General features: G+C 38.5%; 109 protein-coding genes and 1 other annotated feature. Of the genes, 108 read left to right on the top strand and 1 reads right to left on the bottom strand.

Going from position 1 to position 98,108, the window contains the following annotated elements:
- The first annotated feature begins 109 nt into the window (after nt 1–109).
- The 27 genes from AC6F8J_RS01825 to AC6F8J_RS01695 all read left to right on the top strand — a co-directional run bounded on the left by AC6F8J_RS01825 (nt 110) and on the right by AC6F8J_RS01695 (nt 26,154).
- Entirely contained in the window at nt 110–409 is a 300-nt protein-coding gene (locus AC6F8J_RS01825) for an accessory gene regulator B family protein (protein ID WP_500720533.1), read from the top strand.
- Entirely contained in the window at nt 375–530 is a 156-nt protein-coding gene (locus tag AC6F8J_RS01820) for a hypothetical protein (RefSeq protein WP_500720529.1), read from the top strand. The genes AC6F8J_RS01825 and AC6F8J_RS01820 overlap by 35 nt, the downstream gene beginning before the upstream one ends.
- A gap of 62 nt (nt 531–592) precedes the next feature.
- Nucleotides 593–934, top strand: coding sequence for a hypothetical protein (locus tag AC6F8J_RS01815; RefSeq protein ID WP_500720528.1), 342 nt, complete (start codon nt 593–595; stop codon nt 932–934).
- 124 nt (nt 935–1,058) lie between these two features.
- Nucleotides 1,059–1,862: a UPF0236 family transposase-like protein gene (locus AC6F8J_RS01810; protein WP_500720527.1), complete on the top strand. Its 804-nt coding sequence runs from the start codon at nt 1,059–1,061 to the stop codon at nt 1,860–1,862.
- A 472-nt stretch (nt 1,863–2,334) separates the two neighbouring features.
- Nucleotides 2,335–3,843 carry a DEAD/DEAH box helicase gene (locus tag AC6F8J_RS01805; RefSeq protein WP_500720526.1) on the top strand — a complete coding sequence of 503 codons (1,509 nt, stop codon included), beginning with the start codon at nt 2,335–2,337 and terminating at the stop codon, nt 3,841–3,843.
- A gap of 140 nt (nt 3,844–3,983) precedes the next feature.
- The gene (locus AC6F8J_RS01800; protein WP_500720525.1) at nt 3,984–4,643 is read left to right on the top strand and encodes a ribonuclease H1 domain-containing protein; all 660 of its coding nucleotides are present in this window, start codon (nt 3,984–3,986) and stop codon (nt 4,641–4,643) included.
- 282 nt (nt 4,644–4,925) lie between these two features.
- Nucleotides 4,926–5,687, top strand: coding sequence for an ATP-binding cassette domain-containing protein (locus AC6F8J_RS01795; protein WP_500720524.1), 762 nt, complete (start codon nt 4,926–4,928; stop codon nt 5,685–5,687).
- A complete protein-coding gene (yknW, locus tag AC6F8J_RS01790; protein ID WP_500720523.1) occupies nt 5,677–6,531 on the top strand; it encodes a YknW family membrane protein in 855 nt (284 codons plus the stop codon). The genes AC6F8J_RS01795 and yknW overlap by 11 nt, the downstream gene beginning before the upstream one ends.
- A gap of 12 nt (nt 6,532–6,543) precedes the next feature.
- Entirely contained in the window at nt 6,544–7,902 is a 1,359-nt protein-coding gene (locus AC6F8J_RS01785) for an efflux RND transporter periplasmic adaptor subunit (RefSeq protein WP_500720522.1), read from the top strand.
- Nucleotide 7,903: 1 nt separating this feature from the next.
- On the top strand, nt 7,904–9,112 hold the full coding sequence (locus AC6F8J_RS01780) for an ABC transporter permease (RefSeq protein ID WP_500720521.1): 1,209 nt from the start codon (nt 7,904–7,906) through the stop codon (nt 9,110–9,112).
- A 140-nt stretch (nt 9,113–9,252) separates the two neighbouring features.
- Nucleotides 9,253–10,023 carry a flagellar hook-basal body complex protein gene (locus AC6F8J_RS01775; protein WP_500720520.1) on the top strand — a complete coding sequence of 257 codons (771 nt, stop codon included), beginning with the start codon at nt 9,253–9,255 and terminating at the stop codon, nt 10,021–10,023.
- Nucleotides 10,024–10,105: 82 nt separating this feature from the next.
- Complete coding sequence (locus AC6F8J_RS01770) at nt 10,106–10,915, top strand: flagellar hook-basal body complex protein (protein ID WP_500720519.1); 810 nt, start codon at nt 10,106–10,108, stop codon at nt 10,913–10,915.
- 9 nt (nt 10,916–10,924) lie between these two features.
- The gene (locus AC6F8J_RS01765) at nt 10,925–11,266 is read left to right on the top strand and encodes a rod-binding protein (protein ID WP_500720518.1); all 342 of its coding nucleotides are present in this window, start codon (nt 10,925–10,927) and stop codon (nt 11,264–11,266) included.
- 176 nt (nt 11,267–11,442) lie between these two features.
- Complete coding sequence (locus AC6F8J_RS01760; protein WP_500720517.1) at nt 11,443–12,477, top strand: phosphodiester glycosidase family protein; 1,035 nt, start codon at nt 11,443–11,445, stop codon at nt 12,475–12,477.
- Between the two features lie 101 nt (nt 12,478–12,578).
- Nucleotides 12,579–13,415: an undecaprenyl phosphate translocase family protein gene (locus AC6F8J_RS01755; RefSeq protein ID WP_500720516.1), complete on the top strand. Its 837-nt coding sequence runs from the start codon at nt 12,579–12,581 to the stop codon at nt 13,413–13,415.
- A gap of 74 nt (nt 13,416–13,489) precedes the next feature.
- Complete coding sequence (gene metK / locus AC6F8J_RS01750) at nt 13,490–14,674, top strand: methionine adenosyltransferase (protein WP_500720515.1); 1,185 nt, start codon at nt 13,490–13,492, stop codon at nt 14,672–14,674.
- Between the two features lie 126 nt (nt 14,675–14,800).
- Nucleotides 14,801–17,017 (top strand): SF1B family DNA helicase RecD2, encoded by a 2,217-nt coding sequence (gene recD2 / locus AC6F8J_RS01745; protein ID WP_500720514.1) that lies wholly within the window; start codon nt 14,801–14,803, stop codon nt 17,015–17,017.
- Complete coding sequence (locus AC6F8J_RS01740; protein WP_500720513.1) at nt 17,014–17,745, top strand: double zinc ribbon domain-containing protein; 732 nt, start codon at nt 17,014–17,016, stop codon at nt 17,743–17,745. Before recD2 ends, AC6F8J_RS01740 begins: the two co-directional genes overlap by 4 nt.
- A gap of 47 nt (nt 17,746–17,792) precedes the next feature.
- The gene (locus AC6F8J_RS01735; protein WP_500720512.1) at nt 17,793–18,209 is read left to right on the top strand and encodes a flagellar protein; all 417 of its coding nucleotides are present in this window, start codon (nt 17,793–17,795) and stop codon (nt 18,207–18,209) included.
- Nucleotides 18,210–18,339: 130 nt separating this feature from the next.
- Nucleotides 18,340–18,606 (top strand): flagellar biosynthesis anti-sigma factor FlgM, encoded by a 267-nt coding sequence (flgM, locus tag AC6F8J_RS01730; protein WP_500720511.1) that lies wholly within the window; start codon nt 18,340–18,342, stop codon nt 18,604–18,606.
- A 139-nt stretch (nt 18,607–18,745) separates the two neighbouring features.
- Complete coding sequence (locus AC6F8J_RS01725; RefSeq protein ID WP_500720510.1) at nt 18,746–19,258, top strand: flagellar export chaperone FlgN; 513 nt, start codon at nt 18,746–18,748, stop codon at nt 19,256–19,258.
- A 40-nt stretch (nt 19,259–19,298) separates the two neighbouring features.
- Nucleotides 19,299–20,921 carry a flagellar hook-associated protein FlgK gene (flgK, locus tag AC6F8J_RS01720; protein ID WP_500720509.1) on the top strand — a complete coding sequence of 541 codons (1,623 nt, stop codon included), beginning with the start codon at nt 19,299–19,301 and terminating at the stop codon, nt 20,919–20,921.
- A gap of 63 nt (nt 20,922–20,984) precedes the next feature.
- Nucleotides 20,985–22,703 carry a flagellar hook-associated protein FlgK gene (gene flgK / locus AC6F8J_RS01715; RefSeq protein WP_500720508.1) on the top strand — a complete coding sequence of 573 codons (1,719 nt, stop codon included), beginning with the start codon at nt 20,985–20,987 and terminating at the stop codon, nt 22,701–22,703.
- 11 nt (nt 22,704–22,714) lie between these two features.
- Nucleotides 22,715–24,001 (top strand): flagellar hook-associated protein FlgL, encoded by a 1,287-nt coding sequence (flgL, locus tag AC6F8J_RS01710; protein ID WP_500720507.1) that lies wholly within the window; start codon nt 22,715–22,717, stop codon nt 23,999–24,001.
- 80 nt (nt 24,002–24,081) lie between these two features.
- A complete protein-coding gene (gene fliW / locus AC6F8J_RS01705) occupies nt 24,082–24,540 on the top strand; it encodes a flagellar assembly protein FliW (protein WP_500720506.1) in 459 nt (152 codons plus the stop codon).
- Between the two features lie 2 nt (nt 24,541–24,542).
- Nucleotides 24,543–24,767, top strand: coding sequence for a carbon storage regulator CsrA (gene csrA / locus AC6F8J_RS01700; protein WP_500720505.1), 225 nt, complete (start codon nt 24,543–24,545; stop codon nt 24,765–24,767).
- A gap of 184 nt (nt 24,768–24,951) precedes the next feature.
- Nucleotides 24,952–26,154: a flagellin N-terminal helical domain-containing protein gene (locus AC6F8J_RS01695; protein WP_500720504.1), complete on the top strand. Its 1,203-nt coding sequence runs from the start codon at nt 24,952–24,954 to the stop codon at nt 26,152–26,154.
- 501 nt (nt 26,155–26,655) lie between these two features.
- Here the strand turns inward: AC6F8J_RS01695 and AC6F8J_RS01690 are convergent.
- A complete protein-coding gene (locus AC6F8J_RS01690; RefSeq protein WP_500720503.1) occupies nt 26,656–27,498 on the bottom strand; it encodes a hypothetical protein in 843 nt (280 codons plus the stop codon).
- A gap of 189 nt (nt 27,499–27,687) precedes the next feature.
- On the opposite strand from AC6F8J_RS01690, the gene AC6F8J_RS01685 reads away from it, so the two are divergent.
- The 81 genes from AC6F8J_RS01685 to AC6F8J_RS01285 all read left to right on the top strand — a co-directional run.
- Nucleotides 27,688–27,909 carry a hypothetical protein gene (locus AC6F8J_RS01685; protein WP_500720502.1) on the top strand — a complete coding sequence of 74 codons (222 nt, stop codon included), beginning with the start codon at nt 27,688–27,690 and terminating at the stop codon, nt 27,907–27,909.
- A gap of 97 nt (nt 27,910–28,006) precedes the next feature.
- On the top strand, nt 28,007–28,423 hold the full coding sequence (locus AC6F8J_RS01680) for a flagellar protein FlaG (RefSeq protein ID WP_275840808.1): 417 nt from the start codon (nt 28,007–28,009) through the stop codon (nt 28,421–28,423).
- Between the two features lie 11 nt (nt 28,424–28,434).
- Complete coding sequence (gene fliD, locus AC6F8J_RS01675; RefSeq protein WP_500720501.1) at nt 28,435–29,913, top strand: flagellar filament capping protein FliD; 1,479 nt, start codon at nt 28,435–28,437, stop codon at nt 29,911–29,913.
- A 1-nt stretch (nt 29,914) separates the two neighbouring features.
- Nucleotides 29,915–30,349, top strand: coding sequence for a flagellar export chaperone FliS (fliS, locus tag AC6F8J_RS01670; RefSeq protein ID WP_500720500.1), 435 nt, complete (start codon nt 29,915–29,917; stop codon nt 30,347–30,349).
- Between the two features lie 193 nt (nt 30,350–30,542).
- Nucleotides 30,543–30,719, top strand: a complete 177-nt coding sequence (locus AC6F8J_RS01665) for a putative motility protein (protein ID WP_500720499.1) — start codon at nt 30,543–30,545, stop codon at nt 30,717–30,719.
- A gap of 116 nt (nt 30,720–30,835) precedes the next feature.
- Nucleotides 30,836–31,321 (top strand): flagellar export chaperone FlgN, encoded by a 486-nt coding sequence (gene flgN, locus AC6F8J_RS01660; protein WP_500720498.1) that lies wholly within the window; start codon nt 30,836–30,838, stop codon nt 31,319–31,321.
- 286 nt (nt 31,322–31,607) lie between these two features.
- Nucleotides 31,608–31,757 (top strand): 50S ribosomal protein L33, encoded by a 150-nt coding sequence (rpmG, locus tag AC6F8J_RS01655; RefSeq protein WP_125137674.1) that lies wholly within the window; start codon nt 31,608–31,610, stop codon nt 31,755–31,757.
- 31 nt (nt 31,758–31,788) lie between these two features.
- Nucleotides 31,789–31,986 (top strand): preprotein translocase subunit SecE, encoded by a 198-nt coding sequence (gene secE, locus AC6F8J_RS01650; RefSeq protein ID WP_500720497.1) that lies wholly within the window; start codon nt 31,789–31,791, stop codon nt 31,984–31,986.
- Between the two features lie 19 nt (nt 31,987–32,005).
- Entirely contained in the window at nt 32,006–32,524 is a 519-nt protein-coding gene (gene nusG / locus AC6F8J_RS01645; protein WP_275840818.1) for a transcription termination/antitermination protein NusG, read from the top strand.
- A gap of 130 nt (nt 32,525–32,654) precedes the next feature.
- Complete coding sequence (gene rplK / locus AC6F8J_RS01640) at nt 32,655–33,080, top strand: 50S ribosomal protein L11 (RefSeq protein ID WP_125137677.1); 426 nt, start codon at nt 32,655–32,657, stop codon at nt 33,078–33,080.
- An 85-nt stretch (nt 33,081–33,165) separates the two neighbouring features.
- Complete coding sequence (gene rplA / locus AC6F8J_RS01635) at nt 33,166–33,873, top strand: 50S ribosomal protein L1 (RefSeq protein WP_500720496.1); 708 nt, start codon at nt 33,166–33,168, stop codon at nt 33,871–33,873.
- Between the two features lie 105 nt (nt 33,874–33,978).
- Nucleotides 33,979–34,117, top strand: a sequence feature (ribosomal protein L10 leader region).
- Nucleotides 34,118–34,160: 43 nt separating this feature from the next.
- The gene (gene rplJ / locus AC6F8J_RS01630) at nt 34,161–34,775 is read left to right on the top strand and encodes a 50S ribosomal protein L10 (protein ID WP_500720495.1); all 615 of its coding nucleotides are present in this window, start codon (nt 34,161–34,163) and stop codon (nt 34,773–34,775) included.
- Nucleotides 34,776–34,797: 22 nt separating this feature from the next.
- Nucleotides 34,798–35,172: a 50S ribosomal protein L7/L12 gene (rplL, locus tag AC6F8J_RS01625; RefSeq protein ID WP_275840823.1), complete on the top strand. Its 375-nt coding sequence runs from the start codon at nt 34,798–34,800 to the stop codon at nt 35,170–35,172.
- Between the two features lie 439 nt (nt 35,173–35,611).
- Nucleotides 35,612–39,448, top strand: a complete 3,837-nt coding sequence (gene rpoB / locus AC6F8J_RS01620; protein ID WP_500720494.1) for a DNA-directed RNA polymerase subunit beta — start codon at nt 35,612–35,614, stop codon at nt 39,446–39,448.
- Between the two features lie 42 nt (nt 39,449–39,490).
- On the top strand, nt 39,491–43,069 hold the full coding sequence (gene rpoC, locus AC6F8J_RS01615) for a DNA-directed RNA polymerase subunit beta' (RefSeq protein ID WP_500720493.1): 3,579 nt from the start codon (nt 39,491–39,493) through the stop codon (nt 43,067–43,069).
- Nucleotides 43,070–43,318: 249 nt separating this feature from the next.
- Nucleotides 43,319–43,627, top strand: a complete 309-nt coding sequence (locus AC6F8J_RS01610; protein ID WP_500720492.1) for a ribosomal L7Ae/L30e/S12e/Gadd45 family protein — start codon at nt 43,319–43,321, stop codon at nt 43,625–43,627.
- Nucleotides 43,614–44,033, top strand: coding sequence for a 30S ribosomal protein S12 (gene rpsL / locus AC6F8J_RS01605; protein ID WP_500720491.1), 420 nt, complete (start codon nt 43,614–43,616; stop codon nt 44,031–44,033). Before AC6F8J_RS01610 ends, rpsL begins: the two co-directional genes overlap by 14 nt.
- 199 nt (nt 44,034–44,232) lie before the next feature.
- On the top strand, nt 44,233–44,703 hold the full coding sequence (gene rpsG, locus AC6F8J_RS01600) for a 30S ribosomal protein S7 (RefSeq protein ID WP_500720490.1): 471 nt from the start codon (nt 44,233–44,235) through the stop codon (nt 44,701–44,703).
- 73 nt (nt 44,704–44,776) lie between these two features.
- On the top strand, nt 44,777–46,864 hold the full coding sequence (fusA, locus tag AC6F8J_RS01595) for an elongation factor G (protein WP_500720489.1): 2,088 nt from the start codon (nt 44,777–44,779) through the stop codon (nt 46,862–46,864).
- 122 nt (nt 46,865–46,986) lie between these two features.
- Nucleotides 46,987–48,180 carry an elongation factor Tu gene (gene tuf / locus AC6F8J_RS01590; RefSeq protein ID WP_500720488.1) on the top strand — a complete coding sequence of 398 codons (1,194 nt, stop codon included), beginning with the start codon at nt 46,987–46,989 and terminating at the stop codon, nt 48,178–48,180.
- A gap of 432 nt (nt 48,181–48,612) precedes the next feature.
- Nucleotides 48,613–48,924, top strand: coding sequence for a 30S ribosomal protein S10 (gene rpsJ, locus AC6F8J_RS01585; protein ID WP_125137688.1), 312 nt, complete (start codon nt 48,613–48,615; stop codon nt 48,922–48,924).
- A 98-nt stretch (nt 48,925–49,022) separates the two neighbouring features.
- The gene (gene rplC / locus AC6F8J_RS01580) at nt 49,023–49,652 is read left to right on the top strand and encodes a 50S ribosomal protein L3 (RefSeq protein WP_500720487.1); all 630 of its coding nucleotides are present in this window, start codon (nt 49,023–49,025) and stop codon (nt 49,650–49,652) included.
- Nucleotides 49,653–49,676: 24 nt separating this feature from the next.
- Nucleotides 49,677–50,297, top strand: a complete 621-nt coding sequence (rplD, locus tag AC6F8J_RS01575; protein ID WP_500720486.1) for a 50S ribosomal protein L4 — start codon at nt 49,677–49,679, stop codon at nt 50,295–50,297.
- Nucleotides 50,297–50,596: a 50S ribosomal protein L23 gene (gene rplW / locus AC6F8J_RS01570; protein ID WP_275840837.1), complete on the top strand. Its 300-nt coding sequence runs from the start codon at nt 50,297–50,299 to the stop codon at nt 50,594–50,596. Before rplD ends, rplW begins: the two co-directional genes overlap by 1 nt.
- A 65-nt stretch (nt 50,597–50,661) precedes the next feature.
- On the top strand, nt 50,662–51,498 hold the full coding sequence (rplB, locus tag AC6F8J_RS01565; protein WP_500720485.1) for a 50S ribosomal protein L2: 837 nt from the start codon (nt 50,662–50,664) through the stop codon (nt 51,496–51,498).
- A 41-nt stretch (nt 51,499–51,539) separates the two neighbouring features.
- Nucleotides 51,540–51,821, top strand: coding sequence for a 30S ribosomal protein S19 (rpsS, locus tag AC6F8J_RS01560; protein ID WP_125137693.1), 282 nt, complete (start codon nt 51,540–51,542; stop codon nt 51,819–51,821).
- 28 nt (nt 51,822–51,849) lie between these two features.
- Entirely contained in the window at nt 51,850–52,236 is a 387-nt protein-coding gene (gene rplV, locus AC6F8J_RS01555; protein ID WP_500720484.1) for a 50S ribosomal protein L22, read from the top strand.
- 12 nt (nt 52,237–52,248) lie between these two features.
- Nucleotides 52,249–52,902 carry a 30S ribosomal protein S3 gene (gene rpsC, locus AC6F8J_RS01550; RefSeq protein ID WP_500720483.1) on the top strand — a complete coding sequence of 218 codons (654 nt, stop codon included), beginning with the start codon at nt 52,249–52,251 and terminating at the stop codon, nt 52,900–52,902.
- Nucleotides 52,902–53,327 carry a 50S ribosomal protein L16 gene (gene rplP / locus AC6F8J_RS01545; protein ID WP_500720482.1) on the top strand — a complete coding sequence of 142 codons (426 nt, stop codon included), beginning with the start codon at nt 52,902–52,904 and terminating at the stop codon, nt 53,325–53,327. The genes rpsC and rplP overlap by 1 nt, the downstream gene beginning before the upstream one ends.
- 2 nt (nt 53,328–53,329) lie before the next feature.
- Nucleotides 53,330–53,539 (top strand): 50S ribosomal protein L29, encoded by a 210-nt coding sequence (gene rpmC, locus AC6F8J_RS01540; RefSeq protein ID WP_125137697.1) that lies wholly within the window; start codon nt 53,330–53,332, stop codon nt 53,537–53,539.
- A gap of 23 nt (nt 53,540–53,562) precedes the next feature.
- Nucleotides 53,563–53,820: a 30S ribosomal protein S17 gene (gene rpsQ, locus AC6F8J_RS01535; RefSeq protein ID WP_500720481.1), complete on the top strand. Its 258-nt coding sequence runs from the start codon at nt 53,563–53,565 to the stop codon at nt 53,818–53,820.
- A gap of 24 nt (nt 53,821–53,844) precedes the next feature.
- A complete protein-coding gene (gene rplN, locus AC6F8J_RS01530) occupies nt 53,845–54,213 on the top strand; it encodes a 50S ribosomal protein L14 (RefSeq protein WP_275840841.1) in 369 nt (122 codons plus the stop codon).
- 12 nt (nt 54,214–54,225) lie between these two features.
- Nucleotides 54,226–54,564, top strand: coding sequence for a 50S ribosomal protein L24 (gene rplX, locus AC6F8J_RS01525; protein WP_125137700.1), 339 nt, complete (start codon nt 54,226–54,228; stop codon nt 54,562–54,564).
- Between the two features lie 20 nt (nt 54,565–54,584).
- Nucleotides 54,585–55,124 (top strand): 50S ribosomal protein L5, encoded by a 540-nt coding sequence (rplE, locus tag AC6F8J_RS01520; RefSeq protein ID WP_500720480.1) that lies wholly within the window; start codon nt 54,585–54,587, stop codon nt 55,122–55,124.
- A 15-nt stretch (nt 55,125–55,139) separates the two neighbouring features.
- Nucleotides 55,140–55,325, top strand: coding sequence for a type Z 30S ribosomal protein S14 (locus tag AC6F8J_RS01515; RefSeq protein WP_125137702.1), 186 nt, complete (start codon nt 55,140–55,142; stop codon nt 55,323–55,325).
- 27 nt (nt 55,326–55,352) lie between these two features.
- Nucleotides 55,353–55,754 (top strand): 30S ribosomal protein S8, encoded by a 402-nt coding sequence (gene rpsH / locus AC6F8J_RS01510; protein WP_500720479.1) that lies wholly within the window; start codon nt 55,353–55,355, stop codon nt 55,752–55,754.
- A gap of 194 nt (nt 55,755–55,948) precedes the next feature.
- The gene (gene rplF / locus AC6F8J_RS01505; protein ID WP_500720478.1) at nt 55,949–56,488 is read left to right on the top strand and encodes a 50S ribosomal protein L6; all 540 of its coding nucleotides are present in this window, start codon (nt 55,949–55,951) and stop codon (nt 56,486–56,488) included.
- A 93-nt stretch (nt 56,489–56,581) separates the two neighbouring features.
- Nucleotides 56,582–56,950 (top strand): 50S ribosomal protein L18, encoded by a 369-nt coding sequence (rplR, locus tag AC6F8J_RS01500; RefSeq protein WP_500720477.1) that lies wholly within the window; start codon nt 56,582–56,584, stop codon nt 56,948–56,950.
- 16 nt (nt 56,951–56,966) lie between these two features.
- Nucleotides 56,967–57,476: a 30S ribosomal protein S5 gene (gene rpsE / locus AC6F8J_RS01495; RefSeq protein WP_125137706.1), complete on the top strand. Its 510-nt coding sequence runs from the start codon at nt 56,967–56,969 to the stop codon at nt 57,474–57,476.
- Nucleotides 57,477–57,488: 12 nt separating this feature from the next.
- Nucleotides 57,489–57,671 (top strand): 50S ribosomal protein L30, encoded by a 183-nt coding sequence (rpmD, locus tag AC6F8J_RS01490; RefSeq protein WP_500720476.1) that lies wholly within the window; start codon nt 57,489–57,491, stop codon nt 57,669–57,671.
- Nucleotides 57,672–57,701: 30 nt separating this feature from the next.
- Nucleotides 57,702–58,142: a 50S ribosomal protein L15 gene (rplO, locus tag AC6F8J_RS01485; RefSeq protein ID WP_500720475.1), complete on the top strand. Its 441-nt coding sequence runs from the start codon at nt 57,702–57,704 to the stop codon at nt 58,140–58,142.
- Nucleotides 58,143–59,405 (top strand): preprotein translocase subunit SecY, encoded by a 1,263-nt coding sequence (gene secY, locus AC6F8J_RS01480; protein ID WP_500720474.1) that lies wholly within the window; start codon nt 58,143–58,145, stop codon nt 59,403–59,405.
- Between the two features lie 176 nt (nt 59,406–59,581).
- Complete coding sequence (locus AC6F8J_RS01475; protein ID WP_500720473.1) at nt 59,582–60,226, top strand: adenylate kinase; 645 nt, start codon at nt 59,582–59,584, stop codon at nt 60,224–60,226.
- Between the two features lie 3 nt (nt 60,227–60,229).
- Entirely contained in the window at nt 60,230–61,009 is a 780-nt protein-coding gene (gene map / locus AC6F8J_RS01470) for a type I methionyl aminopeptidase (RefSeq protein WP_500720472.1), read from the top strand.
- Nucleotides 60,996–61,268: a KOW domain-containing RNA-binding protein gene (locus AC6F8J_RS01465; protein WP_500720471.1), complete on the top strand. Its 273-nt coding sequence runs from the start codon at nt 60,996–60,998 to the stop codon at nt 61,266–61,268. Before map ends, AC6F8J_RS01465 begins: the two co-directional genes overlap by 14 nt.
- Nucleotides 61,269–61,288: 20 nt before the next feature.
- Nucleotides 61,289–61,507: a translation initiation factor IF-1 gene (gene infA, locus AC6F8J_RS01460; protein WP_125137712.1), complete on the top strand. Its 219-nt coding sequence runs from the start codon at nt 61,289–61,291 to the stop codon at nt 61,505–61,507.
- Nucleotides 61,508–61,555: 48 nt separating this feature from the next.
- Complete coding sequence (gene rpmJ / locus AC6F8J_RS01455; protein WP_125137713.1) at nt 61,556–61,669, top strand: 50S ribosomal protein L36; 114 nt, start codon at nt 61,556–61,558, stop codon at nt 61,667–61,669.
- A gap of 406 nt (nt 61,670–62,075) precedes the next feature.
- On the top strand, nt 62,076–62,444 hold the full coding sequence (gene rpsM, locus AC6F8J_RS01450; RefSeq protein ID WP_500720470.1) for a 30S ribosomal protein S13: 369 nt from the start codon (nt 62,076–62,078) through the stop codon (nt 62,442–62,444).
- Between the two features lie 18 nt (nt 62,445–62,462).
- Nucleotides 62,463–62,855 carry a 30S ribosomal protein S11 gene (rpsK, locus tag AC6F8J_RS01445; protein ID WP_500720469.1) on the top strand — a complete coding sequence of 131 codons (393 nt, stop codon included), beginning with the start codon at nt 62,463–62,465 and terminating at the stop codon, nt 62,853–62,855.
- Between the two features lie 15 nt (nt 62,856–62,870).
- Entirely contained in the window at nt 62,871–63,497 is a 627-nt protein-coding gene (rpsD, locus tag AC6F8J_RS01440; protein WP_275840860.1) for a 30S ribosomal protein S4, read from the top strand.
- Between the two features lie 92 nt (nt 63,498–63,589).
- Nucleotides 63,590–64,549, top strand: a complete 960-nt coding sequence (locus tag AC6F8J_RS01435; protein ID WP_500720468.1) for a DNA-directed RNA polymerase subunit alpha — start codon at nt 63,590–63,592, stop codon at nt 64,547–64,549.
- A 46-nt stretch (nt 64,550–64,595) separates the two neighbouring features.
- Nucleotides 64,596–65,132 (top strand): L17 family ribosomal protein, encoded by a 537-nt coding sequence (locus tag AC6F8J_RS01430; protein WP_500720467.1) that lies wholly within the window; start codon nt 64,596–64,598, stop codon nt 65,130–65,132.
- A 140-nt stretch (nt 65,133–65,272) separates the two neighbouring features.
- Nucleotides 65,273–66,133 carry an energy-coupling factor transporter ATPase gene (locus tag AC6F8J_RS01425; RefSeq protein ID WP_500720532.1) on the top strand — a complete coding sequence of 287 codons (861 nt, stop codon included), beginning with the start codon at nt 65,273–65,275 and terminating at the stop codon, nt 66,131–66,133.
- Nucleotides 66,109–66,966, top strand: coding sequence for an energy-coupling factor transporter ATPase (locus AC6F8J_RS01420; protein ID WP_500720466.1), 858 nt, complete (start codon nt 66,109–66,111; stop codon nt 66,964–66,966). The genes AC6F8J_RS01425 and AC6F8J_RS01420 overlap by 25 nt, the downstream gene beginning before the upstream one ends.
- Nucleotides 66,967–66,979: 13 nt before the next feature.
- Nucleotides 66,980–67,783 carry a CbiQ family ECF transporter T component gene (locus AC6F8J_RS01415; protein WP_500720465.1) on the top strand — a complete coding sequence of 268 codons (804 nt, stop codon included), beginning with the start codon at nt 66,980–66,982 and terminating at the stop codon, nt 67,781–67,783.
- 15 nt (nt 67,784–67,798) lie between these two features.
- Complete coding sequence (gene truA, locus AC6F8J_RS01410; RefSeq protein ID WP_500720464.1) at nt 67,799–68,545, top strand: tRNA pseudouridine(38-40) synthase TruA; 747 nt, start codon at nt 67,799–67,801, stop codon at nt 68,543–68,545.
- Between the two features lie 4 nt (nt 68,546–68,549).
- The gene (locus AC6F8J_RS01405) at nt 68,550–69,674 is read left to right on the top strand and encodes a YibE/F family protein (protein WP_500720463.1); all 1,125 of its coding nucleotides are present in this window, start codon (nt 68,550–68,552) and stop codon (nt 69,672–69,674) included.
- Between the two features lie 131 nt (nt 69,675–69,805).
- Nucleotides 69,806–70,240 carry a 50S ribosomal protein L13 gene (gene rplM, locus AC6F8J_RS01400; protein WP_275840869.1) on the top strand — a complete coding sequence of 145 codons (435 nt, stop codon included), beginning with the start codon at nt 69,806–69,808 and terminating at the stop codon, nt 70,238–70,240.
- 23 nt (nt 70,241–70,263) lie between these two features.
- Nucleotides 70,264–70,656, top strand: a complete 393-nt coding sequence (gene rpsI, locus AC6F8J_RS01395; protein ID WP_500720462.1) for a 30S ribosomal protein S9 — start codon at nt 70,264–70,266, stop codon at nt 70,654–70,656.
- Between the two features lie 528 nt (nt 70,657–71,184).
- Nucleotides 71,185–72,399: a hypothetical protein gene (locus tag AC6F8J_RS01390; RefSeq protein WP_500720461.1), complete on the top strand. Its 1,215-nt coding sequence runs from the start codon at nt 71,185–71,187 to the stop codon at nt 72,397–72,399.
- A gap of 158 nt (nt 72,400–72,557) precedes the next feature.
- The gene (galU, locus tag AC6F8J_RS01385) at nt 72,558–73,448 is read left to right on the top strand and encodes a UTP--glucose-1-phosphate uridylyltransferase GalU (RefSeq protein WP_500720460.1); all 891 of its coding nucleotides are present in this window, start codon (nt 72,558–72,560) and stop codon (nt 73,446–73,448) included.
- Between the two features lie 353 nt (nt 73,449–73,801).
- Nucleotides 73,802–76,507: an aconitate hydratase AcnA gene (gene acnA / locus AC6F8J_RS01380; protein WP_500720459.1), complete on the top strand. Its 2,706-nt coding sequence runs from the start codon at nt 73,802–73,804 to the stop codon at nt 76,505–76,507.
- A 441-nt stretch (nt 76,508–76,948) separates the two neighbouring features.
- Nucleotides 76,949–77,518, top strand: coding sequence for an NTP transferase domain-containing protein (locus AC6F8J_RS01375; RefSeq protein ID WP_500720458.1), 570 nt, complete (start codon nt 76,949–76,951; stop codon nt 77,516–77,518).
- 1 nt (nt 77,519) lies between these two features.
- Nucleotides 77,520–78,323 (top strand): FAD binding domain-containing protein, encoded by an 804-nt coding sequence (locus AC6F8J_RS01370; RefSeq protein ID WP_500720457.1) that lies wholly within the window; start codon nt 77,520–77,522, stop codon nt 78,321–78,323.
- Nucleotides 78,307–78,762 (top strand): 2Fe-2S iron-sulfur cluster-binding protein, encoded by a 456-nt coding sequence (locus AC6F8J_RS01365; protein ID WP_500720456.1) that lies wholly within the window; start codon nt 78,307–78,309, stop codon nt 78,760–78,762. Before AC6F8J_RS01370 ends, AC6F8J_RS01365 begins: the two co-directional genes overlap by 17 nt.
- A complete protein-coding gene (locus AC6F8J_RS01360; protein WP_500720455.1) occupies nt 78,759–81,071 on the top strand; it encodes a molybdopterin cofactor-binding domain-containing protein in 2,313 nt (770 codons plus the stop codon). The genes AC6F8J_RS01365 and AC6F8J_RS01360 overlap by 4 nt, the downstream gene beginning before the upstream one ends.
- A 31-nt stretch (nt 81,072–81,102) precedes the next feature.
- Nucleotides 81,103–81,930, top strand: coding sequence for an XdhC family protein (locus AC6F8J_RS01355; RefSeq protein ID WP_500720454.1), 828 nt, complete (start codon nt 81,103–81,105; stop codon nt 81,928–81,930).
- Nucleotides 81,931–81,948: 18 nt separating this feature from the next.
- Nucleotides 81,949–83,247 (top strand): amidohydrolase family protein, encoded by a 1,299-nt coding sequence (locus AC6F8J_RS01350; protein WP_500720453.1) that lies wholly within the window; start codon nt 81,949–81,951, stop codon nt 83,245–83,247.
- Between the two features lie 67 nt (nt 83,248–83,314).
- Nucleotides 83,315–84,634: an amidohydrolase family protein gene (locus AC6F8J_RS01345; protein WP_500720452.1), complete on the top strand. Its 1,320-nt coding sequence runs from the start codon at nt 83,315–83,317 to the stop codon at nt 84,632–84,634.
- A complete protein-coding gene (locus AC6F8J_RS01340; RefSeq protein WP_500720451.1) occupies nt 84,631–85,710 on the top strand; it encodes a 4Fe-4S binding protein in 1,080 nt (359 codons plus the stop codon). Before AC6F8J_RS01345 ends, AC6F8J_RS01340 begins: the two co-directional genes overlap by 4 nt.
- Before the next feature lie 25 nt (nt 85,711–85,735).
- Nucleotides 85,736–87,850 (top strand): molybdopterin cofactor-binding domain-containing protein, encoded by a 2,115-nt coding sequence (locus AC6F8J_RS01335; RefSeq protein ID WP_500720450.1) that lies wholly within the window; start codon nt 85,736–85,738, stop codon nt 87,848–87,850.
- Nucleotides 87,843–88,316 (top strand): 2Fe-2S iron-sulfur cluster-binding protein, encoded by a 474-nt coding sequence (locus tag AC6F8J_RS01330; protein ID WP_500720449.1) that lies wholly within the window; start codon nt 87,843–87,845, stop codon nt 88,314–88,316. The genes AC6F8J_RS01335 and AC6F8J_RS01330 overlap by 8 nt, the downstream gene beginning before the upstream one ends.
- Nucleotides 88,310–89,161, top strand: a complete 852-nt coding sequence (locus AC6F8J_RS01325) for an FAD binding domain-containing protein (RefSeq protein WP_500720448.1) — start codon at nt 88,310–88,312, stop codon at nt 89,159–89,161. Before AC6F8J_RS01330 ends, AC6F8J_RS01325 begins: the two co-directional genes overlap by 7 nt.
- Before the next feature lie 32 nt (nt 89,162–89,193).
- The gene (locus AC6F8J_RS01320) at nt 89,194–89,730 is read left to right on the top strand and encodes a cupin domain-containing protein (RefSeq protein WP_500720447.1); all 537 of its coding nucleotides are present in this window, start codon (nt 89,194–89,196) and stop codon (nt 89,728–89,730) included.
- Between the two features lie 42 nt (nt 89,731–89,772).
- Nucleotides 89,773–91,479, top strand: a complete 1,707-nt coding sequence (gene ade, locus AC6F8J_RS01315; protein ID WP_500720446.1) for an adenine deaminase — start codon at nt 89,773–89,775, stop codon at nt 91,477–91,479.
- Between the two features lie 14 nt (nt 91,480–91,493).
- The gene (gene thrC, locus AC6F8J_RS01310; protein WP_500720445.1) at nt 91,494–92,750 is read left to right on the top strand and encodes a threonine synthase; all 1,257 of its coding nucleotides are present in this window, start codon (nt 91,494–91,496) and stop codon (nt 92,748–92,750) included.
- Complete coding sequence (locus AC6F8J_RS01305) at nt 92,743–94,125, top strand: pyridoxal-phosphate dependent enzyme (protein WP_500720444.1); 1,383 nt, start codon at nt 92,743–92,745, stop codon at nt 94,123–94,125. Before thrC ends, AC6F8J_RS01305 begins: the two co-directional genes overlap by 8 nt.
- Nucleotides 94,109–95,323 carry a YgeY family selenium metabolism-linked hydrolase gene (locus AC6F8J_RS01300; protein WP_500720531.1) on the top strand — a complete coding sequence of 405 codons (1,215 nt, stop codon included), beginning with the start codon at nt 94,109–94,111 and terminating at the stop codon, nt 95,321–95,323. Before AC6F8J_RS01305 ends, AC6F8J_RS01300 begins: the two co-directional genes overlap by 17 nt.
- A gap of 1 nt (nt 95,324) precedes the next feature.
- Entirely contained in the window at nt 95,325–96,311 is a 987-nt protein-coding gene (locus AC6F8J_RS01295) for an ornithine carbamoyltransferase (RefSeq protein ID WP_500720443.1), read from the top strand.
- 32 nt (nt 96,312–96,343) lie between these two features.
- The gene (arcC, locus tag AC6F8J_RS01290) at nt 96,344–97,315 is read left to right on the top strand and encodes a carbamate kinase (protein WP_500720442.1); all 972 of its coding nucleotides are present in this window, start codon (nt 96,344–96,346) and stop codon (nt 97,313–97,315) included.
- A gap of 619 nt (nt 97,316–97,934) precedes the next feature.
- Nucleotides 97,935–98,108: group II intron maturase-specific domain-containing protein (locus AC6F8J_RS01285; RefSeq protein WP_500720530.1), on the top strand; the 174-nt coding region annotated here is incomplete at its 3' end.

Genomic DNA, 98,108 nt, shown 5'->3' with positions numbered 1-98,108 from the left:
CAATTATTATAACAAAAAATCCACGACAGTGCAAGTGAAATCGTGGAGAAAACCTAGTATTTTCAATGGTTTTTAGCACTTTTTAATTCCTTAAACAGAGGCATCTGACATTGAGTGCGACAAAGTTTGGGAAGTTAGCATTAGTATTTATAAGTATGCACCGGTAGATCATACAAACATGGTTTTAGAATATGAAGAATATTTTAAGGTAAAGAAGAGGAGTAGAATCATTGGGACAATATTATCAATTGGTTGCCTATTTATAGCAACACTCACAAGACCGGATAATAAATATCTGATCAGTACAATCATGGGTGTAGTAACAGCATCCATTTCATTAGTCATAGGGAGTTTAAAAAGAGGGGGTGAAAGGGATGAAGAAGTCAAAGATATTAAAGCCATTTCGTAAGTATGCAGGTACAAGCTTTGCATTTGCTGCACTGATAGTAGCACAAGTAGCTTCAACACAATTTAGTTTTATCTTTTATCAGGATGCTGTACCTGTGTCTGTTAAGAAGCTTAAGAAATAAAGGTAAATATCCATGATGTATATGGTTGTTTAAAGAATTTATGTGAGAAGGGAGGTGAAGGAATGAGGAGGAGAATAATTAGTGTATTAACAGTTGCATTTGTAATGGCATCGATGTTTGCAGTTCATGAACCCACGTTAGCTAAAACTGAGAATAAGCGCAAGATTGTTGTGTTCAATGACAACGTTGATAATAATAAGAAGGTGAAACTTTTTGAGAAGCATAAAGCACTCAAAATTAAAGATATTATGGATACTAATGCTGTTGTAGTAAGTGCTTCCGTAGATAATAAACTATTCGAGGAATCTGAAGTTAGATTTGTTGAAGAAGACTGTAGTATCAGTATTAGAGGAAATACTGGCAAAAAGGATAAAAAGATGACTAGGCATTTAGGGTTAGCGTAAAGATACTTTCGGATAAAGAAAGATAAAAGAAAAACACCAAGTTGTGATATTATAAGTTTTGCCTAGAAACCATAAATCATAACAGAGAGGTGTTTTTCTTATGTAAACAAGTATACAACAATTTATGGACGAAAGAAGTAAAAGAAATAGACTAATAGGAAAACACTACTTTGCAGGCGTTTACAAAAAGAGTGAAGACTTATGGGAAGAAGTGCTTGAATACATAGATATGGTTTATGATGAAGACTATTTGGAACATATATACATCATGGGAGATGGCGCATCGTGGATAAAATCAGGAGTCGATGTGCTCGGGACAAAGTGTCATTTTGTGCTTGATAAATTCCATTTAAATCAAGCAATTATGAGAGCCATAGGTCATCTTGGTGACTCAGTATCAGATGCAAGAAAGGCAATCTATGATGGCATAAGATCGGAAGATAAAAAAGCAGTCAATACAGTCTTTGACATAGCCCTTGAGTACTCAGATGGCGAGAATAGAAAAGAACAGATAAGAAGAACCAGGGTATACATAAGCAATCACTGGGAAGCTATAATAAGACCTAATCATGATGAATATGCAAGGATGGGCTGCAGTGCTGAAGGTCAAGTGAGCCACCTCCTATCTTCAAGGTTAAGTAGCCGTCCACTAGGATGGTCAAAGGAAGGTGTAACGAAGATGGCAAGACTTAGAGCTTATGTAGCCAATGATGGTAAAGTGTGTGATTTGATTAAATACAAGCAAGAAAAACAGCACCGTATGATTCAGGAAGAGATAAAAACTGAAGTAGATAAAGAGATCAAAAGGAAACAAAAGACCTATACAGATGTTTGGAACCATCAGACAGTCGCAGGTAGTATTGGGTTAGTAGATGGCATGTATTGTCTTACAAAGAAACTAAGGGGGCATCATTTAATCTACATTTGATAAGAAGATATAAGAAAAAGTGAAACCAGATGTGTAGAGGATAAAGTTCCTGGAATGACTATGTTGCAAAACGCCAGAATACAGGGATGTATTCCACCTTCGTTTGATACATGGACGTATCAACGAAGGTCGTTTGCAATGTAGTCATGGAAGGGTTTTTAGCCAACGAATTTAGATATACTAAAGTCTAGTAGCCACAATCCTAAATGGACTGGCTTTTAAGCATATGAATTTAATGGAAAAGGTACAATGAAATTTAAAATTATGGTAAGATGGTTTTCATAGAACGCAGAATATCTCATCTGGATTTTTTTATCCTTACTTTTCCGACAGTAAATTAACGCTATCTTATTTAGGATAATAATTGACCTGGCATCTAGATAATGATAAAGTATAAGGCAGAATAGGTTAATCAGATACATCCGCAAGATGTAAAAATAAACCATAAACAAGGTTAAGGAAAGTAGGCAAAATGAATAATAACTTTATTGATTTAGGGGTAGACCCTATTATTGTCAAGGCAATAGAAGAAATGGGCTTTGAATCCCCAACAAATGTACAAAGTAGAGCCATACCCCATGTTCTGAATCATCAAGATTTGGTGGTCATGTCAAAGACAGGTAGTGGCAAAACCGGTGCCTTTGGTATTCCAATGCTACACTTGATGAAGGAAGATGTGGTAGGGCCCCAGGCGCTCATATTAACACCCACAAGAGAGTTGGCCGTCCAAGTTGAAAGTGACATCAGTCTGATGTCGAAGTACCAAGAAGTGACCACAACAGCGGTATACGGACAACACAACATCAACATTGAAGTGGAGGCAATCAAAAAAGGTGCGTCGATTGTTGTCGGTACCCCAGGACGTGTCTTTGACCACATTCAACGAAGATCACTGCCAACAAAAGGGATACGATTTCTTGTTCTAGATGAGGCAGACCGTATGTTGGACATGGGTTTCATCGATCAAGTGGTTAAGATCATTAAAACGTTGCCTAAGAATCGTGTAACCATGCTCTTTTCAGCGACCATGCCGGCTGAGATTCAGAGAATATGTCAGGCTTACATGAATGAAGCCACAACCATAGCTTTAGAATCAGATACAAAAACGGTAGATGCCATTCAACAACTGTATTATAGAGTAGAAGCCAATGAAAAAAGGACCCAGTTAGATCGATTGTTAAAAATCGAACAACCAGATAGCTGTCTGATTTTCTGCAACACCCGTTATGCGGTTGATAAAGTTCAAGCATATCTAGAAAGAAAAGGCTATATTGTGGACGCCATTCATGGTGCCAATACACAAGTGAGCCGAATGAAGACCATCGAGAAGATTAAAAAAGGTGCCCTTCAAATTGTAGTTGCCACGGACGTTGCCGCTCGAGGTCTACATATCGATGACTTAAGCTTGGTTATTAATTATGATGTACCCATTGAAAAAGACTCTTATGTACACCGTATTGGTCGAACAGGACGTGCAGGTAACACAGGTAAAGCCATTACTCTTGCGACAACAGATGATATTATGACGCTATATGAGATTGAAGAGCATGTGGGCAGTCTTATTAAGGAAACAGAATTACCAACAGATGAGCAAGTACGTGAAGCAGTATCATCTGCAAAAGGTAAATGGGTCGGCGTTAAACCACCAAGGGCACATGCAGGTAAAGACCATAAGTTAAGAGACCATAAATCAAGGGACCACAAACCAAGAGACAATAAGCCAAGAGAGCATAAGCCAGTGGCTCAAAAGGTTATGGAAGAAAAAGCTAAGATTGTCCATGTGGCAGAACCCATTATAGAAAGGGTTAAAGAAAAAGTCCACGTTCCAAGCAAACCGGTCCATCATAGAAAACCTAAGCCGGAAGTTAAAGTTGAAACAGTCATCTTACCAAAACTTGGACCTATTGAATTTAGAAAATCACAGGAACCGGTCAAGAACAAGTCGTTCTTAGACAAAATAAAAGAAAAGTTAGTCAAATAGGAACAAACGATATGCAGCTGAGGGCAAAACCTCAGCTTTCTTGTTCCTTCATTTATCATAGAGATCTATTTAAACACAGCTATAAATAATGTATGATAAGATGTAAATGGATCATATATAAAATAGAAAAGGAGGTCTTCATGCCAAAAAAATACTATGCAGTCAGACAAGGGAAAAATAAAGGAATATTTTCAACTTGGGAAGAATGCCAAGCCAACACAAAGGGCTATTCAGGTGCTGAGTTTAAAAGCTTTAAGACCTTAGCAGAAGCGGAAGCTTATATGAATACATCTTCGACATCCCCAATGAATCAACATATAAATGGTGATGCCCATATAAAAGAAGATCAAGTAGATGAAGGAATCATTGCCAGAGCTTATGTAGATGGTAGTTATGATCATGGGACAAAACGATATGCCGGCGGTGCGGTTATTCTTATTTGTGAGGAAGAGGTTCATATTTATGAAGCAGGCGATGACGCTGAGCTGGGCACAATGAGAAATGTCGCCGGGGAGCTTTTAGGTGCTGTAAGAGCCATGGAATGGGTCCATAACCATAAAGACGCAATGGGAATTGAGAAGTTAATCATCTATCATGATTATGAAGGCATAGCTAAATGGGCAACAAAAAGCTGGCAAGCCAAGAAAAAAGGCACTCAAGAATATGTGACCCTGTTTAATAAATTCAGCGCGTCCTATAAGATTGAATTTGTTAAAGTCTTGGCCCATTCTGGAGATTATTATAATGAACTTGCAGATAAACTCGCAAAAAAAGCACTGGGCTTAGACGGCGGTTTGTAAGCAACATTAAAGTTGCATTAAATTATTTTTAATGAAATACTTATGGAATTTTATTAGAACAAAGGTTAAAATAATAACAATGGGTAGGCATGATCATCTATTTAAAGAAAATTAATATTGGCGCTCTAATCATGGTTAAAGGGTCAAAACTAAGTTTCACTAAATTCACATACAATATATAGATTACGTTGATGCATTCATAACTATATATTGTATGCAAAAGTTCAACTATATAGTTTTGACACCTTAACCAATCATAGAATAAAAATAGGATGTGAAGGCATGATAAAAATAAGCAATGTAGGAAAAACATATGGCAAGGGTAATATTGCTGTAGAAGCTCTGAAACAGGTTAATCTAAACATAGAAAAGGGGGAGTTCATATCCATTATGGGTCCCTCAGGCTCGGGAAAGTCAACATTAATGAACCTCATTGGATGTCTTGATCGGGTGACTTGCGGGGATTATCATTTAGAAGCGTTGAATGTAGCCACTTTGGATGACGATGAGTTGGCCTCCATACGCAATAAGAAGATTGGTTTTGTTTTCCAGTCTTTTAATTTGTTACCCAGAATCTCGGCTTTAAAAAATGTTGAGTTACCCATGATTTATGCTGGGGTTCATTTTAAGGAACGCAAAGAAAGAGGTATGGAGGCCATGAAACGGGTCGGTCTAGCAGATCGTATGGATCACAAACCCAATGAAATGTCCGGTGGTCAAAAACAACGTGTGGCCATAGCTAGAGCTTTAGTTAATAGACCGGCAATCATATTAGCTGATGAGCCTACAGGAAATCTGGATTCGCTTTCATCAGAAGAAATTATGGCAGAGTTTCAAAAACTTAATGAAGAAGGGGTCACAGTTATCATCGTTACCCATGAGCCAGATATTGCAGAGCATACCAAACGTGTTATAACATTTGCTGACGGCTATTTAACCAGCGACCGGCTGGTTGAGAAACCGATACAAGCACTTGACATATTAAAACAAAAAGAAAAAGCGCTCAATGCGTCATTAAATGGAGGAAACAAGGATGAGAGATGAAGAAAACAATGTAGACACAAATGAAGTGGAAGAAAACAAAGACATGAACAACATGAACGATATGAATGACATGAGGGGTATGAATAACAGCAATGAGATGTATGAAAAAGAAAAAATAGAAGAAATGGAAGAATTTGAAGGAGAAACATCCTCAGCCATAGTAAAGATGGCCAATATTATTTTTTCTCCGACAGAAGCTTTCAAAGCAATCAAAGCCAAACCTAATTGGTTAATCCCTTTATTAATAACAATATTTGCACCAGTTGTCTATTACTTAGTGTGTTGGGGACAGTTTGAAGTGAGCATGATAAAGGAAATCGAAAAACAATTAGAGGGTAGCGGCCAAGTTATGACGGAAAGCATGATGGAATTGCCTTTAACCATAGCCAAAGTTTCAACCTTTGTTTTTACGCCTATTGGTGTGCTTATTGGCATGTTGTTTGTTGCATTTATTTATTTTGTAGTGGCGAAGATTGTAAAATCACCGGCCGGATTCAAGCAAATTTTCTCTATGACGGTCCATATTGGTATACTATCTGTTTTTACATGGTTGATTATGATGGTCATGACGCTAATTAAAGGAGAAATGCCAACAGTTGCGGTGACAAGTCTTTCTAGCTTACTTCCGGAGTCTATGGACGGCTCTGTTTTGTCAGCTGTTTTGGCGCCAATTGAAGTCATTAGCCTTTGGAGTTTATACATTACTTTCGTAGGACTTAGAGTTGTGGCAAGTTTAAGCAAAAAAGCAGCAGGTATCATTGTAGGGTTGTCCTTTTTATTTGGGGCATCCATATCTGTCATTACCTTATTGCTGGCAAATATGGCATCATCGATGCAAATGTAAGGGGTTGAAGAATTGAAGAAAAAAATTGGGATAGTGGTTCTGATTATTGGCATTATTGCCATTATGATCATTTATAATTTGAATAAAGATAGAAGCGGTGAGGGTGGTTTCGGTGGCGGCAAGGCTCAAGAAGTCGAGGTCACAGCCTTACAACGTGATGATCTATTTTCAAGTATTCTTATAACAGGTACCGTTTTAGAGAGTAACAAATTGGAGGTTATCTCCAGCACACCTCTGCAGATTGAAGAAGTATTGGTTGAAGTTGGGGATCAAGTGACCACAGGGCAAGCGCTCTTTGTGGTGGATATGACCAATCTAGAGGCTGAGCTTAAACAGGCAAAGCTTAATTATGAAATACAGACATTACAACTTGAGAAACTTCGTGGTTTATCATCTACATCAACAGCCACAAATGGGGAAATAGCCTTAGAACTATCTAGACTTTCCGTAAGCACAGCAGAAAAATACTTAGAAGAACAGCATATTAATCTGGAAAGAAGTCGTATTCTATTTAGTGAAGGGTTTATTTCCGAAGAGGAATTTAAGACGATGAAAAAGGCTGTAGAAGAAGCGGAGAATCAACTGGCGACTTCTAAATTGAACTTGAAAAGAGCAGAGGATGATTTGTCAGCGCTGCTTGAAAGCAACCATCAAGCCAATCAGTCTACACAAATAGATGTGACGATTCAAGTGAAAAACCTTGAGAGCTTAGAAGTGAATATTACCACCTTAGAGAATCGAATCAAAGAAATATCGGATTTAGCCTATGCAATAGGTGACGGCATTGTGACAGAAGTACATATATCTGAAGGAGAACAATCACCGACCTTTACGTCGATGTTGACATTAATGGATATGAAGAAGATGAAGGTGGCTGCAAATGTTAGGGAATATGATATCAAGGATATTATATTAGGCCAAAAAGTTATTATCACAGGAGACGCCATATCAAAATCCGCATCCATAGAAGGTGAAGTGTCTTTTATTGCGCCAAAAGCAGTTCAAGCCTTGGTGAATGGCAAAGAGGCAACAACAGTACCAATTGAAATTACAATAACAAAAGATATGGACCAATTAAAGCCAGGATATACAGCCGATTGTGAGATTACAACATCTTATAAGGAACAAGTGTTAGTGGCTTCTTATGACATGTTTAGAGATGATCGGGAAAATAATAAGCTAGCTTATGTGGTTACGGAAAATGGCATTATTGAAGAGCGAATTGTTGTATTAGGTATTACAGCTGATTTCGATGCAGAGGTTTTGGAAGGGTTAGAGGAAGGTGATTTTGTTATTAACAATCCATCCCTCAGTCTAAAAGATGGTATGAAGGTGAAAGTGATCAATGACCTAGAGAAAGAAGGCATGTAGTATGCATTTAACAGAAAATTTCAAACAGGCTTTCTTAAGTTTGACCACCAATAAACTTCGTTCTATTTTAACCATGCTGGGTATTATTATGGGTGTTTTTTCCATTGTGGCTATTATGGCTATTAGTAATGCTACCAAGGTTTATATATCCTCTGAATTGGGTAAACTGGGAGCAAACACCATCATCATTCAAGCGACAGGTACGAACTTGGAAGATAGAGACCGACTGACTTTAAAAGATATGGATAGTATTGTTCGAGGTGTAGATGAAGTTGAGAACATTACAGCTGCGGCAACCTTTTTTTCTAGTGTTCGTATGGAGGAAGGGAATCGTGATGCCATGGTCGCAGGTGCCACATCTCAATACACCAGTTTTCAAACCATTGACTTGTTAGAGGGAAGATTTATATCTGGATCGGATGTAGAAGGGCAAAGAAGGGTCATAATTGTTCCGGATACTTTTGCCAAACAATATTTCAACAGGACAGACATTCTTGGTGAAGAGGTCAGATTGACGAATTATTATGGTGATATTATGAAGTTGAAAGTAATTGGTGTCTTAAATACAGAGGATGACTTGTTCTCGTCTTTACTAGAAGGTATTGAGTTTCCTGTTGAAGTGATTGCACCTATTACCACCATGCAAACATTTTTTGGGACAGAACATGTAGATCAGATTCAGGTCTCCATTGACCCGGAGGAGAACCTTGCTTCAGCAGGTAGTCGTATCATAAAGCTATTGGAATTTGTACATGATAACCAGGACAAATATTTGGCTACAAGCGTAGAAGATATACAAAAATCAGTTAGTAGTATATTAAACGTTATATCTATGGTTTTGCTCGTTATTGCCATCATAACCTTGATTGTTGGTGGCATTGGTATTATTAATATACTGTTGGTTTCAGTAACGGAGCGTATAAGGGAAATCGGAATACGAAAAGCTATAGGCGCTAAAAAAAGAGATATTGTACTACAGTTTCTGACGGAATCTATATTAATGACGGGTTTTAGCGGTCTGATTGGTATTCTTTTAGGTGTTTTAACCGGTGCGATTATATCCAGTGTAATCAAGATACCACCGGTAGTGGATATTAAAACCACAGTAATTGCTTTTATTGGATCTATTCTATTAGGCATAATTTTTGGTGTGTATCCAGCAAAAAAAGCAGCAGACCTAGATCCCATCGAATCCTTAAGGTATGAATAAAACATAAATTAATAACTCGACTTTCCCAGACGAGGGGTAAGTTGAGTTTATTAGTTGCAAAAAAAAATCTTAATCTATTAATATTTTATGAAAAAGGTACGATATAGATAAGAGAATATAAATGATAATGGGGTGACACAATGTTTAGAGGTCTTTATACAGCTTATACAGGTATGAGAAGTCAACAAGAAAAGATGGATACCATCTCTAATAATCTTGCAAATGTGGATACTGCAGGCTACAAAAAAGATCAAGTTGTCTTAGCTTCATTTAAGGAAATGTTAACCTTGAAAATAAATGATCCTGAAGTGCCCTATAGTAAATCTATCGGTAAGATGAGCCTTGGAGTCAAAACAGAAGAAATACATACTGACCATATGCAAGGTTCACTGAAACAGACCGATGAAAGTTTGAATGTAGCGTTACAAGGCCGAGGCATGATTAAAGTTGGACGTTTGGATGAAGAAGGTAATATGATAGAAAGATATACCAGAGACGGCTCTTTTATGCTAGATCAAGAAGGACATTTGGTGACAAGCGAGGGTTTATTTGTTCTCGGTGAGGAAAATACACGGCTAATTTTGGATCAACAAGATGTTCGAATCAACAAGGATGGCACCATATATTCTAATGAAGTGCGTATGGGTCAGATTCAGGTTGTGGGTATAGAAGACACAAAAACCCTTAAGAAAGAGGGTGGGAGTCTATATTTTGGTACTGATGCAACTGTAGAAACACCTTATGAAGGGACGATGGAACAAGGATTTTTAGAAAGTTCCAATGCCAACAGTATAGAAGAGATGATTAACATGATTAACGTTATGCGTACCTATGAATCCAATCAAAAAATCATTCAGACCTACGATGCGACCATGGAAAAAGTGGTTAACAATGTCGGTTCTATTAGATAATACTCAACGATCATCTGGGAATGCTGAGATAGTCAGGTAACCAGTCACGAATTTGCAAGATTCCGAAGGAGGTTAACATAATATGATGAGATCATTATGGACAGCTGCATCCGGTATGAAAACCCAGCAGGCAACCGTCGATAGTATTGCCAATAATTTGTCAAATGTCAACACGGTAGGCTTTAAGAAAGAACGCTTAGAATTCAAATCCTTACTCTACGAAACCATGAAAAATGCTGGAGACACTGCAAATGGTGGAAGTCCGGTTAATCTTCAAGTCGGACATGGCGTACGAACAGTAGCATCTGTTAAGTCTTTCACCCAAGGCACTTTCGAACGAACAGAAAACCCACTTGATTTTGCTATTGAGGGCAATGGTTTTTTCGCTCTAATGGACGTAAATGGGAATGAAATCTATACGAGAGATGGCAGCTTCAAAACATCTATTTTAGATGGTGAACTCATGTTGACCACTTCTACTGGTCGTCCTGTATTAGGTATAGACGGAGAGCCGATTATATTTGATGAAACCATTGTAGCAGACAAACTGTCGGTAGATGAACGGGGTATTTTCTCGACGATTGTTGATGGTGACCGTGTCGAGCTTGGTATACAATTACAGGTGGTACAATTCCAGAATACTCAAGGTCTTAAGACCATCGGTGGCGGTTTTTATGAACAGACAGTTGCCTCTGGAATTCCTATAGTAGAAGTAGATAATGAAGACGTGGAAGGTAGCATGGTCGTTCAAGGAGCCTTAGAAGCATCAAATGTTCAAGCGGTTGAGGAAATGGTCAAACTCATTGTTGCTCAAAGAGCCTATGAATTAAGTTCGAAAGCGATTCAGAGCTCAGATGAGATGTTGCAACGTGCCAATGAGTTGAAGCGGTAGGTGAAATTGATGGAAATAAGCGGACTGGACAGTAGTTTTTTAAACACGTTAACAAGTACAGAAACGACAAAAAGCAAAGTCGAAGACGAAGGTTTTCAGAATATCATAAAAAGAGCCATGGAAAACAAAGATGATGAAGCACTTAAAGATGCTTGTGCAGAATTTGAATCCTATTATTTAAATAAAGTATTTACTGAAATGCGAAAATCCATACCCAAGTCCGGTCTTTATGAAGAAAGCCAAGGTCGAAAAATCTATGAAGACATGCTTTACGAAGCATATTCTAAAGAAATATCCAAAGGACAAGGGGCTGGCATTAAAGACATGTTATATCAACAATTGAAGAAGTAAGAATGATAATATGTTGTGTACATTTAGTGAACCTAGTTTTGACTCTTAACCATAATATAAGTTGAAGAAATAAGGCTGCGCTTCTTAGATGATAGGAAAGCAGTCTTTCTATTTGAATGCATTTTATGGTATAATACGAAAACAGATGTTAACGACAAAAGGCTAGGAGAAAGACAATGATCAAAATCATGGTGGTGATCATGGGCATACTCTATTATTCAACACAGCTCTATGGTGGTATTCAATATGAGATTATAGAACGCGTGTATCCGCTGAAGCCCGAAGTGATTCGTATATTGGATATAGATATGAATAATGAGCAAATTCGAGTGGAAAATGGTTTATCTTTTGGTGTCTTATATGGTTTTGAAACCACTTCGTCCATGGTCAAAGAGAACAAAGCTATAATGGGTGTCAACGGTATGTTCTACAATGACTTAGGTTTACCCTATGGCCTACTGGTTCGTGACGGGAAGCCGATACGTGCTCAGTTTATTGGAACACCTACGGTTCTAATTGACTCAGACAACCAAGTATCTATTGCGAATGTGAGATTGAAAGCATTTGTGAACATCCAGAGTCAAAAAATTGAGCTCTATGGCTTTAATGGTCAGGTTCCCGATGGGAAGTGGGTTCTGTTTGATGAGATTTATGGCAAAACATCACGGGTAAGACGACTAAGTACCAATTATTTAATTCGTGAGAATCGTGTAATGGAAATCATGGTAACAGATCAGCCGGTAGAATTAAAGGGTTGGGATCATGTTCTTACCTATGTAGGTGTCCATCAAGCCATTAAGATTGGAGATTCCTTTTCCTTAGAACTGGACTATGGGTTGGGAGATGTTCATGTTAAAGAAGCATTTGCTACTGGTGCCTGGCTAGTCAAGAATGGTATTAATATAGCGAAGGATTATGAACCATTCATGGGTTATACCACCGCCTATCAGCCGAGAACCTTAGTGGGTGTCACTAAAGACAACCATTTGATTTTTGCTGTTGTAGATGGACGTCTTGAAGGTAAAAGCTTAGGTATGACAGGCAAGGAGTCGGCTAAGCTGATGTTGGAGTTAGGTTGTATCCATGCAGCTTATTTGGATGGAGGGTCTTCGTCTACGATGGTTATTAATAATGAAGTCATTAATGAACCATCAGGTGGAGAAGAAAGAGCAGTGGCCCATAGTATACTGATATTTCATCATAAGAAATAGGTTAAAGTATTAGTCATAACGTAAAAAATATGTTATAATCGAGCCTGATTATTTTTCATAGCATTAAGAACCAGCGGAATTAAGAATAAAGAGGGAACATGATGATAAAAAATATAATGGGTGGTATGGCTATTGGAATGGCTAACATTATTCCAGGTGTCAGTGGTGGAACAATCATGGTGATTTTAGGGCTCTTTGATAAGATGATTGAGAGTGTATCTCGAATTTTCAAGATCAACAACCCACAAAGAAAGAATGATATTATATTCTTATTACAAATATTATTAGGTGCTATTATTGGATTAATCACGTTTGCAAAAGTTATAGATTGGTTATTTGGCCACTATCCAATACATACTCTTTTTTGGTTTGCCGGTCTTATTGCTCTTAGCATTCCTTCTTTGATTAAGAAGGAATTAAAGGAACACCGTGCATCATGGGTTTTTGTTTCTATAGGCATGATGCTTGTATTTGTAATGACTTACTTAAATCCGGGAGAAAAAGCATATCAAATAGATGTATTTCCAGAAATTACACTTTTTCTGATTATCAAATTATTACTGGTCAGTATAGTTGTTGGCGCTACTATGCTCTTACCAGGGGTTAGTGGTTCAATGTTTTTACTAATTGTTGGCGAATACTATCTATTTAAATCATATGTAGCAGAGGTTTTATCTTTTGATTGGAACATCTTAATCCCACTAATTTTTGTAGGAATAGGTGTTATGCTAGGCATAATATTGAGTGCCAAGTTGGTGCAATATTATTTGAGAGAACATCGTCGAAATACAGTTAGTATCATCTTGGGACTTATTATTGCTTCAGCAATAGTGCTAATACCAAAGGATATCCAATATGATGTTACCTTAATGATTACATCAGCATTGGCATTTCTATTTGGTGCAATTGTCATTTTAAGCGTTGAAAAGTTTTCATAGTAACAAAGAAGGTTAAAGGATCAAAACTAAGTTTTGACATCAAAATCGTTTATTTGAAATTAGGAGGAAATATAATGACAAGAAGATTATTTACATCTGAGTCGGTTACAGAAGGACATCCGGACAAAGTCTGTGATCAAATATCAGATGCAGTACTGGACGCAATATTAGCACAAGACCCTAATGCGAGGGTGGCTTGTGAAACAGCCGTAACCACGGGCATGGTTTTGGTTATGGGAGAGATAACAACGGACTGTTATGTGGATATACCGAAAGTGGTACGTAATAAAATTCGAGAGATAGGCTATACAAGTGCCCATTATGGATTTGATGCAGAAACCTGTGCGGTTCTAGTCAGCATAGATGAGCAGTCATCAGACATTGCTATGGGCGTTAATGAAGCTTTAGAAGTAAGAATGGGTGAAGAGGAAGATGATGAAGGAACAGGTGCTGGTGACCAAGGAATGATGATTGGTTTTGCCTGTGATGAGACAGAAGAATTGATGCCATTACCCATATCTTTAGCTCATAAATTGACTAAAAAGCTTTCAGATGTTCGTAAGTCAGGACTTCTTAAATATTTAAGACCGGATGGTAAATCACAAGTGACAATCGAATATATTGATGATCAACCGGTGAGAGTGGATACAATCGTTATTTCTACTCAACATGATGAAGAAGTAACACAAGCTCAAATCAAAGAAGATTTGATAAGAGAAGTGGTACATGCGGTTGTACCAGAGGTATTGCTGGATGACAAGACCAAGTTCTTTATTAACCCTACTGGCCGATTTGTAATTGGTGGACCTCAAGGTGATTCGGGATTAACAGGGCGTAAGATTATCGTAGATACTTATGGCGGTTATGCCAGTCATGGCGGTGGCGCTTTCTCAGGAAAAGACCCAACCAAAGTGGACCGATCCGCCACTTATGCAGCCCGCTATGTGGCTAAAAATATCGTTGCAGCCGGTATTGCCAAAAAATGTGAAATAGAATTGGCCTATGCTATTGGTGTTGCCCACCCTGTATCCATATATGTGAATAGTCATGGCACAGGGATCATCACCGATGAAGCCATCACAGCACTTGTTGAAGCACATTTTGATCTAAGACCGGCAGCTATAATTAAGAGTTTAGGATTAAGACGACCCATATATGCTCAAACTGCTGCCTACGGACATTTTGGTCGTACGGACATTGATGTACCATGGGAAAAGACAGATAAGGTGGCTATGCTGAAAGCTGCAATTAATAAATAAACCAATAAAAAAGGCTGACTCATATATGAGACAGTCTTTTTTTGCGCATACCATTATATTCATAGACCTTCAAACCAAACATATGGTAGAATAAATGGATGTGAAAGTATTAAAAGAGGTGACTGTATGGAAAGAATTGAAGGCACAGTAGAAGACATTATTTATCGTAATGAAGACAATGGCTATACGGTACTTACAGTTGCAACCAAAGATGACGAAATGACGGTTGTAGGATTTATGTATGGTATCACAGTAGGAGAACATATCATAGCTGAAGGCGAATACACCTCCCATAACATCTATGGGAGACAACTTCAGGTGACCCATATAGAGACCAATATGCCAGGTGAAGTAGCGGCGATTGAGAGATACTTAGGATCAGGAGCTATCAAAGGGATTGGTCCTTCATTAGCCACGAAGATTGTAGAACGTTTCAAGGAAGATACATTTTTTACTATTGAAAATGAACCGTTAAAGTTGGCTGAGATTAAAGGCATCAGTGAAAAAATGGCTCAAAATATTGCTTCCATCTTTTATGAACAAAGAAGCATGCGACAAGTTGTTATATTTTTACAAGAGTATGGTTTGTCATTAACTTACGCTCTAAAGATTTTTGGTGAATATAAAGAAAGAACCTATGACATCGTCAAAAAAAATCCATATATATTAGCGGAAGACATACAAGGCATATCTTTTAGGATGGCCGATGACATTGCCGAGAAGATTGGCATTGAAAAAACATCGGACTTTAGAATGATGGCGGCAATCAAGCATATCTTGATACGAAGTACGCTTGAAGGGCATACCTATCTTGAAAGAGAACGGCTTATAGAGCTGACAACTGAGCTATTGAATATTGAAGTACTTGACTTTGACCATGCGTTTATGAACTTACAGCTAAATGGGCATATCATGATTGAGGAAATTGAAAGAAAAGTGTGTATTTTCTTGACCTCATTTGACAATATGGAAAAGTATATTGCTGCAAAGCTATTTGAGTTGACTCATGTCAGTCTGGAGCAACATGATTATACTGATCAAGAAGTTGAGCATATAGAAAAAGAAATGGGTATTAACTTTGATGAAAATCAAAAAAATGCCATTACCCAAGCGCTGACCTGTGGCACTTTGGTCATAACCGGTGGTCCCGGTACAGGAAAAACCACAACTCTAAATGCTATTATTAAACTTTTTGAGGAAAGAAGGCAAGAAGTACTGCTGGCAGCGCCTACAGGAAGAGCCGCAAAACGTATGTCTGAGACCACGGGCCTAAGTGCAAAAACCATTCATCGTCTACTAGAAATAAGTGGAGGTGCTGAGGGACATCAGAGATTTGAACGTAATGAAGACTACCCTATTGAAGCAGATGTCATTATTATTGATGAGACCTCCATGATGGATACGGTACTAACCTATCACCTACTTAAGGCCATTGTTCCCGGGACAAGAGTCATTTTTGTTGGTGATCAGGACCAATTACCATCTGTAGGCCCCGGTAATATATTAAAAGATATTATTCACTCAGGTTATATCCACACCGTTAAACTTGAGCAGATTTTTAGACAGGCAGGAGAAAGTCATATTGTCGTCAACGCACATAAAATCAATTCAGGTGAAATGATTGACCTTGCAAATAATACCAAGGATTTCTTTTTTGTCAGACGACAAGATCCAAGGCATGTGATTGGAGAGATTATTACATTAATCAAGTCCAGATTGCCCAAATTCGCAGAACTTGAGAGTTCAGAAGGTATTCAGATTCTAACCCCCACCCGTAAAGGACTTCTGGGTGTGGATAATTTGAATTTGGAGCTTCAAAAAAATCTCAACCCACCTTCTAAAGACAAAACAGAAAAAATATATGGCACCCGTCTGTTTAGAGAAGGTGATAAAGTGATGCAAATTAAGAATAACTATAACATTGGTTGGCGCATTATGAGCGACTATGGCTTTACAGTAGATGAAGGTTTAGGTGTCTTTAACGGTGACATGGGTCAAATCGTAGAAATTAATCTCTATACAGAAAAGATAAAAGTTCTCTTTGATGATGACCGAATGGTTTATTATGAGTTTAAAGGGTTAGATGAGCTGGATTTAGCCTATGCAGTGACCATCCACAAGTCTCAAGGAAGTGAATACCCTATTGTTATAATGCCGATGTTTAAAGGACCGACATTATTGTTAAACAGGAATCTGTTGTATACAGGTATTACCAGAGCTAAAAGATATGTGGTTTTAGTGGGCGATGAAAAGGTTGTCACACAAATGATTCAGAATAAAAGAGAGATGCTGAGGAATTCGGCGTTAAAACAACGTTTATTGGAGGTGTTTTCAGTAAAATGAAGGGGTTAATATCGAACCTATGGAAGCACCTCTTGGCTTTGCTATATCCGAACTTCTGCCTATTATGTGAGGAAACCCTAGACTATGGTAATGATAAAGCCTTATGTCCACATTGTGAAAATGCACATCCTCATCTAAGAGAAGATCTTTGTGAACTATGCGGGAAACCCTTAGCGGATCCTTTCGATTCAAGATGTTTTGATTGTGGAAAAAGACCACATTTTTATGAAGAAGGCCGTAGTATATGGGTATATGAAGGCTTGGTTAAGCAAAGTATTTACGATTTCAAATACAAAAAAAGAAAAGAATATGGCGTATTGTTTGCTAAAGAATTGATTAGGTATTATAATGAAACTATTAGATGGGAAGTGGATATGGTATTGCCTATACCTTTACATAAGCATCGGTTAAGAGAACGTGGCTTCAATCAAACCGAACTTATGGTTAAGCATTTTGCAAAAAGTTTTGATTTACAGATGGGAGGGAAAAAGGTTTTATGGCGCGATAAACCAACAGAGCCTCAAAAAGTTCTATCAGATAAGGAGAGATGGGATAATATGCAGGATGCCTTTTTTGCAAGCAAAGCACATGTTGAAGGTAAGACCATCCTACTCATTGATGATATTTATACAACAGGCTCTACCATGGATGCTTGTGCAAAAGCATTAAAGATTCAAGGTGCAGAAGCGGTCTACTGTTTATCCATAGCTATTGGGAGAGGGATGTAGAATAGGCCTTACACCTGTAATAATTCATGAATCATGGAGGTGTTAGAATGAATGTAAAAAATTGTGTTAAGTGTGGTAAGATTTTTAATTATATTGGAGGTAGGCCGATTTGTCCTTCTTGTAATAAGAATCTTGAAGAGGAGTTTAAAACAGTTAGAACTTATGTGAAACGCAATCCAGATGCATCCATTGCTGAAGTGGCAGAGGTCAACGAAGTAGATGTTAAGCAAATCAAGCAGTGGATTAGAGAAGAAAAACTATCCTTCTCCAAGGACTCGGGTGTTGGTATTGATTGTGAACTTTGTGGTGTGACCATTAAGACCGGACGTTTTTGTGATACTTGTAAAAAAACCGTTACCAATGATTTGAACAACGCTTATGATCGGCCTAAAAAGGTGGAAGAGAACCCCTTTGCCAATCAAAAGAAGGAAACAAAGATGCGCTTTATGAACAAAGATCGATAAAAAAAGCAACCTCAAGCAACCTCTAAACAATTTAAGAGGTTGTTTTTTTGATTTTTATAAAAAATAACTTAATGAACCATGAAGAGATGCCGATAAATAAAGTGAGATAAAAACAAAGGTGGTGAATGATATGAGAATCAATGGTATACACGGTGTGAATCAAGCTTACAAACCTAACAAGGCACAAAAAGCCTATGGTTCATCATCGGTTGCAGCCGGTAAGGATACTTTGGCGTTGTCGGATTTTGCAAAGGAATTATCCGTAGCAAAAGCGGCGGTTAGTAAGACACCGGATGTGCGACAAGCAAAAGTAGATGAGATTAAACAACAAATGGAAGCCGGTACTTATAACATAACGGCAGCTCAAGTTGCAGACAAGATCATCGCTCAACTCTAATCCATATTATTCGTAAGAAGATGACAGTCATACGAGTAAGTAAGGCGTATTTTTGATATCCGAATTGCGAATACTATGGGTTATACTTTTTTAGGCATAAGCATGCCGCATACTCACAAAGAAGGGATCTATCATTTAGATGGCAAGTTTAATAGAAGATCTAATAGGAATACTAGAGGAAGAAACAGGATGTTATAAACTTCTACTTGAAGTGGCGAATAATAAAAAGGATGTTATTATTAATGGGGATTTGCCCGGCCTACAGGAACTGACGAAACAAGAGCAAGAACTGGCTGGGCTACTTTTGCGTCTTGAGAAGAAAAGAATAAGTGTTATTGAGGATATATGTTTGGTCACCAATAAAGTACCGGGTGAAATGACTGTAGCCAAGCTGATTGAACTCCTAGAAGGTCAAAAAGAAGAACAAGGTAAGTTGATAGTAGCCACTAAGCATTTGACAGAAGTTATTGAACCGCTAAGAGACATGAACAAGATGAACGAGCAGCTTATTGGACAATCTCTTGAATTTGTTGAATTCACCATGAATGCCATACAAAGTAGCAAAGAGCCCATTACCAGTAATAGTTATAAACCAAAAGGTAAAGGCTACCAGCAAAGCAACAGTACGAATTTCTTTGATGCCAAACAATAAAGCAAAATAATAATTCGAAAGTATATAGGAGGTGACGCGCATGTCATCCATTAGCAGCTTATCTACCGCATTATCTGCTCTAAGGGCAAGTGAGTCAGCCCTTAATACAACTGCACATAACTTGACCAATGTTAATACAGATGGTTATGTTAGGCAACAGGTACTAATCAAGGAAAGTAACTACATTCATATAGGGAAAAATGGTACATCAACTATGAGTGTAGGACTTGGAACAGACATACAGTCCATTCGTCAAGTTAGAGATATATTTCTGGATCAATCTTATAGAGAAGAATCCGGAAGACAAGGCTTTTATGAAGCAACAGCCACAGCGATTAATGAAATAGAAACCATACTTGGCGAAACAGAAGGTGAATCTTTTTCTAAGATTCTGGATGATTTATGGATTTCAATTAATGAGTTATCCAAGCACCCGGATGGCTTAGAGACACGAGGCTCTTTTGTTCAGAATGCGGTTATATTTGTTGAAAAATCTAATCTAATTATGAATCAACTCAATGACTATCAAAGAAATGTGAATACAGAGATTACGGATCAGATCAATCGGATCAACACCATTGGAAAAGAAATGAATATGTTAAATGACACTATATCCAAAGCGGAACTAGCAGGTGGGAATGCCAATGACTTTCGAGACCTTAGAAATAAGCTTTTAGATGAGCTGTCAACCATGGTGAGTGTAAAGTATAGAGAAGATAAAGATGGTGCATTATTAGTCAGTGTGGAGAATGTTCCATTCGTGATAAAAGGCGATTATGTACCTATGGGTACCATGCAAGCAGAACCATTTAGCATGTTAATTCGACCCAGTTGGCCCCATTTGAATGAACCGGTATTTAACTTTGATAATCCGATAGGTCCCGAGTATGATAACGATGTGGGCAAACTTAAAGGATTGATATTAGCTCGCGGTACCAGAAGTGCGAATTATTTAGATCTTAATGATGTGAATGTTTATAATAATGAGATTAAAGAATCTGCCATCATGTCTGCTCAAGCACAATTTGATAATTTGATTCATGGTATTGTCACCATGATTAATAATACAATTTCACCCAATTTACCGGGTCCACCTCAGGAACTTGACACTCTTAATGCACCCTTTGGCTTAAACGGCACTCAGGGTGATGAGATCTTTTCAAGGAAATTCATGCCCAGATATGACGCACTGGGCAATTACAATGAAGAAGACCCAACCAACGCCTACTCCCTTTATTCAGCAGGCAATCTGATGATCAATCCAGCTATTCTAATGGATTATAACAGGATTGCTCTAAGTCAGAATCTAGGTTATGACGGGGACAGTCAAGTGGCGTCAAGATTACTTGAACAATGGGATGCAAGCTTCAGCACCTTAGAACCGGGTACGACCGGAGCCATGACTTTTAGAGAGTATTATACCGGTTTTGTAGGTAATCTAGGTAACCTAGGTTATACAGCTAAAAATCAGACAAAAAATCAACAATTGATGGCAACCCAGATTGATAATCAAAGAAAGACACTTACAGGCGTCTCATCGGATGAAGAATTAGGGAATATGATGAAATATCAACATGCCTATAATGCCGCTGCTAGAGTTGTAACAACTGTAGACAGAATGATTGAACAAGTGGTTACTTCAATGGGCATCGTCGGTAGATAATACATAAATCTATATACAAAGTAATAAGGAAGAAGATATAAAACAGTAATAGGAGGTATGACAATGGGATCAGCATTTTTTGGTATTGGGGTTGGAACCCAAGGCCTATATACAGCAAAAACTGCATTGGACATCACCAATCATAATATAGCCAACGCTGAGACTGTTGGCTACAGCCGTCAATATGGCTTACAGTCTGCCACCAGACCATTACCAAATGGTATGAAAGGCATGATAGGTACAGGGTCGGAGATTACCAACGTTCTTCAGCACAGAGATAGCTACTTGGATAATAAATATTGGAGTATGATCAATGAATTAGGCGAATATCAAGTAAAAGATGAAATACTCAGCCAGATGGAAATACTCTTTAATGAACCATCAGAAACGGGTTACAGTACGTTTTTTAACAATATATTTGAAAGTCTTCAGACTCTATCCAAGAATCCTGGAGATACTACGGTTAGAAATGCTTATGTAACTTCGTTAGAGTCTTTTGCAACCTATATGAATGATGTAAGTAAGCAATTAACCACCTTACAAAAAGAAACCAATTTCGGTATCAAGACGAATATTGATCAGATTAATTTTTTCTCTCAACAATTAGCATCTCTAAACCATCAAATCGGGAATATGGAATTATCTGGTAAGTCGGCCAATGACTTAAGAGATGAAAGAAACCGTATTATTGACAATTTGTCAAAAATAGTCAATGTCGATACAAAAGAAATAACCGATGCAAACGGCAAGAAAACCTTCCGTGTGTCCATCAACGGCCAAAGCCTAGTATATGATACAACGGCCAATTATTTAGAAGTAAAGCCGAGAACTTATCTAAACAACCCGGAAGATCAGGTAGATATGTATGATATCTATTGGAAGTCAGGAAAAGAGCTCTATCTGAATAATGATAATCTTTCAGGTGAACTAAAAGGCTACATTGATCTTAGAGACGGTAATAATGGACAGAATTTCAAAGGTGCTATCTTATCAGGCGAGGGTACCAATACGCTTGTCATAAACAATCCATCACGCACTGATATTCCGACAGCAGGTGAGATGAATATCGGTGGGACCTTGATTACCTATAGCAGCGCGACTTATGACCCAGTACTGAACCAAATGACCTTTAACTTAGATGCAGCTGCACCGGCAGGTGTAGACGGTACAACTAGCTTTATTGGCGACAACCAATCCTTTAAAGGCATACCCTACTACACACAAGAGCTCAACCATTTTGTTAGAACCATAGCAAGAGAGTTTAACGCCATTAACGAAAGCGGCAATGGTGGGACAGGTACTCAGTTGTTTACCTATAAGGGTTATACAGGCACACCCCCTCTTAATGTGAATGATACAACCAGTTATGAAAAGATGAACATATATAACTTTGCCGTAAACCAAGCAGTTATAGATGATTTATCGTTGGTAGAGACATCAGCGACAGTAGATTACGGAGAAAGTGCCAACGACTTAATCTTGAAGCTCATAGAAAAAAGACATGACTCAAATATGTTCGCCAAAGGAAAACCGGACAACTTCATGCAATCTCTTCTTGGAACCTTAGGGATCGATGCCAAGCAAGTCATAAGTTTTAAGAAGGGCCAGGAAAACCTCATGCTCCTAGTGACCAATCAAAGATTATCCGTATCCGGTGTGGACTTAAATGAAGAGACCTTGAATATGTTGAAATTCCAACAAGCTTATAATGTATCGGCTAAAATCATTAGTGTTATGGATGAAATCTACAATGTGACCATCAATCAGATGGGTGCCAGATAAGAGGTGATAAAATGCGTATAACCAATTCAATGATGACCAACAATGTACTCCTTAATATTAATAGGAATAGAGAAACACTCAGTTTATATGAAACACAGATGGCGACAGGCAAGAAGATACAAAAGCCTTCAGACAATCCAATCGTGGCCATAAGAGCATTGAAGTTTCGTAATAATGTGAATGAGATTAAACAATATCAGACCAACGCAGAAGATGCCATATCATGGGCAGGCGTTACGGAGCAATCGGTTACCAATGTAACGGAGATTTTGAAAAGGGTTCGGGATCTAAGTGTTCAAGCCACTTCAGACATATTGAATATTGATAATAGGAAAAATGTGGTGACGGAGATTGAACAGCTCATGGAGCAGTTTGTCAAGGAAGGTAATACAACCTATGCCGGCCGTCATGTTTTTTCGGGTTATAAAACCAATATGCCTCTGGTATTTACTGAAACATCTGGGGACACCTATGAACTCACACAAAATTTTAAGGCTTCAGATCTGGAAAAGACGAAACGGGTGGTTGATAGTGAAATTATTGATGTGCATAGAATCCGTTTAGGCTATACAGATGTTTCTAATCCTGACACGACTTCACTAATACCCCCTTTTGCAACGGTTAATACAATGAGCGCATCAGATCCCGGTGCCATGACCCCTGTTCTTGGTGAGGTCAATTTTATACAAGATACGGGTGAGCTGATTTTTCATCCGGATGATGTTGTGAATATTCCTGATCCATTAGATTTTACCTATGAAAAAACAGGCTTTGATAAAGGGGATCTTATGCCGGAGCATTATTTCAAAGGGCAGAATCTGACCAAAGTTACGGCATTTGAAGTTAAAGATGAAAAAATGCTTTATCAGATTAGCTACAGTCAACAGATGTCTATAAATACTATGGGCTATGACGTCATTGGGATTGATCTGGTTCGAGATATAGAAGAACTGATTAATGCCACAAAAAGCATCACAGATGATGAGACCTTAACCACCGCCCTTCAGGAAGACTTATTAGGTGATGTCTTTAATAAGCTCATAGGAAAGATGGATAAACATATCGGTACATTACTCAACACCAGAGCTGAGATTGGTGGTAAGATTAACCGCTTAGAATTAACCATTAACAGGCTCAGTGAAGACAATCTGAACTTTACAGATTTGCTTTCTAAAAACGAAGATGTGGATTATGCAGAGGTTATCATGAAGATGGCAGCTCAAGAAATGGTCTACAATGCAAGTTTATCTGCATCTTCTAAAATTATTCAACCAACGTTATTGGACTTTATTCGGTGATAGATAAGCGGGCTTAAGAATCATTTGCTAAATAGAGTCAAAAAAGATATGATATAGAAAACCAAATAAAGGGAGTGTCTATGATGAAGATTAATACCAAGCATTTTGGAGAAGTAGAAATCGATGAAGAAAGAATTGTAGAATTTGAACAAGGCATCTTTGGTTTTGAAGACAGTAAACGTTATGTCATGCTTTATGAAGATGAAGAAACAAAAAACGGCCTGTGTTGGATGCAATCCGTAGATGATGAAGGTTTGTCTTTACCTGTCATTAACCCTATGTTTTGGTTTCCAAATTACAGCCCAGAAGTGGCAGATGAGCAGATTGCCAGAATCGGTGCGTTAAAGGAAGAAGATTTGAATTTGTTTTCGGTGGTGGTTATAACAGATAACATAGAAGCCATGACCACCAACTTAAAAGCACCAATCGTTGTTAATATCCAAACAAAGAAGGGCATGCAAGTCATAGTAGCCAATGAGGAATATGAGATTAAACACAATCTCTATGAGCAAATGAAGCTTATGAAGGCTGGTGAATAATCATGTTGGCTTTATCACGAAAATTAGGAGAATCCATTATCATCAATGATGATATTGTGATTACAGTGCTGGATATCTCAAGAGATCAGATCAAGATTGGCATCGAGGCACCCAAAAGTGTGCCGATTCACAGAAAAGAAGTCTATATACAGATTCAAGAAGAAAACAAAGCCGCAGCCGCTGGCAACGACAGTGCCCTCAGCAAGCTGAAAGACTTTATGAAATAAAATAATTTTTTTTTAAATTTACTATTAAGGTCTTTGAAAAAGAGGACGATATATTACCTGTAACGAACAAAGCTCGTTGGCCAACGAGTGCCAGCAGGGAAGCTGGCATATTCGACACTAACTTGGTTATTGTAAAATCTTAGTACAATAGCCAAAACTCATGAAATTCAAGGAGGAATAAATTATGAGAATTAACAACAATCTAATGGCAATGAACACACACAGACAACTTGGACAAACAACTGCATCAGGCGCTAAATCAATGGAAAAATTATCCTCAGGTTTCAGAATTAACCGTGCTGGTGATGACGCAGCTGGTTTAGCTATATCTGAAAAAATGAGAGGCCAAATTAGAGGCTTGAACCAAGCTTCTAGAAACTCACAAGATGCCATTTCTTTGGTTCAAACAGCAGAAGGTGCACTTAATGAATCACAATCCATTCTTCAAAGAATGAGAGAGCTTTCTGTACAATCTGCAAATGATACCAATACTGACGCAGATAGAAAAGAACTTCAAAGCGAATTAAAGCAACTAAATTCTGAGTTGGATCGAATTGGTAACACAACTGAATTTAATACTAAGAAATTATTAGATGGTTCAGCAAAAGGTGTAACTGAAGAAGTTAAAGGTACTGCAACAGTCAATAATAACTCTGGAGTTACTGTTACTAGTGCAGCATTAGAAAATCTTAATAAAGCAGCTGGAGCTGTGGGAACGGAATCGCAAGTGAATGGAGCTTATATGTTGATTCGTACAGATGCTTCTGATGCTGGTGGTGCTTTTGCTGCTGCTGATTACGAACTTATTGGACCTGATGGTAAAGCATCAACACATATTGCTGTTACTGATACTAATACACTAACATTTGAGGCAGCTATTCTTCTTGGTGGAGCAACAACATTAGCAGTAGGTGATTTAAATACCAATATGGCAGTTGGAGAAAGCATGACCTTTGTATTTGGCAAACATGAAGCAGCTACTAGTGACTTAGAAAACTCAATCATGGCGCAAGTAGGAGCAAACTCAGGTCAAACAACATTTATTTCAATGGGCGATATGCGTTCTGAAGCTTTAGGTGTTAAAGATGTTGACATTTCTACAAAATTTGGTGCTGCAACTGCTATTGAAACAGTAAATAACGCAATCCAAAAGGTTTCTTCACAAAGAAGTTCTTTAGGTGCTGTTCAAAACAGATTAGAGCATACAATCAAGAACTTAGATACATCATCTGAGAACTTACAAGCAGCTGAATCACGTATCAGAGACGTAGACATGGCGAAAGAAATGATGGAATTCACTAAGAATAACATCCTTACCCAAGCTGCTCAAGCGATGTTGGCTCAAGCAAATAATGCACCTCAAGGCGTTTTACAACTTCTTAGGTAATTATTTAAGGGTCCTATAAGATGAGAATCTTATATGCACATTGGGTGAATTGCTGGAACTTCCTTAAGGTCTATATACTACAACGTAACTGGAAACGGTATGCGTGAATGTTTGAAAAATATAGATATTGGATAATCAGCAGCCAAGCTCCTGTACCGAAAGGTTGGAGAAGGTTCAACGACTAGGATATACCATCTAAGGCGAAAGCTATGATGATGAAATCCGTAGGATCAGAGGTGGTCCGAAGTGCCCAACAACCTAATGGTCTTTTATTAAAGACAAAATGACTGGGTTGAAGATATAGTCTGGCCGTTAACGAAAGTTGGTGGATGGTCCGCAAGCAAACCAAGCACCTCAAGGCGTACTTCAATTATTAAGATAATTAAAAAAGTTTATATTATGAAGGGGTCAGGGGATTTTTCCTCTGACTCTTTTTAACATATCTCATAGCGGTCGATTATAATCTCATGATTGGGATAATGCTTTTCGTAATTTGCTTTCTTAATCTATTAAAGCGGATTTTAGATTCATTTTGTATGCCATACAATCTAGTAATGGATGTTGATGTTGAATAATTTGAAGGAATAAAATGATATGGTCTCTATAATTACACTGTAAAACATAGCCTTCACCATCTCTACGTTTCTTTAAGATAAATTGAATACCAAAAGTATCAAGAATATGATTCTGTAATAATATGTTTTCATTTTCTGAAAAAGATTGAGAATAGATTGTAATTCTTGGAAAAAGATGAATTCTGTTTTTTCTAATATATCGATCAATAACAAGTGTACCATCATCTAGGTATAGACAGAGCAGTCCAATGGGATGATTGAGTTTGGTAAGAATTTGAGGTGTTATCTGTTTGCGCCCATTTCTATAAAAAAGTTTATGATAATAACTGTATAAAAGGTTACTGGGAGATTTAATACTTGGCGCTTCATACTGATCGTAATACTTGAAATCAAGTAAGGCCAGCATTTCTGCTTTCCATGCACGATAGTCAGCTTGCTTCCTACATCCATGTTCACGATAAAATGATTCTTTGCTACGTCCATAGCATGCTTGGCTCCCAACACCAAGCAAACTACCAACAATAATATTTTCTTGAATTTTTGATGGTTTGTACTTTATAATGTTGTCTTCGTATGCCAAAGATCTTTTGTGTTGTAACTCACGAATAAGCTGTTGTTTAAATACATGGCTTTTTGTAATTTTGTTTTTTGAAACGATGCGTCGAATCTGATAAAACGACAAATTAAGCTCCTGAGCTAGTTTTTCAGTATTCATATTTGGATAGTTTTCTTTGATTATTTTTAATAGTTCAGTATTTATTGTAGTCATAGAAGTCACTCTCCCTATTCAAGAAATCATCAGAACATACGTTCTACTTCATTGTATCATAATTCAATAAAAAACATTAGAAAAAGGAAAAAACAAGACTAAAATCTTAGGTGAAAGATGTCCGAGGGGGACAGTTCTTGCGGTCAGTTCAGACGACTTGGTATAGACAAGAGAAAGGAAGTTGTAAGGATGCAGAATGAAAGAGCTTTACTTGAAGCGGAACTTGAAAAAGTCAAACAAAAAATCGTACTACTTGAAGAAACAGAAGCACGTCTACTAAGTATGCGTGTTATTGCTAAGGATGCCGCAGATAGAAAACTGGATCAAAAAGAAATTAGCGCTTATCAAAGTAGATTAAGTGAACTTGAAGCCGAAGTGAGATTACTAAGCGCAGATCTGAACATAATTTAATCCGAACTTAATACCTTAAATGATCAATCACCTATTAACTTTTAGCTTTAGAAGCCGATATATAATGTAGGATATAACAATACAAGGAGGTATTACTATGAGAATTGATTCGGTTGGCGGTGCAAACACGATGCCAACACCCCAAAGTGTAGAACGAGTAGGCAGAACGGAAGCTCCAGCTCCAATACAACCTGTGAAAAAATCAGGCAATCAGAATGCATCAGCGGCTAAGCAACAAGAACGTATTCATGTTGATGCAGAAGTGGCAGCGGCAGAAAACACACTTCAACAAGAACAGCAAGTGATTAAGGCTATAGAAAAAGCCAATAAACACATTAGAACCTATGACAGACGACTAGAATTCTCCATACATGATACAACTAAACAGATTATGGTAAAAGTTATTAACACAGAGAATGATTCAGTCATACGAGAAATACCGTCCGAAAAAGTTTTAGATATGGTCGCCCATCTGTGGGAGATTTCAGGCATACTTGTGGACGAACATAGATAGGAGGTACTTCTATGGCAATACAATTTACAGGACTGGCTTCAGGCCTTGATACCCAGAGCATTATTAGAGAACTCATGAAAGTAGAACGTACAAGGGTGGAGACCGTTGAAAAGGATAAAGTCTTAGCCGAGTGGAGAAAAGAAGCTTGGTCCTCTATGAATGCAAAGCTATTTAGTTTTTATAAAGAGGAACTTTTTTCATTCAAATCAGCAGGTACTTACAATAAGAAAAAACTAACCAGTTCCAATGAGAGTATGGTTTCCATGAATACATCTTCAGCGGCCATACGAGGTAGTCACACAATAGAGATTGAAAAAATGGCAAAAGGCTCTTTCTTAACAGGAGAAACCATAGCAGGGGTTACATCATCTACCAGAGCCGATCAAATGATGACCTTTTTGGATCCGCTAGACACCAAAGATTTATCCATCAGCTTAGATGGTGGTGTAACAACACAACAAATCACCATTGAAGCAAGTGATACCATGGCAAATATCACAAGTAAAATAAAAGACCTTGGACTAGATATGAACGTCAGTTATGACGCTAACTTTAATCGTCTTTTTCTTTCCTCGACGAAGACCGGTAATGGTGTTGAGTTACAAGTAACTGGTGATGAAGATGTTTTAGATGGTTTGGGTTTTATTGCAGGCAAACGCATAGGTACAATCGGTGAAGATGCATCGTTTAAATATAATGGTACCAATTTGACCAGCGCAACCAATGAAGTAATTGTAAATGGTTTATCCTTTAATATATTAGATGAAGGTGGCACTTCTAATATATCTGTAACTCAAGATACGGACGCTATATATGATTCTGTTAAGAAATTTGTTACCAAATACAATGAGCTCATGTTGGAAATGGATGAGAAAATCAATGCAGAATCAGCCAGAAGCTTTAAACCATTAACACCAGAAGAAAAATCAGCCATGACCGAAGAAGATATTAAGTTGTGGGAAGAGAAAATTAAAGTATCTTTACTAAGAAGAGATGATAATCTGAGTAGCATCATGGGCAGTATGAGAAATACGTTGACTCTATCCTCTGGTGTGGATACAACTGGGTTTACATTTAGAAATTTTAGCAGCTTAGGCATCGTTACAGGTGGTTACACGGAAAAAGGCGTTTTACATATTGAAGGTGATGAAGACAATAGCCTATATAGTGTGAAAGAAAATAAGTTAAGAAAAGCCATTGATGAAGATCCAGATGCGGTAATGAAATTATTTACCAGCTTGGGCGACAAATTATATAAAGATATGAGTACGAGGATGCAATCCTCTACCCTTAACAGTGCTTTCACTTTTTTTAATGACAAAACGATTGATAAACAAGTTAGAGATTTTGACACTAAAATCAGTAATCTTGAGATTCGCTTGGCGAGTATTGAAAGTCGTTACTATAAACAGTTCACGGCAATGGAAAAAGCCATGCAACAGTCCAATTCGACTAGTAACTGGTTAACACAACAATTAGGAGGTCTCTAAGATGACAAGTAATCCATACACAAAAATAAAATCAAACTCCATTATGACTGCCTCCCCTCAAGAATTAACCTTAATGCTTTATGATGGTGCCATTAAGTTTGGCAATCAAGCAAAAGTAGCCATGGTGGAAAAAGATATCGAAAAAAGTCATAATCTGATTATGCGGGTCTTGGCCATTATAGAAGAATTTCAGATCACTTTAGATAAGAGTTATGAAGTTGCCGCAGGTCTTGAACTCATGTATGATTATATCAGCAGAAGGCTGATGGAAGCCAATGCATCTAAAGACCCTGAAATACTTGAAGAAGCCATTGGTTTTATCAGAGACTTGCGTAATACATGGAAAGAAGCTATCCAATTGACCAAACAAGGTGCAGGTACTAGTACCAGTGCTACTAAAGAAAGCGTTGGGAGCTTGACAACAAAAGCCCAATAAGTAGACTTTAGAAACGAACAAACAATTATGGTTAAAGGGTCAAAACTAAGTTTCACTAAATTCGCCTACCATATGTAGATTACGTTGATACATTCATAACTACATATGGTAGGTGAAAGTTCAACTATATAGTTTTGACACCTTAACCAATTATTATATAATCAAACTGACTCAATTATTAGGAGTGAATTCTATGGATATAGCAGCAATGTCTATGATACTATCCCAAGGCCAAGTGAAACAACAAGCCGGCATACAACTGGTAGCCAAGATTATGGATATGCCAGAAGTTCAGAGCAACGAACTTGTTAAGATGATGGAACAAAGCGTGACCCCGGAAATCGGTCGAAGCATTGATATAAAGTTATAGATAATTTGCTAATGAGGATCTGGTTAATAGACTGGGTCCTTATCATTTATTCTCGTGGTGGTCAAACACATCATAATTTGTTATAATCTTAATTACTAGGAAAAAGGTGGTGCGTTATGGGCGACATATATGTACAAGTGGATATCCTTCTAGATGCTTTGGAAAGAAAAAAAGTCTTATTAGAAGAGATTCTGGCATATACAAAAGAACAGTCGGACTTGCTTGGGAAGGAAGACTTTAATACAACAAGTTTTAATAATATTATGAGCAACAAGCAGGTTCGTATTGATAAGCTGATTCAGATCGATGAAGGATTTGAGAGCGCTTTTGATAGAATCAAGTCGACCTTAAAGTCTCAACCGGCATTATATAAAGAAGCAATTGGGAAGATGAAGCAATATATAACGGCTGTCAGTGATCTGGGTGTGGAGATTCAAGTGGCTGAAATGCGTAACAAGCAAAGGTTTGATCTTAAGAGTCAGAACATCAAAGGCGATGTTAAGAACTTTAGGAATCAGAAGTCAGCGGTCTCTAGTTACCACAACAATTACAACAAGCAGAAGAAGGCAGACCAACCCCATTTCTTTGATTCTAAGAAATAGATGACAGTCGTAACCTATATTCTATATGTAGTATGACGATAGTGTTGAATGATAATGCTCAAGGGTATAGTACAATGATTTATTACTATTTTACACTATCCCTTGTATTATTATCAGCTTTTTGGGCGTGTGGGATGAACCTATTAAAAGAGCTTGACAAGATGTTGTACCTATGATAAATTTATAGTTGCACGTTTGTAGGGCTTTTTTTTATGCGCTATTTTTAAAAAGAAAGCAGCTTCAAACACAACATATTTTAACAGTAGAACAAGTGGAGGTGGAAGTTGTGCGCGTTAAAATCACGCTAGAATGTACGGAGTGCAAGCAAAGAAATTATAATACAACCAAGGAAAAAAGGTTGCACCCAGAACGTATGGAAACAAAAAAATATTGTAGATTTTGTAGAAAACATACTAATCACAAGGAAACAAAATAGTTTTCTATAAAGCACAGAAGGAAGTGAAACAATGGGTGAATTAAACACTACGAGAAAAACTGATTTTTTCAAAGGTCTAAAAAGCGAGTTTAAAAAAATCGTATGGCCTAGTTTCCCAGTTTTAATGAAGCAGACGGGTATTGTGATCGCTGTTTCATTGGTCGTCGGCGGTATAGTTGCAGGAATTGATACAATATTCGGTGCAATTGTACGTTTCTTACTACTATAAACAACAGAAGGATGGTTCTATGTCTGAAGAAGCAAAATGGTATGTAGTTCATACCTACTCAGGGTATGAAAACAAGGTGAAAGCCAACATTGAAAAGTTAATAGAAAACAGAAAGCTACAAGATCAGATTGTAGAAGTTATCGTCCCCCTTCATAAGGTACTGGAAGATAAGAACGGTCAACGCAAAGAAGTAGAGAAAAAACTCTACCCAGGTTACGTCATCCTTAAGATGTTGATGAATGATGAGACTTGGTATGTTGTGCGTAACACAAGAGGTGTTACAGGCTTCGTAGGACCGGGATCCAAGCCAGTGGCTTTAACAGAAGCGGAAATCAAAACCATGGGCATCGATTTACATATTACGAAGATGGACGTGGCCATTGGTGATACGGTAACGGTAACAGATGGACCATTCGATGGTTCGGTTGGTGTCGTAAAAGAGATTCACGACCACAAAAGAACCGTTATTGTTAATCTGTCAATATTTGGTAGAGAAACGCCGGTTGAATTGGACTTTTCCAATATGGTAAAGGTCTAGAATCGTAACAATTTGTCCATAACGGACAAGTGGGAGGGAAATCCCCGTAAATACCACATCGGATATAGCTGATTTCCCATAGGCGCTTTGCGCTATTAGTTATATTTTAGAAATCAGGAGGTACGCTATCATGGCGAAAAAAGTTACAGGACTTATAAAATTACAAATTCCTGCTGGGAAAGCAACACCAGCACCACCAGTTGGACCGGCTCTTGGTCAGCATGGTGTTAACATTATGCAGTTTACAAAAGAATTCAATGCAAAAACAGCGGATCAACCAGGTATGATTATTCCTGTTGTCATCACTGTATATGCAGACAGAAGTTTTAGTTTCATCACAAAGACACCACCTGCGGCAATCCTGCTTAAAAAAGCATGTAACATTCAGTCCGGTTCAGGTGAACCTAATAAAACAAAAGTGTCTAAGATTTCAAAAGCAGAAGTTCAAAAAATTGCAGAGCTTAAGATGCCGGACCTAAATGCGGCCAACATCGAAACAGCGATGTCAATGATCGCAGGAACAGCAAGAAGCATGGGTATTGTTGTAGAAGACTAACAACAAGCCGGACAATTTGAAAACATCGGTCGACCGATAATCCGTGGAAGGGTAAAACCCGATACTACCACAAGGAGGTATAATAATGAAAAAAAGCAAAAGAAAGATTGAGTTACATAAATTAGTTGATAAAACGAAGCAATATGATCCAGCAGATGCTTTAAGCTTAGCTATTGAAACAGCAAAAGCAAAATTCGATGAAACCGTAGAGGTCCATGTTAGACTTGGTGTTGACGGACGTCATGCTGAGCAACAAGTGCGTGGTGCAGTTGTACTACCACACGGTACTGGTAAGAGTGTTCGTGTGCTTGTATTTGCAAAAGGTGCAAAAGCAACAGAAGCAGAAGCAGCAGGCGCAGATTTTGTTGGTGCAGAAGACCTGATTCCAAAAATCCAGAATGAAGGATGGTTGGAGTTTGACGTTGTCGTTGCAACACCTGATATGATGGGTGTGGTTGGTCGTCTTGGTAGAGTCCTTGGTCCAAAAGGCCTTATGCCAAACCCAAAAGCCGGCACGGTAACCATGGATGTAGGTAAAGCAATAGAAGAAATCAAAGCTGGTAAAATTGAGTATAGATTAGATAAAACAAACATCATACATTGTCCAATAGGAAAAGCTTCTTTTGGACAGGAAAAACTTGCGGATAACTTCCACACTTTAATGAATGCAATTATAAAAGCAAAACCATCCGCTGCAAAAGGTACCTACCTTCGTAGCGTATCCGTAGCTTCAACAATGGGCCCTGGCGTGAAGGTAAACCCAATGAAGTTAGATAGCTCAGTGGCAAAATAATAAATCATGTCTTTGGATCAGCTGTTATGGCTGATCTGAGGGCAAAAAATAGTTGACATAGGGTCTGGCATTTGTTATACTCTATCTCGCAGGTCAGATGGATTCCAGATGACCATTATATCGCTGTAGACAGTAGGTGCGTAAGCATAAAGATATCATTCGCCTACCGAGGAGACTTTTTTTATCATGAATGATGATATGAATCGACCTTTGTCTATTGACAAAGGTCTTTTGTTTATAACAAGTCTATGGCAAGCCCCAATAAATAATTCAAGGAGGTGTACTAAATGCCAAGAATCGAAGAAAAACAATCAGTAATCAAAACTATCAAGGATTCAATAGAAGGTGCAACATCCATCGTATTGGTTGACTATCGTGGCCTTTCCGTTGAACAAGATACTGAACTTCGTAAGTCATTGCGTGAAGCTAACGTAACTTACAAAGTGTTTAAGAACTCAATGATGAGTTTTGCATTTCAAGGAACAGAATTTGAAGCTTTAGAAAAGCATTTGGCAGGACCTAGTGCAATAGCCATCAGTTACGAAGATCCTACTGCAGGACCTAGAGTGTTGCTAAAGCAATCAAAAGCATTCAAGAACCTTGAGTTCAAAGCTGGTGTTGTAGAAGGTGTTTATTATGATGACGCAACAATTGTCAAAATTGCCGCTATTCCATCAAGAGAAGAACTGCTTTCAAAATTACTTGGAAGTATCAAATCACCAATATCTACATTTGCACGTACCATCAAAGCCGTTGCGGATAAAGCGGCTGAAACTGGTGTGGCGACAGCGGCAGAACTTGTTTCTGACAATTTAGCAGTAGTTGCTGAACCTATAGCAGAAGTCGTAGAAGAAGTTGCAGTTGAAACTGAAGTAACCACAATAGAAAAAACAGAAGAATAATAATATACGGAGGTGTCATACAATGGCAAAATTATCAACTCAAGAACTCATAGAAGCAATCAAAGAATTAACCGTACTTGAACTGAATGAACTTGTATCAGCATGTGAAGAAGAATTTGGCGTGTCAGCAGCAGCGGGCGTAGTCGTAGCAGCAGGTGGCGGCGAAGCGGCGGCAGCAGAAGAAAAAACTGAGTTTGATGTTGAGTTAACATCAGCAGGTTCTCAGAAGATTAAAGTCATCAAAGTTGTAAGAGAAATCACCGGACTTGGTCTTAAAGAAGCAAAAGACTTAGTTGAAGGTGCACCAACAGCAGTTAAAGAAGGCGTAACAAAAGCTGAAGCAGATGAAATGAAAGCTAAGCTTGAAGAAGTTGGCGCTGAAATAACACTTAAATAATATTATACCTAACCCCTGGATTGCATAATCTAGGGGTTAATTATCATCATTGAAACTAGAACAAAAAAATATTTGTTTTAGTTTTTTTTGCATAATGGCATCAATGGTTAAGTGAAACTTACAAGATGGTTTTCGTAAAGGTTTAGAGAAAAATCGTGGTTTTTACGAAGGTCATCAGAAAAATCATTTACAGGATAAAAAATCTGCAATCAGAATGACATTTTTTGTTGGAGAATTATTCTTGACACCCAATATAAGGTGTGATATTATTTGTTAATGCGTTAATATGGCTTTGTATGCTCATTTATAGGTTTTTGTGGATTTTTTAAACCATAAGAGTCAATTAAGTAGGGTGTTTAGCAGGGTATCGTCACTTTTATACACAAACATGAAGTGTGTATTTATAATAAATCATATAGCCAAGGGGTGAAACTAAACCATGGAGAAAAACAGGATTAAACCTACCAAGTACGGAACAGGTCTTAGAATGAGCTATTCTAGTGAAAAAGAAGTTCTTGAAATGCCTAATTTAATTGAGGTACAAAAGAATTCTTATCAATGGTTTCTAGAAGAAGGATTGAAAGAAGTATTTCGCGATATTTCCCCAATAAGCGATTACAGCGGCAATCTGAAGCTTGAATTTATTGACTTTGCTCTGAACAAAGAAATCAAGTATTCAATGGAAGAGTGTAAGGATCGCGATGCTACTTATGCGGCCCCACTAAAAGTCAAAGTCCGACTTTTTAACAAGGAAAAAGACGAAATCAAGGAACACGAGATTTTCATGGGTGACTTACCACTCATGACTCCAACAGGAACTTTTGTTATTAACGGTGCAGAGAGAGTTATTGTAAGTCAGCTGGTACGTTCACCTGGTATTTATTATAATATCAATTATGATAAGATTGGGAAGCAACTTTATTCTGCAACGGTTATACCAAATAGAGGTGCATGGCTGGAGTTTGAAACAGATTCCAATGATATTTTCCATGTTCGTGTGGATAGAACAAGAAAAGTTCCGGTTACAATTCTAATCCGTGCCCTAGGTATAGGAAAAGATGCAGAAATCAAGGAACTTTTTGGTGAGGAAATGAAAATCCTTGCAAGTATTGAAAAGGACAATACAGGCAGTTACGAAGAAGGTCTAATTGAGATCTATAAACGTATACGTCCGGGTGAGCCGCCATCTGTTGAAAGCGCGGAGTCTTTAATCAATTCTATGTTTTTTGATCCAAGAAGGTACGATCTTGCAAAAGTAGGCCGTTACAAATTCAATAAAAAATTATCCTTTATGTTTAGGATTGCAGGACAAACTCTATCGGAAGATGTTATTGACCAAACCACTGGAGAAGTCATTGCAGAAGCCGGTGAAGTGTTAACGCCTGAAAAAGCAGATGACATACAAAATGCTGCGGTGCCATATGTTTATGTGACTGCAGAAGATAAAAAAGTTAAAATTTTATCCAATATGATGGTAGATATTGACAGGTATGTCCAAGTTGATCGAAAAGAGTTAGATATATTTGAGCATGTTTATTACCCTGTTCTTGCTGAATTAATGGCTGAGTACGAGGGTGACGAACTAATTGAAGCCATTTCCAAAAATGTGGCAAGGCTTGTACCAAAGCATATAACAAAAGAAGATATCATTGCTTCTATTAATTATAATATCCATCTTGAGCACGGTGTAGGTGTTAAGGATGACATTGACCATTTGGGAAATCGTCGTATTAGAGCCGTAGGTGAGTTGCTTCAGAATCAATTTCGTATTGGTTTATCAAGAATGGAGCGTGTTGTTCGTGAAAGAATGACCATCCAAGACCCTGAAGGCATTACGCCTCAAACTTTAATTAATATTCGACCTGTAACAGCAGCCATCAAAGAGTTTTTTGGTAGTTCACAGTTGTCGCAGTTTATGGACCAAACCAACCCACTGGCAGAATTAACCCATAAAAGACGTTTGTCAGCCTTAGGTCCTGGTGGTTTATCTAGAGAGCGTGCAGGTTTTGAGGTTCGAGACGTTCATGATTCTCATTACGGCCGTATGTGCCCTATTGAAACACCAGAGGGTCCAAATATTGGTTTAATCAACTCTCTAGCTTGCTATGCCCGTATTAATGAATATGGCTTTATAGAGGCACCTTATCGTAAGATTGATAAAACAGGTGAAAAACCGGTAGTCCTTGATGATATTGTTTATATGACTGCCGATGTTGAATGGAATTATCGTGTAGCTCAAGCCAATGAGCCTCTTGACGAAAACAATCACTTTGTACATAAGTATGTAACAGGGCGTTTTGGCGAACACATCATTGAGATGGAAGATATTAGAATCGACTTGATGGACGTATCACCGAAGCAGGTATTTTCTGTTGCAACAGCTATGATCCCTTTTCTTGAAAACGATGATGCGAATAGAGCCCTTATGGGATCTAACATGCAACGTCAAGCAGTACCTCTCTTGTTAACAGAATCATCTATTGTAGGTACGGGGATGGAATACAAAACAGCCGTTGACTCAGGTGTTATGGCAATTGCTAAAAATGACGGTGTTGTTGAACGCGTATCGTCAGAAGAGATTGTAGTAAAGACGAAGGCAGGACAAAAAGATTATTATCGTCTCACGAAGTTCTCCAGAAGCAATCAAGGTACATGTATCAATCAAAGACCTTTGGTTAATAAAGGCCAAAAAGTCTTAAAAGGTGATGTTTTAGCGGATGGACCCTCAACCAGCAATGGCGAGATTGCTTTAGGTAAAAACCCCTTGATTGGTTTTATGACATGGGAAGGTTACAACTTTGAGGATGCGATTCTCTTGAGTGAGAATCTGGTAAAAGACGATGTGTATACATCACTACATATAGAAGAATACGAAGCAGAAGCGCGAGATACTAAGCTAGGTCCTGAAGAAATAACGAGGGATGTACCGGGTGTCGGAGACGATGCATTAAAAGACTTAGACGAACGGGGTATTATAAGAATTGGTGCTGAGATTAGATCTGGCGACATTCTCGTTGGTAAAGTAACACCAAAAGGTGAAACAGAATTAACAGCTGAAGAAAGACTGCTTAGAGCCATCTTCGGTGAGAAGGCCCGTGAAGTTAGAGATACTTCTCTAAAAGTACCCCATGGTGCAAAAGGCATTGTTGTAGATGTTAATGTATTTACAAGAGAAAACGGAGATGAATTAGCACCGGGTGTTAATCAATCTGTTAGAGTTTATATTGCTAAGAAAAGAAAAATCTCTGTTGGTGATAAAATGGCGGGTCGTCATGGTAACAAAGGTGTAATATCTCGAATATTACCGGTTGAAGACATGCCTTTCTTACCAAACGGTAGACCTCTGGATATCGTACTCAATCCCCTAGGTGTTCCTTCACGTATGAACATAGGTCAGGTTCTTGAAGTTCACCTTGGTCTAGCTGCAAAAGCACTAGGCTTCAAAGTGGCCACACCGGTTTTTGATGGGGCCAATGAGATTGATATCATGGAAACACTAGATCTAGCCAATGATTATGTCAATTCTGAGTGGAAAACATTCTGTGGTAAATGGGAAAACAAATTAAATGAAGGTTTATTACAATACCTTGAGGAAAATCAAAAACACAAGGAAGAATGGGCAGGTGTACCAATTACATCAGATGGGAAAATTGCCCTTAGAGACGGAAGAACCGGTGAGTACTTTGATAATCCGGTTACCATCGGTTATATGCACTACTTAAAACTTCACCATTTGGTTGAGGATAAGATTCATGCACGATCAACCGGACCTTACTCACTTGTAACACAACAACCACTGGGTGGTAAGGCACAATTCGGAGGTCAGAGATTTGGAGAGATGGAAGTTTGGGCGCTTGAAGCATATGGTGCTGCCTATACATTACAAGAAATCTTGACTGTTAAATCAGACGATGTTGTTGGACGTGTTAAGACTTACGAAGCCATCATTAAAGGTGAAAACATACCTGAGCCGGGTATTCCAGAATCCTTTAAAGTACTACTTAAAGAATTACAGTCACTATGTCTAGACGTAAAAGTTTTAACAAGTGACAATATAGAAATCGATGTCAAAGAGGATTTTGAAGACGACTATGATTTGTCAGCGAATACGGCTGTAAGCGATGAAAAGATACCGGATATGGCTGCCGTTGGGAAAGTGGAAATCGGATCTGATATTGAAGACGATACAGACTTGTTGGAAATACAGGATGAAGAAGAAGAAGCTTCCCTTGAAGATAGTTTTATTATTCAAGACGAAGAAGAGTTGTTTGAATAAGCCACATCGATAAAGTAGGTCGTAAGGAAGGAGTTTCCCAATATGCAAAGTGAAGTTAAGCAACAATCTGAAGCGTTGGTATTTGACGCTATTAAAATAGGTCTTGCTTCACCCGAACGGGTCAGAGAATGGTCCAAGGGTGAAGTCAAAAAGCCGGAAACCATCAATTACAGAACCTTAAAGCCTGAAAAAGACGGACTCTTTTGTGAGAAAATCTTTGGCCCCAGTAAAGACTGGGAATGTAATTGTGGCAAATATAAGAAAATACGTTACAAAGGTGTGGTTTGTGATCGTTGTGGCGTAGAAGTTACAAAATCAAAAGTGAGAAGAGAGCGTATGGGTCATATTGAGCTTGCTGCGCCTGTATCTCATATCTGGTACTTTAAAGGAATTCCTAGCCGAATGGGTTTAATCCTAGATATGTCCCCTAGAACACTTGAAAAAGTATTATACTTTGCTTCTTATATCGTCATTGATGCCGGTGAAACATCACTACAGTACAAGCAAGTACTTACAGAAAAAGAGTACACGGAAGCCTGTGAGAAATATGGCCATAAATTTAGGGCAGCTATGGGTGCGGAAGCCATTCGTGAGATCTTATCGCAAATTGATTTAATGGGAGAATCTGAACAATTGAAAAAGGCATTAAAAGATGCTTCAGGACAAAAGAGAGCGCGTATTATTAAGCGTCTTGAAGTTATTGAAGCCTTCAAAGAATCAGGTAATCTGCCTGAATGGATGGTTTTATCTGTTGTACCGGTTATACCACCGGATATCCGTCCTATGGTTCAGCTAGATGGTGGACGTTTTGCCACTTCAGACCTTAACGATTTGTACCGACGTGTGATCAATAGAAACAATCGTCTACAAAGACTGTTGGATCTAGGTGCACCTGATATTATTGTAAGAAATGAAAAAAGAATGCTTCAAGAAGCCGTTGATGCTTTGATTGACAATGGTAGACGGGGAAGACCGGTTACAGGACCTGGTAACAGACCACTTAAGTCCTTATCCGATATGTTAAAAGGTAAGCAAGGACGTTTCCGTCAGAACTTACTTGGTAAACGTGTCGATTATTCTGGGCGTTCTGTTATCGTAGTTGGACCGGAACTTAAAATATATCAATGTGGTTTACCAAAAGAAATGGCCATAGAACTCTTCAAGCCATTTGTAATGAAAGTACTCGTAGAAGATGGTCTAGCACACAATATTAAATCAGCAAAGAAAATGGTGGAAAGACTTGAGCCTGGGGTTTGGGACGTATTAGAAGACGTCATCAAGGAGCACCCTGTTATGCTTAACCGTGCTCCCACTCTACACAGACTGGGTATACAAGCCTTTGAACCTGTACTGGTTGAAGGTAAAGCCATTAAGTTGCATCCTCTTGTTTGTACGGCTTATAACGCTGACTTCGATGGTGACCAAATGGCAGTGCATGTACCTTTATCAGTGGAAGCACAAGCAGAATGCCGTTTCTTATTGCTATCTCCTAACAACCTATTAAAGCCTTCAGACGGGGCACCGGTATCCGTTCCTTCACAGGATATGGTTCTTGGTATTTACTATTTGACTTTGGATAAAGTAGGAGAACCGGGAGAAGGTTCTATTTTCAAAGATGAAAATGAAGCAATTTTAGCTTATGACAATAAAGTGATTAGCTTGCATGCACGTATCAAGGTAGAACGCGTTCGCATCATTGATAATAAGAGAGAAAGACGACTTATAGAGACAACCGTAGGGCGTATTATTTTCAATGAAGCTATTCCTCAAGATCTTGGATTTATTGAAAGACTTACTGTAGATAACCAACTATTATTTGAAGTCGATTTTTTAGTTGGCAAAAAACAAATGCAGGAGATTTTGAATTATTGTATTAATGTTCATGGCGCTACAAAAACAGCAGAAGTTTTAGATGAAATCAAAAAACTTGGCTTCAAATATTCAACACAAAGTGCCATTACCGTATCTATATCGGACATGGAAGTCCCGGATGAGAAAAAAGGCTTTGTTGATGAGGCTGAAAAAACCCTCGAAGATATTATCAAGCAGTTCAAGCGTGGCTTGATGACAGAAGAAGAACGTTATAACAGTGTTATTCAAACATGGCGTGAATGTGATGATAAAATCACTAAAGCTCTTCTTGGCAATCTAGATAGATATAACAATATATATATGATGGCTCATTCCGGAGCCCGTGGATCGGATAATCAGATTAAACAGCTTGCAGGTATGCGTGGACTTATGGCGGATACATCCGGTCATACGATTGAACTACCGATTAAATCTAACTTCCGTGAGGGTCTTGATGTACTTGAGTATTTTATTTCCGCTCATGGTGCTCGTAAAGGTCTTGCAGATACAGCTCTTAGAACAGCAGATTCAGGTTATTTGACAAGAAGGTTGGTTGATGTTTCTCAAGATCTAATTATCAGAGAAACAGACTGCTGTAAAGATGAGCCGGAAGTTGCAGGAATGATTATAAAAAGCTTTATGGATGGTGAGGAAGTCATAGAAGGCCTAGAAGAAAGAATGACCGGACGTTGGTCCATTGAGGAGATTAAGCATCCAAAGACCGGTGAAGTTCTAGCAAGAGCCGATCGTATGATTACACCAATCAAAGCAAGAAATATTATAAAAGCAGGCATCAATCAAGTTAAGATTAGAACAGTTTTATCTTGCAAATCAGAAGTAGGAGTATGTGCTAAGTGCTATGGTTCAAATATGGCAACAGGCATACCGGTTCAAGTGGGTGAGTCGGTCGGTATTATCGCAGCTCAGTCTATTGGTGAGCCGGGAACACAGCTTACCATGCGTACTTTCCATACTGGTGGTATAGCAACAGCAGATGACATTACCCAAGGTCTTCCAAGGGTTGAAGAACTTTTTGAAGGAAGAAAACCCAAAGGTTTGGCCATTATTGCGGAGTTTAGTGGAAAAGCTGTTATGCAAGAAACGAAGAAAAAACGTGAAATGGTCATTACTAATGCGGATACAGGTGAATCAAAAGCATATCTAATCCCCTATGGATCAAGAACAAAAGTTGCGGATGGTAGCATGGTAGAAGCAGGGGATGAGTTGACCGAAGGTAGTGTTAACCCTCATGATACCCTTAGAATCAAAGGTATAAGAGCGGTACAAGACTATATCTTACAAGAGGTACAACGTGTCTACAGGCTCCAGGGTGTTGAAATCAATGATAAACATGTTGAAGTTATTTGCAGACAGATGCTTAAAAAACTCCGTATAGAAGACAGTGGTGACACATCCTTCTTACCGGGCAGTTTGATTGATCGACTTGAATTTGAGAAAATCAATAAAGAAATGGAAGACAAAGGACTTGAACTTGCTGTTGGTACCCAAGTGCTACTTGGTATTACGAAAGCATCTCTTGCTACGAATTCCTTCTTATCAGCCGCCTCATTCCAAGAAACAACTAAGGTATTGACGGATGCAGCTATCAAAGGAAAATCAGATCCTTTAATCGGCCTAAAAGAGAATGTTATTATCGGTAAGTTAATTCCGGCAGGAACGGGTATGAAGCGTTACAGAAAATTGAATATCATTGAAAAAGATATTGAAAATGATAATGCAGAAGAACTATTGTTCCAGGATGAATATTAGACGTGAGTACCACTTAGGGAGCCTGTCTAGGCTCCCTAAGTGATTTTCAAGGAAAGTCTATGTTATGTTAATACGTTGAAGCGTAGCCTTTTTGTTCATACTGATTAAGACGCCAAGACATTGATACGCTAATCATTTGTCAATATGAATAAAACTGTTTTTCTTGACAGAATAGGTAACTCATGATAGAATTCATCAGTGTGCATTTTGATGCGTATTTTGTCTGTAAGAAACGGTGTACAGATAAGAATGAATTCTTTAATGAAAGAGATGGTTACTATGCACAGATTACAAGAAGGTTCTAAAGTTGTAGGTACAAAGCAAACCCTTAGAGCACTTGAGCGTAACCAAGTAGAGGTGTTGTTTGTTGCAGAAGATGCGAATACACGATTACTGGCAAAGCTCACAGAAATGGCGGAAACCAACCATATAGCGATTGTATATGTAAAAACAATGGAAGAACTAGGCAAAGCTTGCAATGTTAAAGTGAAAGCCGCAACCGCAGCACTAATCGTAAACAACTTATTTTCAGGAGGTGAAAAGAATGCCAACGATTAACCAGTTAGTTAGAAAAGGCAGAAAAGAAATCGTTAAGAAATCAACAGCGCCAGCACTTCAAAAAGGATTTAACTCCTTACATAAGAAGTCAACAAATATCTCAGCGCCTCAAAAGCGTGGTGTTTGTACAGCTGTAAAAACTGCAACACCTAAGAAGCCTAACTCAGCCCTTAGAAAAATCGCCAGAGTGCGTTTGACGAATGGACTTGAAGTTACAGGTTATATTCCAGGTGAAGGCCACAACTTACAAGAACATAGTGTTGTTCTCATTAGAGGTGGTAGAGTAAAAGACTTACCAGGTACACGTTATCACGTTATTAGAGGTACATTAGACACAGCTGGCGTAGCTGACCGTCGTCAATCTCGTTCCAAATACGGAGCAAAACGACCTAAGGTGAAAAGCTAATTAATCAATTAAACTGAACACCTTCAGAATCAAGAAGCGTTGTTCGATGTAGTGCCAGTTATGAATGTATATAACCTGTGGTTGCAGGATGAAATATATGAAAAACTAGCGCGACACACAGAAATCGTATGATTTCTGCGAGTACCTATGAATTAATTTAGCGCAAAGGCGCAAATCAATAATTAAGGAGGGAAGAACCGTGCCACGTAAAGGACATACACCCAAAAGAGATGTATTACCAGATCCAATATATGGAAACAAGGTTGTAACCAAACTGATCAATAACATCATGCTAGATGGTAAAAAAGGTGCAGCACAAAAGATCGTATACGGTGCTTTTGAAAAAGTAGCAGAAAAATCAGGTAAAGATGCTTTAGAAGCTTTCCAAGAGGCTCTTGGGAATATCATGCCTGTACTAGAAGTGAAAGCAAGACGTGTCGGTGGAGCAACTTACCAAGTGCCAATCGAAGTGCGTCCGGACAGAAGACAAGCCCTTGGACTACGATGGTTAACAATCCACACAAGAAAACGTGGGGAAAAAACCATGGTAGACCGTTTGGCTGGTGAATTATTAGATGCACTTAATAATACCGGTGGGTCTGTTAAGAAGAAAGAAGATACACATAAAATGGCAGAAGCAAACAAAGCATTTGCACATTTTAGATGGTAAAATCTGTTTTGTTTTATAGCCAAATAATACAGATTGCAATTCATTAACAGTTTAGACCAAAGGAGGAAATACTTTGGCAGGTAGAAATTATCCGTTAGATCGGACCAGAAACATCGGCATCATGGCACACATTGATGCCGGTAAAACTACCTTGACTGAGCGGATACTATTTTATACAGGCATAAGCCATAAGATCGGTGAAACTCATGAAGGTGCAGCAACAATGGACTGGATGGAGCAAGAGCAAGAAAGAGGTATAACCATTACTTCTGCTGCGACAACATGTTCATGGTTAGATAATAGAATAAACATTATAGACACACCAGGTCACGTTGACTTCACTGTTGAAGTTGAACGATCTCTCCGTGTACTAGATAGTGCGGTTGGCGTATTCTGTGCAAAGGGTGGGGTTGAACCTCAGTCTGAAACAGTATGGCGTCAAGCGGACAAATATGAAGTACCTAGAATGGCATTTGTTAATAAGATGGACATTATGGGTGCAGATTTCTTTAACGTTGTTAGTATGATCAAAGAACGCCTTGGTGCGAACGCTGTACCGATTCAGTTACCAATCGGTGCTGAAGAAGACTTTGTTGGTCTAATTGACCTAATGACGATGAAAGCCTATATCTATAACGATGATTTAGGTGAAGATATTTCAGAAGTTGAGATTCCAGAAGATATGCTGGAATTAGCTACAGAATACCACAATGAAATGGTAGAAAAAATAGCGGATACAGATGAAGATCTTATGATGATGTATTTAGAAGGCGAAGAGATAGCGACGGATGAACTTAAAGCAGCTCTTCGAAGAGCAACCATAGGGGTAAAAATCATACCTGTGTTTTGCGGTTCAGCTTACAAAAACAAAGGTGTTCAAAAACTTTTGGATGCGGTTATAGCGTATATGCCTTCACCACTTGATGTGCCTGCAATTCAAGGTGTTGATATGGATACAGAAGAATCGGTTGAAAGACCGGCATCTGATGAAGCTCCTTTTTCAGCATTGGCCTTTAAGATTATGGCGGACCCATTTGTTGGTAAGCTAGCATTCTTTAGAGTTTATTCAGGAACCATTAATGCAGGTTCTTATGTTTTGAACTCAACAAAGAATAAAAAAGAACGTATGGGAAGAATTCTTCAAATGCATGCCAACAAAAGAGAAGAACTTGAAAAAGTTTACTCTGGGGATATAGCCGCAGCTGTTGGTCTTAAGTTGACAACAACAGGGGATACCCTTTGTGATGAAAAACACCCGGTTATTCTTGAGTCTATGGTATTCCCAGAACCGGTAATATCGGTAGCGATTGAACCTAAAACCAAGGCTGGTCAAGAAAAAATGGGTATCGCACTTGCAAAACTTGCAGAAGAAGATCCGACCTTTAAAACATTTACAAACACAGAAACTGGACAAACCATCATAGCCGGTATGGGTGAGCTTCATCTAGAGATCATTGTAGACCGTATGTTAAGAGAGTTTAAAGTTGAAGCCAATGTAGGTGCACCACAGGTTGCTTATAAAGAAACTCTTACCAAAGCCGTTGATGTGGATAAAAAATATGCACGTCAATCCGGTGGACGTGGACAATACGGGCATTGTAAAGTACGATTTGAACCAATGGATGTTAATGGTGAGATCACTTATGAATTCGTGAATTCAACAACTGGTGGTTCAATCCCAAGAGAATACGTACCGGCAGTTGATGCAGGTATTAGGGATGCAATGCAATCCGGTGTTCTTGCAGGCTATGAAGTTGTTGGTGTTCGTGCAGACTGTTACGATGGTTCTTACCATGATGTCGACTCTTCAGAAATGGCATTCAAGATTGCTGGCTCTATGGCGTTTAAAGATGCTATGAAAAAAGGTGATTCTGTATTACTTGAACCAATCATGAAGGTAGATATACTTGTACCGGAAGAATATATGGGTGATGTCATTGGTGATATTAACTCAAGACGTGGAAGAATTGAAGGTATGGAGCCAAGAAATGGTGCTCAAGCCATACATTGTTATGTTGCATTATCTGAGATGTTTGGATATTCAACGGACATTCGTTCCAAATCACAGGGACGTGGAACCTTCTCCATGCAATTTTCACATTACGAGCAACTTCCGAAGAGTATTCAAGAGAAAATACTTTCTGGAAAAGGCCTAGAGTAAGGAAATATTCCTTGCAATTGGATGTACAATAAAATATAATTCTAATTAGAAAAAACAGATAAGTTATGACGAAGGGATTTTCAAAATGCCTTGGTGTCATTAATTAAAGGAGGAAAAAAGTAATGGGTAAAGCTAAGTATGAAAGAACGAAACCGCATGTAAATATCGGAACAATTGGTCACGTTGACCATGGTAAAACAACTTTAACAGCAGCAATCACAAAAGTACTATTTGATAGACTTGGTACTGGATCAATCGTTGATTTCGATAACATTGATAAGGCACCAGAGGAAAGAGAAAGAGGGATTACAATCTCTACAGCACACGTTGAGTATGAGACTGAGAATCGTCACTACGCTCATGTTGACTGCCCAGGTCACGCCGACTACGTTAAGAACATGATCACTGGAGCGGCTCAAATGGACGGTTCTATCCTTGTTGTTGCGGCAACTGATGGACCAATGGCTCAAACAAGAGAGCATATTCTTTTGACGCGTCAAGTTGGTGGTACACATATCGTCGTATTCATGAACAAATGCGATATGGTTGATGATGAAGAATTACTAGAATTGGTTGAAATGGAAATCAGAGAATTATTATCTGATTACGGATTCCCAGGAGATGATCTTCCTGTAATCCAAGGATCAGCACTTAAAGCACTAGAAGATACAAGCAGCAAATGGGGCGATATTGTTCTTGAGTTAATGCAAGCTTGTGACGATTATATTCCGGAGCCAATACGTCAAACAGATAAGCCTTTCTTGATGCCTATCGAGGACGTTTTCTCAATCACTGGTCGTGGTACAGTTGCGACAGGTAAAGTTGATCGTGGTGTTTTACATGTTCAAGATAATGTTGAGATTGTTGGTCTTAAAGAAGAGTCAAGAAAAGTTGTATGTACAGGCGTAGAGATGTTCCGTAAGCTTCTTGATGAAGCTCAAGCGGGTGATAACATTGGCGCATTACTTCGTGGTGTACAGAGAGAAGAGATTGAACGTGGACAAGTACTTGCAGCGCCTGGTTCAATTACACCTCATACAACATTCAAAGCACAAGTATATGTACTTAAAAAAGAAGAGGGTGGACGTCATACACCATTCTTTGGAAACTACAGACCACAATTCTACTTCACTACAACAGACGTAACTGGTGTCATCAATTTACCAGAAGGTGTAGAAATGTGTATGCCTGGCGACAACATCGAGATGGACGTTGAATTGATTGCGCCGATCGCGATGGAAGTTGGTCAAAAGTTCTCAATCCGTGAGGGTGGAAGAACGGTTGGTTCAGGATCTGTAACTGTAATCAGCAAGTAATGTTATTAAAAGCACAGGGTTACCCGTCAAGGGTAGCCCTGTTTTATTATGAGTCTCCTGTAAACTTTTCCACAGTATGTATGATTACAATCGACTTTTGGTACATACATTATACACACTGCTTTCAGGAACCACATGGTCGGTGTTAGCTTATTTGAAAAAATATAGAAAAAGCTTGCATTAGATAAAACCATAAGTTATAATATAAAGGCTGTGACAATAAAAGCAATGAAGTTAGAGGTTGCCGTATATAAACTACGGGTAATTCTAATGGAGCGGATGTCATGTTCAAGAAACTGACGACAAGATCACTGTACGAATAAGATGCCATCAATTAAGTTTGATGAAGGACGTGTGAATGAATGACACGCCAGGCAAGATGTACAGTCACCACTTGTCGTACTCAAGTACGAAAAGGAGGCGACTTTTTTTATGGCAACTCAAAAAATGAGAATTAGCTTGAAAGCGTATGATCATCAATTAATCGACCAATCATCAGAGAAGATCATCGAAACTGCAAAGAAAACAGGAGCGAAAGTGAGCGGACCTATCCCACTTCCTACTAAAAAGGAAATCATTACAATTCTAAGAGCTGTACACAAGTACAAAGACTCTAGAGAGCAGTTCGAACAAAGAACACACAAAAGATTAATTGACATATTAATGCCAACAGCTAAAACGGTAGATGCACTTATGCGTCTAGAACTACCTGCTGGGGTAGATATTAAAGTAGATGTAAAATAATATCCACATTAGAGGTTTATATAGAAGGAAATGTTTTATATAACCGTCTAGGATGATTACGTCAATGTAATCCGCTGTAGATCAATAGGAGGTGCAATATGCAAAAAGCAATTATTGCGAGAAAAGTAGGTATGACACAAATCTTCATGGAAGATGGCGCGTTGGTTCCTGTAACCGTATTACAAGCCGGTCCATGTACAGTTGTTCAAGTGAAAACCGTAGATAACGATGGCTATAGTGCTGTTCAAATCGGTTTTGAAGACAAAAAAGAAAAACACACAACACAACCTTTACAAGGTCATTTCCAAAAAGCTGGCGTTACTGCAAAAAAAGTACTTAAAGAATTCAGACTTGAAAATGCAGAAACATTTGAAGCTGGTCAAGCAATCACAGCTGACATATTTGCTGTTGGTGACATGATTGATGTAAGTGGCACAAGTAAAGGTAAAGGGTTTCAAGGTAACATTAAGCGTCATGGACAAACAAGAGGCCCCATGGCTCACGGTTCTAAGTACCACAGAAGACCTGGTTCAATGGGACAAGCATCATCACCTTCAAAAGTATTCAAAGGTAAAAACTTACCTGGACATATGGGTGCTGTAAAAGTGACGATTCAAAATCTTGAAGTTGTAAGAGTGGACGCAGAGCAAAATTTGATTTTAGTAAAAGGTGCTGTACCTGGACCTAAAAAATCTATCTTAACAATTAGAGACGCAGTTAAGGCGTAGTAATTGCAGGAAGGAGGAACGAAAATGGCAAAAGTATCTGTATACAATATGGATGGTAAACAAGTAGAAGAACTGGAATTAAACGATAGCATTTTTAGTGTTGAGATCAAAAACCACTTAATGCATATGTCTGTTGTTCAACAACTTGCAAATAAACGTCAAGGTACACAAAGCGCTAAAACACGTGCAGAAGTACGTGGTGGTGGTAGAAAACCTTGGAGACAAAAAGGAACGGGTAGAGCTAGAATCGGTTCAATAAGAGCACCACATTGGACAGGTGGTGGTGTGGTTTTTGCACCAAAACCAAGAGATTACGCGTTCAAACTCAATAAAAAAGAAAAAAGAATTGCCCTTAAATCTGCACTATCAGCAAAAGTTGCTGATGGGAAATTCATCGTTCTTGATGAATTGGCATTTGATGGTATAAAAACAAAAGATATGGTTAAGGTGCTTGACAACCTCAGTGTTAAAAAAGCATTAATCTGTATCAACGATAACAACAAAAATGTATTATTATCAGCTAGGAACATAGCAAATGTAGCAACAGCTCAAACCAATACGATCAATGTGTATGATATTCTGAAGTACGATACATTCGTAACGACTAAGGCAACTGTGGCAACAATAGAGGAGGTGTACGCATAATGGCAAGCATAAATTACTATGACGTACTACTTAAACCTGTAATCACTGAAAAAAGCATGGATCAGATGGGCGACCGTAAATACACATTTTCAGTGCATCCAGAAGCGACTAAGGTTCAAATCAAAGAAGCGGTTGAAAAAATGTTTAAAGGTGCTATCGTTCAAAAAGTCAATACGATGAATAAAGACGGTAAGACAAAAAGACGTGGTACGACAAGCGGTAAAACAGCTAAAACAAAAAAAGCAATCGTAACTTTGACTGCAGAGAGTAAAGAAATCGATTTCTTCGAAGGAATGTAAAAAACACATTCCGGGGACACACACGGTAGCGTGGTAAGACGCTACAGGAAAGGAGCTAAAAGACAATGGGTATTAGAAAATACAAACCTTATACACCTTCCAGAAGGCATATGACGGCTTCTACTTTTGAGGAAATCACAAAATCAACACCTGAAAGATCCTTAGTAGTGGCAATTAAAAAGAATTCAGGAAGAAACAATCAAGGTAAAATTACTGTGAGACACCGTGGTGGTGGCGCTAAAATAAAATATAGAATCATTGATTTCAAAAGAAACAAAGATGGAGTACCGGCTAAAGTAGCATCTATTGAGTACGATCCAAACCGTACAGCTAACATTGCATTACTTCAATACGCAGATGGTGAAAAGAAATACATTCTTGCACCGGTAGGCCTTAAAGTTGGATCAACTTTAATGAGTGGCGCAGATGCAGAAATAAAAATAGGTAATGCATTACCACTTATCAACATTCCCGTAGGTTCACAAGTACATAACATTGAGATGAAGCCGGGCAAAGGCGGACAACTTGTACGTTCAGCTGGTAATGTAGCACAACTTATGGCAAAAGAAGGTAAGTTTGCAACACTAAGATTACCATCCGGTGAAATGAGAATGGTGTCTAGTGAATGTAGAGCGACCATCGGTCAAGTCGGCAATGTTGATCATGAGCTTATTACTATAGGTAAAGCAGGACGTAAACGTCATATGGGTATTCGCCCGACAGTACGTGGTTCTGTAATGAATCCTTGTGACCATCCACATGGTGGTGGTGAAGGTAAATCACCAATCGGACGTCCAAGTCCAATGACACCTTGGGGTAAACCAGCTCTTGGTCTTAAGACAAGGAAGAAAAACAAACATTCTAACAAATATATCGTGAGAAAACGTGGCAGTAATAAATAGTCACTCATCCATATCGATTAATGCAAAAGGAGGCTTTATAAATGGCTCGTTCATTGAAAAAAGGACCATTTATTGATGGGCATCTACTTAAAAAAGTAGAGGCACTCAATGAAACCGATAGCAAGCAAGTTATTAAAACTTGGTCAAGACGTTCCACTGTATTCCCAGAGATGGTTGGACATACAATCGCCGTGCATGACGGTAGAAAACATGTACCTGTATACATCAGTGAAGACATGGTTGGTCATAAACTTGGAGAATTTGTTTTAACCAGAACCTTTAGAGGACACGGTAAAGATGAAAAGAAATCAAAAGTACGTTAATTATATGTACGAAAGGAGGCACTTTTAGATGGCTAAAGGACATAGAAGTCAGATTAAACGTGAAAGAAATGCAAATACAGATGACAGAGCGAAAGCAAAAGTATCATTTGCAAGAGTTTCTGACACAAAAGCACGAATTGTATTAGACACCATAAAAGGTAAAGACGTTGTATCTGCCCTTGGTATATTAGCTTTTACACCAAGAAAAGCTGCACGAGTTATAGAAAAACTATTGAATTCAGCAATTGCAAATGCTGAAAATAATCTTGGACTTGACCCAAACAACTTATACATTCAAGAGACATTTGCCAATAAAGGACCAACACTTAAGAGAATCAGACCAAGAGCTCAAGGTAGAGCTTTTAGAATTCAAAAAAGAACCAGTCACATCACGATTATCTTAAACGAAAGGTAAAGGAGGTAAGGCATGGGACAAAAAGTTAATCCACACGGCTTAAGAGTCGGTATCATCAAGGATTGGGATTCAAGATGGTATGCCGAGAAAAATTTTTCAGATCTTCTGGTAGAAGACTTTAATCTTAGAAAATTTTTAAAGAAAAAACTGTACTCTGCAGGCATCTCAAAAATCGAAATTGAAAGAGCATCTGAAAGAGTGAAAGTCAACATTTATACTGCTAAACCTGGTATTGTAATTGGTAGGGGTGGATCAGCAATTGACGAGACCAAAAAAGAAGTTGAAGCTATGGTGACAGGAAAAGTGATTGTCAACATTGTTGAAGTCAAAAGACCTGAGAAAACTTCTCAATTAGTAGCTGAAAACGTAGCGCTTCAATTGGAGAACCGTGTATCGTTTAGAAGAGCTATGAAACAAGTTATGGGACGCGCATTAAAATCGGGCGCAAAAGGAATCAAGGTACAATGTTCAGGACGTCTGGGTGGTGCTGAAATGGCACGAGTTGAAAGTTATAACGAAGGTAACATTCCACTTCAAACCCTTAGAGCTGACATTGACTATGGATTTGCTGAAGCAGATACAACTTACGGTAAAATTGGCGTAAAAGTATGGATTTGCCATGGTGAAGTTCTTCCTAAGAAAGCTAACAAAGGAGGAAATAAATAATGTTAATGCCAAAAAGAGTAAAAAGACGTAAACAATTCCGTGGACGTATGACAGGTAAAGCCACTCGTGGTAACCAAATCATTTATGGTGAATTTGGAATCGTTGCAATGGAAGCTGCTTGGATACGTTCCAATCAAATAGAATCAGCCCGTGTTGCCATGACACGTTACATCAAGCGTGGTGGTAAAGTTTGGATTAAGATTTTTCCAGACAAGCCTGTAACTACTAAACCAGCAGAAACACGTATGGGTTCTGGTAAAGGTTCACCTGAGTATTGGGTTGCGGTTGTAAAACCGGGACGCGTTATGTTTGAACTTGCAGGAGTTCCAGAAGAGACAGCTAGAGAAGCCCTAAGACTTGCAATGCACAAGTTGCCATTGAAATGTAAAATTGTTTCTCGCGCAGATTTAGAAGGCGGTGAATAATTGTGAAGTCAGCAAAATATTTAGAAGAGTTAAGAAATAAGTCGGCAGCTGAATTACAAGAAGCGTTGGTACTTGCGAAAAAGGAATTATTCAACTTAAGATTCCAAAATGCAACCAACCAATTAGAGAATACAGCTCGTATCACAGCAGTAAGAAAAAATATTGCAAAGATCCAAACAATTATTGCTGAGCAATTGCAAGCAGCTAAGTAATAATCTCGAAAGGAGGCATTGTTGTGACAGAAAGAAATCTGAGAAAAGTAAGAAGCGGACGTGTTGTTAGTGACAAAATGGACAAAACAGTTGTTGTTGCCATTGAAGGCACAGTAAAACATCCATTGTATCATAAAGTAGTGAAAAGAACATACAAGCTTAAGGCTCATGATGAAAACAATGAGTGTAAAGTTGGCGATAGAGTAAAAGTGATGGAAACCAAGCCAATCTCAAAAGACAAGAGATGGCGTTTAGTAGAAATCATCGAGAAAGCAAAATAGTATTCCCGAAAGGAGGTTTTCAGCATGATTCAACAAGAATCTAGACTTAAAGTAGCTGATAATACAGGTGCCAAAGAAATCCTATGTATTCGTGTACTGGGAGGTTCAACTAGAAGATATGCTAGTGTTGGTGATGTGATCGTTGCTACCGTTAAAGATGCAACACCAGGTGGCGTTGTAAAAAAAGGCGACGTGGTTAGAGCCGTAGTCGTTAGAACAGTAAAAGAAATCAGACGTAAAGATGGTTCATATATAAGATTTGATCAAAACGCAGCAGTTGTGCTTAAAGATGATGGTACTCCAAGAGGTACACGTATCTTTGGTCCTGTGGCAAGAGAACTTCGTGAGAAGAAGTATATGAAAATCTTATCACTAGCACCAGAAGTATTATAAGGAGGTGTACACATGTCAAAGATGAAACTTAAAACCGGCGATACTGTAAAAGTAATCACTGGTAAGGATAAAGGCAAAGAAGGCAAGATTTTAGATGTCAACAGCAAGTCAGGTAGAGTACTAGTTGAAGGTATTAATAAAGCAACTAAGCACACGAAACCAAGTGCGGCCAATCAACAAGGTGGTATCATACATAAGGAAGCCATGATTGATGCTTCTAATGTTATGTATATGCACAAAGGTAAGCCGACCAAACTTGGCGCAGTCGTTTCTACAGTTGAGCGTAATGGCAAAACCAAAACTGTGCGTAAGCGTGTAGCCAAGACTACTGGTGAAGTCGTCGACAAATAATCGAAAGGAGGTCCATTCAATTGAGTAGACTTATTGATACTTACAGAAATGAAATCGTTGAAGGTATGATGAAAAAATTCAACTATACAAATAAATTACAAGTGCCAAAGATTGAAAAAATCGTCATCAATATGGGTGTCGGTGAAGCTAAAGAAAACCAAAAAGCTATGGATTCTGCAGTCAGTGATCTTACAACTATTGCAGGTCAAAAGCCACTTGTAACAAAAGCAAAAAAATCAGTAGCAGCCTTTAAATTAAGAGAAGGTATGAACATTGGTACGAAGGTAACCCTTCGTGGCAAGAGAATGTATGAGTTCTTAGACCGTCTTGTTAACTTATCTTTACCACGTGTTCGTGACTTTAGAGGTGTTAACCCCAACTCTTTCGATGGTAGGGGTAACTATGCAATGGGCATTAAGGAACAACTTATATTTCCGGAGATCGAATATGACAAGATTGACAAAATCAGAGGTATGGATATCATCATTGTTACAACTGCTAACACAGATGAAGAAGCTAGAGAGCTACTAACTCAATTCGGAATGCCTTTCAGAAAATAAAGGAGGTAATAATCAATGGCTAAAACGTCAATGAAGGTTAAACAACAACGTAAACCCAAATTCTCCACACAAGCTTACACCCGTTGCAGACTTTGCGGAAGACCTCATAGTGTATTGAAAAAATACGGTATATGCAGAATTTGTTTCAGAGAACTTGCATACAAAGGACAAATCCCCGGTGTTAAAAAAGCTAGTTGGTAAACAACATATAGGAAGGAGGCAATTATCATGACAATGAGTGATCCTATTGCAGATATGCTTACAAGAATTAGAAACGGTAACACAGCAAAGCATGACATTGTAAAAGTTCCATCATCAAAGATGAAACTTGCTGTTGTTGATATATTAGTAAAAGAAGGTTACATCAAAAACTATAAAGTTATAGCGGATGGCGCTTTCAAATCAATTAAAATCGAACTTAAGTATGGTGCGGATAAGAATGAAAAAGTTATTTCCGGTATCAAAAAGATATCAAAGCCAGGACTTAGAGTTTATGCAAGCAAAGATGAGTTACCATCAGTACTTGGTGGACTTGGGACAGCGATTATATCAACAAATAAAGGTCTGATTACAGACAAAGAAGCTAGAAAGCTAAATGTTGGTGGCGAGGTTATAGCCTTTATCTGGTAAATCAACCAGTTGTGCTACCAAGCATTATAAAGATTTCTAAAAGCACTAGAAATTAACTTTAAACTATGATAGTCTTTTTAAGACTGTCAATAGACACCTTGAGCATATTCAAAATACAAGCATGTGTCTGATTAGGTGAAAAGATAGTTTCAAGATAGAAGCTGTTTTAATTTAACCGTAAGGAGGAAAAAAGAATGTCTCGAATTGGAAAATTACCAATTACTGTTCCGACAGGTGTTGATGTTACAGTAACAAAAGAAAACTTTGTTACTGTAAAAGGACCAAAAGGAACAATAGCAAAGCAAGTACCAAAAGAAATGGAAATAAAACTTGAGGGTTCAGAAGTCGTGGTTACAAGACCGAGTGAACTTAAAAAGATGAAATCATTACATGGGCTTACAAGAACGTTAGTCTTTAATATGGTTGAAGGTGTAACGAATGGTTACACAAAAGTACTCGAGATCAATGGTGTCGGATATAGAGCTAAAAAAGACGGTAGAAAACTAGACCTAAGTTTAGGTTATAGTCATCCTGTAGTTATGGAAGATCCAGAAGGTATTGAATCTGTGGTTGAAGGTAATAAGATAACCATCAGCGGGATCAGCAAAGAAAAAGTTGGTCAATACGCAGCCGAAATCAGATTCAAAAGACCACCAGAGCCCTATAAAGGCAAAGGGATCAAGTACATTGATGAAATCATCAGACGTAAAGAAGGAAAAGCTGGTAAGTCATAAGCATAGACTAAGTCTTGCATGAGCACCTTTATATGAAATCGATGATTCTTCGGACAACTTTCATAATAAAATTGACAAAGGGGTGAAATCCAAATGATTAAGAAAATATCCAGACAAGCAGTTCGTGTTAAAAAACACTTGAAAATAAGAAACAAAATTTCAGGTACTCCTGCTAGACCAAGATTAGCTGTTTATAGAAGCAATACGCATATCTATGCTCAAATCATTGATGATGTTAAGGGCAACACACTCGTTGCAGCTTCAACTGTAGAAAAGGCAATCAAGGAGACATTGGAAAAAACCAACGATATAACGGCAGCAAAAGCTGTTGGTGATTCTATTGCGAAAAAAGCAATTGAAAAAGGCATCGACGCTGTTGTTTTTGACCGTGGTGGGTATATTTATCATGGCAAGATCAAAGCATTAGCTGACGCAGCTCGAGAAGCTGGGTTAAAATTCTAAGTAAGGAGGTTGACACATGAAGCGAAACATTATAGATTTTAATGGCTTAGAACTTAAAGAAAAAGTCGTAACCATTAAACGTGTAACGAAGGTTGTAAAAGGTGGACGTAACTTCAGATTCACAGCAACGGTTGTTGTTGGAGATGAAAACGGACACGTTGGTGCCGGTATGGGTAAAGCTGTGGAAATTCCAGAAGCAATCCGTAAAGGTATAGAAGATGCAAAGAAAAAAATGATTGAGATTCCACTAGATGAAAATAACAGTATACCACATGACTGGTTAGGGAAATTCGGTAGTGCTTCAGTTTTACTTAAAAGAGCACCTGAAGGTACCGGTGTTATAGCTGGTGGCCCGGCACGTGCTGTGCTTGAGCTTGCTGGTATCAAAAACATCAGAACAAAATCCCTTGGGTCAAACAATAAGGCAAATCTTGTTGCAGCAACCATCACAGGGCTTAGTCAATTGAAAACACCAGAGCAAGTAGCCAATCTTCGTGGTAAAACAGTAGAAGAAGTATTAGGTTAGGAGGGAACCAAGATGGCAGATAAATTAATAATTACTTTAGTTAAATCGACAATTGGCGCCAAACCTAAACACAAGTTAACCGCTGAAGCCTTAGGTTTAACAAAACTTAACAAAACAGTAGAACAAAGTGACAATGCGGCAATTAGAGGTATGATTCAGTCGATCGTGCACTTAGTAAAAGTTGAAGAAGTTTAGTCGAAAAAACAATAAGGAGGTGTAACCGACATGAATTTAACAGATTTAAGACCTGTAGCGGGTTCAAAAAAGAAGAAATTCATAAAAGGTAGAGGTCACGGTTCTGGAAACGGTAAGTTTGCAGGTAGAGGTCGTGACGGTCAGAACTCACGTTCAGGCGGGGGTACTAGACCGGGCTTTGAAGGTGGACAAATGCCTTTATATAGACGTCTTCCAAAAAGAGGATTTACTTGTCTGAATTCAAAAGAGATCGTTGCCATTAACGTGGACGCTCTAAATGTGTTTAGAGCAGGATCCATTATCACAGTTGAAAAATTACAGGAAAAAGGTATTATCAACAACCCACAAGACGGTGTCAAAATCTTAGGAGATGGAGAATTGACTAAGAAATTGACGGTTCAAGTGAATGCTTTTAGTAAATCAGCCATTGAGAAAATTGAGGCTGCTGGTGGGAAAGCAGAGGTGGTATAATTGTTTAAGACACTTCGAGATGCTTTTAAAATAGAAGACTTAAGAAAAAGAATACTGTTTACATTTTTCATGTTATTTGCCATACGTTCAGGTGCTGCCATACCCATCCCAGGGATTGACAGCCGTGGTATCCTAGAGTACTTTAATAACAATAGTGAAGGACTACTAGGGATGTTTGATGCTTTTTCAGGTGGTGCATTCAAGAACATGACTATTTTTGCTCTTGGAATCATCCCTTATATCAACTCATCTATCATTATGAACCTTCTTACAATTGCGATTCCAGCACTTGAAGAAATGCAAAAAGACGGTGAAGACGGTAGGAAAAAGATTGCGAAAATCACAAGATATGCAACGATTGGATTCGCAGTGATTCAAGCAACGGCTATTAGCATCGGATTTAGAAGTTATTTTGTTAACTACAACTTCTGGTCTGTCATTGCAGCCATCGTTACAATGACGGCTGGAACAGCATTCTTGATGTGGTGTGGTGAAAAAATCACTGAAAACGGCGTAGGTAATGGTATTTCACTTATTATTACCGTAAATATCTTATCAGGTCTTGGTAGTGGCGCTTTAACATTATACGAGTTATTTATGAGCAGTGAAGTGGTAAAAGCAATAATACTGTTGGTTGTTTTCTTCTTAATGATTGTATTTGTCGTCTTGATCCAATTAGGTGAAAGACGTGTACCGGTTCAGTATGCAAAAAGGGTCCAAGGGCGTAAAGTGTATGGAGGTCAATCGACCCACATACCCATGAAAGTGAATATGGCTGGTGTTATTCCTGTAATATTCGCATCATCCTTATTACAATTTCCAGCGACCATTACTTCTTTTATCACTGCAAGCCCTACAGGCTGGTGGGGTAAGACCTTAGAAGTGATTAGCATCAGTAATCCCTATGGTGCTGCAATATACTTTGTACTCATTATAGCGTTTGCTTATTTCTATACAGCTATAACATTTAATCCTTATGATGTGGCAAACAATATGAAAAAGAATGGTGGTTTTATACCAGGGATTCGTCCTGGCAAACCAACAGTAGAATATTTATCAAAAGTGCTGAGTAGACTTGTATTAATCGGTGCTGTCATGCTGGGTATCATAGCTTTAGCTCCAGTAGGGCTAACCGCAGTTACGAAGATTCAATTGAATTTTGGTGGAACCTCACTAATCATCGTAGCCGGTGTTGCACTTGAAACTGTTAAGCAGGTTCAATCACAACTTGTCATGAGACATTACAAAGGTTTCTTAGGATAAGAACTGAAAATGATTATATAGTTTTTGAATAGCTTTAATTCGACTAGGAGAAGATGGTAAGGGCGATTCGCCTACATCCTTTTAGTCGATTTAGAAGCTTTCATCTATTCACTGAAAAACGAGTACTTTGATGCAAATTGAGTATCTACTCAACAAGTGTCTAAAGGAGGTATATGATGAAGATCATTATGTTAGGCGCACCTGGTGCCGGCAAAGGAACACAAGCTAAAAAACTATCAACAAAATACAGTATTCCACACATTTCTACAGGTGATATTTTCAGAGCTAATATCAAAGGTGAAACAGAACTTGGACTAAAAGCAAAAAGCTTTATGGATCAAGGATTGTTGGTACCGGATGAATTGGTTGTAGATCTTGTAGCAGATCGTATTGTAGAAGAAGATTGTTCTAAGGGATTTGTTTTAGATGGTTTCCCAAGAACCATACCACAAGCAGAAAACTTGGATGCAGCATTAGAAAAAATGGGTACTTCTATGGACTATGCTATAGATGTGGATGTACCTGATGAAGTTATTGTTAAAAGAATGTCCGGTAGAAGAGCATGCGTAAAATGTGGTGCAACATACCATACAGTATATATAGCACCAAAAGTTGAAGGCATCTGTGATGTGTGCGGCAGTGAGCTGATTCTAAGAGATGATGACCAACCTGAAACTGTACTAAAAAGATTAGGTGTCTACCATGAACAAACCCAACCACTTATTGAATACTACACAAACAAAGACATACTAAAAACAGTGGATGGAACTCAAGACATAGATGTGATTTTTGAATCCATATGTGAAATTGTAGGTGCGTAGTAAATGGCAATATTAATAAAAAGCGATTCAGAGATTGAGATTATGCGACAGGCCAATGCCATTGTAGCTAATGCCCACGAACTAGTGGCAAAGGCTATAAGAGTGGGTGTGTCAACTTATGAGCTTGATAGGATTGCTGAAGACTTCATACGGAGTCAAAATGCTACCCCTTCCTTTCTAGGTTATGGTGGTTTCCCTGCTTCTATATGTACTTCCGTTAATGAAGCTGTTGTTCATGGTATTCCCAGTAAACATCAGATTATAGAAAATGGAGACGTTTTAAGTGTTGATATTGGCGCCTATTTCAATGGTTATCATGGTGATGCAGCAAGAAGTTATGCTGTAGGTCAAGCATCTGAGGATGCCATCAAACTCATTGAAGTGACGAAGGCAAGTTTCTTTGAAGGTATTAGATATGCTAAGCCCGGTGCTCATTTACATGAAATATCTGCAGCCATTCAAAATTATGTGGAGGCGCATGGTTTTTCAGTCGTAAGGGATTTGGTTGGCCACGGTATAGGTAAAGATTTACATGAAGAACCTCAAATACCTAACTACAAGCCCATTGGACGTGGGCCAAAACTTCAAAAAGGCATGGTACTTGCCATTGAACCAATGGTTAATGCAGGACGATATAATGTTCGAACTTTAAGTGATGACTGGACAGTTGTGACTTTAGACGGATCATTATCTGCCCACTATGAAAACACAATACTGATAACGGATACAGGTTATGAATTACTGACGATTTTGAATCAAGGTGAGTGCAATGATAAAAATTGAGCTTGGTCAAGTTGTAAAATCTACAGCAGGTCGAGATTGTGGAGAGCTCTTTATTGTATTAGATATAAAAGAGGCATTTGTATATATAGCAGATGGTAAACGCAGACGTATAGAAGCTCCCAAAAAGAAGAAGAACAAGCATATTCAAATCACTTATAAGATTGCAGATGAAATAGCCGGTAAATTAAAGAACAATGAGAAAATCACTAATGCCGATATCAGAAATAGTTTAAAAGATTATCAACAAACCCTAGAATAAGCCTAATTAGGAGGTAGACCATGTCAAAAAAAGACGTAATAGAAGTTGAAGGTAAGGTTAAAGAAAAATTGCCCAACGCCATGTTTCAAGTTGAACTTGAAAATGGTCATGTCATTTTAGCCCATATATCCGGAAAACTCAGAATGCACTATATTAGAATTTTACCAGGTGACAAAGTAACCATAGAAATGTCACCCTATGATTTGACAAAAGGTAGAATAATCTGGCGAGACAAATAAATAGAAAACCCTAGATTTCGATTATAGATCAAGGAAGGAGTACCAAAAATGAAAGTAAGAGCTTCAGTAAAACCTATTTGTGAAAAATGTAAAGTTATCAAAAGAAATGGAAGAATCAGAGTCATCTGTGAGAATCCAAAGCATAAACAAAAGCAAGGTTGATATATGCCTTTGAAGTTGTGGATATTAACTTGACCTCATTAAGAAGCACTTTATAGTGGGTAAAAGTGGTATATAGTAAGGACTACAAATTTAGACTTGTACTATTGGTCAGAATGTTATATAATATCTAATTGTGATGTTTATACAGACTAATGAACAAAACCACCAGGACATGTTGTGTAAACAATTGAACCTTGTTCCTTAATCAGGGTGAAATTGGATGAAGCGAAGGTACTAGGTGGCTAGTCTAATGAGATGAGAATATGATTCAGTACTTTATAGAATGAGAGTTGCATTGAATAAAGAATTGAATGATATTGAGACCAATGGCATACAAGGGGAGGCAATATTTGCTAACCAAATCTTGTTGCCGACCTATCAAATTTAATGGAGGTGTACAGAAAACATGGCTCGTATTGCTGGTGTTGACTTACCTAGAGAAAAACGTGTAGAAGTTGGTTTGACGTATATTTATGGAATTGGAAGACCAACGGCTGAAAAAATCGTAAAAGAAGCGGGAATTAGTATTGATACAAGAGTAAGAGATTTGACGGATGCTGAAGTTAGTAGTCTACGTGAGATTATTGAGAAAACAGCGCAAGTTGAAGGTGATCTTAGAAGAGAAATCGCTCTTAATATTAAGAGACTAATGGAAATTGGATGTTATCGTGGTATCCGTCATAGAAGAGGTCTTCCCGTAAGAGGACAAAAAACTAAAACGAATGCAAGAACCAGAAAAGGTCCACGTAGAACAGTAGCTAACAAGAAAAAATAATTGTAAGGAGGCTTAGTAATGGCAAAAGTAGTCAAAAGAACGACTAAAAAGCGTGTCAAAAAACATGTTGATCGTGGACAAGCACATATTCAATCTACGTTTAACAATACAATAGTAACCTTGACAGATGCACAAGGAAATACATTATCATGGGCAAGTGCCGGCGGTTTAGGCTTTAGAGGCTCAAGAAAAAATACACCTTATGCAGCTCAAATGGCAGCAGAAACAGCAGCCAAAGCAGCTATGGTTCACGGCCTTAAGACGGTTGAAGTCATGGTTAAAGGACCTGGATCAGGTAGAGAAGCAGCTATTAGAGCACTTCAAGCAGCGGGTCTTGATGTAACTAGTATTAAGGATGTGACGCCAGTTCCTCATAATGGATGTCGTCCACCAAAACGTAGAAGAGTTTAATGGAGGTGTCAATAGATGGCTAGATATACAGGTGCTGTTTGTAGACTTTGCCGTAGAGAAGGCGATAAGCTTTTCCTAAAAGGCGAGAGATGTTATACAGCAAAATGCGCAATGGAACGTAGACCATACGCACCGGGACAGCATGGAAATAGAAGAGCGAAAGTCTCTGAATACGGTCTACAATTACGTACAAAGCAAAAAGCAAAAAGAATATATGGTGTTTTAGAAACACAATTTAGAAACTACTACGAAACGGCGGCACATCAAAAAGGCATCACTGGTGAAAACCTATTGGTACTTCTTGAAATGCGACTTGATAATGTAGTTTATAGAGCAGGTCTTGGACGTTCAAGAACTGAGGCGAGACAAGTTGTTCGTCACAATCATATCCTTGTTAATGGTAAAAAAGTGAATATCCCTTCTTATCAAGTAAAAATTGGTGATGTAATTACAGTTAGAGAAAAATCACAAACAATTCAAGGTATGAAGAACATTATCGAAACTACGGCATCAAGATCCGTTACAGAATGGTTAGATGCAGATCTTGAAAACTTTACTGTTAAAGTACTAGCTAAACCGGAAAGAGATCAAATCTTGATCCCAGTAGAAGAAACTCTTATTGTCGAGTTATATTCTAAATAATGGTTTCTATCTGTATAAACTTTGGTTTATACAGATAGAATGCTTAATGAATACAAGTAAAGTAACCAATCAAAGTTAGGAGGGTCTTGTTAGTGTTTGATTTCGAGAAACCAAGAATTGACATTTTATCAATTTCAGAAGACAACAAACATGGTTCGTTTGTTATTGAACCTCTTGAAAGAGGTTATGGTACGACTTTAGGGAATTCTCTAAGAAGAATCATGCTATCATCTTTACCGGGTGCTTCTGTAAGCAGTATTAAAATCGAAGGCGTGCTTCATGAATTTAGTACGATTCCTGGCGTCAAAGAGGATGTTACAGAAATTATTCTTAACATCAAAAGGTTAGCAATTCGTAATAACAGTGATAGTTCAGAGCCAAAAGTAGCGTACATAGAATTTGAAGGTGAAGGTGTCGTTACTGGTGCGGATATTCAAGCAGATCCTGACATAGAAATTGCAAATCCGGATCTACTAATAGCAACTCTTAGTGGTGGATCAGACAGCAAACTTTTTATTGAGCTCACAATCAATAAAGGCAGAGGCTATGTTACAGCTGACAAGAATAAATCTGACGATCAACCGATCGGTGTCATTCCAATTGATGCCATCTACACCCCTGTAGAACGTGTTAATATTAAGGTGGAAAATACCCGTGTCGGGAATGTAACAGATTATGACAAATTAACATTAGAAGTATTCACCGATGGCACCTTGTCACCAGATGAAGCAGTTAGTCTAGCGGCTAAAGTACTCAGTGAACACTTAAGCTTATTCATAGATTTATCAGAAAACGCGAGAAATGCTGAAGTTATGGTGGAAAAAGAAGACGATGAAAAAGAAAAAGTGCTTGAAATGAGCATTGATGAACTAGAGTTGTCCGTGCGATCCTATAACTGTTTAAAAAGAGCTGGGATTAATACTGTTGAAGAATTAACCAACAGAACCCCTGATGATATGATGAAAGTTAGAAATTTAGGACGCAAATCATTAGAAGAAGTACTTGCTAAGCTTCAAGAATTAGGTTTACAACTTAGACCTGGTGACGAATAGGCAATCTTCTTAAAATACACACTATCTGGAAAAGGAGGCTGTATCCATGCCTGGTTATAGAAAACTTGGGAGAGTATCATCCCAAAGAAAAGCATTACTAAGAAACCAAGTGACGAACCTTTTGTATCATGGTAAAATCAAGACCACTGATCCAAAAGCCAAAGAAGTTCGTAAGATTGCTGAGAAATTGATTGCAATGGCAGTAAGAGAAAAAGACAATTATACTGAAGTAACGGTTACTCAAAAAGTGCCTAAAAAAACAGCTGATGGTAAAAGAGTCAAAGAGGTCGTTGATGGCAAGAAAGTAACACAATTTGAAGAAATTCAAAAGGTCATCAGAAAAGACAGCGCAACAAAGCTCCATGCAAGAAGAGAGATCTTGAAAGTATTATACCCTGTAACAGAAGTGCCAAAAGAGGCAGCTGGTAAAAAGGCAAATACTAAAAAAATAGACCTTGCAGAAGTTTTATTTAACGAGATAGCACCAAAATATACAGATCGAAATGGTGGTTACACAAGAATCATTAAAATCGGTCCACGTAAAGGTGACGCTGCAGAAGAAGTAATTCTTGAATTAGTATAATAAACAGGGGTTAAGTGCGCTGCACTTAGCCCCTTCTTATTAGTTAGAAAAGATGCATAAACACTGTCACTAGTAATAGTTGAGGATCTAATACCTTGGGTTCTGACCTATTCTAAGGACAAAGAGAGAACAGGAGTGACATTAATATGGTAAAAGCGAATAATTTGATATTTGAATATGTTGCTCATAATGATCGAGGAGAAGTGGAAGGTGTTTACAGAGCTATCGATGATGTCTCTTTTGATGTGAAAAAAGGAGACTTTATTGCTATCTTGGGTCACAATGGATCAGGAAAATCTACGTTGGCAAAACACTTGAATGCACTGTTAAAACCAAAATCGGGATTATTACTTATTAAAAACATGGACACTAAAGATGAGCATCATGTTTGGGATATACGACAATCTGCTGGTATGGTGTTTCAAAATCCGGACAATCAGATTATAGCGACAATTGTTGAAGAAGACGTTGCCTTCGGTCCGGAAAATATCGGAATAGAAGCAGAAGAAATCAGAAGAAGGGTGGATATGGCCTTAGAAGTTGTCGAGATGACAGACTATGCAGGACACTCACCAAATAAATTATCAGGCGGTCAAAAACAACGGATTGCAATTGCCGGTGTACTGGCAATGAAGCCGGATTGTATTATTTTAGATGAACCGACAGCGATGTTAGATCCATCAGGGCGAGAAGAAGTCTTAAAAACCGTACAAAAGTTAAATAAAGAAGACAAAATAACAATAATACTGATTACCCATTTTATGGAGGAAGCCGTCATGGCAGATCATGTTTATGTTATGGCGGAAGGTAAGATTGCTTTGGATGGTATTCCTCGAGACGTTTTTACAAAAGTAGAGACCATGAAAGACTTGAAATTAAATGTGCCTGAAGTAACAGAACTTGCCTATGAACTGAAACAAGCAGGTATCCATATTCCGACGGATTTACTAACGATAGATGAAATGGTGGAAAGCATATGTCAATTACAATTGAAAATTTAAATTACACCTATGGCGCCGACACAGCATTTAAAATGCAAGCTTTAAAACAAATCAACTTAAGAATTAGTCCTGGTGAGTTTGTGGGCTTGATTGGACACACGGGATCCGGTAAGTCCACACTTATACAACAAATTAATGGCATCTTAAAACCGGATTCCGGAAAAGTTATTATTGGTGATATATCTATTTTTGATAAAGGTGTAGATCTAAGAAGCATAAGGCAAAAAGTAGGTTTGGTGTTTCAATACCCAGAGCATCAGCTTTTTGAAATGACGGTTTTTAAAGACGTGGCATTTGGCCCAACCAATATGAAGCTTCAAAAAGATGATATTGATGAAAGGGTTAAGCATGCTTTGAGTATCGTTGGTATTGATGAATCCCTATATGAATCGTCACCCTTTGACCTTTCAGGTGGACAAAAACGGCGTGTAGCCATAGCAGGAGTTCTAGCCATGATGCCCGAAATACTTATTCTAGATGAGCCGACAGCAGGACTTGACCCTCAGGGTCGTTATGAGATATTAAATGAGATTCAGAACTTACACAAAAGCCTGGGTATTACGGTTATTTTGGTTTCTCATAGTATGGAAGACATAGCCCGTTATGTTAACCGAGTCGTTGTTATGGATAAAGGTGAAATCAAGATGGATGGTCTTGTTAAGGACGTTTTTAAAGAAACAGAGGCCCTTGAAGCTATGGGCCTTGCTGTACCTCAAATCAGCTATCTTATTCAAGCATTAAACAAACATGGTTTTAATCTATCTGAGGATATTGTAACACTTGAAGAAGCCAAGAAAGCATTGATTACCTTACTTAAAATAGATTCTGAATAAAGAGGAAAACAATATGATTAGGGATATAACCATCGGACAATTTTATCCGGCTAGGTCAAGGATTCATGAGTTGGACCCACGTACAAAAATCAATGGTACATTCTTTTTTATACTATCATTGTTTATAAATCAGTCTTTCATGACTTATGGTATAGCCTTTTTAGCACTTTGTGCGGTTATCATGGCAACGACCATACCGGTTCGCTTTATGTTAAAAGGTTTAAAATCCATTTTTATCATTATAATGCTTACCATTGTGCTGAATCTTTTTCTGACACCGGGTACAACAATTCTATTAACACTTGGTCGTTTTACAATTACCTTAGAAGGTTTACAAACAGCTTTCTATATGGGCACAAGGCTTATTATGTTGATCATAGGTTCTTCGGTTTTAACACTAACTACTTCACCTATAACCTTAACGGACGGCATAGAGGCACTCTTAAAACCCTTAGAGCGCATCAAGGTACCCGCTCATGAGATTGCTATGATGATGACGATTGCTCTGCGGTTTATTCCAATTTTATTAGAGGAAACAGATAAAATCATGAAAGCACAGCTTGCGCGAGGTGCAGATTTTGAATCAGGAGGATTGATAAAAAAAGCAAGAAGTATGGTTCCTTTGTTGGTCCCTCTATTTATATCTTCATTTAGAAGAGCAGATGATCTTGCACTTGCTATGGAGGCTAGATGTTATAAAGGTGGCGAAGGCCGAACCCGTTTAAAACAACTTAGATATAAAAAAATTGATTTTTGGGCATACACTATCTTGATGCTTTATCTAATCGTTTTCATTGTCATGAGAGTTCTAGCATAAAAAAGGAGCACCAATATGTATTATTACAAATTAACAGTTGCTTATGACGGTACGAATTACTGTGGTTGGCAAGTACAAAAAAATAATGTAACGGTACAAGGTGTTATGATGAAGGCGGCTAAATCGTTGTTTGGTGAAGACGTCACCTTGACAGGGGCCAGTAGGACGGACTCGGGTGTTCATGCTAATGGACAAGTGGTTCTCATGGCAAGCAACAAAGCGATGGAGACTTACAAAATACCTTTAGCATTCAATATGCATATGCCAAGAGATATTGTTGTTACTAGTGCAGAAGTAGTTAATGCAAACTTCCATCCAAGATATGTGCCCCATCAAAAAACGTACGTATACCGTGTGTATAACGGCCCACACCACTTACCAAGAGATCAGCGTTACAGCATGCACTATAGATATCATTTAAAGCTTGAGCCGATGTTGGAAGCGGCTAAGTATTTCATCGGTACCCATGATTTTGAAAGTTATAGTTCTATTAAGAAAAGTGTGAATCAGACGGTTAGAACAATATATGATTTGAAAATAACTCGGGAGGGTTTAATGTATCGTTTCGAAATAATAGGGAACGGATTTTTGTACAATATGGTAAGAATTATGGTAGGGACATTGCTTGAAGTTGGTAATGGCAGAAGAAAACCGGATTCCATAAGAGAAGGATTGAAAAAAAAGTCGAGAAAAGCTGCAGGAAAAACTGCACCGGCAAAAGGACTAACACTTGAATGCATAAATTACTCACAAGGAGATTAGGATGATGAAAAAGAATATACTGCGTATTGGTATCATATTTTTTCTAATACTATTTATAACGGGGTGCGAAAAAAGAGCAAATACATCTGAAGAACAAGATGTTTTTATAGGAAAAATACTCACGATCACTAAAGATGAGCTTAATGTCATCGAAACATCAGGGGGTGGCTACGAACAAAGAATACAAGAAGCAGAGGTCGAATTGCTAGATGGTCCATATGAAGGTGAGGTCATTACTGTCGTTAATTCAATGGATCAAATGTATGCTTATGACTTGGAGCTGTTTGAAGGCTCAGAGATTTATACTTTTGTTGAATACGATGAAGAAGGGAATATATTAGAAGGTTTCGTCTATAGTTATAGAAGAGATAAATATCTATATGCGTTAGCGGCCATATTTCTTATACTTATGGTGGCGGTTGGTGGTTATCAAGGTATTAGAACATTATTGACACTTGGAATGACCCTTACAGGCATATATTATATGCTAATTGGAATTGCAGCCGGTGGCAATGCCATTCTATTATCTATGGTAATCTGTGCACTCATTACCGTTGTTACTATGTTTCTTGTAACCGGTTTCAACCGTAAATCTATCTCAGCCATTATTGGAACCATTGGTGGTGTACTTGTGTCCGGTATTATTGCGATTATAGTTAGTGATTACGCGGTATTGACAGGGCTTGGTACGACAGAAGCACAGATGTTGCTCTTTACCCAAGGTGAAGTTAACTTTAATTTTACCAGTATTTTATTTGCCAGTATTTTACTGGGAACCCTTGGTGCTGTCATGGATGTCTGTATGTCCATTGCTTCTGCTATAAACGAAATAACAGAAGCCAATCCATTTATGAGTACAAAAGATCTTTTCAAATCAGGTATGAATATTGGTAGAGATGTCATGGGTACCATGGCAAATACCCTTATCCTTGCCTATGCGGGTACTTCTATATTTTTGATTCTAGTATTTTTCATGAATGATATTCCTTATTTTGATATCATTAATATGGATGCCATAGCAACAGAGATTGTCAGAGCGCTTTCGGGAACCATAGGCTTGGTTTTAAGCATACCATTAACCGCGTATGTAGCAGCCGTTTTGGAAAAGAAAAACGAAAGTAATTATTAGTACTTATTTCACTTGACACACCAGGGTGAATGTACTATAATGTTGTAGCGTGAGTTTGTATTATAAACCCCTTAGCCCCGGGTTTTGACCTACAAAAAACGAAACTAAGAATTCAATAGGAGGTAGAACCCATGAACACATTCATGCCAAATGATCAAACAGTTGATAGAAAATGGTATGTTGTTGATGCGACAGGACTGACACTCGGACGTCTTGCATCTGAAGTTGCTAAAGTACTTAGCGGCAAAACAAAGCCGATTTACACACCACATGTAGATACGGGTGACCATGTAATCATAATAAATTGTGAAAAAGTAGTATTGACAGGTAAAAAACTTGACCAAAAATTATACAGAACATATAGTGGATATATTGGTGGTCTTAAAGAAACTAAGTACAGAGATATGATGAAGAATAAGCCTGAACTTGTAATGACGCATGCTGTAAAAGGTATGTTGCCAAAAAACAAGATTGGTACGGCTATGCTCACTAAATTGCGTGTCTATAGAGGCGCTGAACATAACCACGAAGCTCAAAAACCAGAAGTATTAGAATTTAAATTCTAATAGTTTCGAGAGGAGGAATAGACGTGGCACAAGTAAAATATTACGGAACAGGTCGAAGAAAAAGTAGCGTTGCAAGAGTCTATCTTGTACCTGGAAATGGACAAATTACAATTAATAAAAGAGATATAGATGATTACTTTGGTTATGAAACCTTAAAAGTAATTACAAAACAACCACTTGTATTAACAGAGACATTAAGTAAATTTGATGTAATCGTTAACGCACATGGTGGAGGATTCACAGGTCAAGCCGGTGCAATCAGACATGGTATCTCAAGAGCATTGCTTGAAGCGGATATTGAGTACAGACCCGCACTCAAAAAAGCAGGATTCTTAACAAGAGACCCTCGTATGAAAGAGCGTAAAAAATACGGTCTTAAAGCAGCCAGAAAAGCACCTCAATTCTCAAAAAGATAAGCAGTTACTTGCGAATCAGAACACATATCAGAGCCCCGGAATGCTTGCATTCAAGGGGCTTTTGTTATGTGTTTTGATTCATTAGAATGCAAGAAATGGCCGAGACGCAACGAAGTGAAGTAGAGGCTCTTTCTTGCATTCGCAAGTAACTCGGAACAAACGATGAAGAAAGCCCAGCGAATCAGAACACATATCAGAGCCCCGGAATGCTTGCATTCAAGGGGCTTTTGTTATACTATGGGAATTTTCATAATAGAGCATATGACATTGAACCATTGTTATTTGCGTTAATGAAAAATTCCCTCCGTCAGAAACTTCCTTTTAGGAAGACGAGGCGTTGCCTCTTTTCTCGATTCATTAGAATGCAAGAAATGGCCGAGACGCAACGAAGTGAAGTAGAGGCTCTTATGGGGGTCCTATGAAAATCCTTCCACAGTGTGTATGATTAAGCTGTAGATTTATAACCTTATTCATATTATAATGTTTTTATAGAAACGAAATAATTTAATTAAAGAAAAGAGGATAATTATGGGTAGAATATGGGGCGTTGTTGCAAGTTTGATTATTGTAATGACGATGTTGTCAGGGTGCATGGATGTTCGTTTAGACTTTTTCTTAAATAAAGATGGTTCAGGAGGCATTCATTCATTGGTTGCGTCCAATCAAAGCCTAGTTGGTGATGGTGAAACGGTTGATATGGATACGGACTTACTTGAAGAAATAGGTATCAATGAAGATCACGCGCAGATAGAGCGTAAACCCTTAGAATTTTATAAAGATGAAATGTTATTTAGAGGAGAAGAAAATAGGGTTCTGTTTAATCATCCACTTATTGCGTTCAACGATATTTCGCAAGAAGAGGAGCTAAAGTGGTCCTATCAAGGTGATAGTGTATATCGTTTTGAGATTCCTTTAAGCGAACTAAGTAGTGAAGTTGATGGTCAGGAAATAGGAGATATGAATGTTATCTTCAAAGCTATGGGTGGCCAGATTATATATTCATTTGAGACAGACTATGAAGTCGTAGGTCATAATGCTGATTATATCAAAGAGAAAGCTATTTATGTCTGGGATCTAACGGAGGATATATTTTTACAATCATCAGGACGTGAATATGGATTTATAGAAATCCGTATCGATGTGGCACCAAGTAATAATCTATTAAGACGTGATATTGAAGAAGAAAATGATTTAGATAGAGCCCATAAGGATTTTCACGGAGAGATACTAAAAGTATTAGGTTACTTAAAAGGAACAGATAAAGGCTTAGAACTTAATCGGGGACTTACACGAGCAGAAGGTGCCATCATGTACTCAAGGCTACTTGATTTAGAAGATGAGGTAATTGCTTTTGCTAGTGAGCAGTCGGATTATGATTCAGGTTTTACCGACGTTCCGGGCTGGGCAAGAGATACCATCAATTATCTTCATTATAAGGGACTAGTTAGGGGTCTTTCAGATAAATTATATGGGTCCAATGCCGATATGACAGAGGCCCAATATACCACACTTGTCTTAAGAGCTTTAGGATACAAGGATCAAGAAGGCGATTTCCTTTGGAATGCTTCTACAGATAAGGCCATAGAGATTGGATTATATGATGATGATCTACGAGAGTATGTATACATATATGACAGTAAAAAGGATATGGAATTCACACGACGCAAAATGAGTTATATATCCTACAATGCTCTTTTCTTTAAAAATATTAAAACAGGTGAAATATTGTATGAAAGTAATTAGGGGTCTCATGAAAACCCTTCCACAGTCTGTATGACTAAGGGCTGACCTTTGGTGTGTATTAGATTGACCTTATGAAGTCAAAATGATATCATTATTGTGTGATAAATCAATATAACGATAACATTGTAACGTAAACAAAGGTGAAGGGAAAGTGAATCATGAAAATACGTAAAGTAATTATTCCGGCTGCCGGACTTGGAACAAGATTCCTACCGGCTACAAAAGCACAACCCAAAGAAATGCTCCCCATAGTAGACAAACCGACCATACAGTATATTATTGAAGAAGCGGTGGCTGCAGGTATTGAAGAGATTATTATTATTACAGGTAGAAATAAACAATCTATTGAAGATCATTTTGATAAAAATATTGAACTTGAATTAAGTTTACAAGAAAAAGGAGAAATGGAACTGCTTAAGACTGTTGAAAAATCTACCAATCTTGCTAACATTCATTTTGTTCGCCAAAAGGAACCGAAGGGACTTGGTCATGCTGTTTTGGTTGCCAAGAATTTTATTGGCAATGAACCTTTTGCGGTTATGCTTGGCGATGATGTAGTTGTGTCCAAAGAGCCATGTATTAAGCAATTGATGGATGCCTATGATATTTACGGTAAAAGCATACTCGGAGTACAAACAGTAGCGCCCAGTGAAGTTTCCAAATATGGCATAGCCGATGTGACCATAGTGGAGGGGCAGATTGCTAAAGTTAAAGGCCTTATAGAAAAGCCGAGCATAGATGTAGCCCCAAGCAATCTAGCGATTTTGGGACGTTATGTTATTACACCAAGAATATTCCATTATTTAGAAACCCAAACCCCTGGCGCAGGTGGAGAAATACAATTAACAGATGCTTTAATGAAATTAGCCCAGGAAGAAGATATGTATACCTATGATTTTAAAGGTAAACGATATGATGTTGGAAACAAGCTTGGTTTTATCTCGGCAACTATAGAATTTGCTTTAAGAAGAGATGATTTGAAGGTGGAAGTTTTTTCTTATTTAAGTAATCTAATGGAGGATTTGGAAAAAAACCTTGAATACGATTAAATATTAAAGAAATGTCAAAAAAGCAGATGGTAAAGTATCTGCTTTTTTTCTCAGGTTCTATTTTAGTACATGGGAAAACTTGAGAAATAAAAAATAAAAAGGTATACTATAGGCAACGGAAATTATAGCTAAACGAAAAACAATAATGGTCAAAGTGTCAAAACTAGCTTCATTAAATTATGCTTAAAGGGTCAAAACTAAGTTTCACTAAGTTCACATACAATATATAGATTACGTTGATGCATTCATAACTATATATTGTATGCAAAAGTTCAACTATATAGTTTTGACACCTTAACCAATTATATAACTATATAGTTTTGGCAGATTAACTAACAATTGGAGGAAAAATAATGTCAAAAGAGAAAATATTATCCTGTAAGAAGATGCTTACAGTAGATGGTAAAGCATATAACTACTATGATTTGAAAACATTTGAGACATTGGGGTATGGGGACGTAGCGCGTTTACCTTATTCTATGAAAGTGCTATTAGAGGGCGCAATAAGACAGTTTGATGAAAAAACCATCACCTTAGATCATATAAAACAAATAGCATCATGGACATCAGAACGTGAGAAAGTTAAAGAAATACCTTTTATACCGGCAAGAATTATTTTGCAAGATTTTACTGGTGTGCCAGCGGTTGTTGACTTAGCAGCCATGCGTTCTACCGTTAGCAGAGCAGGCTTTGATCCTAAGAAAATCAATCCGTTGATACCGGTAGATCTGGTCATTGATCACTCCTTGATGGTAGATGCCTACGGAACCAAAGAGGCCCTTGAGATTAACAATAATAAGGAATTTATTCGTAATGACGAACGTTACAGATTCCTTAGATGGGCACAAACTGCATTTGACAACTTTAGAGCGGTACCTCCAGCAACAGGCATTATCCATCAAGTTAATCTGGAATATTTAGCAACGGTGGCAGCAACCAAAGAAATTAATAATGAGACATGGGTTTTCCCAGATTCTCTTGTTGGCACAGATTCCCACACGACTATGATTAATGGTCTTGGTGTAGTAGGATGGGGCGTTGGTGGTATTGAAGCAGAAGCAGGAATGCTTGGACAACCTTTGTACTTTGTTATACCGGAAGTCGTCGGTTTCAAACTATCAGGAACACTGCAAGAAGGCGCAACGGCTACAGACTTAGCACTTACAGTAACTCAACGTCTACGCGAAGAGCAAGTAGTGGGCAAATTTGTTGAGTTCTTTGGACCGGGACTGGATACCATGAGTCTAGCGGATCGTGCTACCGTAGCCAATATGTCACCAGAATATGGTGCGACAATGGGATTCTTCCCTGTTGATCAAGAGACCCTTGATTATTTACGAGGGACAGGAAGAAACGAGTCAGAGATTAACTTGGTTGAGGCCTACTACAAAGCCCAAGGTTTATTTAGAGATAAAAACAGTTTAGAACCTCAATACAGCAAAGTTGTTGAATTAGATATGTCAACAATTGTACCTAGTTTGGCAGGACCTAAAAGACCTCAAGACCGTGTCGAACTAACACGTATGAAGGAAGATTTCAATGAAGTGATTAGAAAACCTTTTGCAGAAGGTGGCTTTAATTTATCAGAAGATGAAATTGCTAAGACTGTCGAACTTGAAGTGGATGGAGAAAAAGATACCATTAAAACAGGATCCGTTGTTATTGCAGCCATTACAAGTTGCACTAATACGTCTAATCCAAGTGTTATGTTAGGCGCTGGTCTCGTGGCCAAAAAAGCTGTTGAGCTGGGACTGAAAAAGCCGGTTTTTGTTAAGAGCAGTCTAACACCCGGATCCCTTGTTGTAACAGAATACCTAAAAGAAGCAGGCTTGTTACCATATCTTGAAACACTTGGTTTTAATGTAGTAGGATATGGCTGTGCAACCTGTATCGGTAATAGTGGACCTCTTAAAAAACCGATTAATGACGCTATCTTAGACCATGATATAACAGTAGCGTCTGTATTAAGTGGTAACCGTAACTTTGAAGGTCGCATCCATGCTCAAGTAAAAACCAATTACCTAGCATCTCCAATGCTGGTTGTAGCTTATGCCCTTGCCGGTAATGTGAATATTGATATGATGACGGAACCTATAGGTTTTGGTCATGAAGGACAACCCGTTTATTTGAAGGATATATGGCCAACTTCTCTAGAAATCAAAGAAGCAGTGGCGATGGCGGTTAAGCCGGAGATGTTTAGACAAAAGTATGCCGACGTTTTTTCAGGCAATGTAAGGTTTAACAACATCCCTGTACCGGAAGGCGACCTTTATGAATGGGACAAAGACTCAACGTATATTCAAGAACCGCCGTTTTTCATGAACTTGAAAAAAGAGATTTTTGATATAGAAGATATTAAAAGTGCAAAAGTACTCGCCCTTCTAGGTGATTCGGTTACAACGGATCATATATCACCAGCCGGAAATATCGGCAAAAACAGCCCTGCAGGTGAATATTTAAAAACCTGTGGTGTTGAGCCTCTTGATTTTAATAGCTTCGGTTCCAGACGTGGTAATCATGAGGTAATGATGCGTGGTACCTTTGGAAACATCCGAATACGCAATCAAATTGCGCCAGGCACAGAAGGTAGCTATACAACCTATTTTCCAACAAGTGAAGTGATGTCAATCTATGATGCATCTATGAAGTATCAAGAAGAAGGTAGGCATCTAATTGTTATAGCCGGTAAAGAATATGGAACAGGTAGTTCGAGAGATTGGGCAGCAAAAGGTACTGCATTGTTAGGTATTCAAGCTGTTATAGCAGAAAGTTATGAGCGGATTCATCGATCTAATTTAGTTGGTATGGGCATACTACCTTTACAATTCCTAGAGGGTCAAAATGCACAAACGCTTAATTTAAAAGGTACAGAAGTTTATGAGATTAAAGGCCTTAGTAATGATATCCAACCAGGTGCTTTAATCGATGTTACGGCCACCTCAGAAGATGGAAAAACCATCTCTTTTAAGGTCAAGGTCAGAATGGATTCAGTAGTGGATCAAGAATACTATCGAAACGGTGGTATCCTTCATACAGTCTTAAGGAAAATGATTCATTAAAGAATTTTGTGCATACTTTAACCATTAACTTAACTAAAGTTAGTATTTAGATAATAGAAAGCAGAGCCTATAGGCTCTAGCTTTCTATTTTTTTGATCTCTAGGAAGCGTGTCCAGCAAAGCTAGCCACTTGCAAGTCATACTCTAGCATTTGCGTCAAGGTCCTTTCCTTTCGAACCGTTCAGAAATATGAGCAGAGATCTTCTATTAACCTATCTATAATGTGGTTTTGTTAATATTGACTAAAAATTCAAGCGAAAAATATAAAAAGTTTGACAAATAAAATTTAATAGGTGTATAATAACAGTAGGAATATTTAATGAGACTAAACAGACAACAAAGCAACAAAAGAGGTAATGGGGCCTTTTATATAAGACAAGTTCTTCTATAAAAGGTTTTTTTGTTACAGACTGTTCTCTATAACTTTGAGTAGGAGGAAACCATGTGTGATGGTATTGTATTAGCCGGAGGGCTTTCAAGCAGAACGCAAATAAATAAAATGGAATTGCCTATAGAAGGAGAACCGATTTTACGCATTGTTGTCATGACATTACAACAATGTTGTGACAACATTGTTGTTGTAGGTGGTCATTATTATAATGAAGTTGCGAAAATGCTTAAAGATATGGAACGAGTAAAAGTTGTAAATAACCCTAATTATAATGAAGGTATGTTCAGTTCTGTTTTAACAGGCGTGGCTTATATGACTCGAGATTTTATTTTGATTCCCGGTGACTATCCACTCATTCGAGAATCGACCTATAAAAGTATTATTGAGACTAAAGGTGAGATAGTTGTACCGACTTATAAAGGACGCAAAGGTCATCCGATACTCATTAGGCAACATTTGACTCACCCCTTACTGATGGAATCACCATCATCTAATTTAAAGAAATTCAGAGACCGATATCAAGTAACCTACTTATCTGTTGAGGATAAAGGTATACTTATGGATATAGACACAATCGAAGATTATGAAAATATGAAAGCACAAATAGAAGGGGGTTATTGATTTGAAGATTAAAGCTTACACAATGCCGAATGATTTGGATGAGGCTTATCAATTACTACAAGAAGAGGAGGCTGGAATTATTGCAGGAGGCGCATGGCTTAAGTTGTTACCGAAAACTTTAGCGCCTGCCATTGATTTATCAGGACTCAAGCTGGACACCATTAATGAAACAGAAGAAAACTATACAATTGGAAGCATGGTGACATTAAGACAGATTGAGACACATGGTAGTCTTCAAACTTATATGGGCGGTGTACTACAGGAAGCCATCTCTCACATCATGGGTGTGCCCATACGCAATATCGCTACTATTGGAGGGACGGTTGCCGGAAGATATGGTTTTTCGGATTTACTTACACCCTTACTTGCTCTTAAGGCCAACCTGATTTTTTATAAAAAAGGTCAGATGACTTTGGAATCTTTTTTGAAAGAACCACCAAAGGAAAAAGATATATTGCTTGAAGTTATAATAAAAAAAGAATATGGCAAGGCAAATTACACGACCGTTAAGAAAACCGCAAATGATTTTCCTATATTGAATGTAAGTGTTATGAAAATTGGTAGTCACTTTAGAGTGGCGGTAGGCGCTAGGCCTTCTGTAGCTACTTTGGCAACAAAGACCATGACTTACTTAAATGAAAGTAAAACATTAACAGAAGAAGTCATTGAAGAAGCGGCTAGGATTGCGGTTGAAGAAATAAAGTTCGGGAGTAATGCCAGAGGTTCTAAAGCTTATAGAGCCCAGTTATGTAAGGTTCTGGTAGAAAGAGGTATTAAGGAGGTGGCTTATGAAAATACAAATTAAAGTGAATGGAAAAATCAAGACTTTTGAGGTGGAACCGGATGAGTATCTGGTGGATACACTAAGGAAGCACCATTATTATAGTGTAAAAAAGGGTTGTGATACATCCTCATGTGGCGTGTGTACAGTCCTTCTTGATGGTAAACCTATTGCCTCATGTAGCTATTTATCTGTAAAAGCAAAGGGACATGCTGTGACCACCGTTGAAGCCATTGAAGAAGAGGCAACATATTTGGCGGAGCTTTTTGGAAAAGAAGGCGCTGATCAGTGCGGTTTTTGTAACCCGGGATTGGCACTAACAGTCTATGCGATGAAAAAAGAGTTAGTAAACCCTACAGATGAAGACATACGCGATTATTTAGTCGGTAATTTATGCCGTTGCTCAGGTTACGTATCTCAACACAGGGCTATTAAAGCTTATATGGAGGTGAGGAAATCATGAAATGTGTAAACCATAATACAGGTTCAATAGACGGAAAAGGACTCATGTTGGGGCGGTCTGCTTACACCAATGATTTGGCAGACCCTAATGCTTTAACGGTTAAGCTTTTAAGAAGTCCTCATCCCCATGCAAAAATACGAAATATTGATATTAGGAAAGCCTTGTTACTTGAAGGTGTAGAATGCGTTTTAACTTATAAGGACTTCAAAAGAATACCGGTTACACGTGCCGGACAAGGGTATCCTGAGCCTTCACCCCACGATAAGTTTGTACTTGATTCTGTAGTTAGGTATGTGGGTGATGATGTAGCTATTGTGGCTGCAGAAACAGAAGCCATAGCCAGTAAAGCGCTTGAGTTGATTCACGTTGACTACGAGATTCTTGAACCTATTTTGGACTTTGAAAAAGCTTATGAAAATGAAAGTATCATACATCCTGAACCGGAAATTCATGAAATGTTTCCTATTGGCTTTGAGCCACAAAAAAATGTAGCTGCATCCTACCACATGGAAATTGGCTCAGTTGATGAGACTTTGAAGCATTGTGATGTTACCGTATCAACATCTCATTATACCCAAGCCCAAGCCCATGTCATGATGGAACCCCATACAGCTAATGCCAGGTTGGATTTTCAAGATCGTCTAATAATATACTCATCTACCCAAACACCCTTTCATGCCAGAAGAATTGTTTCACAAGCCCTTGAAATTCCCATGAGTAGAATAAGGGTTATCAAACCTAGAATCGGAGGCGGTTTTGGCGGCAAGCAATGTTTGCATGGTGAATTCTTTGTTGCGGCTGTGACCTTGAAAACCAAAAAGCCTTGCAAACTTGTGTACACCAGGAAAGAAGTTTTTGAATCCAGTTATTCAAGACATCCTATGCGTATTGATGTCACCTTGGGGTCAACAAAAGATGGAAAACTAAAAGCCCTAGATGTAAAGGTTCTTTCTGATACAGGTGCTTATGGTGAGCATGCACTCACTGTATTTATGGTAGCAGGCGCAAAGACATTGCCACTGTATAATAAAGTTGAAGCGGTTCGTTTTGGTGGTAGAGTTGTCTATACCAATCACACACCGGGAGGTGCTTTTAGAGGCTATGGTGCTATACAAGGTAACTTTGCGGTGGAATCTGCTGTAGACCAATTATGTGAAAAACTAGGTATGGATCCAATCAAGTTCAGACAAAATAATATGATTGCTGAGGGCGAAACCTCTCCGGTCTTTGCAAAAATGGGCGAAGGTACTGAGGGTACAGCTATGAATATGGATAGCTGTAAATTAGATTACTGTGTCAATCGAGGCATGGAACTCATTGGTTGGAAAGATAAATACCCAAGAAAAACAATTTCTAAGACAAAAGTAAGAAGTGTAGGTATGTGTCTTGCTATGCAAGGATCTGGTATACCTTATATTGATATGGGCTCGGCTATCATTAAGCTTAATGATACTGGTTTTTATAACTTAATGGTAGGTGCTACAGATATTGGACAAGGAAGTGATACCATCTTGGCACAGATTGCAGCGGAGAGCTTAAAAACAACCATTGATAAAATCATCGTCTATTCCTCGGATTCAGATTTAACACCTTTTGATACTGGTGCTTATGCTTCAAGTACAACCTACGTATCCGGAAATGCAGTAAAAAAAGCTGCGGATCAGATGCTTAAAATGATTGTTGAAGAAGGTGCAAAGGCTCTAAAGGTTAGACCGGAAGACATACACTTTGATGGTGATGTATTAACAGTTAAAGAAAGCGATGCATCTATGACTTTGGAATCATTATCCAATCGACTCTTTTATAATGAAGATCAAAAACAATTGGTAGCTACGCATTCATATGTAGGTACAAAGTCACCACCACCTTTTATGGCAGGCTTTGCTGAAGTCGAAGTGGACCTTGAAACAGGCGCGTTTAAAGTGTTGGATTATGTCGCTGTGGTGGATTGTGGTACTACCATCAATCCAAGCTTAGCGAAAGTCCAAGTAGAAGGAGGCATCCTTCAAGGCTTAGGTATGGCAATGTTTGAAGAGGTTATTTACAATAAAAACGGTAGCCTCATTACCAATAATCTAATGAACTACCGAATACCAACCCGTAAAGAAGTCACGAACATACGCGTTGAATTTGCTGATAGTTATGAAGCATCCGGTCCTTATGGTGCCAAATCTGTTGGAGAGATTGGTATTGACACACCACCGGCTGTTATTGCCAATGCTATATACAATGCGATTGGTGTTAGAATAAATAGCCTACCTATTACATCCGAAAAGGTATGGGCAGCGATTCAAAGTAAGAAAATATAATGAAAAGCATTAAGGAAGGACTATAAGAATCATGGACATATATGAGGAAATCATAAAAATGAAGAAGGCCAATGAACCTTGTATGACGGTGACAGTTGTTGAAAAAACAGGAGACGGTCCGGTAGAGCTAGGTAAAAAAATGTTGGTAGGTGGTAATGGTAAGCTCATAGGCACTGTCGGTGGTGGCGCTCTAGAACACCTTGCCATAGAAACTTGTAAAGACTTAATAAACATTCGGAAAAGCCATATGGAAAAATACCTTTTAAAAGAGGGTGAGATAGTCGATAAGGCAATTACATTGCCTATGACCTGTGGCGGTATTGTTACACTTTTTTACGAGTATATTGGACATGGGGCCCATATCTACCTTTTTGGTGGTGGACATGTCAGTCAAGCGCTCTGCAATGTTCTAAAGACCATGAACTTTTATGTGACCGTTATTGATAATCGTAAAGAAGTCGTCGATCAATTTATCGGTGGTGACGTAATATATCATAATGACTTTGTAGACTTTATTGAAACGCAAGGTATAGCAAAAGGCGCCTACGTGGTGGTGTGTACACCTTCTCACAAGTATGATTATGAGGTCATGCATAAAATCATTGAAAAACAATTGGAATTAAAGTACGTAGGCATGCTTTGTTCTAAGAACAAATTGAAGGATTATTTAATAAAGACCCATGAAAAATTCGGTCAAAACCTTGACCTAACTAACCACTATGCACCTATTGGTATTGATACCGGTGGCGGTTCGCCGGCAGAGATTGCGATATCTATAAGTGCAGAAATATTGGCCGTATATTATGATAAAACGGGCAATAAACACATGCGAGATGCCTATTTCGATTTAGAAAAATAGGTGTAGAAGGAGAAAAATATGTATGATTTGGCAATATTAAACGGACAACTTTATATAGAGGGTAGTCTAAAAAAGCAACATCTCTATATCAATGGGGATCATATTGTTGCCATAAGCGATGAGGTGCATCAAGCTAGAGAGAATTACGATGCGACGGATAGATGGGTCATGCCGGGTTTAATTGACCCTCATGTTCATTTTGAGTTAGACTGTGGCAAATATACATCTTCAGATGATTTTTACACTGGATCTATAGCGGCAGCATATGGTGGGATAACCACAGTAATAGATTTCCTTGATCCTATATCCAGCGAAAAAGAGTTGGAAAAAGCCTTCAATAATCGAAATCAACTGGCTAGTAAGTCCATGATTGACTATAAGTTTCATGTTACTGTTAAAGATCCGGTGAATGAAGTAGCATCTATAGTTGCGACTATGAAAAGTTTAAGTCTAAACAGTATCAAATTGTTTACTACCTATTCAGACTCCGGAAGACGCACATATGACGGAGAAATCATTGAGCTTTTAAAGCTTTCACAGGAAGAAGGTTTTATCGTTTTAGCCCATATAGAAAAAGATGAAAGTATTACCATGGAGTCTAGTTTTACAGCAGCTGACTTACCCACTAGTAGACCTGAGATGGCTGAAATAGATGAAGCTTTAAAGCTGGCTGCTATAGCAAAAGAAACGGATGGCCGATTATATATGGTTCATGTTAGCAGTGGTAATACCTTAGAAGCCTTGGTAGATGGTTTTTCAGAGATTCTTGGAAAAAACCTTTATCTGGAAAGCTGTCCTCACTACTTTGAATTTAATGAAGAACGTTTTGAAGGTAGCCAAGGGCATCTTTATACCATGGCACCACCACTTAGAAGTGAAGCTTCTAGAGAAAAACTCGTTAACGGCTTTGATTATTTGCATACAATTGGAACCGACCACTGTTCATTTACAGCCCAACAAAAAAAACAGAAACATCTTTTGGGGATGCCTTTGGGTATCGGTGGTGTTGAACACAGTTTTAGTTTGATGGCAACCAGATACGGCATAAAAGCGATTGATAAAATGAGTACCATTCCAGCTAAAATATTTGGACTCTATCCTAAAAAAGGAAGTCTTAATGTGGGAACAGACGCGGATTTAGCCATTTATAATCCCCATATGACCCATAAGATTGAAACAGATCATTCAAAAGCCGGCTATACAGTATATAAGGACATAGAAGTTAACGGTCAGATTGAAAGTACTTTATGCAAGGGGCAGTTTATCATTAAGAACAATTCTCTCGTCATAGGAAGTGTAGGACACTTCCTAAGTTAATTTTATTAAATTCACATACCATATAATATATAGTTACAAATGTACCAAGGATTAAAGGAGGGTGACTATGATTGCACTAACCCATGTCAATTATTATGATTTTAAGACATATGCGAAGGACCAATATATCATTTTTGATGATAAAATAATTGAGGTAGGACCTATGGCGAACTTTGTGAATCGGGATTATGAAGTCATAGAGTCAATAGACCAACTGGTTATGCCGAGTTTGATTAATGGTCACCATCATATTTATTCAACTTTTGCAAGGGGCTTGTTATTACCTTTTGACCCTAAGAATTTTCAAGAAATATTGGACCAGTTGTGGTGGAAGCTAGATGGTAGTCAAGACCTGAACAGTGTTTATTACTCTGGCATTGTAAGCGGTATTGAGGGTGTTAAAAATGGCATCACCACCATCATCGACCATCATGCCAGTGGCTTAGATATTAAAGGTTCATTGGAAACCTTAAAAAAAGCCATATGTGATGAAATTGGGCTTCGAGGGGTATTCTGTTTCGAAAGCAGTGATCGTTTTGATATTGAAGCCTGCATTGAAGAAAATCTAAGCTTTGCCAAGAAATATAAGACCACTAAAACGGTAGGCCTATTCGGTCTTCATGCAGCAATGTCCTTATCAGAGGAGAGTCTTGTAAAGATTTCAAAAGTCATAGAAGACATACCAATTCATATTCATGTGGCTGAAAGTCATATGGACGAAGACTTAAGTATGGAGAGATATGGGGAAAGAATCATACATAGATTGGATCGACACCAACTTTTAAGAGAAAACAGTCTTTTGGTCCACTGCCTATATATTGATGAGGATGAGGCGCATCTTATTGGTCGAAGAAAATGTACAGTAGCCCTTAATGTCACTTCAAATATGAACAATGGGGTGGGTTTACCAGACCACGAGCTTTTTGAAAAAGAAGGTATACCAGTTATTATCGGTAATGATGGTATTGGAAGCGGCATAACGCCGGAATGGCTTAACTTGAATTTTGCTATGCATCACCGGGACCTAACACCGGTTCGATTCGGTCTAGGTCAAGTGCTTAAAATGGTCAATCAAACATATATTTATGCATCCAGTATCCTGGGGTGTAAACTTGGGCGGATTCAAGCAGGTTATGAAGCCGATTTGTTGATGATACCTTATGTACCACCAACACCTATGAATAAGGATAATGCCTTTGGACATGTATGTTTTGGTTTGGCAAATAGCTTTAAGCCAAGTTATGTTTGGTGTGGAGGAAAGAAGGTCTTGGATTATTATGAAGTTGAGGATAATCTTATGAACACCTATAGAGAAGCATCAAAGTCAGCTAAAAAGTTATGGGATAGAGTTCGAAAAACATCCAATTATGAGGGGGAAATAGTATGAAATTAGATATAACCTTTGATGGCATAACACTAAAAAATCCATTAATGCCGGCATCAGGTCCATTGGTAGGAGACCTTGAAAAGTTGAACTTCATACGTGATGAAGGGGTGGGGGCTGTTGTTACTAAAACCATTTCATCAACTGCAGCCATCGTACCAAGGCCTTGTATATATGGTGACAAATATTTTGTTATGAATTCTGAGCTTTGGTCTGAACATAGCAAAGAAGTTTGGCTTGAAGATATTTTACCTAGCTATCGTAAAGAAGGTGTACCATTAATTATCTCTGTAGGGTATACCAAAGAAGATATGGCACTCTTGATAGCCTTGCTGGACCCTTATGCAGATGCATTTGAGATCTCAACCCATTATGTTGGCAAGGACTTATCGGTTATTAGGGAAACAGTACGCACCATAAGAGCCCATACGAAAAAGCCTATCTACATGAAAGTCAGTCCACACATGGATGATCCGGTTGCCTTTGCCAAAGCCGTTAGAGAGGCAGGCGCCAGTGGCATCGCGGCTATCAATTCACTTGGTCCAACAATGAAAATAGATATTAGAACAAGAGAAATAACATATGGTGGTGAAAGTGGGTTTGTATGGACGTCCGGTCCGGCCATTAAGAATCTAGCTTTGGCGACAGTCTATAGAATCAAGCAAGCCATGCCGGATTTTACAGTTATCGGTGTAGGCGGTGTTTCTAGTGCCGATGATGTCATAGAATTTTTATTAGCAGGTGCCAGTGGTGTACAGATGCTATCAGCAGCCCTGTTAAAAGGCAAGGATTTATATAGTAAGATTATCAAAGACCTACCAAAAGCACTTGAAAAATATGGTTTTGCATCCATTGAAGAAGTCACTAAGGCAGGACTTGGTAAAACACTAAGCTATGAACCGATTGTACCGGAGGTAGATACGCAACTTTGTACCCAGTGTATGCTGTGTGTGAAGATTTGCCCGTATTTTGCGATTCGTTTTGAAAATCAGATTATGTTTGATCAGGAAAAATGCTTTGGTTGTCATTTGTGTGTCAGCAAATGCCCGGTTAAAGCCATATATGTAGATAACTATTAGTAAGATGTCACTGGGAGGTGGTATGGTGTTAGACATTAGCAAATCCATTAACAAGGTTGATAATTTTGAAAAAATAACAGGTACAGCAAAGTACATCGATGATATAAAGCCGGAAGGATGCCTTTATGCCAGAACACTAAGAGCAACCATTCCATGCGGTCGTATTGTTTCTAGACATTATCCTGATATGCCGGAAGGCTATGCTATTGTTGACCATCAAGATATAACCGGTCAAAACTTTGTAAAAATTATCTTTGAGGATATGCCTGTTTTTGTTGAAGAGACCGTTAATTATTATGGTGAACCTATTTTATTGGTGGTTGGTGAGGACAAAGCCACGATTGTAAGCTTGATGAATCAGATTAGCATCCAATATGAAGCATATGAACCGGTTTATGATTATGTAGACAGTAAGATTCATAAGTCTTATGTCAAGGGCCAAGGTGAAGCTGTTTTTGATAAAGCCTATAAGGTGATTGAACACACCTATGAGACTGGCTATCAAGAGCATGTTTACATTGAGCCTCAAGGCGTCATAGCTTTATATGAACCGGATAAGATTTCCTTACTTGGCTCCATTCAGTGTCCATATTACGTTAAAAACGCTCTGACGAATGTGTTGGGATGCAATGAGGAGGAAGTTAGAGTTGAGCAAGCGACAACAGGTGGTGCTTTTGGTGGGAAAGAAGAGTTCCCGTCATTGATAGCCTGTCAAGCTGTTGTAGCCTCGAAAAAAATGAAAAGGCCTATTAAGTTAATCTACGGCAGAGAAGAAGATATGGCCTATACAACAAAGCGTCACCCTGCAAAGATTAAGATAGAAGCAGCCATTTCAAAAGACCATGAGATTATAGGCCTTCGAACCCATGTTGGCTTAGATGGTGGTGCTTATATTGGACTTTCCGGTGTTGTACTTTTAAGAGCCATGATTGCCGCTACCGGAGCTTATACCATTGAACATCTTCATATTACCGGCGATGTCTATATCACCAATACTGTACCAACCGGTGCGTTTAGAGGTTTCGGCGCACCACAAATGATTTTTGCCGTTGAAATGATGATGCATCATATTGCAAAAGAGTTAAATGAAGACCCTTTCACTTTAAGAATGAAATATTTGGCAAAAACAGGCGATGTAACATCAACCAGTGGGCATTTTATTGAACCTATTATTATGGAAAAGATGATTCAAAGGGCAATGGAGATATCTGACTATGAACATAAGATAAAAAAATACAAGTATGGGCGTATTAACAAAGAAAGTCATAAAGGTGTCTATAAAGGCATTGGCATGAGCTGGTTTTTACATGGTTGTGGTTTTACTGGAAGTGGTGAACAAGTCCATATAAAAGCCGTCGTCCGTCTTAAAAAGGATGAGTTAAATAGAGTCCACATACTGGTTGCCAGTGCAGATATGGGACAAGGCGTTAAAACGACTTTTAGAAAACTAATTGCCCACAAATTAAATATACCAATTGAGCAAGTGATCTTTGAGAACCCGGATACGGATAAAGTTCCGGATTCAGGACCGACGGTAGCATCCCGAACCATGATGATTGTAGGTGGGTTGTTGGCAAAAGCAGCAGATCAACTTAAACATCAATGGAATGATCAAAAAGAAGTCATGGTTGAAGAACGTTATAAACAACCTGAACATATAAAGTGGGATGATGAAACCTTACAAGGGGATGCCTACCCAGCTTATTCTTGGGGCATTAATATTGTTGAAGTAGAAGTGGATCCAGTCACTTTCGAAGTAACTTTGCAAGGTGTATGGTCGGTTTATGACGTGGGTAAAGCCATAGATGAGCAGGTTATTCTTGGCCAGGCAGATGGTGGTATGCTTCAAGGGATTAGCTACGGTATGCTTGAAGTCATGGAGAATAAAGACGGGCGGGTCCAACAAAAGACTGTGACGGACTACATCATACCAACAGCCAAAGATACCGTATTTATGGAGACAGAATTGATGGACAACCCATATGCCCTTGGCCCTTATGGTGCAAAAGGTGCGGGTGAGCTTACTTTGATTGGTGGTGCACCTGCGGTTGCACTGGCGATAGAAAATGCAATTGGAAAGCATGTAACTAGGATACCCGTAGTACCAGAATACATTATGGAGTTGATAAAAAATGGTTGAAGTAAGATTTGAATTAAACGGTAAAACAGTCATTACAAAAGAAGATCCGACTAAAAGACTATTAGACGTTATCAGAACAAGCTTTGGATTAACCGGTCCTAAAGAAGGTTGTGGTGAAGGCGAATGTGGTGGATGTGCGGTTCTGATAGATCATAAGATCATGAATGCCTGTATAACGCCTCTTGGTAATGTGCATGGAAAATCCGTAGTGACCATCGAGGCTTTTGCAAAAACTCAAAGAGGACAGACAATTAGAAAAGCATTTGAAGCCCATGGAGCGGTTCAATGCGGCATATGTACACCGGGTATGGTCATTGCAACAGAATCTTTACTTCATGCAAACCCTCATCCGACAGAGGCAGAAATCAGAGAGGGTTTGTCCGGTAATTTGTGTCGCTGCACAGGTTATAATATGATTGTCAAAGCCATACAATCCTTAGTAGAAAAGGAGGGATCTTTGTGGTAAATACGTATTACCCTACTTCTTATGAAGAAGCCCTTGAACTATTAAATACCCACAAACCGACAATTATTGCAGGTGGCACAGACCTTATGGTCAGGAAACGAGCATGGAGTGATTTACCTACAGGCTTTGACCAAGATGTTTTATTCGTCGGACAATTGGAAGAAGTGAACTATATAGATCGTCAAGGCACCAATATTCATATCGGTGCCGGTGTGACTTTAGAAGACATTATGGATCATTTTCATACACCGACTTTATTATCAGATGCCATTAAAATTATGGCCTCGCCAGCCATAAGACATAGTGCTACTTTAGCCGGCAATGTAGTGAATGCATCACCGGCGGGTGACACCTTACCTGTACTTTATGTTCTAGATAGTGTGGTGGTGTTGGAGTCTTTAGATGGTATTAGACATGTACCGATTGATAGCTTTATAAAAGGTCCGGGAAAAACAATCATCAACCATAATGAAATGATTAAGGAAATCATTTTATCCGGTCATAAGTTTAACCATAGTGTTTACAGAAAAGTTGGTGGACGTAAGGCAGATGCAATCTCAAAATTATCGGTATGTATGATTATGGACATCAAAAAAGGCATCATTCAGAATTTTAGAGCTGCTTTCGGTGCGGTTGGGCCAACAGTTGTAAGAGATTTGGCAATAGAGTCCAAGCTTATAGGTAAATCCCTGGCTTGGTTGGATGAAAATGTTGAAGAAATCGGAAAATACTATGAATCGATTATTAAGCCTATTGATGACCAAAGGTCCTCGGCAACCTATAGAAAAGCATGCACCATTAACCTGCTCACTGATTTTATAAAGCATATTAAGCATCACGCATAGAATCCCAATGATTTGTAAGTGGAGGTAGGACAATGTTAGGCGAAAAAATAAGACTAAAACGTATTGAAAAAGCCATGAGCTTAAAAGACCTTGCAGAGGCGTCCGGTTTAACCTCCGGATTTATTAGTCAGATAGAAAGAGATCTTGCCGAGCCGTCCATTACATCTTTAAGAAAGATAGCAGAAGCTTTGGAAGTGGCTGTGTTTCATTTTTTTATAGAAGAAATGAATGAAAATCCGGTGGTTAGAAAACATGAACGACAGCCCATACAATTTCCCGGTTCTAAGGTTTCATATGAGTTATTATCACCGGACTTAAATCGTCAAATGGAGACTTTCCTTGGGAAGCTCAAACCTGGCGGTGTTACTTGTGATGAACCAATGGCCCATGCAGGTGAGGAAGTGATTTTCGTTTTAGAAGGGGAAATGCTCATACGCATTGGTAATACAACCTACAACTTATCAGAAGGTGACACTATTTACTATTACGCCAATATTCCCCATCAGATTGAGAACCCCGGTAAAGATCTATTAAGCTTTATATCTACAATAACCCCACCAAGATTTTAGAGTCTTAACAGTTAATATAGTTTAATAGGTAGGAGGAATGACATGCCCATAAAAGAGATGATTATAGCAAGAGGTGATCAAAAGGCAGAGCTGGTACTAAAAAACTGTCAAGTTGTTAATGTACTGAATGGACAGATTGAAACAGGTGATATTGCGATAGAAAAGGGTCGAATTGTTGGTGTAGGAGAATATGAAGGCATTAAAGAAATTGATCTGAATCACAAATATGTATGTCCCGGTTTCATTGATGGTCATGTCCATATTGAATCCTCGATGCTGACCCCATCACAATTTTCAAGATTGATCATGCCTAAAGGCACTACCAGTATCATAGCAGATCCCCATGAGATAGCAAATGTATGCGGTTTAAACGGTATTGAATATATGTTAAAGGCTAGCGAAAAAGTACCCCTTGATATTTATATCATGTTACCTTCTTGTGTGCCGTCAACAGAGTTTGAGGTAGCAGGTGCCGTCTTATTGGCAAAGGATCTTAAGAAGCTAAAAGATCACCCTAGGGTCATTGGTCTTGGTGAGATGATGAATTATCCAGGCGTTATTGCCGGTAATTTAACGGTCCATGAAAAAATAGATATGATGTCAGACCGTTTAATTGACGGTCATGCACCGGAAGTAACAGGTAAAGCATTAAATGCCTACATCTCAGCCGGGGTAAAGACAGATCATGAATGTACCACCAAAGAAGAAATGTTAGAAAAAGTTGGTAAAGGGATGTATGTTCATTTAAGAGAAGGTTCAGCTACCAGAAACCTAGATGAACTTTTAAAAGGTGTAACACCAAGTAACAGCCGTAGGCTTATGTTCTGCTCAGATGATAAACAACCCATTGATATCATGAACGAGGGCCATATGGATCATAATGTTAGACGGGCCATAGAACTGGGTCTTAGTCCGATTACAGCGATTCAAATGGCCACCCTAAACATTGCAGAATGCTATAGCTTAAAAGGCAAAGGTGCCATAGCACCAGGCTATGAAGCAGATTTATTGGTACTAGATAACTTAGAAAAAGTAAGCATCCGTCAAGTGTACAAAAAAGGTATACTGGTGGCAACAGATCATCAGCCACTTTTTGAAGCACCTCAGATTGAAGATGAAAGTGTGCTTAAAACAGTTAAGCTTGAAAATATTAGAGCTATTAATCTAGACCTTAAGATACCAACAGGTATTGCTAAAGTTATTGGTTTAAGAGAGAGAAGTATTATAACGGATTCAGTAATTAGAAAAGTAGACATAAAGAATGATCTTTTTATACATAACCCTAAACTAGACCTTCTTAAATTGGCAGTTATAGAACGTCATAAGAACTCAGGCAACGTAGGTATAGGTCTTGTAGAAGGTTATGGTTTAAAACATGGCGCAGTAGCCCTTACCATAGCCCATGATTCACACAATGTCATTGTTATAGGAGATAACGATGCAGATATGAGGCTCGCCATAGAAGAACTCAAAAGATGTGACGGTGGTATGACCATCTGTAGAGACGGTGTGGTTATTGAGACGTTAAGACTAGAAGTAGGAGGACTTATGACCAATGCACCCCTTGAAGAGGTCATAGCAAAGATCAAGAAAATGGATCGCTTGGCCCTTGATAGTGGTGTCAGTACAAAAATCGAGCCATTTTTAACATTGGCATTTTTGGCACTACCGGTCATACCGGAATTAAAACTCACAGACCAAGGTCTGTTTGATGTTACACAATTTGCCTTTGTTAAAATCGATGTATAGAAGGAGGACCTAGAATGTCCTATGTATCAGGTTATACATGTACATTATGTGAAAAAGAATATACAAATGAACAAGGTCCCATGACCACTTGTCCCCAATGTGGTGATTTGGGTATTTTAGATGTAAATTATGATTATAAAAGCATAACAAAGGTCTTAACGAAAGACGGTCTAAAAAAGCATGAAGATCCATCAATTTGGCGTTATGCACCTTTATTACCAGTTGAATCTACGCATTTACAAAAGACTTTAAAGATTGGTGGCACACCCATATACCGAAGCTGTCAACTGGCTCAGTATATGGACATAGATACCTTATATATAAAAGATGATGGTGTCAATCCAACAGCCTCTTTAAAAGACAGAGCATCCGTCATTGCGGTTGTAAGAGCTTTGGAAGAAGGTAAGGATACCATAGCCTGTAGTTCAACAGGCAATGCAGCCTCATCCTTAGCCGGTAACGCAGCTCACATGGGCCTAAAGACAGTTATTTTTGTTCCAAAGCGCGCTCCAAAAGGCAAATTAACCCAACTTATGGTTTATGGTGCTAAGGTTATATCCGTGGATGGTGATTACAAAAGTACCTTTGAGTTATCCAAGGCGGCCATTGATCATTATGGTTGGTATAATAGGAATGCAGCGATTAACCCCTATCTTGTTGAAGGTAAAAAGACAGTGGCCCTAGAAATTGCAGAACAGTTATCTTTTGATGTACCGGACTGGGTAGTGGTATCTGTAGGAGATGGATGCACCATTGCCGGAGTGTATAAAGGCTTCTTCGACCTTGTATCCCTTGGCTTAATAGATAGAATGCCTAAGCTACTTGGGGTTCAGGCAGAAGGTTGTGCCCCCTTTTATCATGCCTTTAAAGAAAAAAAAGCATTAGAAGCCACAGAAGAAAATACATTGGCCGATAGTATTGCGGTTGGTGTACCTAGGAATCCGGTTAAAGGTATTCAAAGTGTTATAGCTTCTAATGGCACCTATCTTACAGTGACGGATCAAGAAATATTAAGCGCAATAGCTTTACTTGGCAAAACAGAGGGTATTTTTGGAGAACCTGCCGGTGTCGCTGGTGTTGCCGGTCTTAAAAAAGCACGAGATAAAGGTATCATCCATAAAAAGGATAAAGTAGCAGTCATCATTACAGGTAACGGACTTAAGGACGTTGAACATGGCATGGAAGCGGTAGGAGAGCCTATGCGACTAAAGCCGGATATCCAGAGTTTTATAAAAATAATGAACGAAGCGGAGGGCATAAAAAATGAGTAAAATACCATACGGACCAACTTATGATGAAATGTTGGATCCTTCCAAAATCTCAGAAAACATTATGGAAAAAGTGATTCTTGCCAAGGAGGAAGAACTTGATCCTTTAAATCTTTTTAATATTACATGGCGGGATCCAAACAATGAAATTCGAAAAGTGGTGCTACCAAAGGCCATAACTGGCGTTGATGCCAATATTGTGGTTATGCTTGGCAAATATTTCCCATCAGGTTCCCATAAAGTAGGACCAGCCTATGCAACCCTTATAGAAGGCTGTGTGGACAAAGAAATTCTACCTGGAGAACATACTATTTTAGGACCTTCTACCGGTAATTTTGGCATTGGCGTGTCTTATATATGTAATCTCATGGGCTACGATGCCATTGTCATTATGCCGGACAATATGAGTAAAGAACGTTACGAGAGAATTAAGAGATATGGAGCTAGATTAGATTTGACACCTGGCACCGAATCAGATGTTATATTGACCCTAGAACGCACCTATCAATTGATGAAAGAACCTAAGAACAAAGCCTTAGCTCAGTTTGAATTGTTTCCAAACTACAGATTCCATAGACATGTCACCGGACATAGTGCGGTTGAAGCGGTCAAAGGTATCGGAAACGGACGTATTGCTGCTTTTACATCAGCCCTTGGCTCTTCAGGCACTATAGCAGCGGGTGATCATATTAAGCAGGTTTATCCCGATGCGAAAATCGTAGCACTTGAGCCTTATGAATGCTCAACTTTGACAGATGGTGGTCGTGGTCAACATAGAATTGAAGGTATAGGCGACAAAATGTGTACCTTGATTCATAATGTGTTAAACACAGATTTTGTTGTCATGATTGAAGATGATGATTGTGTTAAAGGTTTGAAAGTCATTCATGATGGGGGACATATTCTTGTTGAAGCGGGTGCGGACAAAGATTTGGCGGAATGTTTAAGAGACTTATTTGGCGTTTCAGGTATTTGTAATATACTAGGTGCTATAAAAATGGCCAAACATCTTAAGCTCGGACCGGATGACAATGTGGTGACCATAGCAACAGATGGCTTTGATCGGTATGACTCCGTTATTCTTGACCTTGAAAGACGTTCTCTTGAGACTTCTGATAATGTACTGCGAAGATGGAAAAAAGATGTTTTTGATGAAGCCGATACAGGTAGAATTACAGACTTTAGAAGTCATGAAATGAAAGAGCAACTATTTAATCAAAAAGAGAAAGACTGGTTACCTTTTGGTTATAAAAAAGAATTTTTGGATGCCATGAAAGTCCAAGAATTCTGGGATACAGAATATGCAAAAGTTCAAGCCTACAATGCAAAAATCAAAGTACTTAGAGATGAGGATGATGAAAATGACAATACCCTTTAATAGGATATTAGAAAGTGCAAAAACTTACAGGGATGACATTTCCACCTTTCTTAGGGATATGATTCGTATATCCAGTGAAAGCTGTGATGAAAGATTGGTTGTTCTAAGAATAAAGGAAGAAATGGAAAAAGCAGGATTTGATCGCATTGAAATAGATCCGATGGGCAACATTCTAGGTTACATAGGCCAAGGATCCACTTTGATTGCTATGGATGCACACATTGATACAGTGGGTATCGGTGAGCTTGCTAACTGGGATTATGATCCTTATGAAGGCTACGAAGATCATGAGATTATTATTGGTCGGGGCGCCAGTGATCAAGAAGGCGGTATGGCTTCTATGGTATATGCCGGTAAGATTATAAAAGATCTGGATTTGGCGGATGATTATACTTTGCTTGTAACTGGAACAGTGCAAGAAGAAGACTGTGATGGATTATGTTGGCAATATATTATTGAAGAATCAAAAATCAGACCGGAATTTGTTGTGATTACAGAACCCACCTCCCTTAACATCTACCGAGGTCAACGTGGACGTATGGAAATCAAAGTGGAAACCATGGGGGTTAGTTGTCATGGATCAGCACCGGAGCGGGGGGACAACGCCATATATAAGATGGCGCCGATTATAAACGAACTTAAAGTGCTCCATGAAAATCTGCTGGACAATGTGTTTTTAGGCAAAGGCAGCTTGACCGTATCTGAGATTTTCTTCAGTTCACCTTCAAGATGTGCTGTGGCTGATGGCTGTAGTATATCCGTTGACCGACGTCTAACCCACGGTGAGACCTATGAATCTGCCCTAGAAGAAATTCGTAACCTACCATCTGTAAAAGCAGCAGAGGCAAAAGTATCTATGTACACCTATGAGCGTCCTTCTTATACGGGTCTTGTCTATCCTACAGATGCCTATTTTCCAACTTGGGTATTGCCTAAAGACCATGAGGCCACCCAAACATTGGTAGAGGCCTATAAAGGTTTATTTGATAAAGAACCCTTGGTGGACAAGTGGACGTTTTCAACCAATGGTGTTTCAATTATGGGTCGTTATGAGATTCCATGCATCGGTTTTGGACCCGGTCATGAGGACCAGGCCCATGCCCCTAATGAAAAAACATGGAAAGATGAATTGGTGTATGCAGCAGCTATGTATGCCACCATTCCAAAAGCCTATATAAAAAGAAAGAGAGGTTTATAATATGCAGACACGTTTTAAAGGAAAACATTTCATTACTCTACAAGATTGGACCAAAGAAGAAATCGATACTTTACTTGAGGTGTCTTTTGATCTAAAAAAGAAATTTGCCATGGGTATACCAACCCCATATCTACCTTATCAGACCATGTTTTTAATGTTTTTTGAACAATCTACAAGAACCCGTAACTCTATGGAAGCAGGTTTTGCGCAACTTGGTGGGCATGCCAATTATCTGGATACTTCTACCATGCAGATCAGTCATGGTGAAGTGGCCAAAGATACAGCCATCATTTTATCCAGTTATGGTCATGGGATTGCTTGTAGAAACTGCTTCTGGGAAATTGGTAATAAATACTTAAGAGAACTAGCAGAGCATTCAAGCGTGCCGATTATGAACCTTCAATGTGACCTATATCATCCAATGCAAGGGATAGCTGACTTAATGACCATCAAGGAAAAGATGGAGACCACCAAAAGCCTTAAAGTATCCATTATATGGGCCTATGCAAAAAGTCATAAAAAACCTATATCTGTACCTTTAACTCAAGCATTGCTATTCCCAAGGTATGGTATGGATGTGACATTGGCTTATCCGGAAGGATATGACTTGCCGGAATGGGCGATTGAACAGGCTAGAGAAAATGCGAGACAAAATGGTGGAAGTTTTAGAATCACCCATAACATGGAAGAAGCTTATAAAGATGCTGATGTGGTTATTCCCAAAAACTGGGGTAGTTGGGTGAACAATCAAAGTGACGCTATTATTGATGATCTATTAGAGTCTTATAAAGGGTGGAAATGTACAGAAGAAATGATGGCACTAGCCAATGAGAATGTTATGTATATGCATGCTTTACCGGCAGATAGAGGTAACGAAGTTGAAGACAGTGTTATCGACGGTCCTCATTCTATTGTTTTTGATGAAGCGGAAAATAGGATTCATACATCTAAAGCGGTTATGGTTCTTACCATGGGCGGTAAAGGTTGATATGGCATTAAATGATGGAGGCGAGGCATTAGATGGAAAAATTAGCGGTTATTGCCATTGGCGGTAATTCCTTAATCAAAGATAGTGAGCATCAATTTATTGAAGACCAATACATGGCTGTTTGTGAAACAGTCCGTCATATTGTGGATCTTATTGAGCTAGGGATTAATGTGGTCATCACCCATGGAAATGGTCCACAAGTGGGTTTTATCATGAGACGTTCAGAAATCGCCGAAGAAGTAGAACATATGCATCCGGTACCTTTGGTAAGTTGTGACGCAGATACCCAAGGCGCTATAGGGTATCAAATCCAACAAGCCATGCAAAATGAGTTTAATAAAAGAGGCTTAACCAACAAGGCTGTAACGGTGGTCACACAAGTGGAAGTTGAACCAGATGATCCGGCATTTCAAGCGCCTTCAAAACCCATCGGTACATTTTATACAGAAGCACAAATCGAACGGATCACCACTCAACATCCGGATTGGCATATGGTTAAAGATGCCGGCCGTGGGTATAGAAGAGTTGTACCTTCTCCTATGCCTAAGAAAATTATTGAAAGAGAAGCTATCGAGACACTTATTCAAGCAGGGTTCTCGGTGGTGGCTATCGGTGGTGGTGGGATTCCAGTTACTAGAGATGCAAATAGAAAGCTTGTTGGTGTCAATGCGGTTATTGATAAGGATTATGCCAGTAGTTTGTTAGCTACCCAACTTGGTGCGGATTATTTTATTATTTCAACAGCGGTGGATCAGGTTTATATTGATTATAATAAGCCGACTCAAAAGGCGTTGAGTATGTTGACCTTGGATGAAGTAGAAGCATTGAAGAGGGATAATCAATTTGCACCAGGTAGCATGTTGCCAAAGATTAATGCGGCGACAGATTTTGTCAGGACTGGAGGGAAAAAGGCGATTATTACTAGCCCGGCTTGCTTAAGTGATGCGATTAATGGCCTTGCAGGGACGACAATCATCAACCGGGGGGACGGTTCTTTCGGCTGACACTTAGAGATTGGTCCAATAGCCTCACGGCTGTTGGACCTTAATATGTGTGCCAGGTATGGCACTAATCTAGCTAGTGAAAGTCTAGCCACGGGTATTTACCGCCAAGTGTAGCGAACCACAAGTTGGTATCAGTAATGATATAGATGGAGGAAGTGGTGTAGCAAAATTCTTGAGCCTACGAACAGAAACTTGGTGGGTGAGGTTTCATATCAAACTAAAGCCCAAAAGGTAAATGTAAACCGAAGTTGTAAATCAAGAGGTTGTGGAATGAAAGATTAGTGTCTTAGCCTGGGAGACCCTACCCACATATCAAAAGATATGGTCGAAAAAGGTTTAGGGAGGGAGTCAGATGAAGTTATAGTAGTTGTAATAACTGAAGGACTGAAGTAGGAACGTAACCGAGGGATATTGTCTATATCTAGAGGAGTGATATGTATAAATTTTACAATAAACAGAGGAGTAACAGCAATGAAATTAATTGAAGTGATTACAACAAAAGAGAACTTAAACAGAGTGTACTAGAAAGTTGTTGCTAATAAAGGTGCTAGTGGGATTGATGGTATAAGGGTAGAGGAACTAGGGGATTACATTAATTCTAATAAAGATGATATTGTGAATTCTATTAGAAATAGGACATATTTTCCAAAAGCAGTACGAAGAGTATATATACCAAAAAGCAATATCACGTTCCTTAGTAGTAACAATAAAAAGGGTAAATCAAATGGTTGTTGGGTGGATAAATTACTTTAGAATTGGAATGATGAAAGGATTCATGGAAGAGTTTGGAGCA

This window comes from Petrocella sp. (assembly GCF_059865615.1).
The sequence above is the reverse complement of the archived record's forward strand: the minus strand, read 5'-3'. Positions and strand labels throughout refer to the sequence as shown.

Excerpts from the sequence above, each read along its gene's own strand:
- AC6F8J_RS01820 (WP_500720529.1), top strand. The coding sequence starts at position 375 with ATGAAGAAGTCAAAGATATTAAAGCCATTTCGTAAGTATGCAGGTACA.
- AC6F8J_RS01815 (WP_500720528.1), top strand. The coding sequence starts at position 593 with ATGAGGAGGAGAATAATTAGTGTATTAACAGTTGCATTTGTAATGGCA.
- AC6F8J_RS01810 (WP_500720527.1), top strand. The coding sequence starts at position 1,059 with ATGGACGAAAGAAGTAAAAGAAATAGACTAATAGGAAAACACTACTTT.
- AC6F8J_RS01805 (WP_500720526.1), top strand. The coding sequence starts at position 2,335 with ATGAATAATAACTTTATTGATTTAGGGGTAGACCCTATTATTGTCAAG.
- AC6F8J_RS01800 (WP_500720525.1), top strand. The coding sequence starts at position 3,984 with ATGCCAAAAAAATACTATGCAGTCAGACAAGGGAAAAATAAAGGAATA.
- AC6F8J_RS01795 (WP_500720524.1), top strand. The coding sequence starts at position 4,926 with ATGATAAAAATAAGCAATGTAGGAAAAACATATGGCAAGGGTAATATT.
- yknW (WP_500720523.1), top strand. The coding sequence starts at position 5,677 with ATGAGAGATGAAGAAAACAATGTAGACACAAATGAAGTGGAAGAAAAC.
- AC6F8J_RS01780 (WP_500720521.1), top strand. The coding sequence starts at position 7,904 with ATGCATTTAACAGAAAATTTCAAACAGGCTTTCTTAAGTTTGACCACC.
- AC6F8J_RS01775 (WP_500720520.1), top strand. The coding sequence starts at position 9,253 with ATGTTTAGAGGTCTTTATACAGCTTATACAGGTATGAGAAGTCAACAA.
- AC6F8J_RS01770 (WP_500720519.1), top strand. The coding sequence starts at position 10,106 with ATGATGAGATCATTATGGACAGCTGCATCCGGTATGAAAACCCAGCAG.
- AC6F8J_RS01765 (WP_500720518.1), top strand. The coding sequence starts at position 10,925 with ATGGAAATAAGCGGACTGGACAGTAGTTTTTTAAACACGTTAACAAGT.
- AC6F8J_RS01760 (WP_500720517.1), top strand. The coding sequence starts at position 11,443 with ATGATCAAAATCATGGTGGTGATCATGGGCATACTCTATTATTCAACA.
- AC6F8J_RS01755 (WP_500720516.1), top strand. The coding sequence starts at position 12,579 with ATGATAAAAAATATAATGGGTGGTATGGCTATTGGAATGGCTAACATT.
- metK (WP_500720515.1), top strand. The coding sequence starts at position 13,490 with ATGACAAGAAGATTATTTACATCTGAGTCGGTTACAGAAGGACATCCG.
- recD2 (WP_500720514.1), top strand. The coding sequence starts at position 14,801 with ATGGAAAGAATTGAAGGCACAGTAGAAGACATTATTTATCGTAATGAA.
- AC6F8J_RS01740 (WP_500720513.1), top strand. The coding sequence starts at position 17,014 with ATGAAGGGGTTAATATCGAACCTATGGAAGCACCTCTTGGCTTTGCTA.
- AC6F8J_RS01735 (WP_500720512.1), top strand. The coding sequence starts at position 17,793 with ATGAATGTAAAAAATTGTGTTAAGTGTGGTAAGATTTTTAATTATATT.
- flgM (WP_500720511.1), top strand. The coding sequence starts at position 18,340 with ATGAGAATCAATGGTATACACGGTGTGAATCAAGCTTACAAACCTAAC.
- AC6F8J_RS01725 (WP_500720510.1), top strand. The coding sequence starts at position 18,746 with ATGGCAAGTTTAATAGAAGATCTAATAGGAATACTAGAGGAAGAAACA.
- flgK (WP_500720509.1), top strand. The coding sequence starts at position 19,299 with ATGTCATCCATTAGCAGCTTATCTACCGCATTATCTGCTCTAAGGGCA.
- flgK (WP_500720508.1), top strand. The coding sequence starts at position 20,985 with ATGGGATCAGCATTTTTTGGTATTGGGGTTGGAACCCAAGGCCTATAT.
- flgL (WP_500720507.1), top strand. The coding sequence starts at position 22,715 with ATGCGTATAACCAATTCAATGATGACCAACAATGTACTCCTTAATATT.
- fliW (WP_500720506.1), top strand. The coding sequence starts at position 24,082 with ATGATGAAGATTAATACCAAGCATTTTGGAGAAGTAGAAATCGATGAA.
- csrA (WP_500720505.1), top strand. The coding sequence starts at position 24,543 with ATGTTGGCTTTATCACGAAAATTAGGAGAATCCATTATCATCAATGAT.
- AC6F8J_RS01695 (WP_500720504.1), top strand. The coding sequence starts at position 24,952 with ATGAGAATTAACAACAATCTAATGGCAATGAACACACACAGACAACTT.
- AC6F8J_RS01690 (WP_500720503.1), bottom strand. The coding sequence starts at position 27,498 with ATGACTACAATAAATACTGAACTATTAAAAATAATCAAAGAAAACTAT.
- AC6F8J_RS01685 (WP_500720502.1), top strand. The coding sequence starts at position 27,688 with ATGCAGAATGAAAGAGCTTTACTTGAAGCGGAACTTGAAAAAGTCAAA.
- AC6F8J_RS01680 (WP_275840808.1), top strand. The coding sequence starts at position 28,007 with ATGAGAATTGATTCGGTTGGCGGTGCAAACACGATGCCAACACCCCAA.
- fliD (WP_500720501.1), top strand. The coding sequence starts at position 28,435 with ATGGCAATACAATTTACAGGACTGGCTTCAGGCCTTGATACCCAGAGC.
- fliS (WP_500720500.1), top strand. The coding sequence starts at position 29,915 with ATGACAAGTAATCCATACACAAAAATAAAATCAAACTCCATTATGACT.
- AC6F8J_RS01665 (WP_500720499.1), top strand. The coding sequence starts at position 30,543 with ATGGATATAGCAGCAATGTCTATGATACTATCCCAAGGCCAAGTGAAA.
- flgN (WP_500720498.1), top strand. The coding sequence starts at position 30,836 with ATGGGCGACATATATGTACAAGTGGATATCCTTCTAGATGCTTTGGAA.
- secE (WP_500720497.1), top strand. The coding sequence starts at position 31,789 with ATGGGTGAATTAAACACTACGAGAAAAACTGATTTTTTCAAAGGTCTA.
- nusG (WP_275840818.1), top strand. The coding sequence starts at position 32,006 with ATGTCTGAAGAAGCAAAATGGTATGTAGTTCATACCTACTCAGGGTAT.
- rplK (WP_125137677.1), top strand. The coding sequence starts at position 32,655 with ATGGCGAAAAAAGTTACAGGACTTATAAAATTACAAATTCCTGCTGGG.
- rplA (WP_500720496.1), top strand. The coding sequence starts at position 33,166 with ATGAAAAAAAGCAAAAGAAAGATTGAGTTACATAAATTAGTTGATAAA.
- rplJ (WP_500720495.1), top strand. The coding sequence starts at position 34,161 with ATGCCAAGAATCGAAGAAAAACAATCAGTAATCAAAACTATCAAGGAT.
- rplL (WP_275840823.1), top strand. The coding sequence starts at position 34,798 with ATGGCAAAATTATCAACTCAAGAACTCATAGAAGCAATCAAAGAATTA.
- rpoB (WP_500720494.1), top strand. The coding sequence starts at position 35,612 with ATGGAGAAAAACAGGATTAAACCTACCAAGTACGGAACAGGTCTTAGA.
- rpoC (WP_500720493.1), top strand. The coding sequence starts at position 39,491 with ATGCAAAGTGAAGTTAAGCAACAATCTGAAGCGTTGGTATTTGACGCT.
- AC6F8J_RS01610 (WP_500720492.1), top strand. The coding sequence starts at position 43,319 with ATGAATTCTTTAATGAAAGAGATGGTTACTATGCACAGATTACAAGAA.
- rpsL (WP_500720491.1), top strand. The coding sequence starts at position 43,614 with ATGCCAACGATTAACCAGTTAGTTAGAAAAGGCAGAAAAGAAATCGTT.
- tuf (WP_500720488.1), top strand. The coding sequence starts at position 46,987 with ATGGGTAAAGCTAAGTATGAAAGAACGAAACCGCATGTAAATATCGGA.
- rpsJ (WP_125137688.1), top strand. The coding sequence starts at position 48,613 with ATGGCAACTCAAAAAATGAGAATTAGCTTGAAAGCGTATGATCATCAA.
- rplC (WP_500720487.1), top strand. The coding sequence starts at position 49,023 with ATGCAAAAAGCAATTATTGCGAGAAAAGTAGGTATGACACAAATCTTC.
- rplD (WP_500720486.1), top strand. The coding sequence starts at position 49,677 with ATGGCAAAAGTATCTGTATACAATATGGATGGTAAACAAGTAGAAGAA.
- rplW (WP_275840837.1), top strand. The coding sequence starts at position 50,297 with ATGGCAAGCATAAATTACTATGACGTACTACTTAAACCTGTAATCACT.
- rplB (WP_500720485.1), top strand. The coding sequence starts at position 50,662 with ATGGGTATTAGAAAATACAAACCTTATACACCTTCCAGAAGGCATATG.
- rpsS (WP_125137693.1), top strand. The coding sequence starts at position 51,540 with ATGGCTCGTTCATTGAAAAAAGGACCATTTATTGATGGGCATCTACTT.
- rplV (WP_500720484.1), top strand. The coding sequence starts at position 51,850 with ATGGCTAAAGGACATAGAAGTCAGATTAAACGTGAAAGAAATGCAAAT.
- rpsC (WP_500720483.1), top strand. The coding sequence starts at position 52,249 with ATGGGACAAAAAGTTAATCCACACGGCTTAAGAGTCGGTATCATCAAG.
- rplP (WP_500720482.1), top strand. The coding sequence starts at position 52,902 with ATGTTAATGCCAAAAAGAGTAAAAAGACGTAAACAATTCCGTGGACGT.
- rplN (WP_275840841.1), top strand. The coding sequence starts at position 53,845 with ATGATTCAACAAGAATCTAGACTTAAAGTAGCTGATAATACAGGTGCC.
- rplX (WP_125137700.1), top strand. The coding sequence starts at position 54,226 with ATGTCAAAGATGAAACTTAAAACCGGCGATACTGTAAAAGTAATCACT.
- AC6F8J_RS01515 (WP_125137702.1), top strand. The coding sequence starts at position 55,140 with ATGGCTAAAACGTCAATGAAGGTTAAACAACAACGTAAACCCAAATTC.
- rpsH (WP_500720479.1), top strand. The coding sequence starts at position 55,353 with ATGACAATGAGTGATCCTATTGCAGATATGCTTACAAGAATTAGAAAC.
- rplF (WP_500720478.1), top strand. The coding sequence starts at position 55,949 with ATGTCTCGAATTGGAAAATTACCAATTACTGTTCCGACAGGTGTTGAT.
- rplR (WP_500720477.1), top strand. The coding sequence starts at position 56,582 with ATGATTAAGAAAATATCCAGACAAGCAGTTCGTGTTAAAAAACACTTG.
- rpsE (WP_125137706.1), top strand. The coding sequence starts at position 56,967 with ATGAAGCGAAACATTATAGATTTTAATGGCTTAGAACTTAAAGAAAAA.
- rpmD (WP_500720476.1), top strand. The coding sequence starts at position 57,489 with ATGGCAGATAAATTAATAATTACTTTAGTTAAATCGACAATTGGCGCC.
- rplO (WP_500720475.1), top strand. The coding sequence starts at position 57,702 with ATGAATTTAACAGATTTAAGACCTGTAGCGGGTTCAAAAAAGAAGAAA.
- AC6F8J_RS01475 (WP_500720473.1), top strand. The coding sequence starts at position 59,582 with ATGAAGATCATTATGTTAGGCGCACCTGGTGCCGGCAAAGGAACACAA.
- map (WP_500720472.1), top strand. The coding sequence starts at position 60,230 with ATGGCAATATTAATAAAAAGCGATTCAGAGATTGAGATTATGCGACAG.
- AC6F8J_RS01465 (WP_500720471.1), top strand. The coding sequence starts at position 60,996 with ATGATAAAAATTGAGCTTGGTCAAGTTGTAAAATCTACAGCAGGTCGA.
- infA (WP_125137712.1), top strand. The coding sequence starts at position 61,289 with ATGTCAAAAAAAGACGTAATAGAAGTTGAAGGTAAGGTTAAAGAAAAA.
- rpmJ (WP_125137713.1), top strand. The coding sequence starts at position 61,556 with ATGAAAGTAAGAGCTTCAGTAAAACCTATTTGTGAAAAATGTAAAGTT.
- rpsM (WP_500720470.1), top strand. The coding sequence starts at position 62,076 with ATGGCTCGTATTGCTGGTGTTGACTTACCTAGAGAAAAACGTGTAGAA.
- rpsK (WP_500720469.1), top strand. The coding sequence starts at position 62,463 with ATGGCAAAAGTAGTCAAAAGAACGACTAAAAAGCGTGTCAAAAAACAT.
- rpsD (WP_275840860.1), top strand. The coding sequence starts at position 62,871 with ATGGCTAGATATACAGGTGCTGTTTGTAGACTTTGCCGTAGAGAAGGC.
- AC6F8J_RS01430 (WP_500720467.1), top strand. The coding sequence starts at position 64,596 with ATGCCTGGTTATAGAAAACTTGGGAGAGTATCATCCCAAAGAAAAGCA.
- AC6F8J_RS01420 (WP_500720466.1), top strand. The coding sequence starts at position 66,109 with ATGTCAATTACAATTGAAAATTTAAATTACACCTATGGCGCCGACACA.
- AC6F8J_RS01415 (WP_500720465.1), top strand. The coding sequence starts at position 66,980 with ATGATTAGGGATATAACCATCGGACAATTTTATCCGGCTAGGTCAAGG.
- truA (WP_500720464.1), top strand. The coding sequence starts at position 67,799 with ATGTATTATTACAAATTAACAGTTGCTTATGACGGTACGAATTACTGT.
- AC6F8J_RS01405 (WP_500720463.1), top strand. The coding sequence starts at position 68,550 with ATGAAAAAGAATATACTGCGTATTGGTATCATATTTTTTCTAATACTA.
- rplM (WP_275840869.1), top strand. The coding sequence starts at position 69,806 with ATGAACACATTCATGCCAAATGATCAAACAGTTGATAGAAAATGGTAT.
- AC6F8J_RS01390 (WP_500720461.1), top strand. The coding sequence starts at position 71,185 with ATGGGTAGAATATGGGGCGTTGTTGCAAGTTTGATTATTGTAATGACG.
- galU (WP_500720460.1), top strand. The coding sequence starts at position 72,558 with ATGAAAATACGTAAAGTAATTATTCCGGCTGCCGGACTTGGAACAAGA.
- acnA (WP_500720459.1), top strand. The coding sequence starts at position 73,802 with ATGTCAAAAGAGAAAATATTATCCTGTAAGAAGATGCTTACAGTAGAT.
- AC6F8J_RS01375 (WP_500720458.1), top strand. The coding sequence starts at position 76,949 with ATGTGTGATGGTATTGTATTAGCCGGAGGGCTTTCAAGCAGAACGCAA.
- AC6F8J_RS01365 (WP_500720456.1), top strand. The coding sequence starts at position 78,307 with ATGAAAATACAAATTAAAGTGAATGGAAAAATCAAGACTTTTGAGGTG.
- AC6F8J_RS01360 (WP_500720455.1), top strand. The coding sequence starts at position 78,759 with ATGAAATGTGTAAACCATAATACAGGTTCAATAGACGGAAAAGGACTC.
- AC6F8J_RS01355 (WP_500720454.1), top strand. The coding sequence starts at position 81,103 with ATGGACATATATGAGGAAATCATAAAAATGAAGAAGGCCAATGAACCT.
- AC6F8J_RS01350 (WP_500720453.1), top strand. The coding sequence starts at position 81,949 with ATGTATGATTTGGCAATATTAAACGGACAACTTTATATAGAGGGTAGT.
- AC6F8J_RS01345 (WP_500720452.1), top strand. The coding sequence starts at position 83,315 with ATGATTGCACTAACCCATGTCAATTATTATGATTTTAAGACATATGCG.
- AC6F8J_RS01340 (WP_500720451.1), top strand. The coding sequence starts at position 84,631 with ATGAAATTAGATATAACCTTTGATGGCATAACACTAAAAAATCCATTA.
- AC6F8J_RS01330 (WP_500720449.1), top strand. The coding sequence starts at position 87,843 with ATGGTTGAAGTAAGATTTGAATTAAACGGTAAAACAGTCATTACAAAA.
- AC6F8J_RS01320 (WP_500720447.1), top strand. The coding sequence starts at position 89,194 with ATGTTAGGCGAAAAAATAAGACTAAAACGTATTGAAAAAGCCATGAGC.
- ade (WP_500720446.1), top strand. The coding sequence starts at position 89,773 with ATGCCCATAAAAGAGATGATTATAGCAAGAGGTGATCAAAAGGCAGAG.
- thrC (WP_500720445.1), top strand. The coding sequence starts at position 91,494 with ATGTCCTATGTATCAGGTTATACATGTACATTATGTGAAAAAGAATAT.
- AC6F8J_RS01305 (WP_500720444.1), top strand. The coding sequence starts at position 92,743 with ATGAGTAAAATACCATACGGACCAACTTATGATGAAATGTTGGATCCT.
- AC6F8J_RS01300 (WP_500720531.1), top strand. The coding sequence starts at position 94,109 with ATGACAATACCCTTTAATAGGATATTAGAAAGTGCAAAAACTTACAGG.
- AC6F8J_RS01295 (WP_500720443.1), top strand. The coding sequence starts at position 95,325 with ATGCAGACACGTTTTAAAGGAAAACATTTCATTACTCTACAAGATTGG.
- arcC (WP_500720442.1), top strand. The coding sequence starts at position 96,344 with ATGGAAAAATTAGCGGTTATTGCCATTGGCGGTAATTCCTTAATCAAA.